Source organism: Methylibium petroleiphilum PM1, from assembly GCF_000015725.1.
Taxonomy (GTDB): domain Bacteria; phylum Pseudomonadota; class Gammaproteobacteria; order Burkholderiales; family Burkholderiaceae_C; genus Methylibium; species Methylibium petroleiphilum.
In genome coordinates, this window is record NC_008825.1 from 3,023,695 (window position 1) to 3,134,981 (window position 111,287).

Sequence of the window (111,287 nt, forward strand, 5' to 3'; positions counted from 1 at the left end):
GGCTGGCCGAGACCGGCGGCGGTAGCTTCATCCCCAACGACTGCCGGCTCGACGCCAACCGCCGCATGCTGGTGATCACCGGTCCCAACATGGGCGGCAAGTCGACTTTCATGCGCCAGGTGGCGCTGGTGGTGCTGCTCGCCGCGATGGGCTCCTACGTGCCGGCCGCAGCCTGCCGGCTTGGCCCGGTCGACGCCATCCACACCCGCATCGGCGCGGCCGACGACCTGGCGAACGCACAGTCGACCTTCATGCTCGAGATGACCGAGGCGGCGGCCATCGTCCACGGCGCCACCGAGCACTCGCTGGTGCTGATGGACGAGATCGGCCGCGGCACCTCCACGTTCGACGGCCTGGCGCTGGCCGGGGCGATCGCCAGCCAGCTGCACGACCGCAACCGCGCCTTCACGCTGTTCGCCACCCACTATTTCGAGCTGACCGCCTTCCCCGAGAAGCACCCGCGTGCGCTGAACGTGCACGTCAGCGCGGCAGAGTCGCACACCGGCCACGGCGACGACATCGTGTTCCTGCACGAGATCCAGCCCGGCCCGGCCAGCCGCAGCTACGGCGTGCAGGTGGCGCGGCTGGCCGGCATGCCGGCGCCGCTGTTGCGCCAGGCGCGCGCGACGCTGGAGGCGCTGGAGGCCCAGCAGGCGGCCAGCGCCTCGCAGATCGACCTGTTCGCCGCGCCCCCGCCCTCGCCGCCGCGCGAAGCCACCGAGCTCGAGCGGGCCCTGGCCGGCGTCGAACCCGATACATTGACCCCGCGGGAAGCGCTCGATGCGCTCTACCGCCTCAAATCGCTCCACGAGCGTTCCAAGGAAAACTGACATGACCTACTGCGTCGGCGTGCGGCTCAATGCCGGCCTCGTGTTCCTGTCCGACTCGCGCACCAACGCCGGGCTCGACCAGATCAGCACTTTCCGCAAGATGATGGTCTACGAGAAGCCCGGCGACCGCTTCATGGTGCTGCTGTCGGCCGGCAACCTGAGCATCAGCCAGTCGGTGCGCGAGATCCTGCAGGTCGAGAAGCTGGAGAACGGCGACAAGCCGCCGCTGACGATCTGGAACGCCACCAGCATGTTCGATGCGGTGCGCGTGCTCGGCAGCGCGGTGCGCCGCGTGCACGAGCAGGACGGCGCCTCGCTCAAGCGCGCCGGCATCGACTTCAACGCCTCGATGATCTTCGGCGGCCAGATCGGCGGCGAAGCGATGCGGCTGTTCCTCGTCTACTCGGCCGGCAACTTCATCGAGGCCACGCGCGAGACCTGCTACTTCCAGATCGGCGAGAGCAAGTACGGCAAGCCCATCCTCGACCGCATGATCACGCCGGCCACCAGCCTGGACGAGGCGGCGAAGTGCGCGCTGGTGTCGATGGACTCGACGCTGAAGTCCAACCTCTCCGTCGGTCTGCCGCTGGACCTGCTGGTCTACCAGGACGGCCGCTTCCAGACCGAGCAGATCGTCTGCATCGACGAGCACAACGAGTACTTCCGCATGATCCGCGGCAGTTGGGGCCAGAAGCTGCGCGCCGCCTTCGAGAGCATCGACGCGCCGCAGTGGGACAGCGGCGGCGCCGCGGCCCATCCGCTGCGCACCGGCCGCGAACGCTGCGAACCGATGCGCAAGATCACCCACCCGAACGAACGCATCGTCTGAGCATGGCGGGCGGACGCGGACGCTCGCGCGGCGCCATCGTCTTCTCGCACGCCAACGGCTTTCCGGCCGGCACCTACCGGCTGCTGTTCGAGCACTGGCGCGCAGCCGGCTACACGGTGCACGCGGTCGAGAAGTTCGGCCACCAGCCGGCCTACCCGGTGACCGGCAACTGGCCGCACCTGCGCGATGAACTGATCCACTTCGCCGAGTGGGCGCTCGTCGACGATGCGCCGGCCTGGTTCGTCGGCCACTCGCTGGGCGGCTTCCTCAGCGTGCTGGCTGCGGCCCGGCGGCCCGACCTGGCGCGCGGCGTGGTGCTGCTCGACTCGCCGATCATCGGCGGCTGGAAGGCACGCGCGCTGCAATTTGCCAAGGCAACCGGTCTCGGTGAACGCTACTCGCCGGCCGCCGTGTCGCGGCGGCGTCGCCAGCACTGGCCCAGTGACCAGGCGGCCTTCGAGCACTTCGCCACCAAGCCGGTGTTCGCCCGCTGGCACCCCGAGGTGCTGCGCGACTACGTCGCCGCCGGCACCGAACCGGCCGGCGCGGTGCGCGCGCTCAGTTTCCGGCGCGAGGTCGAGACCGAGATCTACCGGACCCTGCCGCACCATCTGCCGCACGTCCTGCGCAGCCATCCGCTCGGTTGCCCGGTCACCTTCATCGGCGGCACCGCGTCGGCCGAGGTGCGCCAGGTGGGCCTGCGCGCGACCGAGCGTCTCACCCAGGGGCGGGTGAGCTGGATCGAAGGCGGCCACCTGTTCCCGATGGAGCGTCCACTGGAGACCGCCGAGGCGGTGCTCATGCAGTTGCGCCGCCTGGCTCGCGCCCACCGCGCGACCGGCTGACGCCGAGACCGCCGGGCAGGCGGGCCCGGCCCGGCCCGGCCCGGCCGATATACTCTCGCTTTACCACCACGGCACTTTTGGAAACAACGTGCCGCATGTCATGACCAAGTTCGTCTTCGTCACCGGCGGTGTGGTGTCCTCCCTCGGCAAGGGCATCGCGTCGGCATCGCTCGCGGCCATCCTGGAATCGCGCGGCCTCAAGGTCACCCTGATCAAGCTCGACCCATATCTGAACGTCGATCCGGGCACGATGTCGCCGTTCCAGCACGGCGAGGTCTTCGTCACCGACGACGGTGCCGAGACCGACCTCGACCTCGGTCACTACGAGCGCTTCATCAGCACCCGCATGAAGCGCAGCAACAACTTCACGACCGGCCAGATCTACAAGTCGGTGCTCGAGAAGGAGCGCCGCGGCGACTACCTCGGCAAGACGGTGCAGGTGATCCCGCACGTCACCAACGAGATCCAGGAGTTCGTCAAGCGCGGCGCCAACGACGTCGACGTGGCGATCGTCGAGATCGGCGGAACGGTCGGCGACATCGAGTCGCTGCCCTTCCTGGAAGCGGTGCGCCAGATGGCGCTGCGTGCCGGCCCCAGCAACTCGGCCTTCGTGCACCTGACCTACGTGCCGTGGATCGCCGCGGCCGGCGAGCTCAAGACCAAGCCCACGCAGCACACCGTGCAGAAGATGCGCGAGATCGGCATCCAGCCCGACGCGCTGCTGTGCCGCGCCGACCGCGAGATCCCGGAGGACGAGCGCGACAAGATCTCGCTGTTCACCAACGTCGGCCTGCAGGGCGTGATCTCGATGTGGGACGTCGACACGATCTACAAGGTACCGCGCATGCTGCACGAGCAGCGCCTGGACGAGTTGATCTGCATGAAGCTGCAGTTGCTCACCAAATCGGCCGACCTGCGCCGCTGGGACCGCCTGGTGCACGAGGTGACTCACCCGCAGCACGAGGTGACGATCGCGATGTGCGGCAAGTACACCGACCTGTCGGACTCGTACAAGTCGCTCAACGAGGCGCTGCGCCACGCCGGCATCCACCATCACGCGCGGGTCAAGATCGAATACGTGGACTCGGAGCTGCTGAACGAATCCAACATCGACCAGTTGGCCGGTTATGACGCCATCCTGGTGCCAGGCGGCTTCGGCAAGCGCGGCGTGGAAGGCAAGATCCTCACCGCCCGCTACGCACGCGAGCACAAGATCCCCTACCTCGGCATCTGCCTGGGGATGCAGGTGGCGACCATCGAGGTGGCCCGCCACCTGGCCGGCCTGAAGGACGCCAACAGCACGGAGTTCGAACCCGCCACGCCGCACCCGGTGATCGCGCTGATCGACGAGTGGCAGGACGCCGACGGATCGGTCCAGAAGCGCGACGCCAACTCCGACCTGGGCGGCACCATGCGCCTGGGCGCCCAGAGTTCCGACGTGAAGCCCGGCACGCTGGCCCACCAGATCTACGGCCCGGTCGTGACCGAGCGCCACCGCCACCGCTACGAGGCCAACGAGCACTACCTCGACCGCCTGCAGCAGGCCGGACTGGTGATCAGCGCGATCACCCAGCGTGAGAAGCTGACCGAGATGGTCGAGCTGCCGCAGAGCGTGCACCCGTGGTACGTGGGCGTGCAGTTCCACCCCGAGTTCAAGTCCACGCCGTGGGCGGGACATCCGCTGTTCATCAGCTATGTCAAGGCCGCGCTGGCCCACCAGGCCGAGCGTGGCACGGCCTCGGGCGGATTGCAGAAGGTGGCGGCATGAGCATGATCGAGCCGACGTCGCTCGGAGGTTTGGCATGAAGCTGTGCGGCTTTGACGTCGGCCTCGACCGGCCGTTCTTCCTGATCTCCGGCCCCTGCGTGGTCGAGAGCGAGCAACTGCAGATGGACGTGGCCGGTCGCCTGAAGGAAATCACCGCGGCGCTCGGCATCCCCTTCATCTTCAAGTCCAGCTACGACAAGGCCAACCGCTCGTCCGGCACCTCGTTCCGCGGACCGGGCATGGAGAAGGGCCTGGAGATCCTGGCCAAGGTGCGCCGTGATCTGCAGGTGCCGGTGCTGACCGACGTGCACAGCGAGGCCGAGATCCCGGTCGTCGCGCAGCATGTCGACGTGCTTCAGACCCCCGCCTTCCTGTGCCGCCAGACCGACTTCATCCGGGCCGTGGCCCAGAGTGGCAAGCCGGTGAACATCAAGAAGGGCCAGTTCCTCGCCCCTGGCGACATGAAGAACGTGATCCAGAAGGCGCGCGACGCGGCACGCGAGAAGGGCCTGCCGGACGACGTGTTCATGGCCTGCGAGCGTGGCGCGAGCTTCGGCTACAACAACCTCGTGTCCGACATGCGCAGCCTGGCCATCATGCGCGAGACCGGCAGCCCGGTGGTCTTCGACGCGACCCACAGCGTGCAGCTGCCGGGCGGCCAGGGCACCAGCTCCGGCGGGCAGCGCGAGTTCGTGCCGGTGCTGTCGCGCGCGGCCATCGCGGTCGGCGTGGCGGGCGTCTTCATGGAAACCCACCCGGACCCGGCCAAGGCGCTGAGTGACGGCCCGAATGCGGTGCCGCTGAAGCACATGAAGGCCCTGCTCGAACAGCTGGTCAGCATCGACCGCGTGATCAAGGCACAGCCGCTGCTCGAGAACGATTTTTCCTGTTGATGTTGACCACCCCCGTTGCGGCGATGCCGCGCCCCCTCGAGGGGGCGACGCTGGCGGACCGGCGAAACCGGATCCGCGGCGTCCTCTCGTCGAGCACCTCTCTTCCTCTTTGAAAGTCATTCCATGAGTGCCATCGTTGACATCGTCGGGCGCGAGATCCTCGACAGCCGCGGCAACCCCACCGTCGAATGTGACGTGCTGCTCGAGAGCGGCGTGATGGGCCGCGCCGCAGTGCCGAGCGGCGCCTCCACCGGCTCGCGCGAGGCGATCGAGCTGCGCGACGGCGACAAGGGCCGCTACCTCGGCAAGGGCGTGCTGAAGGCCGTCGAGCACCTCAACACCGAGGTCTCGGAAGCCGTGCTGGGGCTCGACGCCTCCGAGCAGGCCTTCCTCGACAAGACGCTGATCGACCTGGACGGCACCGACAACAAGGCCCGCATCGGCGCCAACGCGACGCTGGCGGTCAGCATGGCCGTGGCGCGCGCGGCGGCCGAGGAATCGGGCCTGCCGCTGTACCGCTATTTCGGCGGCATGGGCGGCATGCAGCTGCCGGTGCCGATGATGAACGTGGTCAACGGCGGGGCGCATGCCAACAACAGCCTCGACCTGCAGGAGCTGATGATCATCCCGGTGGGCGCGCCGAGCTTCCGCGAGGCGGTGCGCTGGGGCGCGGAGACCTTCCACGCGCTGAAGAAGATCCTGCACGACAAGGGCATCAGCACCGCGGTGGGCGACGAAGGCGGCTTCGCGCCCAGCGTCGAGAACCACGAGGCCGCGATCCAGATGATCCTCGAGGCAATCGACAAGGCCGGCTACACCCCGGGCACGCAGATCGCGCTGGGCCTCGACTGCGCCGCCAGCGAGTTCTACAAGCCGGGCAAGAACGGCTCGCTGGTATACCAGCTCGACGGCGAGGGCGGCCTGTCGCTGTCGGCCCAGCAGTGGACCGACATGCTGGCCGGCTGGGTCGACAAGTACCCGATCATCAGCATCGAGGACGGCATGGCCGAAGGCGACTGGGCCGGCTGGGCCCACCTGACCGAGGTGCTGGGCAAGAAGGTGCAGCTGGTCGGCGACGACCTGTTCGTCACCAACACCAAGATCCTGCAGGAAGGCATCGACAAGGGCATCGCCAACTCGATCCTGATCAAGATCAACCAGATCGGCACGCTGACCGAGACCTTCGCCGCGATCGAGATGGCCAAGCGCGCCGGCTACACCGCCGTGATCTCGCACCGCTCGGGCGAGACCGAGGACAGCACCATCGCCGACATCGCGGTGGGCACCAACGCCGGCCAGATCAAGACCGGCTCGCTGTCGCGCAGCGACCGCATGGCCAAGTACAACCAGCTGCTGCGCATCGAGGAAGACCTGGGCGACGTGGCGGTCTATCCCGGCCGCGCCGCGTTCTACAACCTGCGCTGAGTCCCCGCTGCCTGCCGCGCCCGCCGCCGCCATGCGCCTGATCACCGTCGCGCTGGTCGCGTTGCTGGCCCTGGTCCACGCCGAGCTGTGGTTCGGCAAGGGCGGGGTCGGCCGGGTGGTCGGCCTGCAGGCGCAGCTGCGCGAGCAGCAGGCGAAGAACGACGTGGCGCAGACACGCAACGACCGGCTCTCGGCCGAGGTGCGCGACCTCAAGGAAGGCCTGGAGATGGTCGAGGAGAAGGCGCGCTCCGAGCTGGGCATGCTCAAGCCCGACGAGATCTACGTGCAGTACGCGCCGCGCCGCTAGGCCCGCGCCCGACTCTCTTTCGCCCCGATGCGCCGCCCGAGCGCATGCCTTGCGATGCTCACCTCGCTGATCGACTTCCTCAACGCACCGGCCTTCGTGCTCGGCCCGCTGGCCGCCAGCCGCGCCGAACTGGCCGGCGCGCTGCTGGGCGTCTGGATGGTGTGGTGCAACCTGCGCGTCGACCCGCTGGCCTGGCCGCTGGCGATCACCAGCTCGGCGCTCTACGGCCTGGTGTTCTGGGAGGCCCGGCTGTACGGCGACGCATCGCTGCAGCTGCTGTTCATCGCGGTCGCCTTCTGGGGCTGGTGGCAGTGGCTGTGCGGCACCCAGGCCGATGGCAGCGCGCTCGCAGTGCGCCACCTCGCCCCGCGCGGCCGGCTGCAGGCACTGCTGGCCTTCGCCCTGCTGTGGCCGGCCACCGCGTTGCTGCTGCGCCACGGCACCGACACCGACGTGCCCTGGTGGGACGCCTTCCCCACCGCCGGCAGCGTGGTGGGCCAGGTGCTGCTGGGCCGCAAGCTGGTGGAGAACTGGCCGGTGTGGATCGCCGTCAATGCCGTCGGCGTGAGCCTGTTCGCCTACAAGGGGCTGTGGCTCACCGTCGGGCTTTACGCGCTGTTCGCGCTGCTGGCGGCGATCGGCTGGCGCGCCTGGACCCGCAAGGCCGCGGCGATGAGCTCGGCATGAGGCGGCTTGCGGGGCGGTGCGCATGGGCCCGGTGATCGCGCTGGTCGGTGCCGAGAGCACCGGCAAGACCACGCTGGCCCATGCGCTGGCGCTGGAGCTCCGTTCGCTCGGCCGGCCGGCCACGCGGGTGGCCGAGTACCTGCGCGAGTTCTGCGACGCGCACGGCCGCACGCCGCGGCCCGAGGAACAGGCCGCCATCGCCGACGAGCAATGGCGTCGCATCGAGGCCGCCGCGCGGGACGGTCACATCGTGCTGGCCGACACCACGCCGCTGATGATCGCGGTCTACAGCGAGTTCGTGTTCGGCGACCGCAGTCTCTACCCCCTGGCGCTCGAGCGCCAGCGCCGCTGCGCCCACACGCTGCTGACCGGCCTCGACCTGGCCTGGCAGCCAGACGGCCTGCAGCGCGACGGCGCCCAGGTGCGCGGCCCGGTCGACCGCTTGGTCCGCGACGCGCTGGCCTCTGCCGTGCTGCCCTATTCGGTGGTCTATGGCGAAGGCTCGGCGCGCACGGCAGCCGCTGTGGCTGCGCTGCGCCCGCTGCTGCACCTGCCCGCCCAGGTGGCCCCCGCGCCCGACGGCCCGCGGCTGCGTGGCCGCTGCCGCGAATGCCTGCAGCCCGAATGCGAACATCTGTCGTCCGCGTCCGCGGCGAAGCGCCCATTGCCATGAGCGAACCCGATTCCTCTTCTCCTCCGGCCCACCCGCCCCGGCCGATCCGCAGCTTCGTGCTTCGCGCTGGCCGCATGGGCAGCGGGCAGACACGCGCCCTCGCCGAACTCGGCCCGCGCTTCGTGCTGCCGTTCCAGCGCGAGCCGCTCGACCCGCAGACCGTGTTCGGACGCCGCGCCCCGCGGGTGTTCGAGATCGGCTTCGGCATGGGCGACGCCACCGCGCAGATCGCCGCCGCCCGGCCCGACACCGATTTCATCGGCTGCGAGGTGCACACGCCGGGCGTCGGCGCCCTGCTCAAGCAAATCGGCGAGCGCGAACTGACGAACCTGCGCATCGTGCAGCACGACGCGGTCGAGGTGCTCGATCACATGATCGAACCCGGCTCGCTGGCCGGCATCCACCTGTTCTTCCCGGACCCCTGGCACAAGAAGAAGCACCACAAGCGCCGCCTGGTGCAACCCGCGTTCGTCGAGCGACTGGTGACGCGGCTCGCGCCGGGCGGCTACCTGCACTGCGCCACCGACTGGCAGCCCTATGCCGAGCAGATGCTCGAGGTGCTGGGAGCCGAGCCGGCGCTGCGCAACAGTGCCGACGGCTACGCGCCGCGGCCCGAGTACCGGCCGCTGACGAAGTTCGAGCAGCGCGGCCTGCGACTGGGCCACGGCGTCTGGGATCTGGTGTTCACCAAGCACCAGGGACGGAGCGCATCGAAGCAGTGCACTGCAACATCTTCGCCTTGATCCGCCCTCTGAGACCGCTTCGCAAACCTGAAGCGAGGCTGACGCCGGAACCCATGAATCGTCGACAGACACCGCTGAGCTTGAACAGCGTGAAGGCGTCGAAGCCAAACGTCCTTACCCAGCACCCGTTCATGGGGTGGTGACCCCTCCCCCTAACGCCTACTCTCTGCGAATCAGATAAAACCCGGCGAGCGCTCTGAAGCTGGCTCGGGTGTGCGGTTGCCACATCGGCACTGCATGGCCCCCAGGAGAGTTTCAGTGGATAAATTGTCAACCGTGCGCATGCTCATGACCAGTTGCGCGGCTGGTGCGCTTGCCGCGTGCGGTGGTGGCGGAGGTGATACTTCTTCATCGTCGGCGGTGGATAGTTCGGGTGGCGGATCCCCCCGTGCCCAAGCGGCCGCTGAACCCGTGGTGACCTGGACCCAGTGCGCCGTCGAGCTTCGGACCTGCAGCTTCACCGGGACGAAGCAGGTTCGCTATGGCTTCAACGGCACGTACGCCACCGGCACGTTCACCAACGGGGTCTTTTGCGACAACAGTGTCTTCGGTGACCCGCTTCCGGGCGCAGACAAAGTCTGCGACGTAGCGTCGGATGCTCCTGCTCCTGCTCCTGCTCCTGCTCCTGCTCCTGCTCCTGCTCCTGCTCCTGCTCCTGCTCCTGCTCCTGCTCCTGCTCCTGCTCCTGCTCCTGCTCCGGCCACCTGGACGTTTTGCGCCAACGAACGGACCACCTGCAGCTTCACGGGTTCGCGACTGGTGCGCTACGGCGCCAATAGCACCTTCGTCACCGGCACCTTCACCGGCGGCGTCGCATGCGACAACCGCATCTTTGGCGATCCTCTCCCGGGCGTCGAAAAGCATTGCGACCTGGCCCCTGCTCCGGCTCCGGCTCCGGCCCCTGCTCCGGCCCCTGCTCCGGCCCCTGCTCCGGCTCCGGCTCCGGCTCCGGCTCCTGCTCCTGCTCCTGCTCCTGCTCCGGCTCCTGCACCCGCTCCGGCCACCTGGACGTTCTGCGCCAACGAACGGACCACCTGCAGCTTCACGGGTTCGCGACTGGTGCGCTACGGCGCCAATAGCACCTTCGTCACCGGCACCTTCACCGGCGGCGTCGCATGCGACAACCGCATCTTTGGCGATCCTCTCCCGGGCGTCGAAAAGCATTGCGACCTGGCTCCGGCCCCTGCCCCTGCCCCTGCCCCTGCCCCTGCTCCGGCTCCGGCTCCGGCTCCTGCTCCTGCTCCGGCCCCGGCCCCGGCCCCGGCTCCGGCTCCGGCTCCTTCCCCACTGACGATGAACTGTGTAGAGGGTGCCGGTTACCAGTGCAGCGGTTCGGTGCTGATCAGGTCTGCGAACGGAGTGGCGCTCACAAGTTCCGGCGTCCAGGTCTATGGCCGATCCACCGGCGATGTGCTCAACCCCAGCAATCCGAACATTGCGACGGGATTGGCCTTGGCTTCCGGTGGTCTCGCGGAATTTCGATCGGCCAAGGACAGCAACGGCATCACGTTGTCCACGGCCATCCTGTTGAAGAACCTGAACATCTCGTGGGACGGTGTCACCGACCGCCCCCTGATCATCGAACTGTTTGACACCACCGCCGGCCGGGTCGAGTTGGGGTCCAACGGTGCGCTGGTCCGTTCAGCTTTACCGGTCAGTTCCAACCTGAGCTTCTACGACTACGCAACGAAGGGGAGAAACGGCACGCAACTCAACTACGCGAATAACCGGTACTTTCCGCGGTCCGCACCATCTCGCTGCGACCCTGGCGATCCATGCCGTACGACCGAAACGGCCGGACTGAACCGCACGGCCGGCAGTTGGCGCTCCGGTGGGACCCGACCCGATGTCGCAGGCGGGCAGCGGCTGCACGAGGACGGCGACATCCATGCTGGAAATGGCCTGCCAGACGCCAACGGAAACCCGACTTGGCTGCCGGGTGGAAACGGCTTCGGCGTGCCGTTCCCTGGCTCCAAGGGGGTTCGAGACGTGGTGCAGTGGAGCTACCGATACAGCAACATCGGCTACTGGGGAACACGCGACACGATTCACCTCGGAGGACAGTGGGCTGCCGGCAGCTTCTTCGAACACAACACGGAGCGCACTGGCATCGTGACGTTCGGTGAGGTGTCGGACTCGAACGGCATGCCGGTCACGGGGAGTACCAGCTACAACGGCTTCGTCTACGGGTCGTATGCCTCGAACGGTGTCGTCGATCGGGTGAACTTCAATTGCCGGGCCACCGTGACGGCGAACTTCGCCACCCGGGCCGTCGTAGTGAACGTCAACACGTGCGTCCAGGAAGGTTCCGGGACGTCCGTCCCGATCAGCTTCTCCTCCTCCACAACGATGGGCACCGTGGCCGCGGGTGAGTCGAACTACTCTACTGGGACCGTCAGCGGCACGCTCAGCGGAGGCTTGAGCGCTCGGTTCTTCGGGCCGGCCAATGTCGCCGGGACGAACGGCTCGGGGCCGCCGGAAGTGGGCGGTGCGTTCTCTCTCTCGAATTCGTCGGGAGCCGCAGTGGTCGCCGGGTTCATCGCCTTCAAGAACTGAGTCTGCAGCGCCTCGGCGCTGCAGATCCGGAATCACACCGCCGACCTGAGCACGCCGCCGTCCACCCGCAGCGCCGCACCGGTGGTGGCTGACGCGAGGGGGCTGGCGACATAGGCCACCAGCGAGGCCACCTCCTCGGTCGTGGCGAAGCGGCGAATCAGGGAAGTGGGCCGCATCTTGAGGAAGAACTCCTGCTCGACGACCTCGGCCGACTTGCCTTCGGCCTGGGCCAGCGCATCGACGAAGTCGACGACACCGCGCGAACGCGTAGGCCCGGGCAGTACGCTGTTGACCGTGATGCCCGTCCCGGCCACGGCCTCCGCAAGGCCTCGCGACACCGCCAGTTGCGCGGTCTTGGTCATGCCGTAGTGGATCATCTCCGACGGGATCTGCAGCGCGCTCTCGCTCGAGATGAAGATCACCCGCCCCCAATTGCGTTGCCGCATCGCCGGCAGGTAGAGCCGCGCCAGACGCACGCCGCTGAGTACGTTGACGTCGAAGAAGCGCTGCCAGTCCGCGTCGGGGATCTCCTCGAAGGGCTTGGGCTCGAAGATGCCGAGGTTGTTGACGAGAATATCGACATCCGGGAAGCGGCGCACGAGCGCCTCGGCCGCCACCGCGGTGCTGAGGTCGCCGGCAAAGCCTTCGGCGGCGTTCGGCCCCGATGCCGCGCACAGTTGCGCGACGGCACGTTCGACGGCCACCTCGGTACGGCCGTTGACGATCACGCGCGCACCCTCGCGCGCCAGCGCCTCGGCGATCGAATAGCCGATGCCGGCCGTGCTGCCGGACACGAGAGCCTGCTTGCCTGTCAGTTGAAGATCCACGTTGAGCTTTCCTGAAGAGTGACGCTCGGTGAGCGAATGCGCGCAGTCTTGCAGGAACGCGCCGACCTGCTCGATGTCAAGGTCTTCGTCGCGCCAACCTCGGCGCCGAGGTCAGGATTCGGAGCCGGTCAGCGATGCGGCATCGGCGCCGCCCAGTCGGTTGACCAGCACCTTGTCGACCCGCTTGCCGTCGAGATCGACCACCTCGAAGCGCCAACCGGCCCACTCGACCACGTCGGCGGTCTGCGGCAGGCGCCCGAGCAGCAGCATCGTCATGCCGGCGAGGGTGTTGTAGCGGCCACGGTCCTCGTCGGGCAGTTCCTTCAGGCCGAGCCGGTCCTTGAGTTCGGGGACCGGGATCAAGCCGTCGATCAACCACGAGCCATCGTCGCGCTGCACCGCCCAGGCGTCGTCGGCGGTGGGCGTGGTGAACTCACCGGTGATGGCCTCCAGCACGTCGCGCAGCGTGATCACGCCTTGGACTTCGCCGTACTCGTCGACGACGAACACCATCTGCGTGGTCGATCCGCGGAACTGCTCGAGCAGTTCCATGCCGGTGAGCGTCTCGGGCACGAACACCGGCGGCTGCAGGCCTTCGGTCAACGACAGCGGCTTGCCGCTGGTGACCTGCTGCAGCAGGTGCTGCGTCCCGACGACGCCGAGCACCTCGTCCAGTCCGCCCCGGCACACCGGGTAGCGGGAGTGTTCGTGGGCCGCGATCACCGCCAGCGCGTCGGCGATGGGCGTCGTGCTGTCGAGCCAGGCGATCTCGCCGCGCGGGATCATCATCGAGCCGATCTGCCGCTCGTCGAGCCGGAAGACATTGCGCACCATCTGGTGTTCCTGGGCCTCGATGACCCCGGCGTCGAAGCCCTCCTCGAGGCTGGCCGCAATCTCCTCCTCCGTCACGCCCCGGCTCTGCGTATCGCGGATGCCTAGCAGGCCGAGGATCGCGCCCGTGCTGCCGGCCAGCAGCTTGACGAAGGGCCTGGCGACGAAGGACAGGCCGCGCATCGGCCGCGAGACCAGGCGCGCGACGGCTTCGGGATAGAGCTGGCCGACCCGCTTGGGCACCAGTTCGCCGAAGATGATCGTCAGGAAGGTGATGATCACCACCACCAGGGCGAGCGAGCCGATATCGGCGGCCCGCGGCGCAATGTCGAAGCCTTCCTTGAGCCACGCGGCCAACGGCTGCGAGAAGGCGGCCTCGCCCACGATGCCGTTCAGGATGCCGATCGAGGTGATGCCGATCTGCACCGTCGACAGGAAGCTCGTCGGGTTGTCATGCAACTCCATCGCCGCCTTGGCGCCGGCGTCTCCGGTTTCCACCATCACCTGCAGACGCGCCTTGCGGCTCGCGGCCAGCGACATCTCCGACATCGCGAACAGGCCGTTGAGAAGGATCAGGCAAACCAGGAGAAAGACGTCCATTCAGTGCGCCGCGCCGGGCGACGTCACGAGTCGGTGAAATACGAGCGTAGCAGAATCGACCCATGATCTATCTCGTCGGCGACCTCCAGGGCTGTTGCGACGCCCTCGACCACCTGCTCGCCAAGATCGGCTTCTCGCCCTCGCGCGATCGGCTGTACGCGCTCGGCGATCTGGTGAACCGCGGGCCGCGGTCGCTCGACGTGCTGCGGCGCCTGATCGCACTGGGCGACTCGGCCACCTGCCTGCTCGGCAACCACGACCTGCACCTGCTGGCCGTGGCCCGAGGCGTGCGCCGCCCCCACCGCAGCGACACGCTGACGCCGATCCTCGAGTCCGCGGACCGCGACGCGCTGATCGATTGGGTCCGCAGTCGACCGCTCGCGGTGCACGCGGAGGGCTGGCTGATGGTGCATGCCGGCGTGGCGCCGCAGTGGGACCGGGCGCTGACGCTGCAACTGGCCGCCGAAGTGGAGGCGGAACTCGGCGGTCCGCGATGGGGGGACTTCCTGCAGGTGATGTACGGCAACGAGCCGTCTCGATGGAAGACCGGTCTCGACGGCGCCGACCGATGGCGCTTCGCGATCAACGTGCTCACGCGCGTGCGCTTCGTCGATGCTCGTGGCACGCTGGACTTCAAGGTGAAGGAGGCCGCGGACAAAGCGCCGGACGGGCTCTACCCCTGGTTCGAGGCACCCGACCGCCAGACGCAGGGACAACCAATCGCCTTCGGCCATTGGTCGACGCTCGGCCTCTTGAATCGCCCTGACCTGCTGGCCATCGACACCGGCTGCGTCTGGGGCGGCGCGCTCACCGCGGTGCGTATCGACGGAGGACGGCGGGAGATGATCCAGGTCGACTGCGAAACGGCGCAGCGGCCTGGCTGATCAGTCGCGGCGACCGGGCCGCTGCCGAACTTAGAATTCAGTCCGTTGGAAGCGTGGCCGAGCGGTTGAAGGCAGCAGTCTTGAAAACTGCCGAAGGGGTGACCCTTCCGTGGGTTCGAATCCCACCGCTTCCGCCAATGCACCTCTCAGCGCCTAGTGAACGCGTCCTGCAGTTCTCCGGGCAGGGTATCGATTTCTTCCTCGCTCACTTCCAGCCCGCGACGCAGATCAAACGACGAATGCAACCAGTGATCGTCGGTCTGGGTGTCGTCCTGCTGAACAGCGCGGAGTTCAACAGCGCTCCGATCTGTCCGGGTTTTGGGTGGATGCAGAGTGAAATGCCGAGACTTGGCCCCGAAATCGAAAGTTGCCATGGCGAACCCCGTCCTGCGAAATCGCGTACATAAGGTTACATCTATGCTGGGGGCGTGGTAATTCCCATTTTTAGTTAAAGGTTATAGGCCATCTTCGCCGGCCGCAACGATGCCGCTCCTGGAGAGCTATCGGAGCGTCGTCCAATGGACATCGACGCTCGTCGATCGATCATCATCTTCGAACCGAGGCCCAACGGTCAGGTCGCCTGACCCAGGAGGCACCGGTTCAGCACAACGGTCGATGAAGTGGCGCAATTCAGACTCCATAGCCGGCGTGAACCCATCGCGCATCTGCATCACGATGGCCTGCTCGATCGCCAGACGCATGTCCGGAGGCAAGTGCCGCCCCGCCAGGAGCGTGGTCAGCAACTCGTGCGCGCGTTGTTCGAAGCCACTCATTCTCGGATCACGGAACGTCTGCAGGGTCGGCACGCCAGGAGAGTCTCGACGAAGGCTGGGCCGCGCCGGGGCCACGATCGGCACGACCGCAGCGCTGGATTGTCCGCCTCGGCAGGACAGGGCGTCCGAACGAACTAGGGGGTCCTTCGCGGGCCCCGCTCGGCCGCGCAACGAGCGCCGCGGGCAGTAGATCAGGCGGCGCAGGTGCGGTTCTTGCCGCTGTGCTTGGCCTCGTACAGCGCCTCGTCGGCGCGCTCCAGCGATTGCTCGAGCCGTTCGCCGGGCCGGTAGAGGCTGACGCCGGCCGAGAAGGTCACGAACACCTGCCCCTGCTCATCGCTCATGAACAGCTCCGCGCTGAGCGTACGCTGCACGCGGGTGAGCACGCGCTGCGCCTCGTCGAGCGGCGTGCCCGGCAGCAGCACCACGAACTCCTCGCCACCGTAGCGCGCCAGTGTGTCGCCGGGGCGCAGCGCCTGCGCGACGCGGTGCGTCAGGAACTGCAGCGCCGCATCGCCGCTCGCATGGCCCAGCCGATCGTTGAGCTTCTTGAAATTGTCGATGTCGATCAGCGCCACGGCGAGCGTCGCGCCCTCACCCTGTGCAGCCCGCTGGTTCTTGGCCTGCTCCGTCTCGAAGGCCTGCTGCAGGCCGCGGCGGTTGGCGATCTGCGTCAAGGGGTCCGTGGACACTTCGTCCGACAGCCGACGGATCTCGTCCTCCAATTCGACCACCCGCGCCTGCATCTCGGCCGATCGGCTGTGCTCCAGAGCCAGTCTGGCCTGCGCCTGGCTGACCCCTTCGTGCACTGCCCGGCTTTCAGCCACCATCTGTCGCACCGTCCCGGCCAGGCTCTCAAGAGACTCGGCACGGTCGATCTCGTCGGCGTACCCGTCCAATTGAGACGAGAAGCGCCCGGTCTGTGCACCCAGCGAGGCAATCTCGTCGAGCATCTCGTGGATCGAGTCCTTCAAGGCATCTCGGGCCGCCTTGCGGGCCGCGCGCAGTTCCTGCTGGCGCTCGCGCGTACCGAGCAGCAGTTGGCTGACTGATCGCACGCCCCTTGCCGTCAGGCCACCGTCGCTCTCGAACAGCTGACTGCGCATCACCTCGCACTGCCCTTTGACCCAGGAATCGTCCTCGGACAGGTCGGCCAGACCTTCGGTGAGTTCCTGGCACAGCCCTCCCAGTTGGTTCGTCAGGTGCTGGCGATGCTGCAACACCCGTTGCGCCTCGGTGCAAGCCTGCGCCACGTCTTCGACAACACCATCGGGGCCGTCGGCAGCAATGCGCGCCTGCAACTGCGCAAGCCGCTCGGCCACCTCGCGGCTGCGCGCCTCGCTCGACGGCAAGGCCGCCTGAACGGTCGCACCGAGTTCGGCGGCAACGCGCGACCAGGCCATCGAGACGGGCGCCGGCGAAGCCTCTGCAACGACCATCGGCGCGACGTCGCCCACGGGTGCTGCCGCGTCGAAAGGTGCCAGATCGCTCGGTGCCTCGTCGAGCGCATCACTGTCCCAGCTGGCGATGAGCTGCTTGAGCCTTTGCTGCAGCCGCTTGGCGTCACTGCGGCTGCCCCCGAGCACCCGCTGCAGACTGTCCTTGCGTCGAGCGGCGGTCCAGTTGCGGCCGCCACGCTCCACGCCCCGCAGGGCGCTCTGGAACAGAGCGGCCCACGCTTCGCCGTCGCCTTCGGCGCTGTCCGGCACGGCAGCAGCAACCCCCGCCGCGGGCCCCGGTGCGTCACCGCGCTCCGTCCGGTAGGCCCACGCAAAGTTCTCGGGCGTCGGTTGCTTGCGCTCCAGCGCAAGGCGGCGCAGCGCCGCCTTGGCCAACTCCGCAGCCGCGGGCTCCGCGGCACGTGCAGCGGACGCTTCCGGGTTCGAGGCCACGCCCATCGCGCGAGCTCAGGCGCCCGGAGGCAGATTGCCCGGCAGGGCGCGCACATCGGCCCGCGGCACCGACTCCGCCGTGGCGTCACTGTCTTCCACCTGCCCGATCCACGGGGCCTTGCGAGGCAATACGGTCTGCGCCAGCCATTGCTCCAGGTCTTCAGGCGGCAAGGCCTTGCTGAACAGGAAGCCCTGCATCGTGCTGCAGCCCAGGCGGTGCAGCACCTCCATCTGGCGCAGGTTCTCCACGCCCTCCGCAATCACGCGGATGCCGAGCGAGCGCGCCAGCGCAATGATCGCCGTCACCACAGCCGAACTCTGCAAGGTAACGCCGAGGTCACGCACGAAGCTGCGGTCGATTTTCAGCTCGCTGATCGGCAGCGTCGTCAGGTACGCGAGCGAAGAATAGCCGGTGCCGAAGTCGTCGATGGAGATCTCGACGCCGATCTCGTTGAGTCGATGCAAGGCCGGGATCACGTTCTGCAGATCCTTCATCAGGCCGGTTTCAGTGATCTCCAGCTCGATGCAGGAATGCGTGACGCCGTGCGCCGCCGCGGCCTGCTGGATGTGGGTCACCAGGTCGGTGCGCTCGAACAGCCGGCTCGGCAGGTTCACCGCGATCGAGGTATCGATGCCATGGTGCTGCTGCCACAGGCGCGCCTGCCGGGTGGCCTCGCGGATGGCCCACTCGCTCATCGGCACGATGAGGCCGGTCTCCTCGGCCAGCGGGATGAAATCGCCGGGCGGCACCAACACGCCATTGCGCTTCCAGCGCATCAGCGCCTCGGCACCGACCATGCGCGCGGTGCGCACGTCGATCTTCGGCTGGTAGTGCAGCACCAGTTCCTCGCGCTCGATGGCCTTGTGCAGCGCGCTCTCGAGCTCGAGCTTCTCACGGCCCTTGCCGGCCAGATGCGGCCGGTAGAGCGATGCCGCGTTGCGTCCGGCTGCCTTGGCGGAGTACATCGCCACATCGGCGTTGCGCAGCACGTCGGCCACCGAAGCGCCGTCCCGAGGGAACAGCGCGATGCCGACGCTCGCCGTCACGAAGCATTCCTGGCCGCCCACGAAGATGGGCTCGCGCATCACTTCGAGGATGCGCAGCGCAACGCGCTCGGCATCCTGGTCAGCATCGACCTCGGGCAGCAACGCCACGAACTCGTCACCGCCGAGACGACCGACCGCCTCCAGCGAGCGATGCGCGCGCAGACCTACCGAGTCGATCCCCGTCTCGACCACCTGGTCGGAGTGCCGCACGCAGGACCGCAGTCGCCGAGACACCTCCATCAGCAGTTCGTCCCCCGCCCCGTGCCCGAGCGTGTCATTGATGACCTTGAAGCGATCCAGGTCGATCAGCAGCAGCCCCACCTGATGGTTCAGCCGCTTGGCCTGTTCCATCGCACGTTCGGCGCGCCAGATCAACTGGCGCCGGTTCGGCAGGCCCGTCAGTGCGTCGAAGTTCGCCAGGTGACGGATCTTGTCCTCGGCCACCCGTCGGTCGGTCACGTCCTGAACGATGCCGGTGTAGCCGGTCAGGTTGCCGTGTTCGTTGAACTCGGGTTCGGCCTCGACGTGGACCACGCGCTGGCGCCCGTCGATCAGTTGTACCGGGAAATCGGTGGCCAGCACGGTGCTGCGGGCCAGCGTATCCCGCAACAGCGACAGACAGCCCTGCCGATGCTCGGCGGGGACCATGCGGATGAGCGATCTCATGCCGAGGTGATCCCCCGGGCCCAGACCGAAGACGCGCAAACCCTCGACCGAGAACAGCAGCCCCGAGCGATCGCGCCGCCAGTCGAAGCTTCCCATGCGTGCGAGATCCTGCGCGCGTGCCAGCTTCGATTTGCTGCGCTCGAGCTCCAGTCGGGTGCGGGACGAGCGCAGCAGATAACGCAGCCGTCCGGCCAGCAGACTCCACTGCGTCGATTTGACGAAAAAGTCGGTGGCGCCGGCCTCGTAGGCACGGGTGATCGACGCATCGTCATCCAATCCGGTCAGCATCAGCACCGGCATCGACTCGAAGCCGGGCAAGGCGCGCAGCTCTCGGCAGGTGGTGAAGCCGTCCATGCCGGGCATCAGCGCATCGAGCACGATGACGTCGGGCGACCAGTCGGTCAGCAACTGCACCGCGCGCTCGCCGCTGGTGGCTTCGGTGACGGCGAAGCCTCGCTCGCGCAACGCGATCGATGTCAGCAGCAGGTTGACCTCGTCGTCGTCGACCAGGAGAACACGAGGGCTCTCCAGAGGATCGTCGACAGAGGGATCGGCGCGCAGGTCCATGGGTGAATTCTTGATCGACAGCGCGTGGGTCGTGGATCCGGGTCAGGCGGCAGGCAGCAGCAGAGCGTGCAGGCTGCCACGAACCGACGCGATCTCGGCGCGCAGCGCCGCGACGCGCGGCCCCAGGGCCTGCACCTCGTTGTTGCGAATCATGCCCTCGATGTCGGCACACAGGGCCGACAACTTGAGCGCCCCGATGCTGGCCGACGAGGATTTCAGCGTATGGGCGACATGCTTCACGCCGTCGAGGTCGCCCGCTGCATGCGCTTCGTCGAGCTGCGGCAGCAAACGCCCCGTGGACGTCTCGAACGCCTGCACGACGCGCTCCAGCAGCCGGTTCGCCCCGGTGGGATCGAGGTCGCGCAGCCGCTGCAGAGCCTGGGCATCCAGAGCTCCTGCCGTCGCCGCAGGGGGGATCGCCGGAGCTCCAGCCAACGCTGGCTCGGCCGGAGCCGGCGTCAGCTCTCCCGCCCCGGTGTCGGGAATGTTCAGGCGTTGTGACAGCATGGTGTGCAACTGGCTTTGCCGGAAGGGTTTGGAAAGGTATTCATCGAATCCGAGGCCGAGGAATCGCTCGCGGTCACCCCCCAATGCGTTGGCGGTCACCGCGACCACCGGCGTGGTGGGTGGAGTGCGGAAGGCGAAGCGCTCGCCAGGTCCTCGGCGGAACCAGCCGAGCGCCTCGACACCGTCCATGCCCGGCATCTGGATGTCCATCATGATCAGGTCGAAGCGCTCGGCACACAAGGCACGCAGCCCTTCGAGCGCCGACGAGGCGAGCTGCACGCGGCAACCGAAGTGGCGCAGCATCTGCCCGATCACTTCCTGGTTCACGGGATTGTCCTCGACCACCAGGATATGGGCGCCGATCTTGCGCGACGAACCGCCGCCGGCGCCGGCAACACCCGACACGCCGAGGATCGCCTGGCGCAGTTCGGCCTTCCGCACCGGCTTGTTGACGAAGCGCTTGAAGCCCACGGCCTGCGCGCGCTTGGCGTCGTCGGGCGAGCTCACGGACGACAGCATGATCAGCTTCACGTCCGCGAAGTCCGGCTCGGCCGAGATCCGGTCGGCCAGTTGCAGGCCATCGAGCCGCGGCATCTGCATGTCGATCAGCGCAATGTCGAAGCTGCGTGCGGCATCGCGCTCCGCATGCAGCCGCTCCAGCGCATGCACGCCGTCGTTCGCCACCACGACCTCCATGCCCCAGGCCCCGAGCAGGTTTTCGAGCACCGTCCGGTTGGTCTCGTTGTCATCGACGACGAGCACGCGCAGGGCCGGCATGTCATGCAGTTCGAGCATGTCGACATCGACGTCGCTGGAGGCCGGCGACAGGGGCAGCCGAACGCAGAACCGCGAGCCCACCCCCGGCTGGCTGCGGACCGTGATCGATCCGGACATCAGTTCGACCAGCTGGCGCGAGATCGCCAGCCCCAGACCGGTGCCGCCGTAGCGTCGCGCCATGCCGCTGCTGGCCTGGCTGAAGGCGATGAAGAGCCGTGACAAGGCCTCGGGGGGAATGCCGATCCCGGTATCTCGCACGCACAGCTCGACCCACAGCCGGTCCCCGGTGGCCAGGGCCGTCTCTGCCGCGGTCGGCTCGACCCGGCGCATCTCGACGACCACCTCGCCATGCTCGGTGAATTTGATCGCGTTGGCGACCAGGTTCGTGAGCACCTGGCGCAGCCGCAGCGCATCGCCATGCAGTGCCGGCGGCAGGCCGGGCTCCTCCCGGAAGCTCAACTCCAGCCCGCGCTCCTGCGCCCGAGGCGCCAACAGTTCCAACACGTCCTCGACCAGGGCTCGCGGCGTGAAGTCGGCCGGCGCCAGTTCCAGCTTGCCGGCCTCGATCTTCGAGAAATCGAGGATGTCGTTGATGATCTCGAGCAGGCTTTCGCCGGAGCGGTACACCGCCTGGGCAAAGCGTCGCTGCCGCGAATCGAGCGCGGTGCCCAGCAGGAGTTCGGTCATGCCGAGCACGCCGTTCATCGGCGTGCGGATCTCGTGGCTCATCGTCGCCATGAACTGGCTCTTCGCCTGGCTCGCCGTCTCGGCCTGCAGCGCCAGCGCCTGGGCCGCAGCCGTGGCCTGCTGCAACTCGGCGGCGCTGGCCTCGATGGCACTGCGATGCTCCCGCAGCCGGGCCTGCATGCTGTTGAAGGTGGCGGCGAGCCGGCCCAGTTCGTCGTCGGAGACGATCTCCACCGGTTGCTCGAAGTCGTCGTCCGCCATGCGCAACGCCCCGTCGCGCAGCCCGTCGATCTGACGGTTGATGCGGCGCGTCAGATAGCCGGCGACCACCAGCCCGAGCGTGAGCAAACCGCAGGCCGTCACCAGCATCAGAGCGAACAACAGCTGGGCGATCCAGCGGCTGGCCTCCCCCAGCACGGTGGAGAAGGCGTCCTCGATCGGCACGAGGCGGCGATTGAGCACCTCGATCTCGCCGATCAGGAGGGCAGCGTGCGCCGGGCTCAGGCTGCCGTTCAGCACTTGCGTGCGGATGGTGTCGCCGTAGCTGCGCAGCAGCGCCATTTCCTCGTCGCCGCGGGTCCAGAGCTGGATCACCCGGTCCATGTAGCTCAGATTGCGGAAGGTCCGGAACAACCAGATCAGGCTGTCGATGTCGTCGGGGTGGTTGCGCCCTGCCAAGAAGCCCGCATACGCCACGTCGTAGTCGAAATCGGGCTTCTCCAGTTCCAGTCGCGCCTGCCGGTCACCCAGCGTCACGGACAACGCCGCTGCGTACTGGCGGTAATCAGCTTCCTCGTGGGTCTGTGCATAGCGCACCAGGTAGAACACCGCGTCGCGGTTGCCTTTGGCCCACAGCCCGTCCCCGGCCACGTAGGCGCGCACGCCGGACAGGATGTCGGAGCTGAGCTTGCTGAGGTAGACGAGGCCGACGACCACGCCGACCAGCAGGAACACGATCAACGCGAGCTTGCGCGCCACCGCCAGATCGCGCAGCGGCCGCAGCACCCGGCGATCGACCGCGGCGCGCGCCTCGGCCGCGGCACGCTCGAACTGCGAGTCGACGTGCTCGTTGCTCATCGAGCCACCCCCGACCCGGGAACCCGCCGTGTCGATGTGGACGTCTTGCGTCCGGGTTGGCCGACGGCGCGGATCGAGCAGGTGCGCATGTCGGCAAGTGTGGCGTGGCCCGGTGCCGCGCGCAAAGCCGCCGCCGTCCCTCCTGTCGGGTGCTGGCGAGCCGTCGCGACGCCGAGGCCCCGCTGCGGCAATCGTTCACGGATGCGACTTCTACAATCGATCACATGATTTCGATTGACAACGACCTCAGGCGTGCACTGTCCCGGATCGCGGAAGCCTCGGGCATCGGACTCGGCGCGTTGCTGCTGCCGGTCGACGCGCGAGCTGCCTTCGACGCTGCCGAGGGTCTGCCCTGGCATGCCTTCGGGCTGTTGCTGGTCGGCGCGCTGCTGGCACTGGGCGTCCTGCTCGGTCTCCTGGCGTGGCAACAGCGCCAGCGGCGAGACGCCGCTGCACTGCGCGACGAGCGCGCCCGCGTGCGACGCCTGCTCGGCTTGATCGAGGGCCCGCTGTGGCGCACCGACGCACAGCACCGCCTGACCGCGCTGCGCGCGACGGCGCTGCCTGCCGACCATGCGCTGCACGCCGGCCGCGACAGTCAGGCGTTCTGGCAGCTGTTCGACGAGACGTCGATGCCCGGCCTGCGCCAGGCTCTCGAGTCGGAAGCCGATTTCCAGGCCATCGAGGTCGGGCTCGCGGCGCCTGGCGGCGGGCCGCTGCAACGCTGGCGATTGAAGGCATGCGTGTGCCTCGACGCCTCGGGCCGCTTCGCTGGCCACGAGGGGAGCGCGACGCTCCTGACGCCCCCACGCCCGTCGCCGGCGGGTGCGGACGAGGATGCGGCGTCGTTCGGCACGCTGGTGTCGCACGATCTGCGCGCACCGATCCGGGTGGTCGAGGGCTTCACGAAGATTGTCAAGGAGGACTACGGTCGCCTGCTCGATCGCGTCGGCAACGACCACCTTGACCGCGTACTCGGGGCCGCGGCCCGCATGAACGGCATGATCGACGCGCTGCTGGCGCTGTCGAGACTCGGCGCGCTGCCTCTGGCGCGCCAGACGGTCGACCTGTCGCAACTCGCGAGCTACGTGATCGACGATCTGCAGCGCCAGGCGCCCGAACGCCGCGTCGATGTCCGCATCGCGCCCGGCCTGCTGGTCACCGGCGATCCGACCCTGTTGCGCGTGGTGCTCGAGAACCTGCTGGGCAACGCTTGGAAATACAGCGCCCATCGCCACGTTGCCCGGATCGAACTGGGCCGCGTGGTCGAAGGCGAGCACAGTGCGTTTTGCGTGGCCGACAACGGCGCCGGTTTCGACATGCGCTTCATCGATCGGCTGTTCGGCGTGTTTCAGCGACTGCACAGCAGCAGCGATTTCGCCGGCACCGGGGTCGGCCTTGCGTCGGTGCGGCGCATCGTGCAACGCCATGGCGGCGAGATCTGGGCGGAGGCCGAGGTCGACCGCGGAGCCCGCTTCTACTTCACCCTGTCCACCTGAAACGATCGACGCCAAGACGGCCACTCGGTTCACGGCGCCGCAGGCGCCGACAACAGCTCGACCGCGGCCAGGAGCTGCTCGCACTCGGCCTCCAGCGCCCGCCCGTGATGCGTCGCCAGCCGGCGCAGCCGCTCCAGCGCCACGGCACGCGGCAGCGAGTGCCTGTGCATCACCACGCCGACCGCGATGGCCACCGGATCGGACAGCGGATCGCGCGGACGCGGCGCACCGACCTCGGCGACCGGTTCGACCCCGCCGCGGATGCGCTTGAACGCCGCCTCGACCGCCGGCAGGATCTGCCGCATGTCGACCGGCTTGATCAGGTGATCCAGTGCGCCCAGGGCCCGCACCTGCGCCACCGTGGCCGCGTCGGAGAAGGCCGACAGGAACATGAAGGGCACGCTGCCGTGCTCTCGCAGGTAGGCGGCCACGTCGAATCCGCTCTTGCCCTCCATGCGGATGTCGAGCAGGGCCAGGTCCGGCCGGCGCGTGCGCGCCTCGAGGATGGCGTCGTCGCCATTGTCGGCGTCGACCACGGCATAGCCGGCCGCGGACAAGCCGTGCGTCAGCGTCGCCAGCACCAGCCTGTCGTCATCGACGACGAGGATCTTGCCCTTGCTGCTCAAGAATGATTCCCCTTGATGGCCGTGACCGCGCCCTGATCCGCACGAGTGCCGGTCTTGCTCATGAAAGTACACCGATGTTCGTCGACCGCGGCTCCAGCGACACCAGGCCGGGCGGACGCAGGCTCACGCAAGCCAGCACACCGCCGGCATCCGGCGCCAGGCCGAAAGTTGCGGTACGCCGCGGCAGCAGCGCTCGAACCAGTCCCAGTCCGTAGACCCCCGCAGCCACCCGGTCGAGGCTGAAGCCCTCGGGCAACCGCCCCTCGTTCCGGATCTCGATGCGCGCTTCCTCGGCCGCGCTGACGAGCCGGCACTCGACCGCGCCGTTGCCGTGCTTCAGCGCATTGCCCAGCAGCTCGTTGAGCGTCAGCGCGATCGGGATCGCCTCGGCCTCGGGCAGGGCCCAGCGCGGCGCCTCGCCGTCCGGCAGTTCCACAGTGATGGTCCGGTCGCTGCCGCGCTGCAGGTTGGTCGAGATCGCGCCGACCAGGCTGGCCAGTTGCACCGGCCCCTGCGAGCCCACCTGCAGGCCATAGACCTGGGCGATCGCCTGCACCTGTGCCACGGCCTCGTGGATGGCCGGCGCCACCTCGGGGCGCCGCTGGGCGATCTGCGTCAGCAGGCCGGCCACGCCTTGCAGGTTGTTCTTGATGCGGTGATGGACCTCCTTCACCAGCATCTCGCGCTGCGCGATCGCAGCCTCCAGGCGTGCCGCCTGGGCGGCACGCTGCTCCGTCACATCGACCGCCACCAGCAGCACCTCGTCCGGGACCTCGCCGGGCTGCCCGAGCGGCAGGTAGCGTGCCTCCCAGACCAGCGGGCGCCCTTCATGCTCGAAGCGGTACTCGCGCAGCGTGACATCACCGCCCTGGCCGGCGTCGAGCGCCGCCTGCAGGTCGGCGCGGATCACGTCACCACCGATCGGCAACGGCAGTTCCTCCGGCCGGCGGCCGACCAGCATCTCGCCCGGCAGGCCGGCTGCAGCGGCAACCTGCGGATTGGCCTGCCGCAACTCGCCGCTGGCCGCATCGAACAGGGCAATCGCCAACGGCGCCAGGTCGATGACCCGCTGCAGCGAGGCCTGCGCCTGCGCGCTGCGCGCCTCGGCGCGGCGGCGGCGGTCGATGTCGAGCAGCGCATACGTGAGCTGCGGTTGCTCGGCATCGCCGGTCGGAACCACATTACCGACCACCCAGAAGGCTCGGCCATCGCGCGCCTGCACGCGACACTCGAAGCTGCCGGCCGCCGCTTCGGTGCGCAGGTCGGGTGACGCCAGCCGCGCTTCGACCTGGCGGAACGGGTGTTGAGGATCGCTGGTCGCCACGCAGCACAAGGGGAAGTGCTGAAAATCGGCCAGATCACCGCCGAACATGCGGCGCGCCGAACGGTTCATCCACTCGATGCCCCCCTGCCCCACGGTGACGATGCCGACGAATACCGAGTCGAGGATGGCCCGGGTGAGTTCGGCCTGCTGTGCCATGGCCGATTCCGTGCGCTCGCGCTCGTCGGCGAGACGCTCCAACTGCGCCTGCTGGCGCTTCAGGCGCGTGATGTCGGACAGCACCGCCACCACCTCGGCGTCAGGGCCGGGGGGGCCGATGCGGCGCGCCGCCAGCGACACCCAGTGCGGTTCGTGCTGCGGCAGCAGGATCTCGATCTCCGTCTCGTAGACGCCGGACTCGAGCAACGCCAGCTCGGCGTCTTCCACCGCGAGCCGCGCCTGCGGCTGGCCGGCGAACAGCTCGCGCACGCTGCACCCGGCCACGGCGCCCGAGGTGGTGCCGAGCATGCGTTCGAAGCTGCGATTGCAGCGCACCAACGTGTTGCCGCGCAGGAAGGCGATGCCGGCACTCGAGCTCTCGAGGATGCTGCTCAGCTCCCGCAGCAGCTCTTCGCTGCGAGCGCGGCTATGTTCCTGCTCCGTGACGTCGAGCGTGACCACCGAGGGGTCGCCGTCCCCGTCCGGCCGTGGCGACACGCGCGTGAGCAGCCAGCGCATGCCCAGTTCGGGATGGCGGATCGCGTAGCGCGCCTGAGCCGCCTCGCCGGCGCGCAGCGCCCGCTGCAGCCGCTCGAACTCGGGCAGCGAATCGGACAGCACCAGATCGCGGCTGACGCTCTGCAGCGCCACACCGACGCCGGCCGCGTCGACCAGCGCCCCGAGTTGGGCCTGCGCCAGATCGAGCGCCTGCTCCGCGCTGAGATCCTCGATCACCGCGATGTAGCGCGACTCGCTACCGGCCACGGCATCGGTGCAGCGCACCCTCGCCCGCAGATGGCGGGGAGAGCGGGAGCGCGCCCCTGGCAAGGCCGCGACCCAGCCGCGACGCTCGGCGGCCTCGCCACCCGGCTGCAGCGCACCGAGGCTGCGCGGCCCATGCCAGCCCAGCAGGTCGTTCAGTCCCGGGGGAGCCTCGCTCAACAGCACCGGCACCCGACCGACCAGGGCCTCGAAAACGGCGTTGCTGCGCAGCACGAGGCCGGCGCCGTCGAAGGCCAGCATGCCGACCGGGCTGAGCTCGAACCACTGATCGAGCTCGCTGAGTGAACGCTCCGCCCGCTCTCGGGCCGCCCTCTCGGCGGTGCAGTCCTGCATCACCGTCAGGCACAGTGCACGGCCCTCGGTGTCCGTGACCTGACGCCGCGCCCCGCGGAACCAGCGGTCACGCCCCTGCGCGTCGACCAGACGGCGCTCCATCAGCGCCGGCAGTTCAGCGCCTGCCGGCGGGTCGCGGGTGGATTCCCACAGCAGGTGGTCCTCGATCGGCACCAGCGTCAGCGTGTCCATGCCGACGAGGCGGTTGCGCGACCAGCCGGTGTAGTCGACGAAGGCCTGGTTGACGTCGACGATGCGGAAGTGGCCGTCTTCCAGGATGGCAGGAAACGGCGAGTGCCAGTACAGCCGGCGCACCTCGGCGAGCGGTTCCGCCGCGGTCTGCACCGCGGCCGCCACGCGCTCGCGCCGCGCTGGCGGCAGGCGCAGGGCCCAGCGCTGGGCGCTGAGCTGGCTGAGCGCGGCATCGGGAAAGCTGCTCAGCAGCTCGTCTGCCCGGCCCTCCAGCACATCCAGGACCCAGGACACCAGACCGCCGTCGATCACCGGTGGCAGATCTTCCAGCGGCATGCCCGGCTCGAACGGGAACAGCCTCAGGGCGGCCGTGTTGGCGAAACGCACGCGCGCCTGCGCGTCGAGCATCAGCAGGGGGTCGTTCAGTGTGTCGAGAAAGCCGTGCCACAGAACCACGGCGTCGGCAGCGCTCACCGGTGGCGGCTGGGCAGGAAGGGCAGCGGGAGTGACCAAAGGCACGGGCTCGGACAGCAACTGCTCGGCCAGGCAGGAGGCCTGGGCAACTGTCACGGAGTGTAAGGTCAAGGAGCCTGTCGGACAGGCTGTCCCGACTGTGGAAAACACGGGCGGGGGCCCGCCCCGCCTCCGGGCCGAGCGGCCTGCCGGACCGTCACAAGGACAGCAGGCGCCGCCGCTTCTGCGTCTGGTCGATGTAGCGTTGCAGCGCGCGCTCGCCGTCGCCGCCGAGGTTCAGCATCTCGCAGCCCAGCCGCGCGCCGCGCGACTCGTGGTGCAGCAGCGTCACGTGGTGGACGATCAGGCCGCTTTGCAGGCGGGTGTCGCCGTCCAGGTCGACCTGCACCTGCGCGATCTGCACGCCCGGCTCGATCGGCGGCACATCGTCGGGCAGGAACAGCGCAACGCCGCCGATGCTCACGTCGAGCACGCGCAGGCTCAGCTGCATGTCGGGCAGCGCCGGATGACGCAGCGTGGCGGTCGGGCTGGTGTTGAGCAGCGGCCGCACGCGGTAGCTGCCGCGTCGCTGGAAACGGTAGAGCTCGCGCGGGAAGCGCGCATTCAGCGCGCTGGCGCGTCCGCTGTGCACCAGCACCAGGTCGTGCAGGTCGAACTGGAGCTTGACGCTGTCGAGGTAGCCCACCGCGACCACCTCCTCGCTCTCCAGCAGGCGCTGGAGCTTGATGTCGCCGCCGTCGGCACTCAGGCACAGCAGCCCCCGCGCCGGGTCCAGTGCCCACACAGTGGTCGTGTAGGCGGCGCCCTCCGGTGAGCTGAGGCTCAACAGCACGTTGCCGTCGGCGCATTGCTTGAGCAGGCTGAACACCTCGGCCGGCGCGCTCACCCTGAATTCACCCAGGCCATGGGGAGAACCGCTCATGGCCTCCAGCGGCATCGGCAGCGTTTCCATCGCTCGGATTCTCTCGGCAGCAGTCTGATGGGAATCGGGTTCGGTTTCGATCAGTGCAGCATCTTCGGCCGGCCGGCCAGGAGCTGATCGAGGTCCTCGAGCCAGGGCTCGGCCAGGGTACGGACCTCGGCGTCGTTGACGAGAATGCGCTTCATGATGCGGGTCTTGAGCTGGCGCTCGTCCGCGCCGAGTTCACGGGTCGCCGCAGCCTGCTTGAGCTGATTGATCAGCACCGCGCAGGCCCCTTCGAGCTTGACGACCTGGTCCCAGTTGCCGCCGCGCGCGGCCTCGAGCATCTGCTCGCTGGCGCGTTCGATGGCCTCGTAGTAGTTCAGCAATGGCGTACTCATCGAAAACTTCCTTGTCGATGGATCGTCGTCGGGGCGCTCAGCGAACCGCCGGCACGTCGCTTTGGGCGCGGATCGTCGACCAGGCATCGCGCAGCGGCTCGATCAGGCTGACGCATTCGGCCAGCGCGGCATCGTCGTTGCGCAGGTTGGCCTGCATCAGGCGCGTGCTGACATAGCTGTAGAGCGATGACAGCTGCTCGGTCAGGGCGCCGCCGGCCGGGCTCAGCCCGCCCTTGAGTCCTTCCTCGACGATACGGACCGCCCGGCTCAGTTCGTGTGCCTTGCGCTCGATCTGGCCATCGCGCAGTGCGCCGCGCGCACGCGCCACGGCATCGAGCAATCCGGTGAACAGCATCGCGACCAGCTGGTGGGGCGAGGCGCCGCCGATACCGGTCTCGACGCCGACCAGGTTGTAGGCCTGGCTGGAGGCGTGGTGGCGCGACGGCGAGTAGGGGCTGCTCTGGGCAAACATGACTGAAGGTCCGGCATTCGAGTGGGGCTGAGTGTTTATCGGCCGCTGCGCGCCCGGTCTTGAGCGCCACACACTCGAAAATCGCCCTGCGTTTCAACCGATCCCGCGAATGCGCGGATCGGGAACGACCTCAGTTGTCGCTCTTCTTGTAGAGGTTCGACAGGCCGTCCAGTTGCTGGGTCATGTAGGTCGACAGGGCGCTCAGTTTCGCCATCTGGGTGTCCAGCGCCGTGTACTGCTGGGTCAGCCGGACCTGCATGCGGTCGGCACGGTCGTTGACCTTGTCCTGGTCATCCTGGTTGCGCTCCAGACGGGCCTTGAGCCCGGCGTTGCGGCTGGCGATCACGCCCTCGGTGCCGGTCGACATGTCGGCCAGCTTCTGGAAACGCACGCCCAGGCCCGTCGACGCGGGGTTCGCCGTGTCGTTTGTCGTGAAGAGCTTCGACAGCTCGGCCGGCTTCGCGAGCGCCGCGTCGAGCTTGGCGTTGTCGAGCACGATGGAACCGTCGCGCTGCACGTTGAAGCCGATGTCCGACAGGCGGGTCAGCTCGGCCGAGGCCGCGCTGTCCTGGCGCAGCATGGCGCGGAACTGATTGCGCAGCCCCACGGCGGCGCTGTCGCCCTGCAAGGTGCCGCCGATCTTGTTCTCCTCGTCGTACTTGGTCTGCGTGACCAAGTAGGTGTTGAGCGCGTTGTAGGCGTCGGAGAACTTCTTGATCGCGTCGCGCATCGTCCCGGTGTTCGTCGTGACATTCACGGTGACCGGTGCGGTGGTGACCTTCACGAGATCGAGCGTCACGCCGTCCAGCGTGCCCGTCAGGCGGTTCGTGGGCGACTCGATCGCCAGGCCGTTGATCGATGCGAGGGCATTGACCGCGGCCTGCGTCTGCGTCATCGGGTTGGCACCGCTGGCCGGGTCGTAGGCCAGGCCCGTCAGCGCCCCGGTGGCATCGCTGACGGCGACGCGCAGGGTGCTGTCCAGTCCGGTCGTGGTGCTGGTCAGCGTGAGGCGGGCACCGTTCGCGTCGCGCACGATCGCCGCCGAGACTCCGGCGTTCGCCGCATTGATCTGCGTCTTCACCTGCTCGAGCGTCGTGCCCTCCGCGAACTCGAGTTCGAGCGTCGTCGATCCGGTCTTCGGGGTGAACGCCGGATCGTTCGCGACGTTGTAGCCGCCGAGTTCGATCGTCATCTTGCCGGCACCGACCACGTCGGTCGGCGCGGTGAACACCGCCGAGGCCAGGCTCTGCGCGCGTGCGATCTGGGAGACGCTGACCGAATAGCTGCCGATGGCGGCGCCCGCGCTGGCGGTGGCGGCGACCGAGGTGGCGTCGCTGGTGCCTGCCGACGCCGCTTGCCACAGGGTGGGCTTGGCGAGCGCCTTCGCAGCGTCGCCGACGGCGGACACCAGGCTCTGCAACTGACCGTAGGCAGAGACCTGGGTCTGCATGAACGTCGCCGCGGTCTGCATCTTCTCCAGCGGCTTGCGCTCCAGCGCCACGAGCTGCGAGACGATGCTGCTGACGTCGAGGCCGCTGCCGAGACCGGGTGAAGAAATGGCCATGCTGAGTCCGGACGGATTGATGAGGAGCTATCGGCGCTCGCGCAGAAAACTGAAGCCGCGGGCCCGGCGCCGTCAGGCACCGGACAGCCGCGGCTCTCCGAAGCAGGTCGCCGGAAGGCGTCTTACTTGAGCAGCGACAGCACCTGCTGAGGCAGCTGGTTGGCCTGCGCCACCATCGCGGTGCCGGCCTGCTGCAGGATCTGGGCGCGGGACAGGTTCGCCGTTTCCATCGCGAAGTCGGCGTCCATGATGCGGCCACGCGCGGCCGACAGGTTCTCGGCCTGGATCTGGATGTTCGACACCGCGTTCTCGAAGCGGCTCTGCAGCGCGCCGAGCGTGCCGCGTGCGCCGTTGATCTGGTCGAGCGCGCTGTCGATCTTCTTGATCGACACCCAGGTGGCGGAATCGGTCTCGATGTTCAAGTCGCTCAGGCCGATGTCGTCGGCGACCTCGGCGATCGCGTCGCCTTCGTCCAGGCCCGTCGTCGCCGTGGTGAAGCCGGTGAACTCCACCGCCAGCGCCGCGCCCGCAGCATCCAGCTTGGATGCCTTGATGTCGAGCTTGAAGGTCCCGTCGTCGTTCTTCACCAGGTAGGCGGAGACGCCGGTGTCCGTGGTCTTGCGGTTGATCGCCTCGGCGATCTGGCCCAGGCGTTCGGTTTCGGTGCTGGCCTCGGCGATCGGGCCGACCTCGACGATCTGCTCGTTCGCGCCACCGCCGTCGATCGTGATCTGCAGGTCGCCGTCGGCGATCGCGGCCAGGTCCGTGATGGTCGTGCCGTCGAGCGTCAGGTCGGCACTCGCGCCCTCGGCGTAGGTGATCTTCGAGAGCACCGCCGCGGTGGCGTTGGTCAGGCTGCCGACGGTGATCGCATCGCCGGAGTTGGCCCCGACCTGGAAGGTCGCCGCAGTGAAGGAGCCGTCGAGCAGCTTCTTGCCGTTGAAGCTGGTCTGCTTGGCCACGCGGTCGATTTCGTCGCGCAGCTGGTTCACTTCGGCCTGCAGCGCCTTGCGGTCGTCGGCGCTGTTGGTGGCGTTGGCCGATTGCACCGCCAGTTCGCGCATCCGCTGCAGCATGTCGCCCAGCTTGCCCAGCGCGCCTTCGGCGGTCTGGGCCAGCGAGATGCCGTCGTTGGCGTTGCGCGCCGCGACGTTCAGGCCGCGCACCTGGGTGTTCATGCGCTCGGCGATCGCCAGGCCGGCGGCATCGTCCTTCGCGCTGTTGACGCGCAGACCCGACGACAGCCGCTGCATCGAGGTGGCCAGCGAGGACTGACTGGTGTTCAGGTTCCGCTGGGCATTCAGCGAGATGACGTTCGTGTTGATGGTCTGGGCCATGGAAATGCTCCTTGAAGAATCGAGGATCTCCGGCCCGAAGCCGGCTTACCTGTTCGGTGTAGCCATTCTTGGTGACCTGCGGGGGTGACGATGGATCGAAAAGAGGCCGACTTCCGGCGCATTTCGGCCCCGGAAAGCAAAAGGCCCCGTCCTGACGGACGGGGCCCGAGGATCCCGGGGCCGGCGGCCCGGAGGCCGCCGCGGGAGGCCGATCAGCGCAGCAGCGACAGCACTTGCTGCGGCAGCTGGTTGGCCTGGGCCACCATGGCGGTACCGGCCTGCTGCAGGATCTGCGAGCGCGACAGGTTGGCCGTTTCCGACGCGAAGTCGGCATCCATGATCCGGCCACGCGAGGCCGCGGTGTTCTCCGCCTGGATCTGGATGTTCGACACCGCATTCTCGAAGCGGCTCTGGATCGCGCCCAGGGTACCGCGGGCACTGTTCACCTGGTCCAGTGCGCTGTCGATCTTCTTGATCGACACCCACACATCCGATTCGGTCTCGATGCTCAGCGCGTCGATGCCAATGGCATCCGTCACCGCGGCGGGCACGTCGCCTTCGTCCAGACCCGTGGTCGTGGTATCGAAGCCGGTGAACTCCACCGACAGCGGGGCACCGTCGGCATCCAGGCGCGAGGCCTTGATGTCGAGCTTGTAGGTGCCGTCGTCATTGGCCACCAGGTAGGCCGACACGCCGGTGTCGCTGGTCTTGCGGTTGATCGCCTCGGCCACCTGACCCAGACGCTCCAAGCCCGAGCTCGCTTGGGCGATCGCACCCACCTCGACCACCAGTTCGTTGTCGCCGCCGTCGTCGATCGTGATCTGCAGGTCGCCGTCGGCGATCGCGTCCAGCGTCGTGATGTCGGTGTCGTCCTTCGCCAGGTCACCGCTGGAGATTTCGGCGTAGGTGATCTTCGACAGGTTGCTGGCCGATGCGTTCGTCAGGCTGCCGACCGTGATGTTGTCGCCGGCGCCGGCGCCGACCTGGAAGGCCGCCGCGGTGAAGGAGCCGTCGAGCAGCTTGCGGCCGTTGAAGGTCGTCTGCTTCGCCACACGGTCGATTTCGTCGCGCAGTTGCGTGACTTCGGCCTGCAGGGCCTTGCGGTCGTCGGCGCTGTTGGTGGCGTTGCCCGACTGGACGGCCAGTTCACGCATGCGTTGCAGCATGTCGCCGACCTTGCCCAGCGCGCCTTCGGCGGTCTGCGCCAGCGAGATGCCGTCGTTGGCGTTGCGCGCCGCGACATTGAGGCCACGGACCGACGCGTTCATGCGCTCGGCGATCGCCAGACCGGCGGCGTCGTCCTTCGCGCTGTTGACACGCAGGCCGGAAGACAGGCGCTGCATGGACGTTGCCAGCGACGACTGAGAGGTGCCGAGGTTGCGTTGCGCATTGAGCGAAACGATGTTGGTGTTGACTGACATTGCCATGATCTGAATCTCCTGAACGGTTGAAATGACTCTCCGGCAGCGCCGGCATTGCCTCGGTGGCTCGGCCCTGGGGCCTCATCACCGTGAACTAACCCTCGATCTCCAACAGCGGGTTTCGAGGGCCTGCTGCGCCCGGCGTACGTCATCCTCAGATCTCGTGGGAGGGGCGGAATGGTTGTGCCCTCTACGAAACATCGGTCGCCTACTCCGGACCCCGGAACCGATCGCTTGGTCCCGTTGTGGGGGTTATCGGAGCCCGTCCTGGCAACTTGAGGGCTGCGGGTTTCCTGTCAGCCTGGCCGGGAAGAGCACTTTCCTCCTCACCACGGCCGTCATCGGCATCTCGCGCCGCCACTTGAGCCGCCGCGTCGACGCGCTGCCTACTGGGGCGTGTAGGAAGTTGCCTGACACGGGCGGTCGAATAAGCGAGACCCGAACCACAGAACTGGGCTGATGTTCCTGTGCATCTCCGATCTTCACAATCCATTTCACGCTGAAACGAACACCCGCTGCACCAGCGAAAGACGACCGGCAGCTGCACGAGGAGCACCCTGATGAACACCGAACAGATCCTGATCGAGATTCGCGAAGCCAATCTGTCCTACCTGATGCTGGCGCAGAGCCTGATCCGCGCCGACCGCGACCAGGCCCTGTTCCGCCTCGGCATCTCGGAAGAGACGGCCGACCTGATCGGCCTGCTGAGCCCGGCGCAGATGATGAAGATCGCCTCCGGCAACACGCTGCTGTGCCGCATGCGCGTGGACGACGAGATGGTGTGGAGCCTGCTGACCAACCACGGCAAGGGCGCCGCCAACGACAGCGTCAGCCGCCTGCACGCCAACATCCTGATGGCTGGCCGCCATCAGGAAGCCGCCTGACCGACGACCCCTGCGAGACCGACATCATGCGCAACAAGAGCATCCTCACCGAAGCCAAGCAGATCGAACGTGCCGTCACGCTGATCCAGCTCGGTGCCCGCCTGCAGGTGCTGGAGTCGGAGACCGACCTGTCCTACGAGCGCCTGCTGCGCCTGTACAAGGAAGTGGCGGGCAAGTCGCCGAGCAAGGGCCAGCTGCCCTTCTCCACGGACTGGTTCATGACCTGGCAGCCGAACATCCATGCCAGCCTGTTCCTGAACATCCACGAATACCTGAACAAGGTTGCGGCGCTCGACGAGATCGACACCGTGATCAAGGCCTACCGTCTCTATCTCGAGCAGACCGAAGCCCAGGGCCTGGAAGCGCTGCTGTCCGTCACGCGTGCCTGGCGCCTGGTGAAGTTCGTGGACAACGGCATGCTGACCATGACCGAATGCTCCAAGTGCGGTGGGCATTTCGTCACGCACCCGCACGAGATCGGCAAGCACTTCACCTGCGGCCTGTGCAACCCGCCGGCGCGCGCCGGCAAGGGCAAGGCGGCGGGCGCCCTCCAACTGCACTGATCTCCTCCCGCCGGCAGCCGCCCTCGGTACCGGCCCCTCCGTTCGCGGCCTCCTCCGGGACGCCCTCGATGTCATCCGCCCTGCCCGTCCCACCGGTCACCGCTGCGCGGCCCGACCCGGTTGCCCCGAGCGGCATCCGCCGCGGGCCGGCATTGCAACGCCTCTGGCCCCTGCCCGCGTTGCTGGGCTGGGCCGCCGCCTGGGCGCTCTTCCTGCTGTTGCGCTCGACACCCGCACCGCTCTGGCTGGCGATCGCCTGCGCTTCGGCCACCGGCCTGGCTCTCGGCAGCCTGAGCGGCACCCGCATGCGCAGCCTGATCGTCGCAGCCGGCTTCCCGGTGTCGCTGCTGGCCAGCGGCGCCGCGAGCGGCTTGCCCGGCTGGGCGTGGCTGCTGCCGCTGGCCCTGCTGCTGCTCGCCTATCCGCTCCAGGCCTGGCGCGACGCACCGCTGTTCCCGACGCCGGCCGGCGCACTCGACCGCCTGGCCGAGCGCGTGCCGCTGCCGCCGGGCGCGACCGTGCTCGACGCCGGCTGCGGACTCGGTGCCGGACTCGCGGCGCTGCGCCGCGCCTACCCGCAGGCCCGGCTGGAAGGCGTCGAATGGAGCTGGCCGCTGGCGCTGGCGGCCCGGTTGCGGCACGGCAGAGCGCCGGTCGGCGCCGCAGTCCGCCGCGGCGACATGTGGGCCGAGGACTGGCGCCCCTGCGCCATGGTCTATCTGTTCCAGCGCCCGGAAAGCCTGCCGCGCGCGGTGGCCAAGGCGAGCGCGGAACTGGCCGACGGCGCCTGGCTCGCCAGCCTGGAGTTCCCGGCACTGGCGCTGGAACCGCAGGCCCGGCTGCAGTGCCCCGACGGCCGGCCGCTCTGGCTCTACCGCACGCCCTTCACCGCCGCGGCTGGAGCGACGGCCCCCGACGCTGCGCCCGCACGGCGCCCAAGTTCCCGCTCCAGGCGCCGATAAGGGCCGGAGCTGGCGCGTTTCGCGCCCCGCTCCGCCTTGCCTCCGGCTGGCCTGCCGTTCGGCCGGCCGGCCGCGCGTCGGGCGGTCCGTCACGTTCTGTCACCGACTGCACGCCTCAAGTCCGGTGACACCGGGCCGATAAGCAAGGACAGAACCCTCCGCAGGGCCTCGGGCTCGCGGCATCTCAACCGGACCGCTCACCATGTTCGTCATCATCGGCTACGTCGTCGCGCTGGGCTGCATCTTCGGTGCCTACGCCATTCACGGCGGGAACATGCAGGTCATCCTGCATGCGATCCCGACCGAGATGATGGCCATCGGCGGCGGCGCGGCCGGCGCCTTCGTGGTCGCCAACCAGCCCAAGACGCTGAAGGCGGTGCTGAAGGCGATCCCGACGCTGCTGAAGGGCTCCAAGTACACCAAGGCGCGCTACATGGAGTTGATGGCGCTGCTCTACGACATCCTGCAGAAGGCCCGCAAGGAAGGCCTGATGGCGATCGAGAAGGACGTCGAGGACCCGCACAACTCACCGCTGTTCAAGAAGTACGCGACGGTCGGCTCCGACCACCACGTGGTGGAATTCGTCACCGACTACCTGCGCATGATGGTGTCGGGCAATCTCAATCCGCACGAGATCGAGTCGCTGATGGACAGCGAGATCGAGACCCATCACCACGAGGCGCACGCCCCGGCCGCCGCGATCGGCCGCCTGGCCGGCGCGCTGCCCGCCTTCGGCATCGTCGCAGCGGTGCTGGGCGTCGTGAACACCATGGGCTCGGTCGGCCAGCCGCCGGCGGTGCTGGGCGGCATGATCGGCTCGGCGCTGGTCGGCACCTTCCTGGGCATCCTGCTGGCGTATGCGGTGGTCGAACCGCTCGGCGGCCTGCTCGAGCAGAAGAACGATGAGGGCTCCAAGGAGCTGCAGTGCATCAAGACCACGCTGCTCGCGAGCATGCAGGGCTATGCCCCGGCGATCGCGGTGGAGTTCGGTCGCAAGACGCTGTACTCGACCGAGCGCCCGTCGTTCAGCGAGCTCGAAGGCCATGTGAAGGGCAAGAAGTGAGCAACCTGACCGAAGCGCCGCCGGGCCGCCGCCGGGCCGCTCCCAAGGCGGACCGCGCCCCAGGGGCCATCCAGGGCCCCTTCGTGGCCCATGCGGGCAGGCGCCGTACTCGGCGACGTGGAGGCATGTGATGGCCGGCGACGCGAAGAAACTGCAGCCGATCATCGTCAAGAAGATCAAGAAGGGCGGCCACGCTGCGCACGGTGGCGCGTGGAAGATCGCCTACGCCGACTTCGTGACGGCGATGATGGCCTTCTTCCTGCTGATGTGGCTGCTCGGTTCGACCACCGAGGGCGACCGCAAGGGCATCCAGGACTACTTCAACAACCCGATCAAGGTCTCGATGATGGGCGGCTCGGGGTCCGGAGACTCGTCGAGCGTCGTCAAGGGCGGTGGGCAGGACCTCACGCGCAGCACCGGCCAGGTGAAGCGCGGCGATGTCGAGGCCGAACGCAAGAGCTACACGCTGCAGGCGCTGAAAGCCACGCGCGCGCAGCAGGCCTCCGCCGAGGCGGAGAGCCTGAAGATGCTGAAGGGTCGCGTCGAGTCCAAACTCGCCAACGATCCGCGCTTCAACGAGCTGAAGGCCCAGATCCGCTTCGACATGACGGCCGACGGCCTGCGCATCCAGATCGTCGACGAGCAGAACCGACCGATGTTCGCGACCGGCTCCGCCGTCGTGCAACCCTACATGCGCGAGTTGCTTCGCACCATCGGCGGCGTGCTGGCCGAAGTGCCCAACAAGCTGACGCTGGAAGGCCACACCGACACGGCGGCCTTCAGCGCCGGCGCCGGCGGCTACAGCAATTGGGAACTGTCGGCCGACCGCGCCAACGCATCGCGCCGCGAGCTCATCGCCGGCGGGTTGGCCGACGAGAAGGTGCTGCGCGTGCAAGGCCTGGCTGCCAGCAGCCTGTTCGACCGCGAGCAGCCGCTGAATCCGGTGAACCGGCGCATCAGCATCATCGTGATGAACCGGGAGGCCGAGGACCGCTTCCACGGCAGTGCGGACACCGAAGTGCAGCCGCCGGCCCTGGAAGTTGCGACGGCACTGGCCGAATCGGCCTCAAGTCCGCGGGCCGACACCCGATAACCCGTACAGAACACCGCATGGCCCGCCCCAGGGCAGCATGAACCGATAGCGCGCGAGGACCCTGACCATGAGCACCCCCGACCTCAAATTCCTGATCGTCGACGACTTCTCGACCATGCGCCGCATCGTGCGCGGCCTGCTCAAGGAGATCGGCTACGTCAACGCCGATGAGGCCGAGGACGGCGCCGTGGCGCTGCAGATGATGAAGACCTCGAAGTAAGACTTCGTGGTCAGCGACATCAACATGCCCAACATGAACGGCTTCGACCTGCTCAAGGCCGTCAAGGCCGACGACAGCCTCAAGCACATCCCCGTGCTGATGGTGACGGCCGAGGCGCGCAAGGAAGACATCGTGCTGGCCGCACAGACGGGAGCGGCCGGCTACATCGTCAAGCCCTTCACGAAGGCGACGCTGGAGGAGAAGGTCCAGAAGATCATGCAGAAACTGGCGGCCACGGCCTGAAGGACAACAGCCCATGAAGATGGACGACACGGCCTTGCTGGCCCATCCGCCGACGCCCAGTACCTCGCCCGAGGTGTTCCAGCAGCTCGGTGCGATCACGCGCCAGTTGCACGACACCCTCGCGCAGCTCGGCGTCACGCCCAAACTGCAGCAGGCGGCCGAAGGCCTGCCCGACGCGCGCAGCCGCCTCAACTACATCGCCGAGAAGACGGCGGCAGCGGCGAACAAGGTGCTGAACTCGGTCGATCAGGCCAAGATGGAACACACCCGCATCGCCGCCGAGACGCGCCGCATCGCCGCCGCCATCGTCGCCGATCCGGTGAAGGCCGTGGCCTCGGGCTCGGTGATGAACTTCGTCAGCGATGTCGAAGCCGCCACCGCACGCATCGATGCCGATCTGACCGACATCATGATGGCGCAGGACTTCCACGACCTCACCGGGCAGGTGGTGGCCAAGGTGGTGTCGCTGGCGAGCGATCTGGAAGACAGCCTGGTGAAGCTGCTGGTGCAGGCGGCACCGCCCGAACAGGCGCAGAAGGTGGTCGAGAACACCATCCTCAACGGCCCGGTGGTCAACCCCGAGGGGCGGACCGACGTGGTGCAGAACCAGGGCGAGGTCGACGACCTGCTGGCCAGCCTGGGATTCTGATCCGGCGAGGGCCGGCGTCTCAGTGACTGCGGCTGGCCGTGCGGAGCAGCGAACGCGAGGGCAGCGGCCGGATCACCCGGCTCGGGCGGTAGGCCGAGCGCACTCGCAGCGGTGGCAGCATCGTAGCCATGGTCGTCGGCATGAGCACCGCGTCTGGCGGCAGCGCCTGGACCCTCGGTGCGGCGCGCAGTGCCTGGGGTGCACGCGCCAGGAAGCGACGGCGCAGCTTGCGAAGCCGCTCCAGATCCGCCGCCGCGATCGAGCACCAGAACGCGGCGAAGACACCCAGGCAACTCAGCATCCATCCGGCCCCGTCGCCAAGCGGCTGGTCGAGCGGAGTCAGCAGCGTGGCGGCCATCAACGCCAGCGCCATGAACACGGCCAGGTCGAAACAGAGGGCGCCGGCCGTGCGGGTGAAGCAGGGGCTGATCTGCCGCCGTGCGGCGCGCAAAGCGCCTTGCACCTTGCCCACCAGGCGCTGGGCGGTGGCCCAGACCGCCAAGGCGACGGGGCCCGGTTTGTCCACTGTGCTGTCCATGATCGTCATCCTTGCCGGCGCTTCCTTGCCGTGACCGATAAGGTAGCGAATCCCGGTCGCGGCAACACCCCGCGATTGCAGGGCGCGCCACAAGCTGGTGCGGCACTCGATCACGTCCGGAGGAAAGCCCGCCCTCACTGACGCACGCTAAAGGTGCGCTGCACCGCCGTCCGCGCCGGTGATTTCTACAATCACCCGATGCCCAGCCCCGCCGTCCTGAACCTCGCCGCCTACCGCTTCGTCGCGCTCGACGATCTGGAGGCCTTGCGCGAGCGGCTGCTGTCACAGGCCCAGGCGCTGGCCCTCAAGGGCAGCGTCCTGCTGGCCGAGGAAGGCATCAACCTGTTCCTGGCCGGTGCGGAGGCCGACGCCCGCGGTTTCCTGTCGTGGCTGCGCGGCGACGCGCGGTTCGCCGACCTGCAGGCCAAGGAGAGCTGGAGCGAGCGCCCGCCGTTCCAGCGGCTGCGCGTCAAGCTCAAGCGCGAGATCATCCGCATGGACCATCCGACCGTCCGTCCGGTCGACGCCCGCGCACCCGCGGTGGATGCCGCCACGCTGGCGCGCTGGCTCGATGCCGGTCGGTGCGACGCCGGCCGGCCCTTGCTGATGCTTGACACCCGCAACGGCTTCGAGGTCGACGCCGGTCGCTTCGCCGGCGCGATCGACTGGCGCCTGGAGCGCTTCGGCGAATTCCCGGCTGCGCTCGCCGCCCATCGCGCCGAACTCGCCGGCAAGACCGTGGTGAGCTACTGCACCGGCGGCATCCGCTGCGAGAAGGCCGCGTTGCTGATGCGCGAGCAAGGCGTCGAGCACGTGCTGCAGCTCGACGGCGGCATCCTGCAGTACTTCCAGACCGTCGGCGCACGCCACTACGAAGGCGGCTGCTTCGTGTTCGACGAGCGCGGCACGCTCGACGCCGACCTGCAGCCGGCCCCGGCGTGAGCGCCCTCGCCGCGGGTCGGGGCGCCCGCTGCCGCCGCCGGCAGGCGCGAGACTTGCTCAAGCGTGATGCCTGCCGCAGTTCGTGCTTGCCCGACTCGGCGGATCGCCACATCGATGCCAAGATCGAATCTCTGCAACGCGCCATCACCGGAGGCTTCATCACCATGCCGGCCCCACTGCTCGCTGCTGCATCCGGCCCCTCGCACCGGAAGGGTCCCGTGTTCTCCCGGACGACGGGACGCTGGATCGTCATGCTGCTCGCCTGGGCAGTCACGACGACGGCACTGGCGGCGGCGTCCGCCGCCGGCACGGCCCCCACCGGTTATGCCGTGCCGATCGGTGGCGAACTGAGGTACGACAACACCGCGGTCTGGTCGCGACTGGTGCAACTGTCGGGCGGACCGGGCTCGCGCTGGGTGGTGATCCCGGCGGCGTCGTCTGCCCCCGAGAAGACCGGCGAGATGGTCGTCGATGCCCTGCAGCGCCACGGCGCCCAGGCCGTGACCCTGCCGGTCGCGCCGGAATGGCAGGGCTACGAAGTGGCCGAGGCGGTGCACGACCCGGTACTGATCGAGCAGGTGCTGGCAGCCACCGGCATCTATTTCGCCGGGGGGGCGCAATCGCGCATCACCGACTCGCTGCAACCCGACGGCCTGCCGACGCCGCTGCTGCAGGCGATCTGGAGCGTGTACCGCGCCGGCGGCGTGGTGGCCGGCACCAGCGCCGGCGCCGCAGTGATGAGCGAGACCATGTTCCGCGACGCCTACGACGTGCTGCGTGTGCTCAAGCGCGGCCGTCTCGACGAAGGGCAGGAGATCGGCCGCGGCCTGGGCTTCGTCGGACCCGAACTGCTGATCGACCAGCACTTCCTCAAGCGCGGCCGCATCGGCCGCCTGCTCCCGCTGATGGTGCAGAAGGGCTACCGCCTCGGCCTCGGTGTGGAGGAAAACACCGCCGCGATCCTGCACGACGGCAAGGTCGAGGTGGTCGGCGGCAAGGGCGTGCTGCTGGTCGACCTCGGCGCGGCCTCGCAGGACGGCCGGCTCGACGCCTTCAACCTGCGCAATGCCAAGCTCACCTACCTGGACCGCGGTGACCGCCACGACCTGCACAGCGGCGTCACCACGCCCTCGCTGCAGAAGCTCCAGGGGCAACTGATCGACCCGGGTTCGCCGGACTTCGCGCCGAGCTTCGAGAGCGCGCCGTTCCAGAACGACATGCTCGGCCCCTCGACCATCGTCGACGCGATGGGCTCGCTGCTCGACAACCGCGACACCGAGGCCACCGGCCTGGCCTTCAGCGGCACGCCGCGCGCCAGCGATCCGCAGCCCGACCTGGGTTTCGAGTTCCGGCTGCGGCGCGGCCCCGACAGCCACGGCTGGTACACCGGCGCCTTCGGCGGCGACGACTACACGGTGCTCAACCTCTACCTCGACGTCACGCCGATCACCATCGCCCGTCCGCTCTACGGCCCCGCGACCGCCTCCGCGACCGACGCCGTGGTGCCACGCTACGAGCCGCTGGCGCCGACCCTGCCCTGAGCGGCCGCCCGCAGCGGCTAGCATGGCGACCGGCGACGGCCCGTGCGCTGCGCTCGCGCGCCACCCCCGCCCTTCCAACGACCGCATGAGGACCGCATGACCCGTTTCGCCTCCTTCCTGGCCCTGACCGCCGTCCTGCTCTTCGCGGCCGAGCGTGGCCTGGCCGCCGACGGGAAGAAGCTGCGCATCGCGGTCGAGGGCGCCTACCCGCCGTTCAGCGAGGTCACACCCTCCGGGCAGTTGAAGGGCTTCGACATCGACATCGCGAACGCGCTGTGCGCCCAGATGAAGACCGAATGCACGCTGGTGCAGCAGGACTTCGACGGCATGATCCCGGCGCTGCAGGCGCGCAAGTTCGACGCCATCGTCGCGTCGATGTCCATCACGCCGGAGCGGCAGAAGGTCGTGGCCTTCACCGAGCGCTACTACCAGACCCCGGCGCGGCTGGTCGCCAAGAGCGGGAGCAAGCTGGAGCTCACGCCCGAGGGCCTGAAGGGCAGGAAGATCGGCGTGCAGCGCTCGACCATCCACGACCGCTTCGCCACCGCCACCTTCAAGGGCGCCGAGATCGTGCGCTATACCAAGCAGGACGAGGTTTTCCTCGATCTCGCCGCCGGACGCATCGACGCGACGCTGCAGGACTCGGTGGCCGCCGACGTCGGCTTCCTCAAGACACCGCAGGGCAAGGGCTACGGCTACATCGGCCCGTTCTACGACGACGAGAAGTTCTTCGGCGTCGGCGCCGGCATCGCGCTGCGCAAGGGTGACACCGAGCTGCAGTCGAAGCTCAACGCGGCGATCAAGGGGATCCGCGCCGACGGCACCTACAAGAAGATCCAGGACAAGTACTTCGACTTCGACGTCTACGGCGAAGCGCCGAAGAAGTGAGGCCCGCCGCCCTCGCACCGCCCCGCTGATGCTGCACGGCTATGCCCCCTCGCTGCTGAACGGCACGCTGCTGACCCTGGCGCTGGCGCTGCTGTCGCTGGCCATTGCCGTGGTGCTGGGCCTGGCCGCCGCGAGCGCCCGGCTGTCGCGCTCGCGCTGGCTGCAGGGCGGCGCGCTGGCCTACACCACGCTGATCCGCGGCGTGCCGGACCTGGTGCTGATGCTGCTGGTGTTCTTCGGCGGCCAGCTTGCGGTCAATGCGCTGGCCCAGCAACTGGGCTTCGCGGACTACATCGATGTCGACCCCTTCGTGGCCGGCGTGCTGACGATCGGCTTCGTGTTCGGCGCCTACCTCGGCGAGACCTTCCGCGGCGCCTTCCTTGCGCTGGCGCCCGGCCAGCGCGAGGCCGGCCTGGCCTGCGGCATGAGCCGCTGGCAGGTGCTGCGCCGGCTGCTGCTGCCGCAGATGCTGCGCTACGCCCTGCCCGGCCTGTCGAACAACTGGCTGGTGCTGGTCAAGAGCACCGCCATCGTCTCGGTGATCGGCCTGAACGACATGATGCTGCGCGCCACCCAGGCGGCCGGCGCGACGCGCGAGCCCTTCGTCTTCTACGCCAGCGCGGCACTCATCTACCTCGCCATCACCAGCGTCAGCGAGCTGGGCTTCAAGGCGCTGGCCCGCCGTCTCGCGGTCGGCGTGAGGACGGGCGCACTGTGAACTTCGAGGCCATCGCCGAGAGCCTGCCGCTCTACGCGAGCGGCCTGGCCACCACGCTGCAGCTGCTGCTGATCTCGCTGGCAATCGGGCTGGTGGCGGCACTCCCGCTCGCGGTGCTGCGGGTGTCGGCCTCGCGGTGGCTGCACGGCCCGGTGTGGTGCTTCACCTACGTGATCCGTGGCACGCCACTGCTGGTGCAGCTGTTCCTCGTCTACTACGGTCTGGCGCAGTTCGAGTGGGTGCGCGCCAGCATCGCCTGGCCCTGGCTGCAGTCGGCCTGGTTCTGCGCCTGCCTGGCGTTCGCCGTCAACACCTGCGCCTACACCACCGAGATCATCGCGGGCAGCCTGAAGGCCACGCCGCATGGCGAGGTCGAGGCGGCACGCGCACTGGGCCTGTCGCGTGCCCAGGTGTGGCGCCGCATCCTGCTGCCCTCGGCGCTGCGGCGTGCGCTGCCGGCCTACGGCAACGAGGCGGTGCTGATGCTGCACGGCACCTCGCTGGCCAGCGTGGTCACGCTGCTCGACCTCACCGGCGCCGCGCGCGAGGTCAACTCGCGCTTCTACCTGCCCTTCGAAGCCTTCCTGACGGCCGCTGCGGTCTACTTGGGCCTGACGCTGGCGCTGGTGGGTGCGCTGCACGCGGCCGAGCGCCGCTGGCTCTCCCACCTGCGCCCGCGCGCCTGAGCCTCCGGAGACCTCCACCACCATGCAACGCCGCGACCACCCCTTGCCCAGCCGCAGTCTCGGCACGCTGCGCACGCTCACCAGCTTCCACTATGGCCCGCCCGGCGGCCCGAAGGTCTACGTGCAGGCTTCGCTGCACGCCGATGAGTTGCCCGGCATGCTGGTCGCGCACCACCTGCGCGAGCGGCTGGCCGAGCTGGAGGCCCGGGACGCGCTGCGCGGCGAGGTGGTCGTGGTGCCAGTGGCCAACCCCATCGGCCTGTCGCAGTGGCTGCTGCGCAGCCCGATCGGCCGCTTCGAACTCGCCAGCGGCGAGAACTTCAACCGCCACTACCCGGCGCTGCGCGACGCGGTGTGGGCGCGCATCGAGCCGTCGCTGGGGCCGGACGCGCAGGCCAACGCCGCGCTGGTGCGGGCGGCGCTGCGCGAATCGGTGGCGCTGCTCACCGTGGAGTCCGAGCTGGAGGCGCAGCGCCGCACGCTGCTGGCGCTGGCCTGCGACGCCGAGGTGGTGCTGGACCTGCACTGCGATGCCGAGGCCGTGCTGCACCTCTACGCCGGCACGCCGCTGTGGCCGCAGACCGAACCGCTGGCACGCTACCTCGGCGCCCAGGCAACCTTGCTGGCCACCGAGTCGGGTGACCAACCCTTCGACGAGGCCTGCTCGCAGATCTGGTGGGAACTGGCCGAGAAGGCCGGCCCCGCGCGGCCGATCCCGCTGGGCTGTCTGTCGGTGACGGTCGAGCTGCGCGGCATGGCCGACGTGGGCCACGCGCAGGCGCGCCAGGATGCGCAGGCGCTGGTCGACTTCCTGACCCATCGCGGCCTGGTCGCCGGCGAGGCCCCGCCGCTGCCGCCGCTGCCCTACCCCGCCACGCCGCTGGCCGGCTCGATGCCGGTCACCGCGCCGGTCAGCGGCGTCCTGGCCTGGCACCGCGGGCCCGGTGACTGGGTGCGTGAAGGCGAGCTGATCGTCGACGTGATCGACCCGATCAGCGGCCAGGTGACGGCGCTGGCGAGCGCGACCGACGGCCTGCTCTACGCCCGCGAGAACCTGCGCTTCGTGACGGCCGGCACCCGGCTGGCCAAGGTGGCCGGCCAGGAGGCCCGGCGGACCGGCAAGCTGCTGGGTGCCTGAGGCATGAGCGGAGATCCCAAGCTCCAGGCCCTGGGCCTGTACAAGCGCTACGGCGCTCACGAGGTGCTGAAGGGCGTGTCGCTCACGGCGCGTGCCGGCGACGTGATCACGGTCGTCGGCTCCAGCGGCTCGGGCAAGAGCACGCTGCTGCGCTGCCTGAACCTGCTCGAGCAGCCGAGCCAGGGCCGCCTGCTGCTCGGCAGCGAGGAACTGGCGCTGGTGCCCGACCGCGACGGCAGCCTGCGCGCCCGCGACGCGAAGCAGCTGCAGCGCTGGCGCGCACGGCTGGCGATGGTGTTCCAGTCCTTCAACCTGTGGCAGCACCTGACCGCACTGCAGAACGTGATCGAGGCACCGATGCAGGTGCTGGGCCTGGGCAAGGCCGAGGCCACCGAGCGCGCGCAGGCGCTGCTGGCGCGCGTGGGCGTGGCGCACCGCGCCAGCACCTTCCCGGCCCACCTGTCGGGCGGCGAGCAGCAACGCGTCGCGATCGCGCGTGCGCTGGCGATGGAGCCCGAGGTGATGCTGTTCGACGAGCCGACCTCGGCGCTCGACCCCGAGCTGGTGGGTGAGGTGCTGAAGGTGATGCGCGATCTGGCGGCCGAGGGCCGCACGATGATCGTCGTCACGCACGAGATGGGCTTTGCGCGCGAGGTGTCGAACCACACGCTGTTCCTGCACCAGGGCCTGATCGAGGAACAGGGCCCGCCGCGCGAGGTGCTGGCGCAGCCGCGCAGCGAACGGTTGCGGGCCTTCCTCTCGGGCGGGCTGAAATAGGCCGGCAGGACTCTCAGTCGCCGCGCAGCACCGCCAGCACCTCGGAGCGGAACTCGCGCTGGTAGAGGATGTAGACCACGCCCGCGGTCGCCAGTGCAAACGCCAGCGGCGAGAAGAACCAGGCGATCGCCGCGAATGCGAAGTAGTAGGCCCGCAGGCCGTCGTTGAAGGTCTCTGCGGCCATGCCGACCACCCGCCCGGCGCGGTCGGCGAAGGCCTCGCGCTGCGCCTGCCCCACCTCGCCGAGCGCGTCGTAGGCCTTGGCCTCGGGGGCCGACGCGACCAGCAGGGCACCGAAGGTGTACTGCCGCAGGCTCCAGGTGAAGCGGAAGAAGGCGTAGACGAACACCGCCGTCAGCAGCAGCAGCTTCAGGTCGAACACCAGCGCGGTGGTGCGCGTGGCGAACGGCAGCTCCTGCACCAACTCGGTCGCGCGGTCCGAGGTGCCCAGCAAGGCCAGCAGGCCGCCGATGATCAGGATCGTGGTCGACGCGAAGAAGCTCGGGCTGGTCGACAGGTTCTGCACCACCACGCCATCGACCACCCGCACCTCGCGGTGCGTGGTCTGCAGCATCCACTGGCGTCGGATGCGGTTGGTGGCGCCAAGAATGGACGCATGCGTGGCCGCGCGGCGGCTGGCGAAGGTCGCATAGCCTGACCACGCGGCGAAGAACCAGCCGACCGCGGCCCAGTCGGCCCAGGGCAGCAGCGACAGCAGGGTCGAGAACGACATCGTGGAGAACGGCGACATGGGCACGATGCTAGTCCACTGCCGTCCCGTCGCGCCACGCCGGTGCGCATGTCGCCTTCCCTTAAAGTCGCGCCTCGGTCCTTCCTCCCCAGTGCATGAGTGTCCAAGAACACGCGGTCCTGATCGTCGGCGCCGGCTTTGCCGGCCTGGGCATGGCCATCCGGCTGCGTCGCGACGGCATCGACGACTTCGCGATCCTCGAACGCGCTGACGCGGTGGGCGGCACCTGGCGGGACAACCGCTACCCCGGTTGCGCCTGCGACGTGCCCTCGCACCTGTACTCCTATTCGTTCGAGCCCAACCCGCGCTGGACCCGTGCCTACGCGCCCTGGCACGAGATCCGCGACTACCTCGAGCACTGCGTGCGCAAGTACCGACTCGGCCCGCACCTGCGCTTCGGTGCGGCGCTGCGCGAGGCCCGCTGGGACGCCACGGCCGGTCGCTGGCAGGTGCTCACCGCCGACGGTCGACGGTTCAGCGCGCCGGTGTTGATCGCAGGCCTCGGCGGCCTCAGCAACCCGGCGCTGCCACGCATCGAGGGCATCGAGCGCTTCGCCGGCCTCAGCGTCCACAGCGCCGCCTGGCCCGACGGGCTGGACCTGACCGGGCGCCGCGTCGCGGTGATCGGCACCGGCGCCAGCGCGATCCAGCTCGTGCCGCAGCTGGCCGGCCGGGCAGCGCAGGTCGATCTCTACCAGCGCACGCCGGCCTGGGTGCTGCCCAAGGGCGACCGCGCGCTGCACGACTGGGAGCGCCGGCTGTTCGCGCGCTGGCCGTTCGCCCAGCGGATCGCCCGCGGGGCAAGCTACTGGCTGCACGAGGCACGCGCGATCCCGCTGGTGCAGCGGCCCCGATGGCTGCGCGTGGGCGAGGCCGAGGCGCGCCGCCACCTGCGCCGCCAGATCGCGGACCCGGCGCTGCGTGCCCGCCTCACGCCCGACGATGCGCTAGGCTGCAAGCGCGTGCTGCTGTCGAACGACTATTACCCGGCGCTGGCGCGGCCGGATGTCGAACTGGTGAGCGAGGCGATCCGCGAGATCACGCCGCGCGGCGTGGTCACGGCCGACGGCCACGAACGCGCGGCCGACGTGCTGGTGTGGTGCACCGGCTTTCGCGTGCAAGGGCGCCTGCCGGCCGGCACGCTGGTCGGGCGCGACGGGCTGGACCTGCGCGACGCCTGGGAGCAGGCCAGCGAGGCCTATCTCGGCACCACCGTCGCCGGCTTTCCCAACCTGTTCCTGCTGAACGGGCCGAACACCGGGCTCGGCCACACCTCGGTGCTGCTGATGATCGAGGCACAGCTGGCCTACATCGGCGACGCGCTGCGCACGCTGCGCGAGCGCGGGCTGCGCAGCGTGGAGGTGCGGCGCGAGGCGCAGGACGCCTACAACGCAGAGCTGCAGCGCCGCCTGGCCGGCACCGCCTGGGCCAGCGGCTGCCGCAGCTGGTACCTCGACCGCAACGGCCGCAACACCGTCATCTGGCCGGGCTTCACCTTCGAGTTCCGGCGCCGCACGCGCCGCTTCGACGCTGGGGCCTACCGGCTCGAACCCGCCGCGCCCTGAAGCGGCGCGGCGCTTCGGTGCCGCGACTCAGCCGGCCGTCACCAGGTGCTGGCGGAACCAGTCGGAGACGGCTGTGCCGGCGATGTGGAAGTCCTGCACGTAGGCATCGAAGTGGCCGCCCTTCAGCAGCACCAGCTTCTTCGGCTCGAGCGCACGCTCATAGGCCGCCAGCGCCTCGTCGGCGACCGTCAGGTGGTCCTGCAGCGCGACGATCATCAGCAGCGGCGTCGGGCTGATGTAGGCGATGTGCGCCCCCGGCTCGTACTCGCCGAACATCTCCACCGAGCGCAGGGTGATCTCGTTCTTCCACGACGGTGCGCGCAGCAGGTGGGTCGCGCTCATGAACGACCACGAATCGGCGGTCGGCAACGCTGCCGGCCCGGCCGGGTCTTCCGAGATGATCGGCATCGTCATCGGCGGCTCGCCGCGCAGGCGGGCCCGGCGGTCCTGGTCGAACAGCGCGCGCAGCCCGGCGAACTGGTCGGCACGCACCAGCCGGCGCGCATTGCGGTGCCCCGAGATCAGCGGCACCTGCGACGCGACGCACTTGACGCGCCGGTCGAGCGCCGCGACGACCAGCACGTGGCCGCCGCTGTAGCTGGAGCCGAACACGCCGATGCGCTCGGCGTCGGTCTGCGGCAGCGTCTCGGCGTAGGTGATCGCGTCGCGGTAGTCGCGGATCTGCTGCAGCGGATCGACCTCCTGGCGCGGCAGGCCGTCGCTGGCGCCGAGGTTGCGGTTGTCGTAGACCACCGACGCCACGCCGACGCCAGCCAGGGCCTCCGCGTAGTGGTCGAGGTACATCTCCTTGACGGCCGAGAAGCCGTGCGACATGACCACGGTCGGGAACTTCGGCCCGTCGCCGCCCGGCACGTAGTGCCAGCCTCGCAGGGTGGTGCCGTCTTCGGTCTTGAACTCGATATCGTGTCTCATCGTGCAATCTCCTGGGAGTCGCAGCGTCGCCCGAAGCCGGCCTGCGGACAAGCGGTTGTTTACCCTGCGTGGGCGTCCCAGGAACGAGACACGGCGTCGGCCGGCACGACTGTTCCGTTTCGTGCCAGACCCGCGACTCAGGCGCGCAGCGCCGTCGCCGTCTTCAGCAGCGCGGCCAGCACGCCGTGCAGGGACTTGGCCTGCTTTTCGTCGGCCAGCGCGCCGTCGGCCGTGAAGGCCTGGGCCGCATTGCCGAGCGCGAACTGCGGCGGGATCACCAGCATCGCCGGATTGATGGACAGGAAGTTGCGCAGCACCAGCAGGCTGCGCAGGCCACCCAGCGCGCCCGGCGAGGCGCTCAGCAGCGCGGCAGGCTTGCCGTTCATCGCCTTCATGCCCTCGGGCAGGCGCGACACCCAGTCGATGGTGTTGATCAGCAGCGGCGTGGGGAAGGCGTTGTACTCGGGAGAGACCACCACGAAGGCATCGTGTCCCGCCATCTGCCGTGCCAGTGCGCTGGCGCCGGCCGGCACGCCCTGGGCCGCCTCGAGGTCGGCGTCGTAGACCGGCAGCGCCAGCGCGCGCAGGTCGGCCACGCTGGGCTCGGCACCCAGCTCGCGCAGCACGGTCGCGGCCGCCTGCGCGAGCTTGAGGTTCCACGAGCCCGTGCGGGCACTGCCCGGAATCAACAACACGCGCAGACCGGCCATCGTTCACTCCTTACTTGTTCAGACGAGCGGCCATTGTGGCGACCCGCGCGCCGAACAGGCGGGCGGTCTCCAGATCACCCGGCAGCATCTCGTCGACGCTGGCGTCCGACGGGCTCTGTGCCATGGCTCCAGAGAACGACGCCACGTAGTTGATGTCGTTGCGCCCCGCAGCCTTGCTGTTGCTGGGCATCAGGCCGGTGCCGACCCACACGCCGCTGTGCTGCATCGCCAGCGTGAACAGGTAGTGCAGCGTCGACAGCTTGTCGCCGTTCATCGAGGCGCTGTTGGTGAAGCCGGCGAACATCTTGTCCTTCCAGGCCTGGCCGAACCAGGGCTTGCTGGAGGCGTCGGCGAACTTCTTGAACTGCCAGCTCACGCTGCCCATGTAGGTCGGCGAGCCCATGATGATGGCGTCGGCCGCGGCCAGCTTCTCCCAGCCACCCTCGGGCAGGTTGCCCTCGGCGTCGATGGCCAGCAGTTCGCCGCCGGCGCCCTGGGCCACCGATTCGGCCATGCGGCGGGTGTGGCCGTAGCCGCTGTGGAACACGATCACGATCTTGGACATGGTGGATTCCTTTCGAGGAGGTCGAGACAGGGGACGGGAATGCAAAGCCCGGCGCGCCTCAGCGCGCCAGGTCGAACACGAGCACTTCGGCGCCTTCGCCGTGGCTCAGCTCGAGCCGGCTCTCGCCGTCGAGCTGGGCCGCGTCGCCGGCCTGCAGCGCCCGGCCGTTCACGCTGACGCTGCCGCGGGCCACGTGCACATAGGCCAGCCGCTTCGGGTCGAGCACCAGTGCGGCGGCTTCGGCGCCGTCGAACAGGCCGACGTACATCGCGGCATCGGCATGCAGCGTCACCGCGCCGTCGCGGCCGTCGGGCGAAGCCACGAGCTTGAGCACGCCGCGCTTGCTGTCGGCCGCGAAGTGCTTCTGCTCGTAGCCCGGCGCGACGCCCTGCGCTTCCGGCAGGATCCAGATCTGCAGGAAATGCGTGGTCTGCTGCGTCGCATGGTTGAACTCGCTGTGGCGGATGCCGGTTCCCGCGCTCATGCGCTGCACGTCGCCGGGCTGGATGGCCGCACCGTTGCCGATGCTGTCCTTGTGCCCCAGTGCGCCGTCGAGCACGTAGCTGATGATCTCCATGTCGCGGTGGCCGTGCGTGCCGAAGCCGGTCCCGGGCGCGATGCGGTCCTCGTTGATGACACGCAGGTTGCCGAAGCCCATGTGGGCCGGGTCGTGGTACTCGGCGAACGAGAAGCTGTGGTGGCTCTTGAGCCAGCCGTGGTCGGCATAGCCCCGTTCGGCAGACTTGCGCAGGGTGATCATCGAGGACTCCTGGTGGGGCGGTGGAGGTCACCGCGATGAATCCAATGTAGGAGGGGCTCGGGTCGCGATCGCCCACTGCGGCTTGATGGCATCATTCAAAGTCCTTGAAGCTGGAAAGCCCGATGAGCGACCGACGCAACGTCCTGACGCCCGAAGCGCTGACCATGGTCGACCTGATCGCCCGCACCGGCAGCTTCGCGGCGGCAGCGCGCGAGCTGGGCAAGGTGCCGTCGGCGCTGACCTACAGCGTGCGTCAGCTCGAAGACGCGCTCGACGTGCTGCTGTTCGACCGCAGCTCGCGCCAGGCCAAGCTCACCGCCGCCGGCGAGGAGCTGCTGCACGAGGGCCGGCGGCTGCTGCTGGAGATCGACGCGGTGGCCAACCGCGTCAAGCGCGTCGCCACCGGCTGGGAGACCCAGCTCACCGTCGCGGTCGACAACATCCTGGCGCCCACCGCGGTGTTCGAGCTGGTCGAGGCCTTCTACACGCTGCGCGTCGCGACCCGCCATGCCCCAGACAGCCCGCCGCCGACGCGGCTGCGGCTGCGCAGCGAGGTGCTGTCGGGCACCTGGGAGGTGCTGGCCACCGGCCGGGCCGACCTGGCGATCGGCCTGGCCGGGGATCCCTCGCAGGGCAGCAGCGGCATCCGCTGCGAACCGCTGGGCTCGCTGGACATGCGCTTCGCGGTGGCTCCCCACCATGCGCTCGCGGCCCTGCCCGAGCCGCTGTCGGCCGAGACGATCGCCGCGCACCGCGTGGTCGCCATCGCCGACAGTGCGCACAGTTTCGCGCCGATGACGCTGGGCGTGCAGCCTGGCCAGGATGTGCTCACCGTACCCTCCCTCGCCGCCAAGCTGGAGGCGCTGCTGCGCGGACTGGGCTGCGGCTCGATGCCCGAGCCGCTGCTGCGCCGCCATGCCGAGGCCGGTCGGCTGGTGATCAAGCAGACCACGCTGCCGACGCGCAACCTCGGCCTGCACTACGCCTGGCATGCGCCGGGCAACAGCGCGCCGGGCCTGGCCTTGCAATGGTGGCTGTCACAGCTGCGCAGCGGGGCCACGCAGCGGGCGCTGCTGGAGCAGCACGCCGGGCTGGTGCTCTGAGCATCTGAACCCGGCGGCGCCCCGTTCAATCGGTGCAGACGCGCTGCACCCAGCAGGCTGCGGCCAGCACGTCGGCCGCGCCGCCGGGTGACAGGCGCCGCGCCACGAACTCGCGGTGGATGGCTTCGGCCTGCGCTGACGCATCGCCCTGCGCGGCGCCGCCGGCCGCGAGGAAATTCGCCGCGGCACCCTGCGCGTAGCGCAGTCCCGGCAGGCCGCCGCGGTGGGCCAGGTTGGTGTCGTCCAGCACGGCGATCACGTGGAACAACGCCTCGAGCCGTGCGGCGCGCACAGCGAGGCCGTGCGCCAGCGCCCGGCGTAGCGCTGGCACGGCCACGTCGAACAGCACCGGCAGGCCCAGCGCGGCTTCCTCGCTGGCACCGCGCAGGCCGTGCTGCTGCGTCACGCGCTGGCCGGCCGAGGACCGCGGCCGCGCGCAGCGCGCCTGCAAGGCCGCGCCCCAGCCGCGCCGCAGCGCGGCCCGCAGCGCGGCCGGCGTGCACGGGCCGCCCTGCGCGAGCACCGCGCCGGCACTGGCGCACAGCAGACCCAGCGTGAACACCGCGCCGCGGTGGGTGTTGATGCCACCGGTGGCGCACAGCATGCGCCGCTCCGCGTCGATGCCCAGCCGCTCCAGCGCGTCGAAGCCTGCCTGCTGCGCGCCGAGCGCCGCCGCCTGCGGGAAGTAACGTCGCAACGCGAACAGGCTGCGCATGAAAGTGGTGGCGTCCATGTCGGCATGGCTGCCGCGGTCGATGAACGACACCAGACCGGGCTTCGGGTAGAGCGCCAGCTCCTCGTACAGCGCCACCGTGGCGGCCCGGCCGATGCGCTGCGCGGCGCCATGCACCGGGCCCGCTGCGACAGCGGTGCCGACCACGGCCCGCTGCAGCGCGCCATGCGCGCCGGCTCGCGGTTCAGGCCGCATCGAGCACGCGCTGGATCACCGCCGCCGCGAGCCGGCGCCCGCCGCGCGTCCGACCGTCGGCGGCGCGCACGTCCTCGCCGGAGGCCGAGGCCAGGGCCTCGCGCAGCGCCACCGCCAGATCGCCCGTCCACAGCCTGCGCACGCCGCCCATCGCCACGTAGTTCTCCACGCCGGGTGCGAACACCGGGTTGCTGCGCGAGAGCTCGGTGAGCCGGTCTTCGGAGATCTTGGTGACGCGCGCCATCGCCGGGATGCGCATCACGCGGATCTCGGCCTCGGGCAGCGCGTCGCAGGCATCGGCGATCAGCCCGGAGGTGATGAAGCCGCCGGACAACGCCTGGTCGTACACCAGCCCCAGCACGCGGTGACCGCGTCGCCGCGCGAAGTCGATGCTCATCCCCAGATGCGCCATCGCGCGGTTGATCCCCAGCAGTTCGTCCCGGCGGCGCAGCATCTGACCCTGCGTGTCGATCAGCAGCAGGATCGGCCGGCCCGGGTGCTGCGCGACCGTGTCGAGCACGACGCGCGCCTGCTCCAGCGCGAGCCGCACACCGATCGGTGCGTGGTTGGTCGTGCCGATGACCGTGAGTGGGTTCCCGTCGAAGCGCACGTTGCCGCGCAACACATCGCCTTCCTGGGAGATGCCGTGGTCGGCGCCGAACAAGGCCGTGGCCAGTGTGTTCCAGTCCATTCCAGTGCTCCTCAGACCGTGCGCAGGGAGCGCAGGGCATCGACGTCGAGGTCGGGCACGCGGGCGGCGTCGGCCACGCCCAGCAGCCCCCACAGTGCCACCGCCTCGTCGCTGTCGAGCGCGTCGGGCAGCAGCCGCAGCCGCCTAGCGAGCAGCGCGTGTTCACGCTCCAGCGTCTCCATCGACACGGGGCGCGATGCGTCGAGCGCGTCGATGGCCGCGGCCCGGAACGCCGCCACGTCGTCCTTCACCAGCACGTCGCAATCGCCGCTGAGCCAGCGGTGCTTGCCACCCGTGGTGCGCCAGACCAGCGCGCGATCTCGGGAATCGAACTCTTCGACGCCTTGCGACGCCTCGATCACCTCCGGACCCGACATCGCCAGCCGGCCCATGTCGCTCATGACCACGCGGTCCGCACAGCGCGCCACGATGCCCATGCCGCCGAAGCAGCCGTTGGCGCCGCCGATCAGCATCACGACCGGGATGCCCGCCGCGCGCACGTCGAGCACCGCGCGCATGACCTCGGACACCGCGATCAGGCCGGCATTGGCCTCGTGCAGGCGCACGCCGCCGGACTCGGCCAGCAGCAGCACCGCCGCCGGCCGGTCGCGCAGCGCCCGCCGCAGCAGGCCGACCAGCTTGGCGCCATGCACCTCGCCCACCCCACCGCCCATGAACTCACCTTCCTGGGCGGCGACGAAGACCGTGTGGCCCTCGAGCGTCGCGCGGCCGATGGCGACGCCATCGTCGAAGGCCGAGGGCACGCCGAGCTGTTCGAGGTGCGGGCTGATGACGCGCTCGGTCGGCGGCAGCCATTCGTGGAATGTCGCGGCGTCGAACACCCGCGCCAGCCGCTCCCGGGCCGAGCATTCTGCGAAGCTGATCATGGTTGCCCTCCGGCGATCCCGGCCACCGCCTGGTCGAGCCGCAGACTAACGACCGCCGGCGTGGCGCCCATGTCGTTGATCGAGATGCGCAAGCCGGACAGCGGCTGGCGCTCGTGAAAGTCGGTCATCACGGCCTGCCAGATCGCGCCGAAGCCACGCGCCGACGTCACGACGCGAATCTCGCAATCCGGGCGTTCTGCGGCCTCGAGCATCACCTCGAGGTTGCCCGATCCGACCACGCCGACCAGCACGGGGGCGAAGCTGCCCGCCGGCCGGCCACCGCTGAACGAGAAGACCAGGGTCTCGAGCCCTGAGGGGACGTCGCTCATGCTTGGGAATCTCCTGCTACCAGTTTCTGAACCGGCGGGGGGGTTGGTACAAGCCGCCCGACGCGTCCACCAGATCACGCATGCTGCGGGCCGCCAGCAGATTGCGCGTCGCCTGGCGTGGATCGATGCCGAGGTCCTGCGGCCGGCGGATCACGCCGCGGTCGCGCAGGTTCTCGACGGCGCGCCGGTCGCGCGCCAATCCCACGGCGGTGTAGCCGGCGACGCCCCGGATCGCCTGCTCGCGCTCGGCGTCGCTGCGGCATAGCAGCAGGTTCGCGATCCCTTCCTCGGTCAGGATGTGCGACACGTCCTCGCCGTAGATCATGATCGGCGGCAGGGCCATGCCGGACTGTTCCTGCAGCGTCCAGGCGTCGAGCCTTTCGACGAAGGCCGGTTGCATGTGTTCGCGGAAGGTCTCGACCATCTGGACCACCAGCTTCTGCCCGCGCGGCGTGCCCGCCGCACCGCTGCGGCCGGAGCGCGCCTCGCGGCCGGCCTTCAGCCAAGCGGGGCTGGCGTGGCGCCGGCCGCGCGCGTCGGCGCCCATGTTGGGCGCGCCACCGAAGCCGGCGATGCGTCCCAGCGTGGCGGTGGAGCTGTTGCCGTCAAGATCCATCTGCAGGGTCGAGCCGATGAACATGTCGCAGGCGTAGTGCCCGGCCGCCTGGCAGAAGGCCCGGTTGCTGCGCAGGCTGCCGTCCGGCCCGGTGAAGAACACATCGGAGCGGGCGCGGACGTAGTCCTCCATGCCGAGCTCGGAGCCGAAGGAGTGCACCGATTCGACCCACCCGGCCTCGATGGCCGGAATCAGCGCCGGGTGCGGGTTCAAGGCCCAGTGCTTGCCGATCTTTCCTTTCAGCCCCAGCGATTCGCCGTAGGTCGGCAACAGCAGCTCGATCGCCGCCGTGTCGAAGCCGATGCCGTGGTTCAGGCGCTGCACGCCGTACTCGCCGTAGATGCCCTTGATCGCCATCATGGCCATCAGCACCTGGATCTCGCTGATCTGCGCGGGATCGCGGGTGAAGAGCGGTTCGATGAAGTTGGGGTGCGGCGCCTTCACCACGAAGCTGACCCAGTCGGCCGGGACGTCGACGCGCGGCAGCGTGGTGGTCTTGCCATCGACCAGTTCGTTGACCTGCGCGATCACGATGCCGCCGGAAAACGCCGTCGCCTCCACGATGGCCGACGTGTCTTCGGTATTGGGGCCGGTGTAGAGGTTGCCTTGTGCGTCGGCCGCCTGCGCGGCGACCAGGGCCACCTTGGGCGTGAGGTCGACGAAGTAGCGCGCGAACAGTTCGAGGTAGGTGTGGATCGCGCCGATCTCGATGCGCCCGCCCGACACCAGCTGGGCCAGCCGTGCGCCCTGAGGTCCCGAGAAGCTGAAGTCGAGCCGCGATGCGACGCCGTTCTCGAAGATGTCCAGATGCTCCGGCAGGGCCAGCACCGACTGCACCATGTGCAGTCCGTGGACCCGCTTCGGATCGATCTTCACCAGCGCCTTCGCCAGGAAATCGGCCTGCTTCTGGTTGTTGCCTTCGAGGCAGACGCGATCTCCGGAAGCGATCACCGCCTCGAGCAGGGTGGTGATCGCCGCGGCATCGACGCACTTGCCGGTGAGCCGTGCGCCGAGCGCGCTGCTCGCGCGCGCCAGCCGGGCGGCACGCTCGTCGGCCTTGGAGTTCCAGTGTCTGGCTTCCATGGATTTCCGATGGGTTGGATTGAATTCAGACCGCGCTCACCGGCCGCCTCAGAGCACGACGAAGAGCAGCCACACCACCACCGGGGCCACCAGCGTCACGATGGCGCCGTACACCAACAGCTGCCGGAAGAACACGTCGCGGTCGATGCCCTTCGCGTTGGCAAGAACCAGTGCGCCATTCGTGGAGAACGGGCTCACGTCGACGATGGTCGACGACACCGCCATCGCGGCGATGAAGCCGATGGCGCTGACGCCGGCATCGCCCTCCAGGAAGGGCACCGCCAGTGGAATCAGCGACCCGAGCACCGCGGTCGAGGAGGCGAAGGCGGACACCACCGCGCCGACGAAGCACAACAGCAGCGCAGCCATCAGCGGCGAGGTGAGTCCCGCGACGCTGTGCCCCACGAAATCGATCGTGCCCATCTTGTCCATCACACCCACGAAGGTGCTGACGCCCACGATCAGCATGATCTCCGGCCACGACACCTGCCCCAGAGCGCGCTTCTGCAGGTTGGGCGCCATCAGCGTCAGCAGCAGGCCGATGGAGATCGACACGAAGCCGATGTCCTGCTTGAAGAACAGCGTCAGCACGGCCAGTCCGATCAGGCCGGCCACGGTGGCCAGCTGATAGGTGCGTGAACCCGTGTCCGCGGATGCCACCGGTGCGGCATTCATCAGGGAATCGTCGTCCCGAATGGCGGTGCGGTGCTCTTCCGTGAGCGCCTCTGCTTCGGCATCGCCGTATACCTGGGCTCCGCCCTGACCGTGCGCTGTGCGGCGCACGGCAGGGACTTCGCCACTCGCGTCGGCCTTCTGACGCAGCAGCTTCATGCCGCCGAACATGAAGAACAGCAGCAGCGACACCGTCAAGTTGACCCCCAGGCTCGCCAGCATGGTCGTCATCTCGCTGAGCGGCAGGCCCGCCTTGGCGACGATCTTGTTGGTGATGCCGCCGTAGATGCTGATCGGCGAGAAGCCGCCGCCCTGCGCGCCGTGCACGACCATCAAGCCCATCATCAGCGGATTGATGCCGTACTTGGCCGCGAAACCGAGCGCGATCGGCGCGATGATCGCCACGGCCGCGGGACTGACCGCGCCGACGGACGTGAGCAACGCCGCAATGAAGAACATGATCCACGGGATGGCGGCGATGCGCCCGCGTACCGCCCGCACCGCCAGCTTGACGAGCCAGTCGATCGTGCCGTTGTTCTGCGCCAGCGCGAACAGGTAGGTGATGCCGACCAGGGTCAGAAACAGATCGGCGGGGAAGCCCCCCAGGATGGCCTTGGCGTTCAGGCCGGCCACCAGCGTGCCGACAAGGAAGGCGCCGACGAAGGCGATCACGCCCATGTTGATCGGCAGCACGGTGGCGAGCACGAACATGCCGATCAACGTGCAGATGGAAATCCAGTGAGCACTCATCGATTTGTCTCCGACGGGGTTTTGGTACGGCACGCGGGCGCCGTTTGTGCGTGGCCAGAAGGTACGCACGCCGTCCGGGACGATCAATGAAGCAGCGAGGTCGACGATTACGCCGGATGAAACGATCGAGGGTTAACCCGCGAACGCTCATGCCCAGCCTCAAAGGGGCTTGGCCCTTGCGAGTCGGCACACCGCCAGCAGCGCCAGCAGATTCGGATCGCGCTCGCGCGTCCGCAGGAAGTGCAGGCCGATGGTCTGGCGCATCAGGTATCTGGGCTGCAAGGGGATGAACTGCACGTCCTGCGGCATCACGCTGCGCACCCGCCCCGGCAGCAGCGTGCAGCCGATGCCACCGCTCACCAGGTTCATCAGCGAGAAGATGTCGCCGGTCTTCATGACGACGTTCGGCGTGAAGCCGGCGATGCGGAACGACTCCAGGAATCCGCCGTAGGTCACGAAGCCTTCGCTCAGGGAGACGAAACGCTCCTCGGCGCAAGCGGACAGGTCGACCTCCTGCAGCGCCGCATAGCGCGAGCGGGCCGGCGCGGCGAAGAAGATGTCGTCCTCGAACAGCGGTTCCGATTCCACGTCGGCGGCGCTCTCGGGCGACCCCATCAGCGCAGCATCGACGCTGCCGTCGCGCAGCTTCTGCAGCAGGTCGGCATTGGAGCCGAGCACCAGTTCGGTCTGCACGTCGGGCTTGCGCAGCTTCATGCCCATGACCAGCGCCGGCACCGTCTGGTGGGTCAGCGAGTAGAGCGATCCGATGCGGATGCGGTCGGCCGAATAACCCGCCACTTCGCGGGTGGACCGGATGCCCTCCGTCATGCCGCGCAGCACCTCGCGCGCAACCTCCGCCAGTGCCTGCGCAGCGTCGGTGGGGTGCAGGTTCCGGCCCTCGTGGCGGAACAGCGCGCAACGCAGACCGCTTTCCAGCGCATGCAGGGCACGGTGCACGCTGACCGCGCTGGTGTCGAGCTTCTCCGCGGCGCGCGCGAGATTCCCGGTCTCCATGAAGGCCAGCAGGATCTCGAGCCGGCGGAAGGTGATCGCCTCTTCGACACGGACGGCCGCGGTGACATCGCGGGGAGGGGCAGCCATGGTGTCGCTCGCAGCGGCTCTGTTCCACGGGCTCGTGCGCGTCGGCATCGGTCCGGGCACGGCGGCCCGGACACGGCCTCAGTCGAGCTTCACGTTGGAGGCCTTCACCACGCCGGCCCATCGCTTGGTCTCCGCGCTGACGAAGTCGCCGAAGGCCGTACCGTAGAGAGTGGGCGTGTCGGCGCCGAGCGTCGTCCAGGCGTCCTTGATCTCCTTCGTGCCGTGGGCCTTCTGCAGTTCGGCGGTCATGCGGTCGATCGCCGCCTGCGGCGTGCCCTTGGGCGCCCACAGCCCATACCAGGTGGCCACCTGGTAGGTCGGCACGCCGCTCTCGGCGACCGTCGGGATGTCGGGATAGCCGGCGGCACGCTTGTCGCCGGCCACCGCCAGCGCCTTGAGACGCCCCCCCTTGATGTGCGCCGCCGACGATCCGAGGCCGTCGAACATCACGTCCACCTGACCTGCCATCAGGTCCTGCAGCGCCGGACCGGCGCCACGATAGGGGATGTGCGTGATGAAGGTCTGGGTCTGCAGCTTGAACAGTTCACCGGCCAGATGATGCGAGGTGCCATTGCCCGCCGAGCCGTAATTCACCTTGCCCGGATTGGCGCGCACATAGGCCAGGAACTCCTTGACGTCCTTCACCTGCAGGCGCTGCGGGTTGACGACGATCACCTGCGGCACGCTCGAGAGCAGGGCCACCGGCACGAAGTCGGCGCCGAGGTTGTAGTCGAGCTTGGGGTAGACCGCCGGCGCGATGGCGTGGTGCACCGCGCCCATGAACCAGGTGTAGCCATCGGGCGCGGCCTTGGCCGCCAGCGTGGCGCCCACGTTGCCGCCGGCGCCCCCCTTGTTGTCGATGATCACCTGGTGGCCGAGCTGCTTGGTCAGCTGCGCGAACAGCGGCCGCGCGAAGGCATCGGTGCCGCCACCGGCCGGGAAGGGCACGATGACCGTCACCGGCTTGGCCGGCCAGGCCTGCGCGAGCGCCGGCTGCAGGCTGCCCGCCAGCACAGCGGCAAGCAGCACGGCAACCCTGGGCAGCAAGCGTGACAGGGCGAGGAAAGGGGTCTTCTGAAGCATGGCGTGTCTCCTGGTGAATCGCCTTATGTATGTTTATATCATTTTTATGTATACATTAAACCCATCATCACATCTGCCGTCAACCCTGGTGGATGCCCTGAGGGGGTTGTGGCATGCAAAAATGGGGTCATGAAGATATCGGGACAGCTACGCGATCTGATCGAGGAGCAGATCGCCACCGGTGAATTGGCGCCCGGCAGCACGCTGGACGAGGCCACGCTGGTGGAACGCCACGGCGTCTCGCGCACCCCCGTGCGCGAGGCGCTGATCCAGCTGTCCGCCGAAGGCTTGATCGAGCTGCGGCCACGGCGCGGCGCGGTGGTGGCCGCCATCGGCCCCGCCCGGCTGATCGAGATGTTCGAGGTGATGAGCGAGCTGGAGGCGATGTGCGGTCGCCTGGCCGCGAGGCGCATGACCGACAAGGAGCGCGCGGAACTTGTGCGCGCCCACCAGGCCTGCGAGCAGGCGCGCTCCGACAGCGACCCCGAGGCCTACTACCTGTGCAACGAGCGCTTTCACTTCGCGCTGTACGAAGGCAGCCACAACGGCTTCCTGAACGAGCAGGCGCAGTCGCTGAACCGCCGGTTGCGGCCCTACCGCCGCCTGCAGCTGCGGGTGCGCAACCGCATGAACACCTCGTTCGCCGAGCACGATGCCATCGTCCGTGCGGTGCTGGCGGGCGACGCCGAGGCGGCGGCCAACACCTTGCGCGCGCATGTGGTGGTGCAGGGCGAACGCTTCGGCGACCTGCTGGCCTCGCTCGCCGAACTCGCGCCCGCCGCATCCTGAGCCTGGCGCGATACCCCGGCATCGCGCAGGACCGGACCGCGCCGTGAACCCGCGCCCACCTCCTCTCTACGTCGGCCGGTTCGCGCCCTCTCCCACCGGCCCGCTGCATGCCGGCTCGCTGGTCGCGGCGCTGGCGAGCTGGCTGGACGCGCGCGCCCACGGCGGGCGGTGGCTGGTGCGCATCGAGGACGTGGATACGCCGCGCTGCGTGCCCGGCGCCGAGGCCGAGATCCTGAGCCAGCTCGATCAGCTGGGCCTGCGCCCGGATGCGCCGCCACTGCGCCAGAGCGAGCGCGGCGCGCTCTACCAGGCGGCGCTCGATCGCCTGCAGCAGGACGGTATGGCGTATCCGTGCGTCTGCACGCGGCAACAGATCGTCGCAGCGAACTCGGCCCGCGGCCTGCTGCCCTCACGCCACGCCGAACTCGTCTACCCGGGCACCTGCCGGCCCGAGAACGGTGGGCTGCACGACCGCAGAGCCCGGTCCTGGCGGCTGCACTTGCCCGCGGCGGCGCTCGTGGACTGGAACGATCGGCGACTGGGTGCGCAGCGGCAGGCCGTCGATCGGGCCGTCGGCGATTTCGTGCTGCGGCGCGCCGACGGTCTGTGGGCCTACCAGCTTGCGGTGGTGGTGGACGACGCGGCGCAGGGCGTGACCCACGTGGTGCGCGGCGAGGACCTCGCCGACAACACCGCCCGCCAGATCCTGCTGCAGCGTGCGCTGGGCCTGCCGACACCGCGCTACCTGCACACGCCGCTGGTGCGCGCGGCTGACGGCGAGAAGCTCAGCAAACAGCATGGGGCGCCCGCACTTCATCTGTCCGACCCGGCGGCCACGCTGGCGACGGCCGGGGCCGTTCTGGGCCTGACCGTGCCGCGAGACCGCTCGGTGCGCGCATGGCTGGATCGCGCCATCCTGGCCTGGCGCGCGGCTCACGCAGCGCCAGACTGAAGTTGGGGACCGAAGGCCGGGCAGCGTCCGCCGTGTAGGAACAGGACTACACGCTCAACCGCCCCGCACTGACGCGGCGCACCCATCGTCTCCGATAACATCAAAAGACACATGGTGGCGGCAGCGATCCTGCGGCCCCATTCACCCCTGCCCTGCATTTCATGCCATCGCGTCGCGTTTTCATCGTCGAAGACAGCCCGGTCATCCGGGCCAATCTCATTGATACCCTCGAAGAATTGACGCCGGTGTCCGTGGTCGGTTGGTCCGACGGCGAAGCGGGCGCACTCGCATGGCTGGCCGAACACCCCGACGGCTGGGATCTGCTGATCGTCGACCTGTTTCTCAAGCAGGGTTCGGGGCTCGGCGTGCTGCAAGCGTGCAAGCATCGCCCTCCGGAGCGCAAGCTGGTGGTCTTCAGCAACTACGCGACGATCGACCTGCGCATGAAATGCATGGAACTGCGCGCCGACGCGGTGTTCGACAAGTCCAACGAGATCGACGGCCTGATCGACTTCTGCGGCCATCTGCCCGATGGCGCGCAGGCCGCATCCGTGGCGTGAAACGCCGGGCGCCGCCGCGCCCGCTATTGGATCAGGCCGTTCTTCAGCGCGTAGTAGGTGAGGTCGCTGTTGGACGCGAGCTTCATCTTCTCCATGACCCGCGTGCGGTAGGTGCTGACCGTCTTCACGCTCAACGAGAGACTCTCGCCAATGGCCCCGATGGTCTCGCCCTGTGCCAGGCGCAGGAACACCTGCAACTCGCGCTCGGACAGCTGCTCATGAGGCAATCCTTCGGCCTTGCCGCCACCCAGCTGATCGGCCAGCAGCTCCGCCACGGCCGGCGTGATGTAGCGCCGCCCGCGCGACAGCGTGCGCACCGCGGTGAGGATCTCCTGAGGATCGCACTCCTTGTTCAGGTAACCGCTGGCGCCCTGTTTGAGCAAGGCGGTGGCGTAGTGCGTCTCGGGATAGGAGCTGAGGATCAGCACCGGCAGCTCGGGCGCGCGTGCGCGGATGCCCGACAGCACGTCGACGCCGTTCTGGTCGGGCATCGACACGTCGAGGATCAGCACATCGATGCCGCCGGCGCGCACCAGGTCCATCGCCTCGCGGCCGTTGGAGGCTTCGGCGACGACCTGCAGATCCATCTGCTCGGCGAGATACTGGCGCAAACCGGCACGCACGATGGCGTGGTCATCGACGATCGCAACTTTGATGGACATGGACTTCGCTGATCAGGGCCGCGGTGCGAACGATTCTAGGTCGCCCGTGGTGACCCGTGCATCCTGCACACCCTCACCCGTCGGCGATCACGCCGAGCCTCACGCATGACACGCACTCGCCTGTGGCGCAAGTCCGCCCTCAGTTTTCCGCTCGCACTGCTGGTGGCACTGGCACTGCTGCTGATCAGTGAGACCTCCTACCACCGCTCGCTGGCAGCCATCCAGGAGACCAACGCCGCCGTCGATGCACGCATCCACGTCGGCCGCGTGCTGCGCTACATGGTCGATGCCGAGACCGGCCAGCGCGGCTACCTGCTGACCGGCAAGGAAGCCTACCTCACGCCCTACCGCAACGCGGTAACCCAAATCAAGGAGCTGCTGCCGTCCCTGTCGAGGTACTACGCGACCCACCCTGCGCAGCTGACCGACTTCGAGACGCTGGCGCGAGCCATCGAGAAGAAGCTGTCGGAGATGTCCGAAACGATCCAGCTGCACCGGGAGGGCCGCGAGGACGCCTGGCGCAGCCTGCTGCAACTCGACGTCGGGCTGGAGATGCAGCAGACGATACGTGTCGTGGTCGATCGCCTGATCGGCGTGGAGATGCAGCGCCTGGCGGATCACCAGTCGCAGGTGAAGCAGACGCTGTTGATCAGCCGGCTCGGCGTGGCGGCCATGACGGTGCTCAGCGTGCTGGCGTTCTATTTCTACCTGAAGCAGACGCGCGAGCTGGGACTGGAACGCGAACGCCGGCGCGCGGCGCTGCAGGCCGAACGCGACCTGCTCGAGTCGCAGGTGAACCAGCGCACGCACGAACTCACCGTGCTTGCGCGCCACCTGCAGACCGCGCAGGAAAGCGAACGCAGCCACCTGGCACGCGAACTGCACGATGAACTCGGTGCCCTGCTGACCTCGGCCAAGCTCGATGTCGCACGGCTGCGCACCCACCTGCCGACCGTGACTCCCGAGGCCGCGAAGCGGCTGGCGCATCTCAACGAGGCGCTCAACAGCGGGATCGCGCTCAAGCGCCGCATCATCGAGGACCTGCGGCCCTCGGCGCTGGGCCACCTGGGCCTGACCGTGTCGCTCGACATCCTGACCCGCGAGTTCGGCGAGCGCTCCGGCATGGCCGTGCACACCGACTTCGCGCCGGTGAAGCTCGGTGACAGCGGCGACCTCACGATCTACCGCTTCGTGCAGGAGGCGCTGACCAACATCGCCAAGTACGCGAAGGCCACGCAGGTCGAGGTGCGGCTGAGCGCGATCGGCGAGGAGGGCGTCGAGATCTCGGTGAGCGACGACGGCAGCGGCTTCGATCCCGAGCGTGTGCGCAGCGGCGCTCACGGTCTGGCCGGCATGCGCTTCCGCGTGGAGGCCGAGGGCGGAGAGATGAAGGTCGAGTCTCGGCCCGGCGAGGGCTCGCGCCTGAGCGCGCGACTGCCGAAGCGCCCTCCCCCATCGGACGAAGGCGACGAGCTCGCCACCTGAGCGGGCACGTGAGCGCCGTCCTACAGCGATGTGCTGTGGCGGACGACAGCACCCGGCGGTGGCGTCTCATAGGTCGATCGGGGCCCCCCTTCTACATTGAGGCTTCGGTTCGGTGCGATTCCCGCGCCGGCCTCCCGGCCCACCGGGAACCGTCTCAACAGAGGAGCCCTCCATGCTGCACTACGCCGTCGTCTTCTTCATCATCGCGCTGATCGCGGCCGTCTTCGGTTTCGGCGGCATTGCTGCCAGCGCGGCCGGCATCGCCAAGATCCTGTTCTTCGTGTTCGTGGTCCTCGCCGTCGCCAGTTTCCTGTTCGGCCTGATCCGCAAGGGCTGAGGTCCGCCGCACGAGCACCGTCGTTCGCGCCGCAGAGGCGCATACTCTTCTCCACAACCTCGCAAGGAGTTGCCATGTCCACACCCCGCACCGCATCGATCCAACCCCAGGTCCAGCAGGCCGCCGACGCCGCCAACCGCCTGGCCGACAGCGCCGAGCAGACCGTGAACGGCGTGCGCGAGCGCGTGATCCCGGCGGCGGTTCGCCTGGCGAACCAGGCCGAGGATCTGGCGCACCGCGGCTACGACGCGGTGCGTGACCGCACCGTGCAACTGCGCGAACGCGCGCTCGACGCCAGCGACCGTGGCGTCCGCTACGTGCAGGAGGAGCCCGTCAAGGCGGTCCTGATCGCCGCAGCCGCCGGCGCCGCATTGATGGCAGTCGCGCAGTTCCTGTCGCACCGCCGCAGCGACCGCCGCTGATCCGAGACTCTGGCCACCATGCTGCCGCTGCTCCGCGTACTGGCGAGCGAGCCTGACGCCCTCGTCGAGCACGCGGCGGCGTACGCGGATCTGGCGAGCGACGAGCTGCAGGAGCTGCAGGCCCATTGGGTGCGGCGGCTGCTGTGGCTCGCCGTCGCCGCGGTGGCTGGCCTCGCGGCACTGCTCCTCGGCGGCGTGGCGCTGATGTTGTGGGCCGCGCTGCCGGCGATCGACGCCGGCCGCGTCTGGCTGCTGTGGGTGGTGCCGCTGGTACCCGGCCTCGTGGCGGTGTTCGGCGTGTTCACCGCACGCCGCATCGACGCGCGACCCGCTTTCGGCAACCTGCGCGCGCAACTGCGCGAAGACATGGCGATGGTGCGTGAAGGTCTCGCGCCATGAAGCCGGACGCCGCGCCCATCCCCCCCGAAGCCCTGACACCCATCGAGCGCCTGGAGCGCTCGCGCGCACGGTTGCGCAAGACCTGGGTCGGCAACCGCCGTGCGCCGCGGCGCGACCCACCTCGGTCCGCCTCGGAAACGAGGCCGAACGGCGCGGATGGTGGCGACGACAGCACGCTCGACGTGCTGGTCTCGATGCTGACGCGCTGGTGGGAGCGCCATCCGCTGCACCAGGTGTTCGACGTCGCCGCCGAGGTCGCGGCACCAGCAGCACGCAGCATCGTCGGTCCGCTGGCCGAACGCCATCCGCTGCGCCTGGTGGCGCTGGCTGCCGGGGCCGGTGCGCTGCTGATGGTCGTGCGGCCGTGGCGCTGGCTTCCCCAGGCCGCGCTGTCGTCGGTTCTGCTTTCGGCACTGTGGCCCCGCGGCGGTCCGTCGCGCTGGCTCAGCGCCGGGGGCCTTGCGACTCTGCTGGCGAACGGTGACCTGAGTCGGCTGCTGGCGAGCCTGGCGGGACAGGCCCCGGACGGTCCGATCTCCGATCGCGACGGACCGGAAGCCCCGGAGCAGGCTCCGGCCGCGGCGCCCCCCGCAGCCACGGCCACGGCCACGGCGGCCGCCAACGATCCCGACCCCGCACTCAGCGGCGACGCCGCAGACCCCCCTCCCCCGGCCGCCGCCGCAGCGCGCTGAAGCCGCGCGTGCCGAGGCACGCGTTCGTCGGACCGCCCCCTTCCTGTCTGACCCGCCTCGCGGACCGGACGCTCTCCGGCTCGGGTCGGCGTTCTCGCCTGCGGGCACGCACGACACCAAGGGTGCAACGCACGCACGCCGGGATGGCGCCGCGTCCTACAGGTCGTCGCGCCGGCTGCTGATACCTCGCGAACGCGCCGGTTTCTACAGTGTGGTCAACGGTGCAGGACGGTACCGATGTGCTCGACACCGATGCCGTTCACACCCCAACGATCGCCGACCCCACCATGAAATGCCGAGCCCTCCTCCTCACCGCGACGAGCCTGCTGATCGCCAGCACGGCTTCGGCGCAGGCCGGGTTCCCGGATCCGGCCGCTACCTCGATCGGCACCTGGTACGCCGTGCTGATCGCCGTGTTCGCCGTGCTGGTCGGCGTGGGCCTGGTCAGCAGCCAGCGCGACCAGCAGGACCACAACAAGCGCTCGGAATCGCAGCGTCGTTCCGACTCCGAGCACCCGCACAGCGGCAGCGCGGATGCCCGCACCCTGCGCCGCAGCAAGAACGAGGATCAGTGACACCGACCCCACCAAGGAGCTTTCGATGAACGATCCGAGCCTTCGCCATCTTTGACGCCAAGACATCCTGCGTGACGAGGAAGAGCACGCGGACGAGATGAAGGACCCGCCGGAAGGCGGCGTGCCGCTCGCGACAACCACTTCCACCCCGAGACCTCAGGAGAAACCACCATGAACTTCCGTACCCTGCTCATCGCGGCCGCCACGGCCACCACCCTCGTCGTCACCAGCGGCTGCGCGGTGCAGCGCGGCCAGTCGACCGTCGGTCAGTACATCGACGACGCCACCATCACAACCTCGGTGAAGGCCAAGCTCGTCGAGGACAAGACCGTCGACGCCAGCGCGATCAGCGTGGAAACGCTGAATGGCACCGTGCAGCTGTCGGGCTTCGCCAAGACCCCGACGGAGAAGGCGCAGGCCGAAGTGCTGGCGCGCCGCGCCAATGGCGTGAAAGACGTGAAGAACTCCATCGTCGTGAAGGGCTGACCCGCCCTTCATCTTTCTGCAACCCACCTGAAGGAGATCCACACATGAACTGGGACCGCATCGAAGGCAACTGGAAGCAGCTCAAGGGCAAGGCCAAGGAGCAATGGGGCAAGCTGACCGACGACGACTTCGACGTCATCGCCGGCCGGCGCGACCAGCTCGCCGGCAAGATCCAGGAGCGCTACGGCGTGGCCAAGGACGAAGCCGAGAAACAGGTGTCGTCATGGGAGCGCAGCGCCAAGGACGACTGGTTCACCGACGGCGGCAACTCGCCTCGCCACTGACCCGTCGATCCCGGGGCGCCACCGCCCCTCCCCGCGTTCCAGGACCGACATCCCCGAGCGCAGCGGCCCGGCCTCCCAGAGGCCGGGCCTTTGTCGTTCCGGGCCGCGCCCCGCGTCAGAGGGCGAGGAAATGCTCGCGGTAATAGGCCAGTTCGTCGATCGATTCGTGGATGTCCGCCAGTGCGGTGTGCGCCTGGGCCTTCTTGAAGCCGTCCAGGATGGCCGGCTTCCAGCGCCGCGCCAGCTCCTTGAGCGTGCTGACGTCGAGGTTGCGGTAGTGGAAGAAGGTCTCGAGCGCGGGCATGTCCTTCGCGAGGAAGCGGCGGTCCTGGCAGATCGAGTTGCCACTCATCGGCGACTTGCCGGCCGGCACGTACGCCTTCAGGAACTCGATCACCTGCCGCTCGGCAGCGGCCTCGTCCACGGTCGAGGCCTTCACGCGGTCGATCAGGCCGCTGCGGCCGTGCGTGCCCTTGTTCCACGCGTCCATCGCGTCGAGAACGGCATCGCTCTGGTGCACCGCGAACACCGGACCCTCGATGCGCACCGTCAGACCCGGGTCGGTGACGACGACCGCGATCTCGATGATGCGGTCGTTGAGCGGATCGAGCCCGGTCATCTCGAGGTCGATCCAGATCAGGTTCTGCTCGCTCTTGGCAAGCGGGGAGGAAGCGATGGCGGTTTCGGTCATGAGGGGATCCTTGCGAGCCGCTCATTGTCGGTCAACACGTACACTGATCCACCATGACGACAAGCATCCTGACCGTGCTTTTCGCGGCTTTCCTGGTCGGCTCCCTGCTGCTGCGGGTCTGGCTCGCCAGCCGCCAGATCCGCCACGTTGCCACCCACCGCCACAGCGTGCCGGCGGCCTTCGAAGCCACCGTGAGCCTGCAAGCCCACCAGCGCGCGGCCGATTACACGCTCGCCAAGCTGCGCCTGGGCCTGCTGACCACCGCCTTCGGCGCCGCGGTGCTGCTGGGCTGGACGCTGCTGGGCGGACTCGATGCGCTGAACGGCTGGCTGCTCGCCGAGGCCCGGCCCGCGCTCGGCGATCTGGGCTACCAGCTCGCACTGCTGGCGGCGTTCGCGCTGATCACCGGACTGATCGACCTGCCCTTCGAAGCCTGGACCACCTTCCGTCTGGAACAACGCCACGGCTTCAACCACACGACGCCCGGGCTGTGGCTGGCCGACCAGGCCAAGGGCGTGCTAGTGGGCGCGCTGCTCGGGCTGCCGATCGCCGCGCTGATCCTCTGGCTCATGGGCACAGCCGGCGCGACCTGGTGGCTGTGGGCCTGGGCCGTGTGGGTGGGCTTCAACTTGCTGGTGCTGGTGCTCTATCCGACCGTCATCGCGCCGATCTTCAACAAGTTCCAACCGCTCGAGGACGGTGCGCTGAAAGCGCGCGTCGAGGGGCTGATGGCGCGCTGCGGGTTCGCAGCCAAGGGGCTGTTCGTGATGGACGGCAGCCGCCGCTCGGCCCACGCCAACGCCTACTTCACCGGCTTCGGGGCCGCCAAGCGCGTGGTGTTCTTCGACACGCTGCTGTCCAAGCTGTCGCCGCCCGAGGTGGAGGCGGTGCTGGCGCACGAGCTGGGCCATTTCAAGCACCGCCACGTCACGAAGCGCATCGTCGCGATGTTCGCGCTCAGTCTCGCCGGCTTCGCGCTGCTCGGCTGGCTGTCGCAGCAGGTCTGGTTCTATGCCGGGCTGGGCGTGCGGCCCAGCCTCGATGCACCGAACGACGCGCTCGCGCTGCTGCTGTTCCTGCTGGTCGGCCCGGTGTTCAGCTTCTTCGTCACGCCGCTGTTCGCCAGCCTCTCGCGCCGTCACGAGTTCGAGGCCGATGCCTACGCCTGCGCACAGACCAGCGCCCGCGATCTCGGCGGCGCGCTGCTCAAGCTCTACGAGGACAACGCCTCGACCCTGACGCCGGACCGGCTCTACGTGCGCTTCTACTACTCGCACCCGCCCGCTTCGGAGCGGTTGGCCGCGATGGGAGCCCTGGCATGACGAAGCTGTCCGAACAGCATTGCCTGCCGCAGGCCGACGGCGCCATGACGCCCTACGAGATCGGCAAGCACCTGCAGACGGTGGTCGGCTGGTCGCTCGTCGAAGGTTCGATCGAGAAGACCTACAGCTTCGCGAACTACCACGAGACCATCGGCTTCGTGAACGCGGTGGCCTGGATCGCCAACCGCGAGGACCACCACCCCGATCTCGCCGTCAGCTACGACCGCTGCGCGGTGCGCTTCAACACCCACTCGGTGGGCGGCATCTCGCTGAACGACTTCATCTGCGCGGCGAAGCTCGACGCCCTGCTCACATGAAGCGCAAGGGGCGCGCTTGACCCGTCCGGTCGAGCTCGACCTGGGTCTCGTGGTGGCCGGGCACGGCCGGCACTACATCGTCGAGACGCCCGAGGGCCACCGCCTGATCTGCCATCCGCGCGGCAAGAAGAGCGCGCTGGTCGTCGGTGACCGCGTGCGCTGGCTGCCGGTCGGCGGCGACCAGGACGAGGGCGTGATCGAGCACCTGGAGCCGCGCCGCAACCTGCTGTTCCGCCAGGACGAGTGGAAGACCAAGTCCTTCGCGGCCAACCTCGACCAGCTGCTGATCTGGCTTGCGGTCGACCCGCAATTCAGCGAATCCCAGCTCACGCGCGCGCTGATCGCCGCCGAGTCGGCCGGCATCGACGCGACCATCGTGCTCAACAAGACCGACCTGCCGGACGCCGCAGCCCAGCGCGCCCGCCTCGCACCCTACCGGGCGATGGGCTATGCGGTGATCGAGCTGTCGCTGAAGCACGCGTTCGACGCCGCGTCCGGTACGCTGAACGAACGGCTCGCTGGGCGAACGACGCTGGTGCTCGGCCCGTCGGGCACCGGCAAGAGCACGCTGATCAATGCGCTGCTGCCGGGCGCCCGAGCCCAGGTCGGCGAGATCTCGCAGGCGCTCAACTCCGGACGGCACACCACGACCACCACCCAGTGGTACTGGCTGGATCGCGCGACGAACAGCGCGCTGATCGATTCGCCGGGCTTCCAAGAGTTCGGCCTGCAGCAGATCGAGGCCCAGCAGTTGCCGGCCTACATGCCCGACCTGCGCGCCCATGCCGGCGGCTGCAAGTTCTACAACTGCACCCACCGCCACGAGCCGGGCTGCGCGGTGATCGCCGCGGTCGAGCGCGGCGACGTCAGCGCCAGCCGCTGGCGCATCTACGGCGACCTGCTGGACGAGCGGGCGCGCACGCGCTGGTGAGACGCCGGCGCCGCCCTCAGACCATCGCGAAACCCTCATAGCCCTTCGCGACGATGTCCTCGCAGGTGGCCTTGTAGGCCGGGAAGCCCCCCAGGTACAGCAGGATCTGCCGCGGCTTGCCCGGCACGTTGGCGCCCATGTACCAGGAGTCGGCTTGCGTGAAGAGCGTCTGGTTGCCGACATCGGTGACGTGCTGGCACCAGAAGTCCTCGATCGCCTGCGTCGGCTCGATGGCGACACGGCCGGCCTTGCGCACGTCCTCGATGGCCCGCACGATCCATTCGACGTGGTATTCGTTGCCGAGGATCATGTTGAACAGCACCGACGGGCTGCCCGGGCCGGTGGTGACGAACATGTTCGGGAACCGGGCACTCATGATGCCCAGCGCCGTGCGCGGCCCGCCCTTCCACTTGTCGCCCAGCACCTCGCCGCCGCGCCCGCGAATGTCCATGTTGCACAGCGTGCCCGTCAGCGCGTCGAAGCCGGTGGCCGTGATCAGCGCATCGAGTTCGTGGAAGCGACCGTCCTGCGTGGTGACGCCACTGGCGGAGAACTTCTGGAACGGTGTGGCGCGAAGGTCGACCAGCGTCACGTTGTCGCGGTTGTAGGTTTCGTAGTAGTCGGTGTCGGCGCACAGGCGCTTGGTGCCGAACGGGTAGCCCTTGGGTACCAGCATCTCGGCCACCTTCGGGTCCTTGACCTTCTGGCGGATCTTGCGGCGCGCGAACTCGGCGAGCGTCTCGTTGGCCCGCGGATCGACCAGCAGGTCGACATACGAGGTGTAGAAGCTCAGGCCACCCATCGCCCAGCGGGCCTCGTATTCTCGTTCGCGCTCCTCGGGTGTGGCGTCGAGCGCGCGGTTCGGGTTGACCGGGAAGCGCGAGATACCGAGGATGGAGTTCCATTCGCGCTGGCGCAGGTCGGCGTACTCGGCCTTCTGAACGCGACGCTGCTCGTCGTCGAGCGGATGGTTCCAGGCCGGGATGCTGAAGTTCGGTGTGCGCTGGAACACCGTCAGGTGCTTGGCCTGCTTCGCGATGTGCGGGATGGCCTGGATGCCCGACGAGCCGGTACCGATGATGCCGACGCGCCGGCCGCTGAAGTCGACGCCGCCGCGCGGCCACGCCGCGGTGTGATAGCACTGCCCGGCGAAGTCGTCGATGCCCTCGACGTCGACCTGCTTGGGCGTCGACAGGCAGCCGGTCGCCATGATGCAGAACTGGGCCGAGACCGTCTCGCCGCGGTTGGTCGTCACCGTCCAGCGGCTGGCCTTCTCGTCGAAGTGCGCCGACGTGACCCGCGTCTCGAGCTGGATGTCTCGCCGCAGGTCGAAGCGGTCGGCCACGTGGTTGATGTACTTCAGGATGTCGGCCTGGTCGGCATAGCGCGCCGGCCAGTCCCACTCCTGCTGCAGCTGCTCGTCGAAGGAATAGGAGTACTCGATGCTCTCGATGTCGCAGCGCGCGCCGGGATAGCGGTTCCAGTACCAGGTGCCGCCGATGCCGTCGCCGGCTTCATAGACCCGCACCGAGTAGCCCTTCTTGCGCAGCAGGTGCAGTGCATAGAGGCCGGCGAAGCCGGCACCGACCACCACGACATCGAGTGTGGTCGGCGCGCCGCGACCCGCCGAACCCGAGGAGGAGCTTGCCTTGTCCATTGCTGTTGTCCCTTTCCTTGACGGTCACTCGACGGCGCACACAGCGCGTCGATCCTGAACGGATCATCGCGACGCGTGCCGCCGGCCGCCCCCACCCGCAGGCTAGTTTTTGGCCGATGCACGGGCTAGTGGTTTCCCGTAGGCCTCGGCAGAACGGCGGGCCGAAGGGGTTTGCACCGCAGCAAACCTCAGGCTGCGTAGGCAGAATCTCGGCGCCGACATCGACCCCGTCTCTCCTCCGGTTTCCCGCCCTTGAAGATCGCCGTACCGGCCGGCTTCGTGCCGCTGCCGCTGAACCACAAGATCCTGCCTCCGCACGCGCACCGCCATGCGGTGGAGCGCAGCGCGCTGCTCGCACGGCTGTTCCGCGATGTCGCCGAGCGCGTGGTGGTGTTCCAGGGCCCCGCGGGGCACGGCAAGACCAGCCTGATGCTGCAGGCGCAAGCCGCCAGCGCGAGCGGCGGCGCCCTCACCGGCTGGCTCTCGCTCGACGAGAGCGACAACGACATCCGCCGGCTGCTGGGGCATCTGCAGGCGCTGCTGACCGTGCTGGGCTCGCAGTCGCCCACTCCGCCGAACGAGGACTACGCCGGAAGCGCCGGCACCATCACCCCGCGGTCCGACTGGCTGATCGGCCGGCTGCTCGAACTCGGCCGGCCGGTGGCCCTGTTCCTGGACGACCTGCACGCGATCACCGACCCCGGTGCGCTGCGGCTGCTGCGCGAACTGATCACGAACGCGCCCGACCGCATCCGCTGGTTCCTGGCGAGCCGCGTCGTGCCCGAAGTGGGCCTGCCGCGGCTGGTGGTGGGCGACGAGGCGCTGGTGGTCAGCGCCGAGGACCTGCGCTTCTCGCGCGCGGAGATGCGCCACGTGTTCGACGCCGACCGCGGTCTGAGCGTCAGCGACACCGAGCTCGACGCCATCTTCCGCGGCACCGAAGGCTGGCCCGCTGCGGTGCAGCTGTACCGGCTCGCGCTGGGCTCGGCCTCGGTGCGTCACTCGCTGGCCAGCGGGTGCGGAGGCGCACCGCGCGAGGTGGCCGACTACCTCGCCGAGAACGTGCTCGGCCAGCAGCCGCCGCCGGTGCAGGACTTTCTGCTGCAGACGTCGGTGCTGTCGCGCATGTCGGCCGCGCTGTGCGACGACGTGCTCGGCCGCAGCGACGGGCAGGAGATGCTCGCCTCGCTCGAACGCGACGGGCTGTTCGTGCGGCGGCTGGAATCAGGCGAAGGCTGGTTCACCTACCACGCGATCTTCGCGAACTTCCTCCAGGAGCAGCTGGCGCGCACGCAACCCGAGCACCGGGTCGCGGTGCACCGCCGTGCCGCGGCCTGGTTCGAGTCGCAGGGCCAGCTGGAAGAAGCGCTGCACCACCACCTGAGCGCCGGTGACGATGACCGCGCCTGCGAGGTCTTCGACCACTGGTCCGACGCGCTGGTGCCGGACGGTCACTTCGCCACCGTCGACCGTTGGTCACACCGCCTGCCGGCCGATGCCGCCACGCGGCGCCCGGGCATCGCGGTCAAGCTGTCTTGGGCCTTCACGTTCCTGATCCGGCACGAGCAGCTGGCGCCGCTGCTGCCGGTGTTGCGTGCCAACCTGGCACGACGGCTGATCGAAGGCGACCCGCGGCTGGCGCTGTCGATGGCCGCCGTCCTGCAGGACGATCCGGCCCGCGCGCTGGAGTACGTGGCGCATACCGAGCACCGCGAGCCGACGTCCAACCGCTTCCGCAATTTCGAGCTCGCCGCCGGCCACAACGTGCGCGGCTTCGTCGGCATGATGCGCGGCGAGTTCGGCCCGGCGCTGCACAGCCTGGCGCAGGGCCGCTCGCTCAGCGAGCGCTCGAATGCGACCTTCACGCTGGCCTACTCGCTGGTGCACTCGGGCCTCACGCTGGTGGCGCAGGGGCAGCTGCCCGAAGCCGTGGAGCACCTGCGCGGCGCGATCTCCGACCGGCGCATGGTGCTGGAGGAATCGGTCTCGAAGGCCTGCCTGGCCTGTGCGCTGGTGATGGCGCTCTACGAAGCCGACCAGACCGGCGACGCGCTGGCGCTGTTCGAGCAGTTCCACGACATGATCGTCGAGGCCTCGCTGCATGACTACCTCGTGGTCTGCTATCGGGCGGTCGCCCGCATCCGCGACCAGCGCGGGGAGCTCGCGCTCGCGCTGGAGACTCTGGAAGAGGCCGAACGGCTGAGCTACAACGGCCGCTGGCCGCGCGCCGTGCAATTGATACAGGGCGAGCGGGTGCGCCGCGAACTCGTCGCGGGCCGCGTCGATCGGGCGCAGACGCTCGCCGCCCGCCTGCAACCCGAGAGCCGCAGCGACACCGACGACTGGGTGCGGTTCTCGGAGGAGACCGACGGCCCGCGCATCGGCCGCATCCGGCTCGATCTGCATGCGGGCCGCGCGGCCCAGGCGCTCGACGAGATCGGCGCCTGCCTAGCGGCCGCACAGCGCCAGGGGCGCGTGCACCGACAGATCCGGCTGCAGACGCTGGCGGCGCTGGCGCACCACAGTCTGGGTCAGACGCGGCCGGCGCACCGCTGCCTGCAGTTGGCGCTGGAACTCGCGGCGCCCGGCCGTTACGTGCGCATGTTCCTCGACGAAGGCCCGGCACTGGCGGCACTGCTGCGCGCCCATGCCAACCTGCCGGCCGCAGCCCCCGAGAACGGCGCCGAGGCCCGCGCCCTCCTGGGACGGCTGATCGAGGCCAGCGGCACCGCGCCAGCCCCTGCGGACACCCCCTGGCGCGCCGCGGCGCTGGAACCCCTCACCAAGCGCGAGCACAAGGTGCTCGCGATGCTGGTCGACTACCAGTCGAACGAGGAGATCGCCAGCGCGCTGTGCGTGAGCCGCGACACCGTGAAATTCCACGTCCGCAACATCTACTCGAAGCTGGGTGTGAAAACGCGGCTCGAGGCCATCCGCGTCGTGAAGACATCGGACACCACGGGCCGCTAGCGCCGCTTCACTTGGCCGGGCCGGGATTGGCCTTCAGCCAGACTTCCATCTCCTCGGGCGACACATAGCCGTCCTTGTTCGTGTCGATCTGGGTCCAGTCGCGCCCACCGGTTGGCTGGGCCGCGGACTTGGCCTGGGTCGCTTTGGTTTCCGGTTTGGCGGCCGGCGCGTTCTGCGCCAGCGCGACGGAAGTGCCCAGCATCGGGCCGATGGCGATGATCAGGGTGCGCAGCAGGCTCATGCAGGTCTCCTCTTGAAGGGTTGCAAGAAGCTGTCCGATCGATCGGACAGCGGTTCGGCAGCAAGGCGCCGGACCTCAGCCTGACAAAAAACTGACAGCATGGAAATGGGAAAAATTCCTGTCCTCCCGTGCCGAGCGCACCTGCAGAAAGAAAAAAGGCTGCCTCTCGGCAGCCCTCATTCCGCAAAGCGCCTTGCGGCACTCAGCGACCGTCGCGTGATCCGAAGCGCGAAGCGCCCTCACGGCGCCCGCCGCCGAAACCGCCGCCCGACGGGCGGCCACCACGGCCCTGACCGTGACGCTGGCCCGGCAGCGGCTTGGCCGGACGCGGACGCTGCGGCGTGGGCTCCAGACCGACGATCACGCTGGCCTCGATCGGCTGGCGGGTGAAGGCCTCGATCGCACGGATCTTGCCGCGCTCGCGGTGCTCGGCGATGGTGATTGCGGTACCGCTGCGGCCGGCCCGGCCGGTGCGGCCGATGCGGTGCACGTAGTCTTCAGCCTTCATCGGCAGGCCGAAGTTGATGACGTGGCTGATGCTCGGCACGTCGAGGCCGCGCGCCGCCACGTCGGTGGCGACGAGCACGCGCACATGGCCGTCACGCACGTTCTGCAGACGACGGTTGCGCACCGCCTGCGGCATCGCGCCGTGCAGCGCGACGGCCGAGTGGCCTTGCTGCTGCAGCGCCTCGGCGATGGCTTCGGTGTCGACCTGGGTGCTGGCGAACACCACGGCCTGGTCCACCTCGGCATCGCGCAGCCAGTGCTCCAGCAGCGCCTGCTTGTGGCCCATGTTGTCGGCCCAGTGCAGGGTCTGGGTGATGTCGCTGTGCACGTCGTGTGCGGTCGCCAGTTCCAGGCGGCCGGGCGAGCGCATCAGCTTGCTGGCCAGCGCCATGATCCGCGGCGCGAAGGTGGCCGAGAACATCATGGTCTGGTCGCGCTGGGCGGTGGCGTCGGCGATCGCCGCCAGGTCCTCGGCAAAGCCGAGGTCCAGCATGCGGTCGGCCTCGTCGACCACCAGCACCTGCGTCGCGTCGAGGCGGATCTGACCACGGCTGTGCAGGTCGAGCAGGCGGCCGGGAGTGGCCACGACGAGTTGGGCGCCGCGCAGGTCGAACAGTTGCTTGCCGAACGGCATGCCACCCACCACGGTGGCGATGCGCAGGCCGCGCGCGGCGTCGCGCAGCGGGTGCTGCTTGGCTTCGGCGCGCAGCGCTTCGCCCACGCCGCGCATCAGGTCGATCGCGTCGGCGGACACCTGCTGGGCAAGTTCGCGGGTCGGGCACAGCACCACGGCGCGCGGCGTCGCGACGCGGGTCTGTTCGGCGGCACCGGCATTCAGCAGGCGGTGCAGCACCGGCAGCAGGAAGGCCGCGGTCTTGCCGCTGCCGGTCTGGCTGCTCACCATCCAGTCGCCGCCCTTCAGGGCAGCGGGGATGGCTTGTTCCTGCACGCTGGTGGGCGCAGTGAAGCCGAGCTGGGTCACGGCATGCAGCAGCGGAGCGGCAAGACCAAGGGATTCAAAATTCGAAGCAGTCACGAAGCATCCCCGCCGGGTTGCCGGCGGGTCCGTCATCGCCGCATGCAGAGATGCGGCAGGTTGGTCCAAAACACATCGACCAACAGACGGACTGCACTGGGTGCAATGGCCCCGATGGGAAACGGGTGGGGCCGGACTGGTGACGATGCACTGACCCTCGGGGCCCGCGGCGCGGGTGAGGGAGGCTGCTTTTTGCAGCGCAGCAAGCATTGTCGCACATCCCGCCTGCCCGTGCCGAATTCGGGCGCGCATGTCCCCGGGTGGACAGGCCGCCGGCGGGCAATTCCTACAATCGAATCGCCTCCTCCCACCACTCCCCGCCTGTCCTGCGATGACGACCTTCCCGTTCCTCGAAGCGCTTGGCCACGGCATCACCGCGATCGACACCGGCTTCATGCGGCCTCGCTTCGATGCGGCCTATCTCGTCGTCGAAGGCGGCCATGCCGCCTACGTCGACAGCGGCATCAACGACGCGCTGCCGCGCCTGCTGGCCGCGCTCGACGTGCAGGGCCTGGACCGCGGCGCGGTCGATTACGTGATCGTCACCCATGTGCACCTCGATCATGCCGGCGCCGCCGGCCTGCTGATGCAGCAGTTGCCGAACGCCCGGCTGGTGGTGCATCCGCGCGGCGCGCCGCACATGATCGACCCGAGCGCACTGGTCGCGGGTGCCAGCGCGGTGTATGGAGCCGAGGAAGTGGCCCGTACCTACGGCACGGTGCAGCCGGTGCCGGCCGAGCGCGTGCTCGCCAGCCACGACGGCATGGTGCTCGACCTGGCGGGCCGGCCGCTGCTGCTGATCGAGACGCCCGGCCATGCGCGACACCACCATTGCATCTGGGACGAGCGCAGCCGCGGCTGGTTCACCGGCGACACCTTCGGCCTGTCGTATCCGGAGTTCCGGACCCCAGGCGGTCGTTACGTCCTGCCGACGACGACGCCGGTGCAGTTCGAACCCGGGCCCTTGAAGACCTCGATCGCGCGCATGCTCGAGAAGCGCCCGGACTGCATGTACCTCACCCACTACAGCCGCATCGACGAGGTCGATTCTTTCGCCGAGCAGCTGTTCGAGCAGATCGATGCAATGGTCGCACTGGCGCGACCACTTGCGACGGCCGGCGATCGCGATCAGCAACTGCGCCACGGACTGGCACAGCTCTATCGCCGGAGACTCCGGGCGGCTGGCAGCGTGCTTTCCGATGCGCAGATCGACGAGTTGCTGACGGTGGATGTCGAGCTCAACGCGCAAGGCCTCGGCGTGTGGCTCGATCGCGAAGCGCGCAACGCACAGGCGCCCGCCCCCGGCGCACGCTGAACGCCGGCGGCAGCCCCCACCGTGACGGACCTCACGGAGGCCATGGCGGCAACGCTCCGATATTGCGCTGCATCAAATGGCGGAGGCGACGCACTGCCGATGATCCGGCGCACACATCGATGCGCCAAAGGATCCCATGCGCCTGAACACCCCCGTGACAGCCAGCGAGTACCCCTTCCCCGCCGGCGAAACCCTGGTCTCGACGACCGACCTGAAGGGGCGCATCACCTACTGCAACCCGGCCTTCATCACGGTCAGCGGCTACGCACGGGAAGAACTGCTGGGCCAGCCGCACAACATGATCCGCCACCCCGACATGCCCGAGGAGGCCTTCCGCGACATGTGGGCCACCATCGCCTCCGGCCAACCGTGGTCGGCGCCGGTCAAGAACCGTCGCAAGGACGGTAGCTGCTACTGGGTGATCGCGAACGTCACGCCGCTCATGAGCGGCGACCAGCCGACCGGCTACATGTCGGTGCGGACGGCCCCGGATCGCGCCGATGTCGAGCGTGCCGAGGAACTCTATGCAGTGATGCGTACCGAGAAGGCCGCCGGACAACTGGTCCACCGTTTCGACGCCGGCCGCCTGCGGGTCGACACCTGGCTGGGCCGCCTCTCGAATGTGCTGCGCCTGCCGGTTCAGGTGAAGCTCGGTGTCGTCGCCGCGCTGCTGGGATCGGCCGGCTTCGTGACGGGTGCGGCCGTCACCGGCGGTAGCCTGCTGCAGTGGCCTGCGCTGGGCCCGGCGCTGACGGCCATCGCCACGCTGCTGCTCTGCTCGGTGGCCGCCGCCGCCTACTTGAACCGGATGACGATCGCTCCGCCCGCGCAGCTGGTGCAGTTCGCCAATCGCATGGCCGCCGGCGACCTGACGCAGAAGATCGATATCGACCGCCACGACCTCGTCGGCCAGCTCACGAAAGGACTGAACCAGTTGAACGTGAACCTGCAGTCCATCGTGCGCGACGCGCGCAACGAGATCGAGCAGATGCGCGTCGTCACCGGCGAGATCGCCTCGGGCAACCAGGATCTCTCGGGACGGACCGAGTCGCAGGCGAGCAGCCTGCAGGAGACCGCCGCCTCGATGGAACAGATCACCGGCACCGTGCGCCAGAGCGCCGATTCCGCCGAGCAGGCCACGCGCCTGGCCACCCAGGCCACGGCGGTGACCCAGCGCAGCAGCGACGCGGTGCAGGACGTCACCCGCACGATGGGCGAGATCAGCGCATCGTCGCAGCGCATCGGCGAGATCATCCAGGTGATCGACGGGATCGCATTCCAGACCAACATCCTCGCGCTCAACGCCGCGGTCGAGGCCGCCCGGGCCGGTGAACAGGGACGCGGCTTCTCGGTCGTGGCCTCCGAGGTGCGGGCGCTCGCGCAGCGCACTTCGTCGGCGGCGAAGGAGGTCAAGCAACTGATCGAGGACTCGGCCGCCAAGGTCGACACCGGCAGCCGCCTCACCGACGCGGCCCGGTCGACGATGGACGACGCCTTGCGCACGGTGCAGCAGGTCGGCCAACTGATCAGCGAGATCAGCCACGGCGCGCGCGAGCAGCTGACCGGCATCTCGCAGATCAACGAAGCGGTCACGCAGCTCGACACGATCACGCAGCAGAACGCCGCGCTGGTCGAGCAGATGGCGGCATCGGCGGTGTCGCTGTCGCAGCAGTCGGGCACGCTGGCGGAAACGGTGAAGGTGTTCCGCCTCGATGGCAGCGCATCGGCCACGCCCGACGCGGTGGCGTTGCGCCGCTCGATGAAGCAAGTCACCCACGCTGCCTGATCCGCGCGCAGTCGTTGCGCTGTGCCGCAGCGCCGGCCGGCACTAAACTGCCTTCGCGGAGAGCCCGCCCTTTGCGCGGGCTCTCGGCATTCGGGAGCCGGAATGAACACCGTGAACTTCGCGCTTTCGGGCCGTGTGACCGTGGTCACCGGCGCCGCTCAAGGCATCGGCGCGGCCTGTGCGGAGCGCTTCGCGCGCGAGGGCGCACCGGTCGCGCTATGGGACGTGGACGACGAGCGCGGCCAGACGATGGCCGCGCGCCTGGCCGCCGCCGGCGTGCAGGCGATCTACCGGCACTGCGACGTGTCGCGCGCCGATCAGGTACAGGCCGCGCACGCCGCCACGCTGGCGGCCTTCGGCCGGATCGACGTGCTGGTCAACAACGCCGGCATCTTCAGGGCGGCCGACTTCCTCGACGTCACCGAGGCCGACTGGGACGCGGTGATCGGCGTCAACCTCAAGGGCGCGTTCCTCGTCGGCCAGGCCTGCGCCCGCACGATGGCGTCCCAGGGTCGCGGCGTCATCGTCAACATGAGCTCGGTCAACGGCCTGATGGCCATCCCCACGATCGCCAGCTACAACGCCAGCAAGGGCGGCATCAACCAGCTCACCCGCGCGATGGCCCTGGCGCTGGCCGACCACGGCGTGCGCGTGAATGCGGTGGCACCCGGCACGATCGCCACCGAGCTGGCCACGCAGGCCGTGCTGACCAGCGACGAGGCCCGCCAGCGCATCCTCGGTCGCACGCCCTTGAAGCGGCTGGGCGAGCCGGCCGAGATCGCCGACGTGGTGGCCTTCCTGGCCAGCGACGCGGCCAGCTACCTGACCGGCCAGATCGTCTACGCCGATGGCGGCCGGCTTGCGCTGAACTACACGGTTCAGGCCTGAGCCGCGGCGGCGGCGCGGGTCGCCGGACCGGGCTCGCGAATCGGCAGGTGCACCAGCGCTGCTCCGACCGCCAGCAGGATGTCGACGATCCAGATGGCATCGTAGGCACCGGTCCACTCGAAGGCCTTGCCGCCGAAATAGGCCCCGAGGAAGCCGCCGAGCTGGTGCGCCAGCATGACGATGCCGAACAGCGTGGCCATGTGAGCCGGCCCGAAGAACTTCGCCACCAGGCCCGCGGTGGGCGGCACGGTGGCCAGGAAGGTGAGGCCGATCGCGGCCGAGAACACCAGCATCACCGCCTCGGTCTTCGGTGCGATCAGGAACAGCAGCACGATCACCGCGCGGGACGCATAGAGCATGGCCAGCATCGATTTCATGCGCCAGCGCCCGCCACCGTGGCTCAGTGCCCAGCCCATCGCGACGCTGCCGACGATGTTGAACAGACCCACCACCGCCAGCGCCCACGCCCCGATCGACGGCGGCAGCTGGCAGGCGGCCACCACGCCCGGCAGGTGGGTCGCGATGAAGGCGACGTGGAAACCGCAGATGAAGAAGCCCGCGCTCAGCAGCCGGTAGCTCGGGTCGGCCAGCGCGCGCCTGACGGCCACTCGGGTGCCTTCGACCGGCACGCTGCCGGCCGCGGCGAGCTGACGGGCATTGCCGCGCAGCACCCAGGCCGCCGGCAGCGCCAGCAGCACCGCCAGCGCCAGACCCTGCATCGCCACGGCCCAGCCGGCGACGGCGGTGAGCCCCTGGGCCACCGGCGCGAACACGAACTGCCCGAACGAGCCGCCCGCGTTCACGATGCCGGCCGCCAGGCCGCTGCGGGCCGGCTCGATCAGGCGTGTGGTCGCCGCCATCAGCACCGCCGGCCCGGCCATGCCGGCGCCGCCAGCGGCCAACACACCGATCGAGAGGACGAGGCCCGCCGTCGTGTCCATGTAGGGCGTGATCGCGGTGCCCAGCGTGACCAGCAAGACACCGACGAAGATCACGCGCCCCGCTCCGATGCGGTCGGCCACCATGCCGGCGAAGGGCTGCGTCAGCCCCCACCACAGCTGGCCGCAGGCGAAAGCCAGGCTGATACTTCCGATGCCCAGGCCGGTGTGGGTGTTCAGCGTGCCGAGGAACAGGCCCATCGACTGGCGCACGCCCATCGTCAGCGCGAAGGCGCCGGCCGCGGCCAACAGCACCAGGCCGAGGTGCGGCAGCGCGCGGGGCTGCACGACGGCAGCGGCATTTGCGGCGTCAGGCATCGCTGTCGTCCTCTTCGGCATCGTCGAGCCGGGCCAGGCAGTCGTCGATCAGCGCATGCAGCGCCACCACCTGCGCCGGACCGAGCCGCGCGTTCAGCGCCAGCTGCGCCTGCTTCCAGGCGCGCTGCGCCTCGGCGCGCTTGGCCTGCCCGGACTCGGTGGCCTCGACGAGCCGGCTGCGCGCATCGTCGCCCGGCCCGAGCGCCACCCAGCCCTGCACCAGCAACGGCTGCAGGTTGCGCGTCAGCGTCGAGGCATCCAGGCGCATGTGGCGGGCCAGGTCGCCGGGCCGGATCGGTCCCAGCCGCACCACGTGCGACAGCAGCGAGTACTGCGTGTTCTTCAGCCCGAGCGGCGCCACGTAGGCGTCGTAGTGGCGCGTCACGGCGCGACTGAGCTGCCGCAGCTTCAGGTTGGTGCAGCCCTGCGGGGCGGCGACCGCCGGACGTGAGGGTGGGGGAGGTGTCATGAATTTATTGTAGCTACAATTGTTGTATCTGCAATAAAATGCACGGCACCATGCATCCACCAACCCCCAACGACGACGGCGCGGCCACCCTGGCGCGCTGGCAGGCCGACGAAGCCTCCGTCCGCGAACGCAACCGGCGCTACGGCCTGAGCCGGCCGGAACAGGTGGCCCCGTTGAGCGGCCAGCAGTTCTTCGACGCCGTGTTCGCTGGCGAGCTGCCGCTGGCACCGATCTTCGAGACCCTGGACTTCGTGCCCATCCACATGGCGCGCGGCGTGGCGGTGTTCCAGGGCCGGCCGCTGGCGCGCCACTACAACCCCATGGGCACGGTACATGGCGGCTGGTTCGCGACGCTGCTCGACTCGGCCGTGGCGTGCGCAGTGCACACGGCGCTGCCGGCCGGCAAGACCTACACGACGGTGGAGCTGAAGATCAGCCTGGTGAAGGCGCTGACCGCGAAGGTACCGCTGGTACGCGCCGAGGGCCGACTGATCCACCTGGGTCGCAGCCTGGGCACCGCCGACGGCCGCCTGGTCGGCCCCGACGGCACGCTGTACGCTCACGCCTCGACCACCTGCTTCGTCCTCGACCGGCCCCCTTCCCCATGAGACTGCTCCACACCATGTTGCGCGTCGGCGACCTGCCACGCTCGATCGACTTCTACACCCAGGTGCTCGGCATGACGCTGCTGCGCACCACCGAGCGACCGGCGCAGAAGTACAGCCTCGCCTTCCTCGGTTACGGCAGCAACCCCGAGCACGCCGAGATCGAGCTCACGTACAACCACGGTGTGGACCGCTACGAACTCGGCACCGCCTACGGTCACCTCGCGATCGGCGTGCCCGACGTGGCGGCCACCTGCGCCGCGGTGCGCGCGAAGGCACAGGCGCTCGGCGGCGCCATCACCCGCGAGCCCGGTCCGGTGCAGGGGGGCAGCACGGTGATCGCCTTCATCACCGATCCCGACGGCTACAAGATCGAACTGATCGAGCGCGCGTAAATTGGCCGGCTTCGGCGTGGTTTTTCCCGCGATCCGCCGGCCCACCGGCGCTTGACAGGAGCGGGTCTCAGACGGCAATCTTGTTGCCGTGCAGCAAGCCCTGGATTACGACCCCGAGCCCGCCTCCTGCGCCGTCGAATCCGGCGCCGTTTCGGTCGTGCCGCTGCGCGATCCCCAACAGATGCTCGAACGCACGCTGGCCGACCGGCCGGCGCGACGCGACCTCTGGATCTTCGGCTACGCCTCGTTGATCTGGCGCCCGGAATTCGAGGCCGCCGAACAGCGGCTGGCCCGCGTGCACGGCCAGCACCGTGCCTTCCGCATGCGCTCGCGCATCAACCGCGGCACGCCGGAACGCCCCGGTCTCGTGTGCGCCCTGGTGCCGGGCGGCTCCTGCGCCGGTATGGTCTACCGGCTCGAGCCGTCGCGGGCCGACGCGGAACTGCGCCGCCTGTGGGACCGCGAGATGTTCTCCGGCGTCTACGATCCGAAATGGCTGCAGTGCCAGACCGCCCATGGTCAGGTCACGGCGCTGGCGTTCACCCTCAGCAAGCGTAGCCCCAACTACATCGGCGAGCTGGATGACGACACGCTGATCGGCATCCTGCGCCATGCGCGCGGCCGCTTCGGCAGCACGCTCGACTACCTGGTCGAAACAGCGGCCTGCCTGCGTCGCTGCGGTATCCGCGACCTCGCGATCGAGCGCCAGGTGGCGCTGGCGCAGCGCGCCGGCCTCACGGCGTAGACCGGCCCCGGCTGCCGCCGTTCGAGCCCGCGGGCCGGATGCAGGCCGGATGCAGGCCGAGGGTGCATCATCGTGGCCCCGCAGGCACTGCGTACCGGCCCTTCTTCGATGCAACACGAACCCGCGATCGACGACACCCGTCCGACCGATCAAGTGCCTGCGGCGGCGAGCGCAGACGAGCCGCATCCCGTGCTGTTGCAAATGCCGATCGGCGTGCGCAGCCTTTCGCTGGCCGTGCTGGCGGTGCTGGCGTGCCTGGTCGCGCTGCGTTGGGCCAGCGCGGTGTTCATCCCGCTGTTGCTGGGGCTGATGTTCAGCTACGCGCTGTCGCCGATCGTCGATCGGATGGTGCGTTGGCGCATTCCGCGCTCGCTGGCTGCGGCGGTACTGCTGCTGGCCATCCTCGCCGGTGCCGGCTCGACCGCCTACTCGCTCGGCGACGACGCCAGCGAGCTGATCGAGAGCCTGCCGGCCGCCGCCCAGAAGCTGCGCCAGGCCGTGAGGGCGGCTCGCAACGAGCCGACCAGCAAGATGGAGACGATGCAGAAGGCCGTCACCCAGCTCGAGCAGGCCGCCGAGGAGGCCGCCTCCTCGGCGGCGGGCCAGCGCGGGGTGCAACGGGTGCAGATCGAGCCGCGCAAGTTCAGCATCCGGGACTACCTGTGGAGCAGCACGCTGGGCCTGGCTTGGCTGATCGGGCAGGCCACCGTCGTCTGCTTCATCACCTACTTCCTGATCGCGTCGGGCAACAGCTTTCGCCGCAAGATGGTGAAGATCGCGGGTCCGACCTTCGCGCAACGGCGCGTCACGGTGGAGGCACTGGACGAGATCACCGAGCAGATCCAGCGCTACCTCCTGGTGCAATTGCTCATCAGCGCCCTGGTCGGCGTGGCGACCTGGCTCGCCTTCCTCTGGATCGGCCTGGAGCACGCCGCCGTCTGGGGCATCGTGGCCGCGGTACTGAACCTCGTACCCTACATCGGCTCGATCGCGGTCACCGTCGGCTCGGCCCTGGTCGCCTTCCTGCAGTTCGGCACGCTCGACATGGCGCTGGTGGTGGGCGGCGTTTCGCTGGTGCTCCACTGCATCAGCGGCTACCTGATCACGCCGTGGCTGACCAGCCGCACCAGCCGCATGAGCCCGGTGGTGGTGTTCGTGGGCGTGCTGGCCTGGGGCTGGCTGTGGGGCATCTGGGGACTGCTGCTCGGCGTGCCGATCCTGATGGCCGTCAAGGCCGTGTGCGACCGCGTCGAGGACCTCAAGCCGCTCGGAGAGCTGCTGGGCGACTAGCCGCGACCGCGCACGCGGCGGTGACCGCAGGGTCAGTCCACCGCAGCTTCGCCGGCGTGCGCAGAGTGCAGACCGCGCAGCCTCTCCAGATCCTGCTCGGTGTCCACGTCGAGCAGCACGCCGCCGTCAGGCACCTCGACCCCGAAAGCCGGATAGCGCGCCACCAGACGCCGTGCGCCCTCGTCGCCGCTGAGCCGCGCCAGTTCGGAGTACAGCTCGGCGGCGAACGCCACCGGATGGCCGCGCCGCCCGCGGTGCTGGGCATACACCACCGGGTGGTGCGGCATCGCGGCCGCCACGGCGCGCAGGGTGGCGGGCTGCACCAGCGGCATGTCACCGGGCAGCACCATCCAGCCGCTGGCATTCGAGCGGGCCGTGACGCCAGCGGCGATCGAGTCCCCCATGCCGAACGGCTGTTGGTCGCCGTTGCCCGGCAGCACGACCACATCGCGTGCCGCGATGGTGGCGGTGACGCGAGCCTGCAGCGCCTCGGTCGTCACCACGACCACCGGCAGGCGGCTCTGGATCACGTGCGCGAGCGTCGTCTCGAGCACCGTCGAGTCGCCGAACGGCTGCTCGAGCTTGTGAGCACGTGCGCTGCGCCCACTGCGGAAGCGCACGCCGCGCCCTGCCGCCAACACCACCACCACCGGCCCTTGTCGCACCGACATCCCCCCAGCTTGCGTTTTGCCGTCGCCAGCATTGGCGCGGTCTGTCTTGCGATCAAACCGCGACCCCGTGCAATCCGGAAGTGGGAGCTCTACCTAAGGCCTCACCCGCGGCCGGCGCGCCAGAGTGCTCCACCCGGCGCGTCTCGGCGCTCCACGCCCGGCCGACCCGGGGGCTAACCCGGACGCTTGAACGCCCACCCAGAAGGTGATCGGCCTTGCGTGCTGCTTGTCAGGCCAGTGCCTCGAAAGGCAGCTTGCGCAGGCGCTTGCCGGTCAGCGCCGCGACGGCATTGGCCACCGCCGGCGCGATCGGCGGCACGCCGGGTTCGCCCAGGCCGGTGGGTGGATCGTTGCTCGGCACGAAATGCACCGCCACCGGCGGCGCATCCGTGATGCGCGGTGGTGCGAAGTCGCTGAACTGGCTTTGCTCCACGACGCCGTCCTTCAGCGTGATCGCGAAGCCCGGCTGGATCATCGACAGGCCGAACACCGCGCCGCCCTGGATCTGCGCCTCGGCCGCCGTCGGGTTGACGACCTGGTTGGCATGCACGCCGGCCGTGACCGCATGCACCTTCGGTCGGCCGTCGATGAGGGAAACGTCGACCACGTAGGCCACCACCGAGCCGAAGGACTCGTGCACCGCCACACCCCAGGCATGGCCGGCCGGGAGGGACTTGCCGTAGCCCGACTTGTCGACCGCGAGCTTCAGTGCGGCCACGTGGCGCGCGTGCTTCTTCGGGTCGAGCTTCGCGAGCCGCCAGGCCACCGGATCCTGGCCCGCCGCACGCGCCACCTCATCGGCCAGCGTCTCCATCACGAAGCCGGTGTGGGTGTGGCCGACCGAGCGCCACCACAGCACCGGCACTGCGACGTCCGGGTGCGTGGCGCGCAGCCGCATCGGCATCCCATAGGTGTTCTCGACCACGCCCTCGGTCATCGTGTGGTCGATGCCATCCTTGACCAGGAAGGACTCGAACGGCGTGCCTTTCACCAGCGACTGGCCGACGATCACGTGGTCCCAGCCCTGCACCTGCCCCTGCGCGTCGAGCGCGATATCGACATGGTGCAGGTGAGCCGGCCGGTAGTTGCCGCCCTTGATGTCGTCCTCGCGGCTCCACATCACCATCAACGGCGATTTGGGATCCTTGGCGTGCCAGGCCTTGGCGATGCCGGCGGCCTCGCGCAGGTAGTCCGAGCTCGGGACCGCGCGCCTCCCGAAGCCGCCGCCGGCCGGCAGCGTGTTCAGCGTCACCTGCTCGGGCTTGAGGCCCAGCGTCTGCGCGATCGCCGTCTGGTCGACGGTCTGGAACTGCGTGCCCGCCCACACGATGGCGCGATCGGCCTTCAGTTCGAAGGTCGCGTTCAGCGGCTCCATCGGCGCGTGTGCGAGGTAGGGGAATTCGTACTCGGCGCTGATCTTCTTCGGCGCCGCCTTCGCGGCGGCCTCGATCGCGGCGCCGTCACCGGCGAGAGCCGTGAGCTTCGGCGCCTTGGCCTCGTCGCGGTACTGGGCCAGCAGCTTGTCGCTGCTGACCGTACCGCCGACACCTGGCTTCCACTTCACCTGCAACGCCTCGCGGCCCTGCTTGGCGGGCCAGTAGCCGTCGGCGATGACGGCCAAGCCCGTGCCGCCGCGGTCGGTCGACACCTGGAACACGTCGATCACGCCCTTGATCGCCTTCGCCTTGCTTGCGTCGAAGCTCTCGACCTGACCACCGAAGGTCGGCGCCCGCTGCAGCAGCGCGACCTTCATGCCCGGCAGGCGGTGGTCGATGCCGTAGCGCTTCTTGCCCGACACGGAGGCGACCGCGTCGATGCGGCCCTTGCCGTGGCCGATGATGCGGTAGTCGGCCGGCGCCTTCAGCGCCACGCTCGACGGCACCGGCTGCTTCGCCGCCGCGGCAGCCAGCGAGGCGTAGGTCGCCCGCTTGCTGCCATGGCGCACCACGCCGGCCTCGGTACTGCAGGCCTCGGCCGGCACCTTCCACTGCGCGGCGGCCGCTGCGACCAGCATCATGCGGGTGGCCGCGCCGACCTGACGGTACTGCAGCCAGGAGTTCGGCACCGCGCTGGAGCCGCCGGTCATCTGGATGCCGAACAGCGGGTCCTTGTAGGCCTCGCCTGCCGGCGCGAGGCTGGCGCGCACCTGCTTCCAGTCGACGTCGAGCTCCTCGGCCACCAGCATCGGCAGCGCGGTCAGCGCGCCCTGGCCGAAGTCGAGCCGGTTGACGCGGATCTCCACCGTGTCGTCGGGATGGATCTTGATGAAGGGGCTGGGGTCGACCGGCTTCTTCGGCGCGGCGGGCGCGCCCTCCTCGGCCGCCAGCGCGGCCGGTGCCGACCAGGTGACGGCCAGCCCGCCACCGCCGAGCGCACTGAGCTTGAGGAAGCCACGGCGGTCGAATTCGCCGGAGCGGGCGTCGGTATCGAGGGCCGGCGACTGGCCGGCGAGGCGTTTGGCGACGAGTGCGAAGTCCATCGGGGCGTCCTCAGGCGATGCGCTTCGCGGCGTCATGGATGGCGGCGCGGATGCGTTGGTAGGTGCCGCAGCGGCAGATGTTGCCGGCCATCGCGGCGTCGATGTCGGCGTCGCTCGGCGCCTTGTTGCTCTTCAGCAGACCGGTCGCGCTCATGATCTGGCCACTCTGACAGTAGCCGCACTGGGCGACGTCGTGCTCGATCCAGGCCGCCTGCACCGCCTTGCCGACCTTGTCGTTGCCGACGGCCTCGATCGTCGTGACCTTCTTGCCCGCGACCATCGACACCGGCGTGATGCACGAGCGCGTGGGCTGCCCGTCCACGTGAACGGTACAGGCGCCGCAGGCGGCGATGCCGCAGCCGAACTTGGTGCCTGTCATCGCCAGATCGTCGCGCAAGGTCCACAGCAAGGGAGTGGCCGGGTCGACATCGACGCTGGTCGCCTTGCCGTTCAGTGTGAAGCGCGTGCTCATGGTTTCTCCCGATTCTGGAAGTCACGGACTGTGCTCCGTGATGCCGGACGCATCGCGGCGGTGCGCGGAATCCTGACCGAAAGCCAGGGCCAAGTTGGCCTTCCGCCAGCCGCCTACACTTTTGTGCATGCGCCCAGACATTGCCGACCTCCGCAAGAGCTACGAACAGGGTGAACTCGACGAAGCCCATTCGGCCGCCGACCCGCTGCAGCAGTTCGAGCAGTGGCTCGATCAGGCGCTGAAGGCCAAGCTGCCCGAGCCCAACGCGATGACGCTCGCCACGGTCGGCGCCGACGGCCGCCCGTCGACGCGCGTCGTGCTGATCAAGGGCTGCGACGCGCGCGGCATCGTCTGGTACACCAACTACGAGAGCCGCAAGGGCCGCGAACTGGCCGCACACCCGTTCGCGGCGCTGCAGTTCCACTGGGTCGATCTCGAGCGCGTGGTGCGCATCGAAGGCCGGGTCGAGAAGGTCAGCGACACCGAGTCGGACGCCTACTACCGCTCCCGACCGCTCGACTCGCGCCTCGGCGCCTGGGCCTCGCCGCAGAGCCAGGTGATCGCGTCGCGGGCGGTGCTGGTGGCCAACGCGGCGAAGGTCGGCGCGCAGTTCCTGCTGAACCCGCCGCGCCCGCCGCACTGGGGCGGCTTCCGGCTGCGGCCGGACCGCTGGGAGTTCTGGCAGGGCCGCAAGAGCCGCCTGCACGACCGGCTGCGCTACACGCAGCAGCCCACCGGGGGCTGGCTGCGAGAGCGCCTGGCGCCATAGCGCCAGGCACACATCAGAACGCGACGCGCAAACCGGCGCTGAGGCTGCGTCCCGGCAGTGGCGCCAGATCGCGCACCGTCGCCACCGAGCCGGCGTTGTAGGCCAGCCGGTCGGTCAGGTTGTCGAGCTTGACGAAGAACAGCGCATCGTTGCCGTCCCAGGCCAGCCGCTTGCTGAGGGCCAGGTTGATCAGCGTATAGCCGGCGGTGGGCTCGTCGTCGTCCGGCACGCGGTCCTGCTTCTGCGCACGCACCACCTCGCCGCGCAGCGTCCAGCCCTCGAGCCCATAGGCCGCGCCGAGCTTGACGCGCAGCGGCGCGATGCGCGGCAGCGGCTCGCCGGTGCTGCGGTTGGTGGCTCTTACCGCATCGAGCTGCGCCTCCAGATCGACCGTCCGGGCGCCTTCCAGCACGCGCCAGGCGCCTTCCAGTTCGAAGCCGCTGAGCCGCGCCTTGACGCCCTGGAAGGCGTAGACCTGGAAGGCCTCGCCTTCGTCGTTGACGAAGTCCGGTTCACCGGTGCGCAGCAGCGCGATGTAGTTCGAGAAGTTGCTGACGAAGGCGCCGGCCCGCAGTCGGTCGTGCCCGGACTTCCACTCCAGTGCCAAGTCGAGGTTGCTGCCTTTCTCCTTGCCCAGTTCCGCATCACCGCGCTCGAAGGCGGCGGTGGCGATGTGCACGCCGTTGGCAAACAGCTCGTAGTTGGTCGGCGCGCGCTCGGTGTAGGCCAGGTTGCCGTTGAGCTGCCAGCCGCTGCCGAAGGCCGGGGCCAGGTCCCACACGCCGCCGACGGCCGCGCTGCCGGCCGTGTAGCGGCGGCTCAGCGCATCGCCGAACTTCGGGTCGGCGGCGCCCGCGTCGCCTTCGGACTCGATGCGATGGCGCTCGACCCGCGCGCCGAAGCTGAGGCGCGAGGCGCCTTGCAGCTTCAGCTCCTCGTGCGCGAACAGCGCGAACTGATCGCTGGTGGTGCTGGGCACGAAGGCCTCTTCGCCCAGCGCCTCGAACCTGGCGTGTTCGGCCTGCAGGCCGAACACGCCCTTCAGGTCACCGAGCGGCGCATGCTCGAACTCCAGCCGGCCGTCGCTGCCCTTGTTCTTGAAGGTGGTGCCCACCTCGCCGGTTCCTTCGACCTCCTGGTGCTGGTAGTCGGTGGCCTGCAGGCGCGCGCGCACGCTGCGGATCGGGCCGCCCAGGTCGCGCCACTCACCGGCCAGCGCGAACTTGTCGCGCCGCATGCGGATCAGCACGTCGTCCTCGGCCACGATGCCGTAGTCGTTGCGGTAGGTGTCGACCGACGCGCCCAGGTAGCCATGGTCCCACTGCATCGACGCACCGAGGGCGCCGCCCTTGGCATCGCTGGCCGAGTTGACGATGCGGTCGCGCCGCTCGGTGCCGCCGCCGTCGACGGGGCGGTCGAAATCGGGCACGCGCAGGTCGTCGGTCTTGCGTGCGAACACGTCGGCGTGGATCGCCAGGCCGTTGCCGCCGGCCTCGACCAGCGCGCCGGCCGAGCGCTCGCGGGCTGCGCCGCCGCCGCGCAGTTCGAGCGCACCGCCCACGCCGTCGATCGCGGCCTTGGGGATACGGTTGTCGATCGCATTGACCACGCCGCCGACGGCGCTGCCGCCGTACAGCAGTGCGGCCGGGCCGCGCAGCACCTCCAGCCGTTCGACCACCAGCGGATCGATCGGCACCGCGTGGTCGAAGCTCAGCGCCGAGGCATCGAGCGTCGCTCCCGCGTTGTTGAGCACGCGGATGCGGTCGCCGTCCTGGCCTCGGATCACCGGCCGGTTGGCGTTGGGGCCGAAGTAGCTGGACGAGACGCCGGGCAGGCCCGACAGCGTCTCGCCCAGGCTGCTGCCGCGCCGGAGCACGAGGCCCGGACCGGCGAGCACGCTGTTGGGGGTGGCGATACCGTCGCTGTCGAGCGGGTTGCCAGTGACGACCACTGGCGGCAGCGTCGTGTCCGGAGGCGGCGCGGTTTGCGCCAGCGCCAGCAGCGGCGTGCCGAGCAACGGAAGAAGGGCGGCGCGAAGCGCCTGGGAGGGGGAACTGGGTGACGAGCGCATGCGTAGGCCCGCGAGACGCGGGCTCCATTCAGAAAGACGGAAATGAACAGCGCCGGGGCGGACCGCAGCCCGAACCGAAGCGCCGGTGGCGCAGGGCCGTTCTCAGCGGCCACGGCCGCGAACAGACACCCTGCGAACGATCGATCAGGCGATCGTCGTCGGCGGCGCGCGGGCGCGGTAGGCGAGCCGGACGGTGCCCGAGGGCAGCGTCGGCACCGGTGCCGCGAGATGGCTCGGTGGCAGCGCCGGTACGGCATCGACGCCGCCGGCGGAGGCCGCATCGCCCAGCGAGAGCTGGTCATAGAGATGACAGGCCGGCGTGCCGCGCTCGTGGCCGAACAGCGCCTCGATGCCATGCGCCGCGAATTCCCCGCCATGCACCCGGTCTTGCGCCGACGCGAGGGCGAGTGCGGCGCCCGTGCCGGGCATCGCCCCGTGCACGCTGCGGTGGGCCAGCCCCAGCACCTGAGCCCACAGCAGCGACGCGCACAGCGGCACGCCGAGCCAGAGGCGCGGGGCGGCAGGTGAACGGCGAGCGCGGGCTTTCACGGGGGCAAGGGGCCGGAGCAGCAAAGGCCCGCCAGTATGCGGCAGGCGCCCTGGATCAAACCTTGCGGCGCGACGCGAAGGTCTTCCGGAACTTCTCCACCTTGGGCGCGACCACGAAGGCGCAGTAGCCCTGCCCCGGGTGCTGGACGAAGTAGTTCTGGTGATAGGCCTCGGCCGGCCAGTAGTTGAGCTCCGGCTTCACCTCGGTCACCACCTTGCCGCGTACGCCGCCGCTGGCCTGCAGCTCGGCAATGACCTCGTGCGCGATGCGCGCCTGCTCGTCGCTGTGCGTGTAGATGCCCGAGCGGTACTGCGTGCCGACGTCGTTGCCCTGGCGGTTGGGTGTGGTCGGGTCGTGCACGACGAAGAAGATCTCCAGCAGCTCGCGAAAGCCGATGCGCTGCGGATCGAACTGCACGCGGATCACCTCGGCGTGGCCAGTCTCGCCGCCGCAGACCTGCTCGTAGCTGGGGTCGTTCACGTGGCCGTTGCTGTAGCCGGACTCGACGGCGACGACGCCGTCGACCTCCTGGAACACAGCCTCGGTGCACCAGAAGCAGCCGCCGCCCAGGGTGGCAGTCTCGAGATTCGCGGAGGTGTTCATGGCTGGACTTCCTTGCAGATCGGCACGCCCCAGAGCGGAGCGCGGGGGAACGGTTGGGGGTGGCGCGTGACAAATGCCCGAACCGCAGCACTAAGACAAACCCCGGCCATCATGCCGCAGAGCGGCGCTGCCTCGGCTCTCCACAATGCGTCGTTCCGACCAACGACAACTTACATGACCGGACTCGAACCCTTCAAGCCCCTGCTCACCGCGCTGGCGCTGCCACCGGTGCCCTGGCTGCTGCTGATGCTGCTCGGTGGACGCTTGATGCTCTGGCGCCCGCGCGTCGGCCTGCTGCTGTTGCTGCTGGGTGCAGCCCTCATCTGGCTGAGCGCCTGCCAGGGCAGCGCCCACTGGCTGCAGTCGACCCTGCTGCCGGCTCCGCCGCCGCTGAGCGATGCCGATATCAGCGGCCTGAAGCCGCCCAAGGCCGAGCCCGCGCCGACGACCGCGATCCTGGTGATCGGCGGCGGGCGCATCCCGCGCGCACCGGAGTCCGGCACGGCCGACCTGCAACCCGCCTCGCTGGAGCGCCTGCGCTATGCGGTGCGGCTGTCGCGCCAGACCGGCCTGCCCCTGGCCTTCAGCGGCGGCCTCGGCTGGGGCCAGCACGACGACGGCGGCCTGTCGGAAGCCGAGATCGCGCAACGCATCGCCGAGCGCGACTTCCTGAGACCGATCAAATGGGTAGAGACCGCCTCGCGCGACACACGCGAGAACGCGCGGCTGAGCGTGAAGCAGCTGCACACCGCCGGCGTGCGCCACATCGTGCTGGTGACGCACGCCTGGCACATGCCGCGCGCGCTGCGCGCCTTCCGGCAGGAGGCCGGTGAGTCGATGCAGATCACCGCCGCACCGATGGGCTATTTCGTGCCGGCCGACCGCGGCGTGCTCGAGTGGCTGCCGAGCAGCGCCGGATTCGGGGAAGTGCGCGTGGTGCTGCGCGAACTGCTGGCGCGCGGCGTCGGCTACTAGATCAGGACGCCAAAAAGCAGAAACCCCTCTCAACCATCACGGCGAGAGGGGTTAGGTGGCAGCACCACCTTTGGAGATCCGGAGGAATAGGGTCCGGGGCTCCTGGTACGCAGAGACTGCGTCCTGAGATTTACCTGCGTTGCAGGCCCCTGAAGACTAGGCGCCCGGCGGGCTGGATGCAAACCGCGAGGCTCTATGACTCGGGCGCTCCTGATTGCCGCCCGATGGCCCGTGGGCTTCCTCAGCGCGAGCCGGTCGCCGGCATCAACGCCTCGACGATGGCCGCTACCCGCTGCTCGACCGCTGCATCCATCCGGATCGGCCGGCCCCATTCGCGCGCAGTCTCGCCGGGCCACTTGCTGGTGGCGTCCAGCCCCATCTTGCCGCCCAGGCCCGAGACCGGCGAGGCGAAGTCCAGGTAGTCGATCGGCGTCTGGTCGACCAGCGTGGTGTCGCGCACCGGGTCCATGCGCGTGGTGATCGCCCAGATCACGTCCTGCCAGCTGCGGATGTCGACGTCGTCGTCGGTGACGACGATGAACTTGGTGTACATGAATTGGCGCAGGAAGCTCCACACGCCGAACATCACCCGCTTGGCGTGGCCGGGGTAGCTCTTCCTGATGCTGATGATCGCCATCCGGTAGCTGCAGCCTTCGGGTGGCAGATAGAAGTCGGTGATCTCCGGAAACTGCTTTTGCAGGAGGGGCACGAACACCTCGTTCAGCGCCACGCCCAGCACGGCGGGCTCGTCGGGCGGCTTGCCGGTGTAGGTGGAGTGATAGATCGGATCGCGGCGGTGGGTGATCCGGTCGACCTGGAACACCGGGAACCAGTCCTGCTCGTTGTAATAGCCGGTGTGGTCGCCGAACGGGCCTTCGAGCGCATGCAGGTAGCCGCCGCGTTCTTCCAGCGGCACGCCGTGGGCGCTGGTGCCCCGGTACCCCGGTGCCGCGACCGGGATGTGCCCCTCCAGAACGAACTCGGCGCCGGCCGGGACCTGCAGCTTCACATCGCCCTCGCCCACACCCGAATCGACCACCTCGGTCCGGCTGCCGCGCAGCAGGCCGGCGAACTGGTATTCGCTCAGGCTGTCGGGCACCGGCGTCACGGCGCCCAGGATCGTGGCCGGGTCGGCCCCCAACGCCACGGCGATCGGGAAGGGCTGGCCGGGGTGGGCCAGCGCGAAATCGCGGAAGTCGAGCGCGCCACCGCGGTGGGCGAGCCAGCGCATGATGGTCTGCCGCGGCCCGATGACCTGCTGGCGGTAGATGCCCAGGTTCTGGCGGCTGCGCGGTGCCGGCACGGACTGCGGTCCGCGCGTGATCACCAGGCCCCAGGTGATCAACGGACCGGCATCGTCCGGCCAGCAGGTCTGCACCGGCAGCGTGGCGAGGTCGACATCCGCGCCCTCCAGCACCACCTCCTGGCAGGGCGCGCTGCGCACGCGCGCGGGCTTCATGTCCCACAGGGCCTTGCCGAGTTGCACCAGCCGACCGGCGTCCTTCAGGCCCTTCGGCGGCTCCGGCTCCTTCAGGCTGGCGAGCAGACGACCCACTTCGCGCAACTCGGAGGCGTCTGCCGCCCCCATGCCGAGCGCCACCCGGCGCGGGGTGCCGAACAGGTTTGTCAAGACCGGAATTTTGTAACTGACTCGATCCGATACCGGATGTTCGAACAGCAGCGCCGGGCCGGCACGGCGCAAAAGCAAGTCACTGACCGCTGTCATCTCAAGCCGCGTGGAGACTGGCTCCGCGATGCGGCGGACTTCCCCTTGCTGCTCCAGGCCGTTCAAGAACTCGCGCAGATCCCGGTATTTCATACTTAATGGCTATTAAGGATCAGTTTGATAGTCTTGACTGGTTATTTAAAGCCTTCCTACACTCCGGCCCGTTCCCGTGAGGGATAACCCGCCCCGTCGGCGCGGACCCTGAATACAGGGTGGCGCCGACGCGGTGACGGGCGAATTATCGCCGTGGGGTTCGTGCTCGATGCGAAGCCCGGCGCTCTTTGAAAGGAGAGGCATGACAGCACTCCCATCCCACCAGTCGCTGCGCCATCTGGCCGCGGCGCTGGGCCGCCCGGTGGCGGTGTTCTTCAAGGATGCAGGCCACGGCCTGCTCGAGGTCTGCCACAACTCGCTCGCACTGGTGGGCCTGGTGGTGGTGGCCCTGTCGCTGTTCTTCGCCGGCCGTGCCGACCTGCGGCACACGCTGGAAGAGCACGCGCTCGGCTGGTTGCAGAACCGGCAGGTGGCCCGTGTGGAAGCCGACACCTCCCTGGCCGGCCTAGCGGCCGCCCTGGTCGAGCGCGACGCGGTGGCGCGGGCGACCGCGGCCGACCCGAGCAACCTCGACCGCCAGCAGGCCGCGGTGGCGTCCTGGCTGGCGCGCCGCTACCGCGTCGCGCCGGAACCGGTGAGCCGCCTGGTGCAGGAAGCCTGGCAGGTTGGGCAACGGGCCAAGCTCGACCCGACGCTCATCCTGGCGATCATGGCCATCGAGTCGAGCTTCAATCCGTTCGCCCAGAGCCCGGTCGGCGCACAGGGCCTGATGCAGGTGATGACCCGCGTCCACGACGACAAGTACGAGGCCTTCGGTGGCAACCACGCGGCCTTCGATCCGGTGACCAACCTGCGCGTCGGCGTGCAGGTGCTGAAGGAATGCATCGCGCGCGCCGGCAGCCTGGAGGGCGGCCTGAAGTACTACGTCGGCGCGGCCAACCTCGCCGACGACGGCGGCTACGCCGGCAAGGTGCTTGCCGAGCAGAGCCACCTCCGCTCCGTGGCGGCAGGCCGCAACGTCGCGGTCACGGCTCCGATCATCGTGGCGCCGACGGCTCTGCCGGTCGCGGCACCCGCAGAGGCCGCCGCATCCGCGGCGCCGGCGGGCGGCGGCGAGGAGTCGCTTCCCGCGGCACCGGCCCAGCAGGTCGCGCTGCGCTGATCGCCCGCCTGCGTTCCGGCACGTCGTTGCCGGAGCGGCCGGCAGGGCTCCGGTAAACTGCCGCGGCAGCGCAACCGGCGATACGGCCCCCGAGGCCCGAGGTGGATCTCCACCAGGAAGCGCTGCCGGAAGTTCTGCCTGCTGCAGACCCGTTCCGCCGCGCGCCTGGGCAGCCCCCGGCTGCATCCGCCTCGCGGGTGCGCTGTACTGGGGTCTTCCTGATCGATGAGAACCGCCACCATGTTCGACCGCCAGCAATCCACCGTCGCGAACGTCGACGCCGAGCTTTGGGCCGCCATCCAGGCAGAGAACCGCCGCCAGGAAGAACACATCGAGCTCATCGCGTCCGAGAACTACGCCAGCCCGGCCGTGATGGCGGCGCAGGGCACCCAGCTGACCAACAAGTACGCCGAAGGCTACCCCGGCAAGCGCTACTACGGCGGCTGCGAGAACGTCGACGTGGTGGAGCAACTGGCCATCGACCGGCTCAAGCAGCTGTACGGTGCGGCCTTCGCCAACGTGCAGCCCAACTCCGGCTCACAGGCCAACCAGGGCGCGTTCTTCGCGCTGCTGCAGCCTGGCGACACCATCATGGGCATGAGCCTCGCCGAGGGCGGCCACCTGACGCACGGCATGGCGCTCAACATGAGCGGCAAGTGGTTCAAGGTGGTCAGCTACGGCCTCGACGCCAAGGAAGAGATCGACTACGACGCGATGGAACGGCTGGCCCACGAGCACAAGCCCAAGCTCATCATCGCCGGGGCGTCGGCCTATGCGCTGCGCATCGACTTCGAGCGCTTCGCCAAGGTAGCCAAGGCCGTGGGGGCCTACTTCATGGTCGACATGGCGCACTACGCCGGCTTGATCGCCGCGGGCGTCTACCCGAACCCGGTGCCGTTCGCCGACGTGGTGACCTCCACCACGCACAAGAGCCTGCGCGGGCCGCGCGGCGGGATCATCCTGGCGAACAACGAGGACATCGCGAAGAAGATCAACAGCGCGATCTTCCCCGGCCTGCAGGGTGGCCCGCTGATGCACGTGATCGCGGCCAAGGCGGTGGCGTTCAAGGAGGCGCTGCAGCCCGAATTCAAGGCCTACCAGCAACAGGTGGTGAAGAACGCCGACGCCCTGGCGCGCACGCTGACCGAGCGCGGCCTGCGCATCGTGTCGGGCCGCACCGAGAGCCACGTGATGCTGGTCGACCTGCGTCCCAAGGGCCTGACCGGCAAGGAAGCGGAGGCCATCCTCGGCCAGGCGCACATGACCTGCAACAAGAACGGCATCCCGAACGATCCGCAGAAGCCGATGGTCACCAGCGGCATCCGCCTGGGCAGCCCGGCGATGACGACGCGCGGTTTCGGAGTGGAACAGGCGGTCCGGACCGCGCACCTGATCGCCGACGTGCTCGACCGACCGCACGACGAGAGCAACCTGGCCGACGTGCGCGCCAAGGTGGCGCTGCTGACGCGCGAGTTCCCGGTCTACCGTTGAGCCTGCCGGCGCCTCGCGGACTCCCTCCTCGCCTTCCGGCCTGAGCTGAGTGCGCTGCCCCTTCTGCGGCCACGAGGACACCCAGGTCGCCGAGACCCGGGAGTCCGACGAAGGCGACGTGATCCGTCGCCGGCGTCGCTGCCCGTCCTGTGACAAGCGCTTCACGACCTACGAGCGCGCCGAGCTGGCAATGCCGGCGATCGTGAAGAAGGATGGCAGCCGCAGCGAATTCGATCGCAGCAAGATCCGCGCGTCGATGATGCTGGCGCTGCGCAAGCGGCCTGTGAGCATCGACCAGGTCGAGGCCGCCCTCGGGCGCATCGAGGAGAAGATGCTCGCCACCGCCGCCAACGAGGTGCCGTCCGCGAAGATCGGCGAGATGGTGATGCGCGAGCTGAAGAAGCTCGACAAGGTGGCTTACGTGCGCTTCGCGTCGGTGTACCGGAGCTTCGAGGGCGTCGACGAATTCAGCCGCCTCATCAAGGACATTTGAACCCCCGAGCCTGTCACAGCCTATGAGGCAGCGGCGGCAGCGCTTCCCTCCCCGCTTCCCCCGACGGGGCGACGCGCCACCCAGGCTGCAAGCCTAGATTCGCCTGCATCGTCACCACGATGTCCAGGAGAGGCCATGCGAACGCCGCAACGGGGATTCACCTTCATCGAGACGGGCGCCACGCTCGCCATCCTGGCGATCGCTGCAACCCTCGCGATCCCTGGCTTCCAGGATCTGCTGCAGCGAAGGCACACGGAAGGCGTGGCCACCGAGCTCGCCACCGACCTGCAGTTCCTGCGCTCCGAAGCGGTCGCCCGCAATCAGACGCTGCGCGCCAGCTTCTCCGCGTTGCCCGGCGGTGGCAGCTGCTACCTGCTGCACTCGGGTGCCGCGGCGGCCTGCCGTTGCCAGCCCGACGGCAGTCCGTCCTGCAGCGGCGACGCGCAGCAGATCAAGGCGGTGCCCCTGCCGGCCGGTAGCCGCGTCAGCGTGCAGGCCAACGTGGGCTCCATCGTCTACGACCCGCGGCACGGCACCAGCACGCCGGCCGCGACGATCCGCGTCACGGGTCTGGACGGCCGCGCGGTGCACCACGTGGTGAACATCATGGGCCGAGTTCGCTCGTGCTCCCCTCGTGCCGAGTTCGGCGGCTACCACGCCTGCTGAGCCATGGCGCCCCGCCCGGGCATGATCGCCGCACGCGGTCTGAGCCTCGTCGAACTGGTGATCGTGCTGCTTGTCGTCGGCATCCTCGCGGTGATCGCCTATCCCAGCTTCATGGCGCAGTTGCTCAAGACCCGCCGCATCGAGGCCATCGCCGCGCTGGCCCAGGTACAGCAGGCTCAGGAACGCTGGCGCGCGAATCACACGACGTATGCCGACACCCTCGCGGCGCTCGGTCTGTCGTCGCCCGCGTCCGGCCGCTACCTGATCACGATCGACCACGGCGCGGTCGACGGCTACACGGCCACGGCCCGTGCCGTCGGTGCGCAAGCGGTCGACACGGCCTGCACCAGCCTGAGTCTCACGCTGGGCGGCGGCACCACCCGCCACGCATCGACCGGCTCCGCGCTCGCAAGCGTCTGCTGGAACCGGTGAGCCCGCATGGCCGACGCACGGATGTCCCGGCGGAGAAATCTCGCGTCCCAGCGCGGCCTGTCGCTGGTCGAACTGCTCGTCGGCTTCGCGGTCGCGCTCTTCGTTGTCATCGGCAGCATCGCCCTGCTCGTCGACCAGTTGCGCGACAGCCGCCGCCTGTTGCTCGAGGCGCGCGTTCACCAGGATCTGCGGGCCGCGGCTGATCTGATCACGCGCGATCTGCGCCGTGCCGGCTACTGGCAGCACGCGCCAGCCGGCGGGGCCAACCCGTACGAGGAAGTCACGACGGCCGGTCCCGAGACCGCGGCGGTCGTGCGCTACAGCTTTTCTCGCGACGCTCTCGAGAACGACAGCGTCGATACCGCGGAGGCCACCGGCTTCCGACTCGGCGGAGACACGTTGCAGACGCTGAACGGAGGAAGCTGGCAGGCGATGACCGACCCCGGCACCGTGCGCATCACGCATTTTTCGATCAGCCCGCGGGTCAGCGTCGTCCCGCTCGGCCAGTTCTGCATGCCGGCCTGCGCGGTCGGCACGGCGGGCTGCCCCGTGCTGTCGCTGCGCAGCTACGTGATCGAGTTGCGCGGGCGCTCCGCGACCGACGCCGCCGTGCAGCGCGAGATCCGGCAGACCGTGCGCGTTCGCAACGATGCGCTGCCGATCGGGTCCTGTCCCGCCCCGACCACATGAAGACCGGCCGCACACCCCAGCAAGGCGCCGCCGCGCTGGCCGTCGTGATGATCCTGTTGCTGGCGATGACCATCCTGGCCGCCTTTGCGAACCGCAGCCTGCTCTTCGAGCAGCGGAGTTCGGCCAATCAATACCGTTCCACGATCGCTGCCGAGACCGCCGAGGCCGGTCTCGAGTGGGCGCAAGCCCTGCTGAACGACGGTCGCCGCGTCGATGCGCACTGCCTCCCGGCCGCCGACCAGCCCACCTCGTTCCGTGAACGCTATGTCCCGAAGTCCTCACCCGATGCCGCCATCGCGCCCGTCACCACCGTTCGTCCCGGATGCAGCCTGGGCGCGACCGGTCTGACCTGCCATTGCCCGGACGCCGGCGGCTCGGCCGAGTGGACCCGCAACGACCCCAGCTTCACCGTCGAGTTCGCAGCCGTCATCGGCGATCCGGAGTCCGTCCGAATCACCGCCCGCGGCTGCTCGAGCCGCGGATCGCAGTGCGTGCCGGGCAGCGACGCCGCACGTGCCGACGCCTCGGCGGCGACGCAGGCCATCTTCAAGCTCCGCCCGACCCTGCGGACAATGCCGGCTGCCGCGCTCACCACCGGGGGCCTTGTGGCCCTCGACGGTTGGCAATTGCTCAACACCGATTACGCCACGCAAGGTCTGCTGATCGATGCGGGTGGCGCCATCACGCTCGGCGGCACGCCGCCGCTCCTGACCACGTTGCCGGGCAGCCCGGTCGAGAACGCGCTGATCGAAAGCGACGAGGCCTTGGCGCGGCTTGCATCAGCCGATGCGTCGGGCGCGGTCTTCTTTTCCGCGCTGTTCGGCAGCACGCCTGCGCAGTTCGCCGCGGCTCCCGCGACCCGGCGCATCGCCGGGTGCACGGCCATCTCCTGCGGCGCCGCCCTGCGAGCGGCCTACGCAGAGGGCGACGCGAGCTTCTTCGTCGATGGCGATCTGCAACTCGACGCCGCCGGCTGGCCCGGCGCTGCGGTCGGCAGCGCGGACCGGCCGCTGCTCCTGGTGGTGAGCGGGGCGCTGCGCTTCAATGGCGGTTTCCCCGCCCACGGCCTGATCTACGCAGCCGAAAGCAGCTTCGACCCCGGTGGTGCCATCGATCTGCAAGGGGCGCTCGTGGCACGAGGCAACCTCGCAGGCAGCAGCAACGGCCGTATCACCTACAACTCGCCGGTGCTGCGGCAGCTGCGGTCCGCAGCCGGACCGTGGGTGCGCGTGCCCGGCAGCTGGCGCGACGGTCGGTGTGCCGACGGCGATCCCGCCCGGCCCTGCGACTTGCTGCCCTGAAGCGCAATGCCCACGCTCGGAGCACGACATCAAGCCGCCGGCTTCACCCTGGTCGAGGTGCTGATCGCCGTCGTCGTGGTGTCGATCGGTGCGCTCGCCCTCGGCAGCCTGCAGGTCGCACTGTCTCGCCATGCGGATGCCGCCCGCCAGCGCACCGAAGCCACCCAGCTCGCCATCTCCAGGCTGGAGGAGTTGCGCAGCTTCGAGCAGGTGCTCACCGAAGCCGGCAAGCAGGCCTATGCCGATCTCCTCAGCGGCAGCGACCAACCCCTCATCGACAGCAACACGCGCTTCGAGCGCCAATGGCAAATACAAGGCACGGCCGACGATCCCTATCGCCGCGTCGACGTGCAAGTCACATGGGCCGACCGCAGCGGCGACACGCGCCAGACCTTCGTCAGGCTGGGCTCGCTGATCGCACGCGCGGAACCTGCCGACGGCGGCAGCCTGGGCCTGCCCCGGGTCGACGTCGCCGCACTGCTGCGTCCGAAAGGCCGGGCGCTCGACATCCCGATCGAGGCCGAGCGACTGACCGGCGCGAACCGCGGCCGCAGCGTTCTGCGCTGGCAGGGTGCCAGCGGCGGCTTCCTGGTGTTCGACGACAGCTCCGGCGCGGTGATCGCGCAATGCACGACGGCGCCGGACGACCACACCGACATCGCGGCCACCTGTACCCCACTGCAGGCACTGCTGCTGCGCGGCGATCTGTCGGGCTCCTGGGCCGCCGCCGTGACTGGGCTCTCCTTCAGCGCCACGCAGCATCTGCTGGCGGTGCCCGACTGTCATGTGGCCGACGCCGTCAGCCACAACGACGGTCGGCCCATCGCCGGCGTGCGCTCCTATGCCTGCCTGATGCGTGCGGGCGATCACGACACCGATCCGGGCACGCCACGCGCCTGGTCGGGACAGTCCCGCATCGCGCCCGAGCCCGCCGGCACGCAGGTCGTGTGCCGCTACACCACTGCGCCCTCGACGACGCGCAACGAGGAGCATCCGGCCCTCTACAGTCTCGTGACTCGATCCCTTCACCACCAGAACTTCCTGCTGCTGGACACCGGGGCCTGCCCGGCCGGGACCGCGCCGCACCAGCCGTGAAACCGAACGCGAGTGACGCCGGCTCTGCGTCACCCTGCCGGCCTCGCGTATCGTCGAGGGCGTGAAGCTCACCCCCTCCGAATCCTGGGCGCTCGCGCTGCGCAACGCCAACGAAGCCATCGGCCTGTCCGATCCCAACCCCCGGGTCGGCTGCGTCATCACCGCCCCCGACGGTCGCCTGCTGGCCAGTGGACACACGCAGCGCGCCGGCTCGGCGCACGCCGAGGTGTCGGCACTGCGTGCGGCGCAGGCCGCGGGCCACACGGTGCGCGGCGGCACCGCCTGGGTCACGCTCGAGCCCTGCTCGCACCACGGCCGCACCCCGCCCTGCTGCGATGCGCTGGTCGAGGCCGGCGTGGCCCACGTGATGGTGGCGCTGCAGGACCCGAATCCGCTGGTCGCCGGTCACGGCATCGGCCGGCTGCGGGCGGCCGGCATCGACGTGACGGTGCTGGCGCCCGGCGACCCGGTTGCAATCGCCGCGCGCGAGCTGAATATCGGCTTCCTCTCCCGCATGCTGCGCCAGCGGCCGTGGGTGCGCCTGAAGATCGCCGCGTCGCTCGACGGACGCACGGCACTCGACAACGGCCTGAGCCAGTGGATCACCGGCGATGCCGCCCGCACCGACGGCCACGCCTACCGCAAGCGGGCCGGGGCGGTGCTCACCGGCATCGGCACCGTGATCGACGACGACCCGCGGCTCGACGTGCGGCTCGTCGACACCGTGCTGCAGCCGTGCCGGGTCGTCGTCGACTCCAAGCTCGACATCGCGCTCGACGCCCGCATCCTCTCGCCACCGGGCGAGCGGCTGGTCTACACGGCCAGTGCACTGGCCCGCCATGCGGCGCCGAAGGTCCGTGAACTGGCCGAACAGGGCGTGTCGGTGCTGGCCTGTGCCAACGCCGACGGCAAGGTCGATCTGGGCGCGATGCTCGACGACCTGGCGCGGCGCGAGATCAACGAACTGCATGTCGAGGCGGGCAGCAAGCTCAGCGGCTCCTTCGTGCGGGCGGGCCTGGTCGACGAGTTCCTCGTCTACCTGGCGCCGCTGATGCTCGGTGCGGGTCGCGAGATGGCGCGCTTCGGTCCGCTCACTGCACTGACCGAGGGCCTGGCGCTCGAGTTCGTCAGTGTCGAGCGCGTCGGGGCTGATCTGCGCCTGATCGCCCGGCCGCCGGGCCGTGCCGATTTCTGAGCGTCGGCCCGAAGCTGCGCTTGCCCCCGCCGCAGCGGCAGGGCTGCGACGCTGAGACAATCGGAGCCATGTTCACCGGCATCATCAGCGGCCTGGGCCGCCTCAGCAAGGTCGCGCCGCTCGGCGCCGACCCGTCCCACGGCAAGCGCCTCACCATCGCCACGCCGCCGGGCTACCTGGCCGACGTGCAGTTGGGCGACAGCATCGCGCTCAACGGCGCCTGCATGACCGTCACGGCCTTCGACGCGGAGGCGGACTGGTTCACGGTCGACATCTCGGCGGAAAGCCTGGACAAGACGGCCGGCCTCGCCGACCCCGGACCGCTCAACCTCGAGAAGGCTCTGCGCGCCAGCGACCGGCTCGGCGGACACCTGGTATCGGGCCACGTCGACGGCGTCGGCACGGTGACGAAATTCGCGCCGGTCGGCGAATCCTGGGAGCTTTGCATCGCTGCGCCGCAGGCGCTGGGCCGCTACCTCGCCTACAAGGGCTCGATCACCGTCAACGGCGTGAGCCTCACGGTCAACCGCGTCACCGACCACGCCGAGACCACCGAACTCGGCATCAACCTGATCCCGCACACGCTGGAACACACGACGCTCGGCACGCTGAGCGTCGGCGCCCGCGTCAACCTCGAGATCGACCTGATCGCGCGCTACGTCGAGCGCATGCTCGGCAGTCGCTGACGCCGCCGCGCGCCGGCAATTCCCCCGCGCCGAGGCGACGCGCTCCCGCCCGCGCCGCTCCGACCCGCCACCTACAATCCCGCCATGGCCCTTTCCCCTGTTCCCGAGCTGATCGCCGAGCTCGCCGCCGGCCGCATGGTCATCCTGGTCGACGAGGAAGATCGCGAGAACGAGGGCGACCTCGTGATGGCCGCCGAGCACGTCACGCCCGAAGCCATCAACTTCATGGCGCGCTACGGCCGCGGCCTGATCTGCCTCACGCTCACCCGCGAGCGCTGCGAACGGCTGCAACTGCCGCCGATGGCCGCGCGCAACGGCACACAGCACGGCACTGCCTTCACCGTCTCGATCGAGGCCGCCAGCGGCGTGACCACCGGCATCTCCGCGGCCGACCGCGCACGCACCGTGCAGGCCGCGGTGGCGCGCGACGCGAAGGCCAGCGACCTGGTCCAGCCCGGCCACATCTTCCCGCTGCAGGCGCAGGACGGCGGCGTGCTGATGCGCGCCGGGCACACCGAGGCCGGCTGCGACCTCACGCTGATGGCCGGCCTGACGCCTGCGTCGGTGATCTGCGAGATCATGAAGGACGACGGCACGATGGCCCGGCTGCCCGACCTGGTGCTGTTCGCCAGGGAACACGGGCTCAAGATCGGCAGCATCGCCGACCTGATCGAATACCGCAGCCGCAACGAATCGCTCATCACGCGCGTCGCCCAGCGCGTGCTGGTCACGCCGCAGGGCCCGTTCGATTGCCAGGCCTTCCGCGACCGCTCGGGCGCCGTGCACTTGGCGCTGAGCGTGGGGCAATGGGGTGCCGACGACGAGGTGCTGGTGCGAGTGCACGAGCCGCTGTCGGTGCTGGACCTGCTCGACGCCGGCCGCTGCGGCCATTCGTGGCCGCTGCCACGGGCACTGGCCGCGCTGCGGGCGGCCGAACGTGGCGTGGCGGTCCTGCTGAACTGCGGCGAGGCGGGCAACGGCCTGCTGCAGCAGCTGACCGTGGGCCCCGACGCGCCGCCGACCCCGCGCGGCCAGATGGACCTGCGCACCTACGGCGTGGGCGCGCAGATCCTGCGCGAACTCGGCATCGTCCGCATGAAGCTGCTCGGCAGCCCGCGCCGCATGCCCAGCATGGTGGGCTACGGACTCGAGGTCACCGGCTTCGTCGCCGCCGAATGACACCGCGGCACGCCCTTCCACTTCGAGGTTTCGATGCAAGACGCTGACACCCAGACCACGATCTTCGGCAACACCGTCGCCGAACTCGTCGGCGAGAACCTGCGCATCGGCATCGTGCAGGCGCGCTTCAATGCCGCACTCACTGACCGCCTGGCCCAGGCCTGCCTGGTCGAGCTGGAGCTGCTGGGCGTGTCGGCCAAGCACATCGAGCACGTATCGGTACCCGGCGCGCTCGAGATCCCGATCGCACTGCAGGCGATGGCGCGGCGCAAGGACTTCGATGCGCTGATCGCGCTCGGCTGCATCATCCGCGGCGAGACCTACCACTTCGAGCTCGTCAGCAACGAGAGCGGCGCCGGCGTGACGCGCGTTTCGCTCGATCACGCGACCCCGATCGCCAACGCCATCCTCACCGTCGAGAACGAGGACCAGGCCTGGGCCCGCGTCGACGACAAGGGCCGCGATGCCGCGCGCGTCGCCGTCGAGATGGTCAATCTGATGGAAGAGCTTTCGTGACCCCTCAAGACACCGACGGCAGCGTGCCGTCGCCCGCTCCGGCGTCGACCGCCGCCCGCCCTGGCGGCCGCAAGCCGGCGCAGAAGTCTTCGCGTCGGCGTTCGCGCGAGTTCGCGCTGCAGGGCCTGTACCAATGGCTGGTGTCGGGCAGCGAAGCCGTCGTGATCGAGGCCCACATGCGCGAGCTCGACGGCTTCAAGCAGGCCGACGCGGCGCACTTCGACGCCCTGCTGCACGGCTGCGTGGCCGAAGCCGCCGCCCTCGACGCAGTGCTGGCTCGCCACGTGGACCGCAAGACCACCGAGCTGTCGCCGATCGAGCACGGCGTGCTGATGATCGGCGCCTACGAGCTCAAGCACTGCATCGACATCCCCTACCGCGTCGCGATCAACGAGGCGGTGGAACTCGCCAAGAGCTTCGGCGGCACCGACGGCCACAAGTACGTCAACGGCGTGCTCGACAAGGCCGCCGCCGACCTGCGCCCGCTCGAAGTGCAGGCGCGGCGCGCGGCCCCGCCGCGCGACTGAGCTGCGGCGCCCGCCGCCGGCCCCTGCCCTCTCGTTCCGCTGCCGACACGGATGAAGCTCGCCCGGCGCCTCGACCGCATCGAGCCGTTCTACGTGATGGAGTGCGCCAAGGCAGCGGCGCGCATCGCTGCCAGCCCGGCCTGCGATCCGGCACGCGGCGGCGAGCCGATGATCTACCTGAACATCGGTGAACCCGACTTCACCGCGCCGGCGCCGGTGCTCGAGGCGGCGCAGCGCTGCCTCGCCGAGGGCCGCACGCAGTACACCCCGGCCACCGGGCTGCCTGCGCTGCGCGAGGCGCTGTCGCGCTGGTATGCGCAGCGCTTCGCGCTCGACATCGACCCGCAGCGCATCGTCATCACGGCCGGCGCGTCGGCCGCGCTGCAGCTCGCCTGCCTGGCGCTTTTCGAGTCCGGCGACGAGGTGCTGATGCCGGATCCGAGCTACCCCTGCAATCGCCATTTCGTCGCGGCGGCCGACGCCACGCCGGTGCTGCTGCCCTGTGGCCCGGTGCAGCGCTATCAGCTCGACGCCGCCGGGGTGGAGCGGGCGTGGAACGCGCGCACCCGCGGCGTGCTGCTGGCGTCGCCGTCCAACCCCACCGGCACTTCGATCGCCGCCGACGAGATGCAGCGCATCGCACAGGCGGTGCGCGCACGCGGCGGCGTCACGCTGGTCGACGAGATCTACCTGGGCCTGAGCTACGACGCCGCCTACGGCCGCTCCGCGCTCGCCCACGGCGACGACGTGGTGTCGATCAACAGCTTCTCCAAATACTTCAGCATGACCGGCTGGCGGCTGGGCTGGCTGGTGCTGCCGCCCGCGCTGGTGGCGCCGGTCGAGAAGCTGGCGCAGAACCTGTTCATCTGCCCGTCCAGCGTCGCGCAGCACGCGGCGCTGGCCTGCTTCGAGCCCGCATCGATCGCCGAGTACGAACGCCGCCGTGCCGCCTTCCGGGCCCGGCGCGACTACATCGTGCCCGCGCTCGCGTCGCTCGGCCTGCCGGTGCCGGTGCTGCCCGACGGCGCCTTCTATGCCTGGGCCGACTGCTCGACCCACGCCGGCAGCAGCTGGGACCTGGCGTTCGCGCTCATGGATTCGGCCCATGTCGCGCTGACGCCGGGGCGCGATTTCGGCCGGCACGGCACTGAACACCACCTGCGACTGTCCTTCGCCAGCAGCCTGCCGCAGCTCGAACAGGCCGTCGCGCGCCTGCGGCGCGTGCTGGCATGAGGGGCGCAGCGTGAGTTGCGTCACACCCTCGGCCCGACACGTGACACGCGGTTACCACGCCGTACCGTGCCCCGTGCCTGCCTTGGTTGAGGGGCTCCATGGCATCGTCTAAGCTCCGCGTCGTGGAAAGCGCTTCAACTCTCACGCCGCCCCCCGGCACGCTGCAGGAGGCGATCGACAACGCCGAGATCGAAGACACGGTGCTGATGGCGGAGCTGCCGTCCGAGGACGGCGCGAGCCGCGGGCCGCTGCCCACCATCGGCCAGATCGGCCGCTACGCGCTGAAGTACCGCATCGGCGACGGGGGCCTCGGCACCGTGTACGCCGCCGACGACCCGCTGCTGTCGCGCCGCGTCGCGATCAAGACACTCAACCTGATGCCAGCCGGCGCGCGCACCCCGCTCGAGACCGACGCGCGCGAGCCCTTCAACGCGATCTTCCTGCACGAAGCGCGCGCCGCCGCCCACCTGAGCCACCCGCACATCGTGACGGTGTTCGACGCGGGCCTGAGCCCGCAGGGCGCCTACATCGCGATGGAGCTGCTGAAGGGCAAGGACCTGCGCGCACTGTTGAGCGACGGCT

At 69.3% G+C, this 111,287-nt stretch carries 110 protein-coding genes, 1 tRNA gene, 1 pseudogene and 1 riboswitch (2 of these 113 only partly in view); of the genes and pseudogenes, 69 read left to right on the top strand and 43 right to left on the bottom strand.

Annotated elements, in window-relative coordinates; all coding sequences use genetic code 11:
- The 11 genes from mutS to MPE_RS23820 form a co-directional block, all read left to right on the top strand.
- Positions 1–830, top strand: partial view of a DNA mismatch repair protein MutS gene (mutS, locus tag MPE_RS14335; protein ID WP_011830425.1) — the 3' end only. 1,783 nt of this gene lie to the left of the window's left edge; only the last 830 of its 2,613 coding nucleotides appear in the window; its start codon lies beyond the left edge, outside the window; the stop codon is at positions 828–830.
- A gap of 1 nt (position 831) precedes the next feature.
- Entirely contained in the window at positions 832–1,659 is an 828-nt protein-coding gene (locus MPE_RS14340; protein ID WP_011830426.1) for a proteasome-type protease, read from the top strand.
- A 2-nt stretch (positions 1,660–1,661) separates the two neighbouring features.
- Entirely contained in the window at positions 1,662–2,504 is an 843-nt protein-coding gene (locus MPE_RS14345; RefSeq protein ID WP_011830427.1) for an alpha/beta fold hydrolase, read from the top strand.
- 100 nt (positions 2,505–2,604) lie between these two features.
- The gene (gene pyrG, locus MPE_RS14350; RefSeq protein ID WP_011830428.1) at positions 2,605–4,272 is read left to right on the top strand and encodes a CTP synthase; all 1,668 of its coding nucleotides are present in this window, start codon (positions 2,605–2,607) and stop codon (positions 4,270–4,272) included.
- Between the two features lie 34 nt (positions 4,273–4,306).
- A complete protein-coding gene (kdsA, locus tag MPE_RS14355; RefSeq protein ID WP_011830429.1) occupies positions 4,307–5,164 on the top strand; it encodes a 3-deoxy-8-phosphooctulonate synthase in 858 nt (285 codons plus the stop codon).
- Positions 5,165–5,287: 123 nt separating this feature from the next.
- Positions 5,288–6,589, top strand: a complete 1,302-nt coding sequence (gene eno / locus MPE_RS14360; protein ID WP_011830430.1) for a phosphopyruvate hydratase — start codon at positions 5,288–5,290, stop codon at positions 6,587–6,589.
- 31 nt (positions 6,590–6,620) lie between these two features.
- Positions 6,621–6,896 carry a cell division protein FtsB gene (ftsB, locus tag MPE_RS14365; RefSeq protein ID WP_011830431.1) on the top strand — a complete coding sequence of 92 codons (276 nt, stop codon included), beginning with the start codon at positions 6,621–6,623 and terminating at the stop codon, positions 6,894–6,896.
- A 54-nt stretch (positions 6,897–6,950) separates the two neighbouring features.
- Complete coding sequence (gene pnuC, locus MPE_RS14370) at positions 6,951–7,583, top strand: nicotinamide riboside transporter PnuC (protein WP_148210957.1); 633 nt, start codon at positions 6,951–6,953, stop codon at positions 7,581–7,583.
- Between the two features lie 22 nt (positions 7,584–7,605).
- Positions 7,606–8,256, top strand: a complete 651-nt coding sequence (locus MPE_RS14375; protein WP_036232666.1) for an AAA family ATPase — start codon at positions 7,606–7,608, stop codon at positions 8,254–8,256.
- On the top strand, positions 8,253–8,999 hold the full coding sequence (gene trmB, locus MPE_RS14380; RefSeq protein WP_049820822.1) for a tRNA (guanosine(46)-N7)-methyltransferase TrmB: 747 nt from the start codon (positions 8,253–8,255) through the stop codon (positions 8,997–8,999). Before MPE_RS14375 ends, trmB begins: the two co-directional genes overlap by 4 nt.
- Positions 9,000–10,334: 1,335 nt before the next feature.
- Positions 10,335–11,555: a hypothetical protein gene (locus MPE_RS23820; RefSeq protein ID WP_158304621.1), complete on the top strand. Its 1,221-nt coding sequence runs from the start codon at positions 10,335–10,337 to the stop codon at positions 11,553–11,555.
- 32 nt (positions 11,556–11,587) lie between these two features.
- Here the strand turns inward: MPE_RS23820 and MPE_RS14390 are convergent, their stop codons facing one another.
- Together MPE_RS14390 and MPE_RS14395 are read right to left on the bottom strand one after the other, a co-directional pair.
- Positions 11,588–12,382 (bottom strand): SDR family NAD(P)-dependent oxidoreductase, encoded by a 795-nt coding sequence (locus tag MPE_RS14390; RefSeq protein ID WP_011830435.1) that lies wholly within the window; start codon positions 12,380–12,382, stop codon positions 11,588–11,590.
- 111 nt (positions 12,383–12,493) lie between these two features.
- Positions 12,494–13,813, bottom strand: a complete 1,320-nt coding sequence (locus MPE_RS14395) for a hemolysin family protein (protein ID WP_011830436.1) — start codon at positions 13,811–13,813, stop codon at positions 12,494–12,496.
- 62 nt (positions 13,814–13,875) lie between these two features.
- Here MPE_RS14395 and MPE_RS14400 point away from each other — a divergent pair, with 62 nt between their 5' ends.
- Entirely contained in the window at positions 13,876–14,697 is an 822-nt protein-coding gene (locus MPE_RS14400) for a symmetrical bis(5'-nucleosyl)-tetraphosphatase (RefSeq protein ID WP_011830437.1), read from the top strand.
- A gap of 47 nt (positions 14,698–14,744) precedes the next feature.
- Positions 14,745–14,834, top strand: a tRNA-Ser gene (locus tag MPE_RS14405).
- 9 nt (positions 14,835–14,843) lie between these two features.
- Here MPE_RS14405 and MPE_RS24035 read toward each other — a convergent pair.
- The 5 genes from MPE_RS24035 to MPE_RS14425 all read right to left on the bottom strand — a co-directional run bounded on the left by MPE_RS24035 (position 14,844) and on the right by MPE_RS14425 (position 22,690).
- Complete coding sequence (locus MPE_RS24035) at positions 14,844–15,071, bottom strand: hypothetical protein (RefSeq protein ID WP_148210958.1); 228 nt, start codon at positions 15,069–15,071, stop codon at positions 14,844–14,846.
- A 126-nt stretch (positions 15,072–15,197) separates the two neighbouring features.
- The gene (locus MPE_RS14410) at positions 15,198–15,470 is read right to left on the bottom strand and encodes a hypothetical protein (protein WP_158304622.1); all 273 of its coding nucleotides are present in this window, start codon (positions 15,468–15,470) and stop codon (positions 15,198–15,200) included.
- A 191-nt stretch (positions 15,471–15,661) separates the two neighbouring features.
- Positions 15,662–17,368, bottom strand: coding sequence for a GGDEF domain-containing protein (locus MPE_RS14415; protein ID WP_011830439.1), 1,707 nt, complete (start codon positions 17,366–17,368; stop codon positions 15,662–15,664).
- Positions 17,369–17,377: 9 nt separating this feature from the next.
- Positions 17,378–19,642, bottom strand: a complete 2,265-nt coding sequence (locus MPE_RS14420; protein WP_011830440.1) for a putative bifunctional diguanylate cyclase/phosphodiesterase — start codon at positions 19,640–19,642, stop codon at positions 17,378–17,380.
- Between the two features lie 42 nt (positions 19,643–19,684).
- Complete coding sequence (locus MPE_RS14425; RefSeq protein WP_011830441.1) at positions 19,685–22,690, bottom strand: response regulator; 3,006 nt, start codon at positions 22,688–22,690, stop codon at positions 19,685–19,687.
- A 56-nt stretch (positions 22,691–22,746) separates the two neighbouring features.
- Here MPE_RS14425 and MPE_RS22815 point away from each other — a divergent pair, with 56 nt between their 5' ends.
- Positions 22,747–24,189 carry a sensor histidine kinase gene (locus tag MPE_RS22815; protein WP_148210959.1) on the top strand — a complete coding sequence of 481 codons (1,443 nt, stop codon included), beginning with the start codon at positions 22,747–22,749 and terminating at the stop codon, positions 24,187–24,189.
- Between the two features lie 29 nt (positions 24,190–24,218).
- Here the strand turns inward: MPE_RS22815 and MPE_RS14435 are convergent, their stop codons facing one another.
- From MPE_RS14435 to MPE_RS14470, 8 genes are all read right to left on the bottom strand, one after another.
- A complete protein-coding gene (locus tag MPE_RS14435) occupies positions 24,219–24,815 on the bottom strand; it encodes a response regulator (protein ID WP_011830443.1) in 597 nt (198 codons plus the stop codon).
- Between the two features lie 58 nt (positions 24,816–24,873).
- Positions 24,874–28,077, bottom strand: a complete 3,204-nt coding sequence (locus MPE_RS22820; RefSeq protein ID WP_049820823.1) for a PAS domain S-box protein — start codon at positions 28,075–28,077, stop codon at positions 24,874–24,876.
- 196 nt (positions 28,078–28,273) lie between these two features.
- The gene (locus tag MPE_RS14445) at positions 28,274–29,029 is read right to left on the bottom strand and encodes a flagellar brake protein (RefSeq protein WP_237706327.1); all 756 of its coding nucleotides are present in this window, start codon (positions 29,027–29,029) and stop codon (positions 28,274–28,276) included.
- A gap of 50 nt (positions 29,030–29,079) precedes the next feature.
- Positions 29,080–29,379, bottom strand: coding sequence for a flagellar protein FliT (locus MPE_RS14450; protein WP_011830446.1), 300 nt, complete (start codon positions 29,377–29,379; stop codon positions 29,080–29,082).
- Positions 29,380–29,416: 37 nt separating this feature from the next.
- Entirely contained in the window at positions 29,417–29,851 is a 435-nt protein-coding gene (gene fliS / locus MPE_RS14455) for a flagellar export chaperone FliS (RefSeq protein WP_011830447.1), read from the bottom strand.
- A gap of 130 nt (positions 29,852–29,981) precedes the next feature.
- Complete coding sequence (fliD, locus tag MPE_RS14460; protein WP_011830448.1) at positions 29,982–31,415, bottom strand: flagellar filament capping protein FliD; 1,434 nt, start codon at positions 31,413–31,415, stop codon at positions 29,982–29,984.
- 122 nt (positions 31,416–31,537) lie between these two features.
- A complete protein-coding gene (locus MPE_RS14465) occupies positions 31,538–32,752 on the bottom strand; it encodes a flagellin (RefSeq protein WP_011830449.1) in 1,215 nt (404 codons plus the stop codon).
- Between the two features lie 212 nt (positions 32,753–32,964).
- The gene (locus MPE_RS14470; protein ID WP_011830450.1) at positions 32,965–34,179 is read right to left on the bottom strand and encodes a flagellin; all 1,215 of its coding nucleotides are present in this window, start codon (positions 34,177–34,179) and stop codon (positions 32,965–32,967) included.
- 554 nt (positions 34,180–34,733) lie between these two features.
- Between MPE_RS14470 and flhD the strand changes: the two genes are divergently transcribed.
- From flhD to MPE_RS14505, 7 genes and pseudogenes are all read left to right on the top strand, one after another.
- Positions 34,734–35,057: a flagellar transcriptional regulator FlhD gene (gene flhD / locus MPE_RS14475; protein WP_011830452.1), complete on the top strand. Its 324-nt coding sequence runs from the start codon at positions 34,734–34,736 to the stop codon at positions 35,055–35,057.
- Positions 35,058–35,083: 26 nt separating this feature from the next.
- The gene (gene flhC, locus MPE_RS14480; RefSeq protein ID WP_011830453.1) at positions 35,084–35,620 is read left to right on the top strand and encodes a flagellar transcriptional regulator FlhC; all 537 of its coding nucleotides are present in this window, start codon (positions 35,084–35,086) and stop codon (positions 35,618–35,620) included.
- 68 nt (positions 35,621–35,688) lie between these two features.
- Positions 35,689–36,582 (top strand): class I SAM-dependent methyltransferase, encoded by an 894-nt coding sequence (locus tag MPE_RS14485; RefSeq protein ID WP_011830454.1) that lies wholly within the window; start codon positions 35,689–35,691, stop codon positions 36,580–36,582.
- A gap of 202 nt (positions 36,583–36,784) precedes the next feature.
- Entirely contained in the window at positions 36,785–37,645 is an 861-nt protein-coding gene (gene motA, locus MPE_RS14490) for a flagellar motor stator protein MotA (RefSeq protein ID WP_011830455.1), read from the top strand.
- 130 nt (positions 37,646–37,775) lie between these two features.
- Positions 37,776–38,738 (top strand): flagellar motor protein MotB, encoded by a 963-nt coding sequence (gene motB / locus MPE_RS14495; RefSeq protein WP_011830456.1) that lies wholly within the window; start codon positions 37,776–37,778, stop codon positions 38,736–38,738.
- A gap of 67 nt (positions 38,739–38,805) precedes the next feature.
- A pseudogene (gene cheY, locus MPE_RS14500) lies at positions 38,806–39,201 on the top strand (chemotaxis response regulator CheY).
- Between the two features lie 13 nt (positions 39,202–39,214).
- Positions 39,215–39,850, top strand: a complete 636-nt coding sequence (locus tag MPE_RS14505) for a protein phosphatase CheZ (protein WP_011830457.1) — start codon at positions 39,215–39,217, stop codon at positions 39,848–39,850.
- A 19-nt stretch (positions 39,851–39,869) separates the two neighbouring features.
- Here MPE_RS14505 and MPE_RS14510 read toward each other — a convergent pair whose 3' ends face one another.
- Positions 39,870–40,397, bottom strand: a complete 528-nt coding sequence (locus MPE_RS14510; RefSeq protein ID WP_041929703.1) for a hypothetical protein — start codon at positions 40,395–40,397, stop codon at positions 39,870–39,872.
- A gap of 189 nt (positions 40,398–40,586) precedes the next feature.
- On the opposite strand from MPE_RS14510, the gene MPE_RS14515 reads away from it, so the two are divergent.
- The 7 genes from MPE_RS14515 (at position 40,587) to MPE_RS14545 (ending at position 47,078) form a co-directional block, all read left to right on the top strand.
- Positions 40,587–41,330, top strand: coding sequence for a sulfurtransferase (locus tag MPE_RS14515; RefSeq protein WP_011830459.1), 744 nt, complete (start codon positions 40,587–40,589; stop codon positions 41,328–41,330).
- Positions 41,331–41,548: 218 nt separating this feature from the next.
- Complete coding sequence (locus tag MPE_RS14520) at positions 41,549–42,871, top strand: cyanophycinase (protein ID WP_158304623.1); 1,323 nt, start codon at positions 41,549–41,551, stop codon at positions 42,869–42,871.
- A 96-nt stretch (positions 42,872–42,967) separates the two neighbouring features.
- Entirely contained in the window at positions 42,968–43,759 is a 792-nt protein-coding gene (aotJ, locus tag MPE_RS14525; protein WP_011830461.1) for an L-arginine-binding protein AotJ, read from the top strand.
- Positions 43,760–43,784: 25 nt separating this feature from the next.
- The gene (locus MPE_RS14530; RefSeq protein WP_310733886.1) at positions 43,785–44,477 is read left to right on the top strand and encodes an ABC transporter permease; all 693 of its coding nucleotides are present in this window, start codon (positions 43,785–43,787) and stop codon (positions 44,475–44,477) included.
- A complete protein-coding gene (locus tag MPE_RS14535; RefSeq protein WP_011830463.1) occupies positions 44,474–45,163 on the top strand; it encodes an ABC transporter permease in 690 nt (229 codons plus the stop codon). Before MPE_RS14530 ends, MPE_RS14535 begins: the two co-directional genes overlap by 4 nt.
- A gap of 22 nt (positions 45,164–45,185) precedes the next feature.
- On the top strand, positions 45,186–46,301 hold the full coding sequence (locus MPE_RS14540) for a succinylglutamate desuccinylase/aspartoacylase family protein (protein ID WP_011830464.1): 1,116 nt from the start codon (positions 45,186–45,188) through the stop codon (positions 46,299–46,301).
- Between the two features lie 3 nt (positions 46,302–46,304).
- Positions 46,305–47,078, top strand: coding sequence for an ABC transporter ATP-binding protein (locus MPE_RS14545; RefSeq protein ID WP_011830465.1), 774 nt, complete (start codon positions 46,305–46,307; stop codon positions 47,076–47,078).
- A 13-nt stretch (positions 47,079–47,091) separates the two neighbouring features.
- On the opposite strand, the gene MPE_RS14550 is transcribed toward MPE_RS14545, so the two are convergent.
- Positions 47,092–47,829 carry a DUF599 domain-containing protein gene (locus MPE_RS14550; protein WP_011830466.1) on the bottom strand — a complete coding sequence of 246 codons (738 nt, stop codon included), beginning with the start codon at positions 47,827–47,829 and terminating at the stop codon, positions 47,092–47,094.
- Between the two features lie 95 nt (positions 47,830–47,924).
- On the opposite strand from MPE_RS14550, the gene MPE_RS14555 reads away from it, so the two are divergent.
- Entirely contained in the window at positions 47,925–49,394 is a 1,470-nt protein-coding gene (locus MPE_RS14555) for a flavin-containing monooxygenase (protein ID WP_011830467.1), read from the top strand.
- Between the two features lie 27 nt (positions 49,395–49,421).
- Here the strand turns inward: MPE_RS14555 and MPE_RS14560 are convergent, their stop codons facing one another.
- The 4 genes from MPE_RS14560 to MPE_RS14575 all read right to left on the bottom strand — a co-directional run bounded on the left by MPE_RS14560 (position 49,422) and on the right by MPE_RS14575 (position 52,362).
- A complete protein-coding gene (locus tag MPE_RS14560) occupies positions 49,422–50,327 on the bottom strand; it encodes an alpha/beta hydrolase (RefSeq protein ID WP_011830468.1) in 906 nt (301 codons plus the stop codon).
- Positions 50,328–50,464: 137 nt separating this feature from the next.
- Positions 50,465–51,037, bottom strand: a complete 573-nt coding sequence (locus MPE_RS14565; RefSeq protein WP_011830469.1) for an NADPH-dependent FMN reductase — start codon at positions 51,035–51,037, stop codon at positions 50,465–50,467.
- A gap of 10 nt (positions 51,038–51,047) precedes the next feature.
- A complete protein-coding gene (locus MPE_RS14570) occupies positions 51,048–51,602 on the bottom strand; it encodes a flavodoxin family protein (RefSeq protein WP_011830470.1) in 555 nt (184 codons plus the stop codon).
- Between the two features lie 58 nt (positions 51,603–51,660).
- A complete protein-coding gene (locus MPE_RS14575) occupies positions 51,661–52,362 on the bottom strand; it encodes a pirin family protein (protein WP_011830471.1) in 702 nt (233 codons plus the stop codon).
- Positions 52,363–52,484: 122 nt separating this feature from the next.
- Between MPE_RS14575 and MPE_RS14580 the strand changes: the two genes are divergently transcribed.
- The gene (locus MPE_RS14580; RefSeq protein ID WP_011830472.1) at positions 52,485–53,465 is read left to right on the top strand and encodes a LysR substrate-binding domain-containing protein; all 981 of its coding nucleotides are present in this window, start codon (positions 52,485–52,487) and stop codon (positions 53,463–53,465) included.
- Between the two features lie 25 nt (positions 53,466–53,490).
- On the opposite strand, the gene mdcB is transcribed toward MPE_RS14580, so the two are convergent.
- The 8 genes from mdcB to MPE_RS14620 all read right to left on the bottom strand — a co-directional run bounded on the left by mdcB (position 53,491) and on the right by MPE_RS14620 (position 61,605).
- Positions 53,491–54,357 carry a triphosphoribosyl-dephospho-CoA synthase MdcB gene (mdcB, locus tag MPE_RS14585; protein WP_375136171.1) on the bottom strand — a complete coding sequence of 289 codons (867 nt, stop codon included), beginning with the start codon at positions 54,355–54,357 and terminating at the stop codon, positions 53,491–53,493.
- A gap of 25 nt (positions 54,358–54,382) precedes the next feature.
- Entirely contained in the window at positions 54,383–55,084 is a 702-nt protein-coding gene (locus tag MPE_RS14590) for a biotin-independent malonate decarboxylase subunit gamma (protein WP_011830474.1), read from the bottom strand.
- An 11-nt stretch (positions 55,085–55,095) separates the two neighbouring features.
- Positions 55,096–55,971, bottom strand: coding sequence for a biotin-independent malonate decarboxylase subunit beta (locus tag MPE_RS14595; RefSeq protein WP_011830475.1), 876 nt, complete (start codon positions 55,969–55,971; stop codon positions 55,096–55,098).
- Positions 55,968–56,300 carry a malonate decarboxylase acyl carrier protein gene (mdcC, locus tag MPE_RS14600; RefSeq protein WP_011830476.1) on the bottom strand — a complete coding sequence of 111 codons (333 nt, stop codon included), beginning with the start codon at positions 56,298–56,300 and terminating at the stop codon, positions 55,968–55,970. The genes MPE_RS14595 and mdcC overlap by 4 nt, the downstream gene beginning before the upstream one ends.
- A 16-nt stretch (positions 56,301–56,316) precedes the next feature.
- Positions 56,317–57,999 carry a malonate decarboxylase subunit alpha gene (gene mdcA, locus MPE_RS14605; RefSeq protein WP_011830477.1) on the bottom strand — a complete coding sequence of 561 codons (1,683 nt, stop codon included), beginning with the start codon at positions 57,997–57,999 and terminating at the stop codon, positions 56,317–56,319.
- 48 nt (positions 58,000–58,047) lie between these two features.
- Complete coding sequence (locus tag MPE_RS14610; RefSeq protein WP_011830478.1) at positions 58,048–59,421, bottom strand: SLC13 family permease; 1,374 nt, start codon at positions 59,419–59,421, stop codon at positions 58,048–58,050.
- A 159-nt stretch (positions 59,422–59,580) separates the two neighbouring features.
- Positions 59,581–60,522: a LysR family transcriptional regulator gene (locus MPE_RS14615; protein ID WP_041929704.1), complete on the bottom strand. Its 942-nt coding sequence runs from the start codon at positions 60,520–60,522 to the stop codon at positions 59,581–59,583.
- Between the two features lie 78 nt (positions 60,523–60,600).
- Complete coding sequence (locus tag MPE_RS14620) at positions 60,601–61,605, bottom strand: Bug family tripartite tricarboxylate transporter substrate binding protein (RefSeq protein ID WP_011830480.1); 1,005 nt, start codon at positions 61,603–61,605, stop codon at positions 60,601–60,603.
- A 129-nt stretch (positions 61,606–61,734) separates the two neighbouring features.
- Between MPE_RS14620 and MPE_RS14625 the strand changes: the two genes are divergently transcribed.
- The 3 genes from MPE_RS14625 (at position 61,735) to MPE_RS14635 (ending at position 63,906) form a co-directional block, all read left to right on the top strand.
- The gene (locus MPE_RS14625) at positions 61,735–62,394 is read left to right on the top strand and encodes a GntR family transcriptional regulator (RefSeq protein WP_036231936.1); all 660 of its coding nucleotides are present in this window, start codon (positions 61,735–61,737) and stop codon (positions 62,392–62,394) included.
- Between the two features lie 43 nt (positions 62,395–62,437).
- Positions 62,438–63,346, top strand: a complete 909-nt coding sequence (gene gluQRS / locus MPE_RS14630; protein ID WP_011830482.1) for a tRNA glutamyl-Q(34) synthetase GluQRS — start codon at positions 62,438–62,440, stop codon at positions 63,344–63,346.
- A gap of 161 nt (positions 63,347–63,507) precedes the next feature.
- The gene (locus tag MPE_RS14635; RefSeq protein ID WP_011830483.1) at positions 63,508–63,906 is read left to right on the top strand and encodes a response regulator transcription factor; all 399 of its coding nucleotides are present in this window, start codon (positions 63,508–63,510) and stop codon (positions 63,904–63,906) included.
- Positions 63,907–63,929: 23 nt separating this feature from the next.
- Here the strand turns inward: MPE_RS14635 and MPE_RS14640 are convergent, their stop codons facing one another.
- Complete coding sequence (locus MPE_RS14640; RefSeq protein ID WP_011830484.1) at positions 63,930–64,568, bottom strand: response regulator; 639 nt, start codon at positions 64,566–64,568, stop codon at positions 63,930–63,932.
- A 105-nt stretch (positions 64,569–64,673) separates the two neighbouring features.
- On the opposite strand from MPE_RS14640, the gene MPE_RS14645 reads away from it, so the two are divergent.
- The 8 genes from MPE_RS14645 to MPE_RS14680 all read left to right on the top strand — a co-directional run bounded on the left by MPE_RS14645 (position 64,674) and on the right by MPE_RS14680 (position 69,248).
- Complete coding sequence (locus tag MPE_RS14645; RefSeq protein ID WP_011830485.1) at positions 64,674–66,053, top strand: CHASE3 domain-containing protein; 1,380 nt, start codon at positions 64,674–64,676, stop codon at positions 66,051–66,053.
- A 172-nt stretch (positions 66,054–66,225) separates the two neighbouring features.
- Positions 66,226–66,390 carry a DUF1328 domain-containing protein gene (locus MPE_RS23365; protein WP_011830486.1) on the top strand — a complete coding sequence of 55 codons (165 nt, stop codon included), beginning with the start codon at positions 66,226–66,228 and terminating at the stop codon, positions 66,388–66,390.
- A 74-nt stretch (positions 66,391–66,464) separates the two neighbouring features.
- The gene (locus tag MPE_RS14655; protein WP_011830487.1) at positions 66,465–66,812 is read left to right on the top strand and encodes a hypothetical protein; all 348 of its coding nucleotides are present in this window, start codon (positions 66,465–66,467) and stop codon (positions 66,810–66,812) included.
- Positions 66,813–66,830: 18 nt separating this feature from the next.
- Complete coding sequence (locus tag MPE_RS14660) at positions 66,831–67,211, top strand: hypothetical protein (RefSeq protein ID WP_011830488.1); 381 nt, start codon at positions 66,831–66,833, stop codon at positions 67,209–67,211.
- Positions 67,208–67,903: a hypothetical protein gene (locus tag MPE_RS14665; protein WP_011830489.1), complete on the top strand. Its 696-nt coding sequence runs from the start codon at positions 67,208–67,210 to the stop codon at positions 67,901–67,903. The genes MPE_RS14660 and MPE_RS14665 overlap by 4 nt, the downstream gene beginning before the upstream one ends.
- 239 nt (positions 67,904–68,142) lie before the next feature.
- Positions 68,143–68,478, top strand: a complete 336-nt coding sequence (locus MPE_RS14670; RefSeq protein ID WP_011830490.1) for a hypothetical protein — start codon at positions 68,143–68,145, stop codon at positions 68,476–68,478.
- A gap of 171 nt (positions 68,479–68,649) precedes the next feature.
- On the top strand, positions 68,650–68,964 hold the full coding sequence (locus MPE_RS14675; protein ID WP_011830491.1) for a BON domain-containing protein: 315 nt from the start codon (positions 68,650–68,652) through the stop codon (positions 68,962–68,964).
- Between the two features lie 44 nt (positions 68,965–69,008).
- The gene (locus tag MPE_RS14680) at positions 69,009–69,248 is read left to right on the top strand and encodes a CsbD family protein (protein ID WP_011830492.1); all 240 of its coding nucleotides are present in this window, start codon (positions 69,009–69,011) and stop codon (positions 69,246–69,248) included.
- Positions 69,249–69,363: 115 nt separating this feature from the next.
- Here MPE_RS14680 and orn read toward each other — a convergent pair whose 3' ends face one another.
- Positions 69,364–69,939, bottom strand: a complete 576-nt coding sequence (gene orn, locus MPE_RS14685; RefSeq protein ID WP_011830493.1) for an oligoribonuclease — start codon at positions 69,937–69,939, stop codon at positions 69,364–69,366.
- 53 nt (positions 69,940–69,992) lie between these two features.
- Between orn and MPE_RS14690 the strand changes: the two genes are divergently transcribed.
- From MPE_RS14690 to rsgA, 3 genes are read left to right on the top strand one after another with little or no spacing between them, the layout of a single operon-like run.
- Positions 69,993–71,261, top strand: coding sequence for a M48 family metallopeptidase (locus MPE_RS14690; protein WP_011830494.1), 1,269 nt, complete (start codon positions 69,993–69,995; stop codon positions 71,259–71,261).
- The gene (locus tag MPE_RS14695) at positions 71,258–71,578 is read left to right on the top strand and encodes a 4a-hydroxytetrahydrobiopterin dehydratase (RefSeq protein ID WP_036231951.1); all 321 of its coding nucleotides are present in this window, start codon (positions 71,258–71,260) and stop codon (positions 71,576–71,578) included. The genes MPE_RS14690 and MPE_RS14695 overlap by 4 nt, the downstream gene beginning before the upstream one ends.
- A gap of 16 nt (positions 71,579–71,594) precedes the next feature.
- Entirely contained in the window at positions 71,595–72,509 is a 915-nt protein-coding gene (rsgA, locus tag MPE_RS14700; protein WP_011830496.1) for a ribosome small subunit-dependent GTPase A, read from the top strand.
- Positions 72,510–72,525: 16 nt separating this feature from the next.
- On the opposite strand, the gene MPE_RS14705 is transcribed toward rsgA, so the two are convergent.
- Positions 72,526–74,166, bottom strand: coding sequence for a flavin-containing monooxygenase (locus tag MPE_RS14705; protein ID WP_011830497.1), 1,641 nt, complete (start codon positions 74,164–74,166; stop codon positions 72,526–72,528).
- Between the two features lie 252 nt (positions 74,167–74,418).
- On the opposite strand from MPE_RS14705, the gene MPE_RS14710 reads away from it, so the two are divergent.
- Positions 74,419–77,136 (top strand): winged helix-turn-helix domain-containing protein, encoded by a 2,718-nt coding sequence (locus tag MPE_RS14710; protein WP_011830498.1) that lies wholly within the window; start codon positions 74,419–74,421, stop codon positions 77,134–77,136.
- Between the two features lie 7 nt (positions 77,137–77,143).
- On the opposite strand, the gene MPE_RS14715 is transcribed toward MPE_RS14710, so the two are convergent.
- Together MPE_RS14715 and MPE_RS14720 are read right to left on the bottom strand one after the other, a co-directional pair.
- Positions 77,144–77,377: a hypothetical protein gene (locus MPE_RS14715; protein WP_011830499.1), complete on the bottom strand. Its 234-nt coding sequence runs from the start codon at positions 77,375–77,377 to the stop codon at positions 77,144–77,146.
- A 202-nt stretch (positions 77,378–77,579) separates the two neighbouring features.
- Complete coding sequence (locus MPE_RS14720; protein WP_375136157.1) at positions 77,580–78,920, bottom strand: DEAD/DEAH box helicase; 1,341 nt, start codon at positions 78,918–78,920, stop codon at positions 77,580–77,582.
- 250 nt (positions 78,921–79,170) lie between these two features.
- On the opposite strand from MPE_RS14720, the gene MPE_RS14725 reads away from it, so the two are divergent.
- The 3 genes from MPE_RS14725 to MPE_RS14735 all read left to right on the top strand — a co-directional run bounded on the left by MPE_RS14725 (position 79,171) and on the right by MPE_RS14735 (position 82,909).
- Positions 79,171–80,235 (top strand): MBL fold metallo-hydrolase, encoded by a 1,065-nt coding sequence (locus MPE_RS14725; protein ID WP_237706329.1) that lies wholly within the window; start codon positions 79,171–79,173, stop codon positions 80,233–80,235.
- A 136-nt stretch (positions 80,236–80,371) separates the two neighbouring features.
- Positions 80,372–82,021, top strand: coding sequence for a methyl-accepting chemotaxis protein (locus MPE_RS14730; RefSeq protein WP_011830502.1), 1,650 nt, complete (start codon positions 80,372–80,374; stop codon positions 82,019–82,021).
- Between the two features lie 102 nt (positions 82,022–82,123).
- Positions 82,124–82,909 carry an SDR family NAD(P)-dependent oxidoreductase gene (locus tag MPE_RS14735; RefSeq protein ID WP_011830503.1) on the top strand — a complete coding sequence of 262 codons (786 nt, stop codon included), beginning with the start codon at positions 82,124–82,126 and terminating at the stop codon, positions 82,907–82,909.
- Here MPE_RS14735 and MPE_RS14740 read toward each other — a convergent pair.
- The gene (locus MPE_RS14740) at positions 82,900–84,165 is read right to left on the bottom strand and encodes an MFS transporter (protein ID WP_011830504.1); all 1,266 of its coding nucleotides are present in this window, start codon (positions 84,163–84,165) and stop codon (positions 82,900–82,902) included. The genes MPE_RS14735 and MPE_RS14740 overlap by 10 nt on opposite strands.
- Positions 84,158–84,634, bottom strand: coding sequence for a MarR family winged helix-turn-helix transcriptional regulator (locus tag MPE_RS14745; RefSeq protein WP_011830505.1), 477 nt, complete (start codon positions 84,632–84,634; stop codon positions 84,158–84,160). Before MPE_RS14745 ends, MPE_RS14740 begins: the two co-directional genes overlap by 8 nt.
- A gap of 50 nt (positions 84,635–84,684) precedes the next feature.
- Here MPE_RS14745 and MPE_RS14750 point away from each other — a divergent pair, with 50 nt between their 5' ends.
- The 4 genes from MPE_RS14750 (at position 84,685) to MPE_RS14765 (ending at position 87,669) form a co-directional block, all read left to right on the top strand.
- Complete coding sequence (locus MPE_RS14750; protein WP_041930199.1) at positions 84,685–85,242, top strand: PaaI family thioesterase; 558 nt, start codon at positions 84,685–84,687, stop codon at positions 85,240–85,242.
- Positions 85,239–85,634: a lactoylglutathione lyase gene (gloA, locus tag MPE_RS14755; protein ID WP_011830507.1), complete on the top strand. Its 396-nt coding sequence runs from the start codon at positions 85,239–85,241 to the stop codon at positions 85,632–85,634. The genes MPE_RS14750 and gloA overlap by 4 nt, the downstream gene beginning before the upstream one ends.
- An 88-nt stretch (positions 85,635–85,722) precedes the next feature.
- On the top strand, positions 85,723–86,379 hold the full coding sequence (locus MPE_RS14760; RefSeq protein ID WP_011830508.1) for a gamma-glutamylcyclotransferase: 657 nt from the start codon (positions 85,723–85,725) through the stop codon (positions 86,377–86,379).
- A gap of 108 nt (positions 86,380–86,487) precedes the next feature.
- Positions 86,488–87,669 (top strand): AI-2E family transporter, encoded by a 1,182-nt coding sequence (locus MPE_RS14765; protein ID WP_049820826.1) that lies wholly within the window; start codon positions 86,488–86,490, stop codon positions 87,667–87,669.
- A gap of 32 nt (positions 87,670–87,701) precedes the next feature.
- Here the strand turns inward: MPE_RS14765 and MPE_RS14770 are convergent, their stop codons facing one another.
- From MPE_RS14770 to MPE_RS14780, 3 genes are all read right to left on the bottom strand, one after another.
- A complete protein-coding gene (locus tag MPE_RS14770) occupies positions 87,702–88,334 on the bottom strand; it encodes a nucleotidyltransferase family protein (protein ID WP_011830510.1) in 633 nt (210 codons plus the stop codon).
- 235 nt (positions 88,335–88,569) lie between these two features.
- Entirely contained in the window at positions 88,570–90,819 is a 2,250-nt protein-coding gene (locus MPE_RS14775; RefSeq protein ID WP_011830511.1) for a xanthine dehydrogenase family protein molybdopterin-binding subunit, read from the bottom strand.
- Between the two features lie 10 nt (positions 90,820–90,829).
- Complete coding sequence (locus tag MPE_RS14780; protein WP_011830512.1) at positions 90,830–91,291, bottom strand: (2Fe-2S)-binding protein; 462 nt, start codon at positions 91,289–91,291, stop codon at positions 90,830–90,832.
- Positions 91,292–91,418: 127 nt separating this feature from the next.
- Between MPE_RS14780 and pdxH the strand changes: the two genes are divergently transcribed.
- Positions 91,419–92,060 carry a pyridoxamine 5'-phosphate oxidase gene (gene pdxH / locus MPE_RS14785; protein WP_049820827.1) on the top strand — a complete coding sequence of 214 codons (642 nt, stop codon included), beginning with the start codon at positions 91,419–91,421 and terminating at the stop codon, positions 92,058–92,060.
- A 13-nt stretch (positions 92,061–92,073) separates the two neighbouring features.
- Here pdxH and MPE_RS24915 read toward each other — a convergent pair whose 3' ends face one another.
- From MPE_RS24915 to msrA, 3 genes are all read right to left on the bottom strand, one after another.
- Positions 92,074–94,131 carry a TonB-dependent receptor gene (locus tag MPE_RS24915; protein ID WP_011830514.1) on the bottom strand — a complete coding sequence of 686 codons (2,058 nt, stop codon included), beginning with the start codon at positions 94,129–94,131 and terminating at the stop codon, positions 92,074–92,076.
- Positions 94,132–94,275: 144 nt separating this feature from the next.
- Positions 94,276–94,680, bottom strand: coding sequence for a hypothetical protein (locus MPE_RS14795; RefSeq protein ID WP_148210962.1), 405 nt, complete (start codon positions 94,678–94,680; stop codon positions 94,276–94,278).
- Positions 94,681–94,735: 55 nt separating this feature from the next.
- Positions 94,736–95,284 carry a peptide-methionine (S)-S-oxide reductase MsrA gene (msrA, locus tag MPE_RS14800; protein WP_011830516.1) on the bottom strand — a complete coding sequence of 183 codons (549 nt, stop codon included), beginning with the start codon at positions 95,282–95,284 and terminating at the stop codon, positions 94,736–94,738.
- A gap of 174 nt (positions 95,285–95,458) precedes the next feature.
- Between msrA and MPE_RS14805 the strand changes: the two genes are divergently transcribed.
- A complete protein-coding gene (locus tag MPE_RS14805; RefSeq protein WP_011830517.1) occupies positions 95,459–96,259 on the top strand; it encodes a YdcF family protein in 801 nt (266 codons plus the stop codon).
- A gap of 241 nt (positions 96,260–96,500) precedes the next feature.
- Here the strand turns inward: MPE_RS14805 and MPE_RS14810 are convergent, their stop codons facing one another.
- Positions 96,501–98,078 (bottom strand): UbiD family decarboxylase, encoded by a 1,578-nt coding sequence (locus tag MPE_RS14810; protein ID WP_011830518.1) that lies wholly within the window; start codon positions 98,076–98,078, stop codon positions 96,501–96,503.
- A 202-nt stretch (positions 98,079–98,280) separates the two neighbouring features.
- Between MPE_RS14810 and MPE_RS14815 the strand changes: the two genes are divergently transcribed.
- The 15 genes from MPE_RS14815 to MPE_RS22830 all read left to right on the top strand — a co-directional run.
- A complete protein-coding gene (locus MPE_RS14815; protein WP_011830519.1) occupies positions 98,281–99,201 on the top strand; it encodes a lytic transglycosylase domain-containing protein in 921 nt (306 codons plus the stop codon).
- A 60-nt stretch (positions 99,202–99,261) separates the two neighbouring features.
- Positions 99,262–99,379: riboswitch (ZMP/ZTP riboswitch) on the top strand.
- A gap of 62 nt (positions 99,380–99,441) precedes the next feature.
- Positions 99,442–100,692: a serine hydroxymethyltransferase gene (glyA, locus tag MPE_RS14820; protein WP_036234514.1), complete on the top strand. Its 1,251-nt coding sequence runs from the start codon at positions 99,442–99,444 to the stop codon at positions 100,690–100,692.
- A gap of 49 nt (positions 100,693–100,741) precedes the next feature.
- Positions 100,742–101,185, top strand: coding sequence for a transcriptional regulator NrdR (gene nrdR, locus MPE_RS14825; RefSeq protein WP_011830521.1), 444 nt, complete (start codon positions 100,742–100,744; stop codon positions 101,183–101,185).
- A gap of 135 nt (positions 101,186–101,320) precedes the next feature.
- Positions 101,321–101,851 carry a GspH/FimT family pseudopilin gene (locus tag MPE_RS14830; RefSeq protein WP_011830522.1) on the top strand — a complete coding sequence of 177 codons (531 nt, stop codon included), beginning with the start codon at positions 101,321–101,323 and terminating at the stop codon, positions 101,849–101,851.
- A 3-nt stretch (positions 101,852–101,854) separates the two neighbouring features.
- Positions 101,855–102,283, top strand: a complete 429-nt coding sequence (locus tag MPE_RS14835) for a type IV pilin protein (protein WP_011830523.1) — start codon at positions 101,855–101,857, stop codon at positions 102,281–102,283.
- Positions 102,284–102,289: 6 nt separating this feature from the next.
- Positions 102,290–102,973: a fimbrial biogenesis protein gene (locus MPE_RS14840; protein ID WP_011830524.1), complete on the top strand. Its 684-nt coding sequence runs from the start codon at positions 102,290–102,292 to the stop codon at positions 102,971–102,973.
- On the top strand, positions 102,970–104,274 hold the full coding sequence (locus MPE_RS14845; RefSeq protein WP_011830525.1) for a pilus assembly PilX family protein: 1,305 nt from the start codon (positions 102,970–102,972) through the stop codon (positions 104,272–104,274). The genes MPE_RS14840 and MPE_RS14845 overlap by 4 nt, the downstream gene beginning before the upstream one ends.
- Positions 104,275–104,280: 6 nt before the next feature.
- On the top strand, positions 104,281–105,369 hold the full coding sequence (locus MPE_RS22825; RefSeq protein ID WP_011830526.1) for a type IV pilus modification PilV family protein: 1,089 nt from the start codon (positions 104,281–104,283) through the stop codon (positions 105,367–105,369).
- Between the two features lie 61 nt (positions 105,370–105,430).
- On the top strand, positions 105,431–106,564 hold the full coding sequence (gene ribD / locus MPE_RS14855; protein WP_011830527.1) for a bifunctional diaminohydroxyphosphoribosylaminopyrimidine deaminase/5-amino-6-(5-phosphoribosylamino)uracil reductase RibD: 1,134 nt from the start codon (positions 105,431–105,433) through the stop codon (positions 106,562–106,564).
- 68 nt (positions 106,565–106,632) lie between these two features.
- Positions 106,633–107,250, top strand: a complete 618-nt coding sequence (locus MPE_RS14860) for a riboflavin synthase (protein ID WP_011830528.1) — start codon at positions 106,633–106,635, stop codon at positions 107,248–107,250.
- 84 nt (positions 107,251–107,334) lie between these two features.
- Positions 107,335–108,429, top strand: coding sequence for a bifunctional 3,4-dihydroxy-2-butanone-4-phosphate synthase/GTP cyclohydrolase II (gene ribBA, locus MPE_RS14865; protein ID WP_011830529.1), 1,095 nt, complete (start codon positions 107,335–107,337; stop codon positions 108,427–108,429).
- A gap of 33 nt (positions 108,430–108,462) precedes the next feature.
- Positions 108,463–108,945 carry a 6,7-dimethyl-8-ribityllumazine synthase gene (gene ribH, locus MPE_RS14870; RefSeq protein WP_011830530.1) on the top strand — a complete coding sequence of 161 codons (483 nt, stop codon included), beginning with the start codon at positions 108,463–108,465 and terminating at the stop codon, positions 108,943–108,945.
- Positions 108,942–109,472, top strand: a complete 531-nt coding sequence (gene nusB / locus MPE_RS14875; RefSeq protein WP_011830531.1) for a transcription antitermination factor NusB — start codon at positions 108,942–108,944, stop codon at positions 109,470–109,472. Before ribH ends, nusB begins: the two co-directional genes overlap by 4 nt.
- 51 nt (positions 109,473–109,523) lie before the next feature.
- A complete protein-coding gene (locus MPE_RS14880; RefSeq protein WP_011830532.1) occupies positions 109,524–110,705 on the top strand; it encodes a pyridoxal phosphate-dependent aminotransferase in 1,182 nt (393 codons plus the stop codon).
- A gap of 98 nt (positions 110,706–110,803) precedes the next feature.
- A protein-coding gene (locus MPE_RS22830) for a serine/threonine-protein kinase (protein WP_148210963.1) crosses the window boundary here: on the top strand, positions 110,804–111,287 show its beginning. It continues 1,013 nt past the right edge of the window; only the first 484 of its 1,497 coding nucleotides appear in the window; the start codon lies at positions 110,804–110,806; its stop codon lies off the right edge, out of view.

Excerpts from the sequence above, each read along its gene's own strand:
- MPE_RS14485 (WP_011830454.1), top strand. The coding sequence starts at position 35,689 with ATGTCATCCGCCCTGCCCGTCCCACCGGTCACCGCTGCGCGGCCCGAC.
- MPE_RS14860 (WP_011830528.1), top strand. The coding sequence starts at position 106,633 with ATGTTCACCGGCATCATCAGCGGCCTGGGCCGCCTCAGCAAGGTCGCG.
- MPE_RS14345 (WP_011830427.1), top strand. The coding sequence starts at position 1,662 with ATGGCGGGCGGACGCGGACGCTCGCGCGGCGCCATCGTCTTCTCGCAC.
- MPE_RS14620 (WP_011830480.1), bottom strand. The coding sequence starts at position 61,605 with ATGCTTCAGAAGACCCCTTTCCTCGCCCTGTCACGCTTGCTGCCCAGG.
- ribH (WP_011830530.1), top strand. The coding sequence starts at position 108,463 with ATGCAAGACGCTGACACCCAGACCACGATCTTCGGCAACACCGTCGCC.
- fliS (WP_011830447.1), bottom strand. The coding sequence starts at position 29,851 with ATGTTTGCCCAGAGCAGCCCCTACTCGCCGTCGCGCCACCACGCCTCC.
- MPE_RS14750 (WP_041930199.1), top strand. The coding sequence starts at position 84,685 with ATGCATCCACCAACCCCCAACGACGACGGCGCGGCCACCCTGGCGCGC.
- flhC (WP_011830453.1), top strand. The coding sequence starts at position 35,084 with ATGCGCAACAAGAGCATCCTCACCGAAGCCAAGCAGATCGAACGTGCC.
- MPE_RS14780 (WP_011830512.1), bottom strand. The coding sequence starts at position 91,291 with ATGAGCACGCGCTTCACACTGAACGGCAAGGCGACCAGCGTCGATGTC.
- pnuC (WP_148210957.1), top strand. The coding sequence starts at position 6,951 with ATGCTCACCTCGCTGATCGACTTCCTCAACGCACCGGCCTTCGTGCTC.
- MPE_RS14420 (WP_011830440.1), bottom strand. The coding sequence starts at position 19,642 with ATGGACCTGCGCGCCGATCCCTCTGTCGACGATCCTCTGGAGAGCCCT.
- MPE_RS14680 (WP_011830492.1), top strand. The coding sequence starts at position 69,009 with ATGAACTGGGACCGCATCGAAGGCAACTGGAAGCAGCTCAAGGGCAAG.
- MPE_RS14735 (WP_011830503.1), top strand. The coding sequence starts at position 82,124 with ATGAACACCGTGAACTTCGCGCTTTCGGGCCGTGTGACCGTGGTCACC.
- MPE_RS14815 (WP_011830519.1), top strand. The coding sequence starts at position 98,281 with ATGACAGCACTCCCATCCCACCAGTCGCTGCGCCATCTGGCCGCGGCG.
- MPE_RS14400 (WP_011830437.1), top strand. The coding sequence starts at position 13,876 with ATGATCTATCTCGTCGGCGACCTCCAGGGCTGTTGCGACGCCCTCGAC.
- MPE_RS14765 (WP_049820826.1), top strand. The coding sequence starts at position 86,488 with ATGCAACACGAACCCGCGATCGACGACACCCGTCCGACCGATCAAGTG.
- ftsB (WP_011830431.1), top strand. The coding sequence starts at position 6,621 with ATGCGCCTGATCACCGTCGCGCTGGTCGCGTTGCTGGCCCTGGTCCAC.
- MPE_RS14835 (WP_011830523.1), top strand. The coding sequence starts at position 101,855 with ATGGCGCCCCGCCCGGGCATGATCGCCGCACGCGGTCTGAGCCTCGTC.
- eno (WP_011830430.1), top strand. The coding sequence starts at position 5,288 with ATGAGTGCCATCGTTGACATCGTCGGGCGCGAGATCCTCGACAGCCGC.
- msrA (WP_011830516.1), bottom strand. The coding sequence starts at position 95,284 with ATGAACACCTCCGCGAATCTCGAGACTGCCACCCTGGGCGGCGGCTGC.
- MPE_RS14725 (WP_237706329.1), top strand. The coding sequence starts at position 79,171 with ATGTCCCCGGGTGGACAGGCCGCCGGCGGGCAATTCCTACAATCGAAT.
- MPE_RS14625 (WP_036231936.1), top strand. The coding sequence starts at position 61,735 with ATGAAGATATCGGGACAGCTACGCGATCTGATCGAGGAGCAGATCGCC.
- MPE_RS14745 (WP_011830505.1), bottom strand. The coding sequence starts at position 84,634 with ATGACACCTCCCCCACCCTCACGTCCGGCGGTCGCCGCCCCGCAGGGC.
- MPE_RS14465 (WP_011830449.1), bottom strand. The coding sequence starts at position 32,752 with ATGGCCCAGACCATCAACACGAACGTCATCTCGCTGAATGCCCAGCGG.
- mdcC (WP_011830476.1), bottom strand. The coding sequence starts at position 56,300 with ATGAGCGACGTCCCCTCAGGGCTCGAGACCCTGGTCTTCTCGTTCAGC.
- MPE_RS14615 (WP_041929704.1), bottom strand. The coding sequence starts at position 60,522 with ATGGCTGCCCCTCCCCGCGATGTCACCGCGGCCGTCCGTGTCGAAGAG.
- MPE_RS14545 (WP_011830465.1), top strand. The coding sequence starts at position 46,305 with ATGAGCGGAGATCCCAAGCTCCAGGCCCTGGGCCTGTACAAGCGCTAC.
- kdsA (WP_011830429.1), top strand. The coding sequence starts at position 4,307 with ATGAAGCTGTGCGGCTTTGACGTCGGCCTCGACCGGCCGTTCTTCCTG.
- MPE_RS14640 (WP_011830484.1), bottom strand. The coding sequence starts at position 64,568 with ATGTCCATCAAAGTTGCGATCGTCGATGACCACGCCATCGTGCGTGCC.
- fliD (WP_011830448.1), bottom strand. The coding sequence starts at position 31,415 with ATGGCCATTTCTTCACCCGGTCTCGGCAGCGGCCTCGACGTCAGCAGC.
- pdxH (WP_049820827.1), top strand. The coding sequence starts at position 91,419 with ATGCGCCCAGACATTGCCGACCTCCGCAAGAGCTACGAACAGGGTGAA.
- MPE_RS14540 (WP_011830464.1), top strand. The coding sequence starts at position 45,186 with ATGCAACGCCGCGACCACCCCTTGCCCAGCCGCAGTCTCGGCACGCTG.
- MPE_RS24915 (WP_011830514.1), bottom strand. The coding sequence starts at position 94,131 with ATGCGCTCGTCACCCAGTTCCCCCTCCCAGGCGCTTCGCGCCGCCCTT.
- MPE_RS14655 (WP_011830487.1), top strand. The coding sequence starts at position 66,465 with ATGTCCACACCCCGCACCGCATCGATCCAACCCCAGGTCCAGCAGGCC.
- MPE_RS14880 (WP_011830532.1), top strand. The coding sequence starts at position 109,524 with ATGAAGCTCGCCCGGCGCCTCGACCGCATCGAGCCGTTCTACGTGATG.
- trmB (WP_049820822.1), top strand. The coding sequence starts at position 8,253 with ATGAGCGAACCCGATTCCTCTTCTCCTCCGGCCCACCCGCCCCGGCCG.
- MPE_RS14590 (WP_011830474.1), bottom strand. The coding sequence starts at position 55,084 with ATGGACTGGAACACACTGGCCACGGCCTTGTTCGGCGCCGACCACGGC.
- MPE_RS14595 (WP_011830475.1), bottom strand. The coding sequence starts at position 55,971 with ATGATCAGCTTCGCAGAATGCTCGGCCCGGGAGCGGCTGGCGCGGGTG.
- MPE_RS14340 (WP_011830426.1), top strand. The coding sequence starts at position 832 with ATGACCTACTGCGTCGGCGTGCGGCTCAATGCCGGCCTCGTGTTCCTG.
- glyA (WP_036234514.1), top strand. The coding sequence starts at position 99,442 with ATGTTCGACCGCCAGCAATCCACCGTCGCGAACGTCGACGCCGAGCTT.
- MPE_RS14550 (WP_011830466.1), bottom strand. The coding sequence starts at position 47,829 with ATGTCGCCGTTCTCCACGATGTCGTTCTCGACCCTGCTGTCGCTGCTG.
- MPE_RS14840 (WP_011830524.1), top strand. The coding sequence starts at position 102,290 with ATGGCCGACGCACGGATGTCCCGGCGGAGAAATCTCGCGTCCCAGCGC.
- mdcA (WP_011830477.1), bottom strand. The coding sequence starts at position 57,999 with ATGGAAGCCAGACACTGGAACTCCAAGGCCGACGAGCGTGCCGCCCGG.
- MPE_RS14695 (WP_036231951.1), top strand. The coding sequence starts at position 71,258 with ATGACGAAGCTGTCCGAACAGCATTGCCTGCCGCAGGCCGACGGCGCC.
- MPE_RS14845 (WP_011830525.1), top strand. The coding sequence starts at position 102,970 with ATGAAGACCGGCCGCACACCCCAGCAAGGCGCCGCCGCGCTGGCCGTC.
- MPE_RS14810 (WP_011830518.1), bottom strand. The coding sequence starts at position 98,078 with ATGAAATACCGGGATCTGCGCGAGTTCTTGAACGGCCTGGAGCAGCAA.
- MPE_RS14470 (WP_011830450.1), bottom strand. The coding sequence starts at position 34,179 with ATGGCAATGTCAGTCAACACCAACATCGTTTCGCTCAATGCGCAACGC.
- MPE_RS14510 (WP_041929703.1), bottom strand. The coding sequence starts at position 40,397 with ATGACGATCATGGACAGCACAGTGGACAAACCGGGCCCCGTCGCCTTG.
- pyrG (WP_011830428.1), top strand. The coding sequence starts at position 2,605 with ATGACCAAGTTCGTCTTCGTCACCGGCGGTGTGGTGTCCTCCCTCGGC.
- MPE_RS14375 (WP_036232666.1), top strand. The coding sequence starts at position 7,606 with ATGGGCCCGGTGATCGCGCTGGTCGGTGCCGAGAGCACCGGCAAGACC.
- MPE_RS14705 (WP_011830497.1), bottom strand. The coding sequence starts at position 74,166 with ATGGACAAGGCAAGCTCCTCCTCGGGTTCGGCGGGTCGCGGCGCGCCG.
- MPE_RS14635 (WP_011830483.1), top strand. The coding sequence starts at position 63,508 with ATGCCATCGCGTCGCGTTTTCATCGTCGAAGACAGCCCGGTCATCCGG.
- MPE_RS14450 (WP_011830446.1), bottom strand. The coding sequence starts at position 29,379 with ATGAGTACGCCATTGCTGAACTACTACGAGGCCATCGAACGCGCCAGC.
- flhD (WP_011830452.1), top strand. The coding sequence starts at position 34,734 with ATGAACACCGAACAGATCCTGATCGAGATTCGCGAAGCCAATCTGTCC.
- MPE_RS14555 (WP_011830467.1), top strand. The coding sequence starts at position 47,925 with ATGAGTGTCCAAGAACACGCGGTCCTGATCGTCGGCGCCGGCTTTGCC.
- orn (WP_011830493.1), bottom strand. The coding sequence starts at position 69,939 with ATGACCGAAACCGCCATCGCTTCCTCCCCGCTTGCCAAGAGCGAGCAG.
- MPE_RS14740 (WP_011830504.1), bottom strand. The coding sequence starts at position 84,165 with ATGCCTGACGCCGCAAATGCCGCTGCCGTCGTGCAGCCCCGCGCGCTG.
- MPE_RS14830 (WP_011830522.1), top strand. The coding sequence starts at position 101,321 with ATGCGAACGCCGCAACGGGGATTCACCTTCATCGAGACGGGCGCCACG.
- ribBA (WP_011830529.1), top strand. The coding sequence starts at position 107,335 with ATGGCCCTTTCCCCTGTTCCCGAGCTGATCGCCGAGCTCGCCGCCGGC.
- MPE_RS14665 (WP_011830489.1), top strand. The coding sequence starts at position 67,208 with ATGAAGCCGGACGCCGCGCCCATCCCCCCCGAAGCCCTGACACCCATC.
- MPE_RS14610 (WP_011830478.1), bottom strand. The coding sequence starts at position 59,421 with ATGAGTGCTCACTGGATTTCCATCTGCACGTTGATCGGCATGTTCGTG.
- MPE_RS14565 (WP_011830469.1), bottom strand. The coding sequence starts at position 51,037 with ATGGCCGGTCTGCGCGTGTTGTTGATTCCGGGCAGTGCCCGCACGGGC.
- MPE_RS14645 (WP_011830485.1), top strand. The coding sequence starts at position 64,674 with ATGACACGCACTCGCCTGTGGCGCAAGTCCGCCCTCAGTTTTCCGCTC.
- MPE_RS14575 (WP_011830471.1), bottom strand. The coding sequence starts at position 52,362 with ATGATCACCCTGCGCAAGTCTGCCGAACGGGGCTATGCCGACCACGGC.
- MPE_RS14690 (WP_011830494.1), top strand. The coding sequence starts at position 69,993 with ATGACGACAAGCATCCTGACCGTGCTTTTCGCGGCTTTCCTGGTCGGC.
- MPE_RS14425 (WP_011830441.1), bottom strand. The coding sequence starts at position 22,690 with ATGAGCAACGAGCACGTCGACTCGCAGTTCGAGCGTGCCGCGGCCGAG.
- MPE_RS14415 (WP_011830439.1), bottom strand. The coding sequence starts at position 17,368 with ATGGGCGTGGCCTCGAACCCGGAAGCGTCCGCTGCACGTGCCGCGGAG.
- MPE_RS14675 (WP_011830491.1), top strand. The coding sequence starts at position 68,650 with ATGAACTTCCGTACCCTGCTCATCGCGGCCGCCACGGCCACCACCCTC.
- MPE_RS14505 (WP_011830457.1), top strand. The coding sequence starts at position 39,215 with ATGAAGATGGACGACACGGCCTTGCTGGCCCATCCGCCGACGCCCAGT.
- MPE_RS14560 (WP_011830468.1), bottom strand. The coding sequence starts at position 50,327 with ATGAGACACGATATCGAGTTCAAGACCGAAGACGGCACCACCCTGCGA.
- MPE_RS24035 (WP_148210958.1), bottom strand. The coding sequence starts at position 15,071 with ATGGCAACTTTCGATTTCGGGGCCAAGTCTCGGCATTTCACTCTGCAT.
- MPE_RS14660 (WP_011830488.1), top strand. The coding sequence starts at position 66,831 with ATGCTGCCGCTGCTCCGCGTACTGGCGAGCGAGCCTGACGCCCTCGTC.
- motA (WP_011830455.1), top strand. The coding sequence starts at position 36,785 with ATGTTCGTCATCATCGGCTACGTCGTCGCGCTGGGCTGCATCTTCGGT.
- MPE_RS14580 (WP_011830472.1), top strand. The coding sequence starts at position 52,485 with ATGAGCGACCGACGCAACGTCCTGACGCCCGAAGCGCTGACCATGGTC.
- MPE_RS14730 (WP_011830502.1), top strand. The coding sequence starts at position 80,372 with ATGCGCCTGAACACCCCCGTGACAGCCAGCGAGTACCCCTTCCCCGCC.
- MPE_RS14515 (WP_011830459.1), top strand. The coding sequence starts at position 40,587 with ATGCCCAGCCCCGCCGTCCTGAACCTCGCCGCCTACCGCTTCGTCGCG.
- MPE_RS23365 (WP_011830486.1), top strand. The coding sequence starts at position 66,226 with ATGCTGCACTACGCCGTCGTCTTCTTCATCATCGCGCTGATCGCGGCC.
- MPE_RS22825 (WP_011830526.1), top strand. The coding sequence starts at position 104,281 with ATGCCCACGCTCGGAGCACGACATCAAGCCGCCGGCTTCACCCTGGTC.
- MPE_RS14715 (WP_011830499.1), bottom strand. The coding sequence starts at position 77,377 with ATGAGCCTGCTGCGCACCCTGATCATCGCCATCGGCCCGATGCTGGGC.
- MPE_RS14410 (WP_158304622.1), bottom strand. The coding sequence starts at position 15,470 with ATGAGTGGCTTCGAACAACGCGCGCACGAGTTGCTGACCACGCTCCTG.
- MPE_RS14775 (WP_011830511.1), bottom strand. The coding sequence starts at position 90,819 with ATGGACTTCGCACTCGTCGCCAAACGCCTCGCCGGCCAGTCGCCGGCC.
- MPE_RS14445 (WP_237706327.1), bottom strand. The coding sequence starts at position 29,029 with ATGGAAACGCTGCCGATGCCGCTGGAGGCCATGAGCGGTTCTCCCCAT.
- MPE_RS14570 (WP_011830470.1), bottom strand. The coding sequence starts at position 51,602 with ATGTCCAAGATCGTGATCGTGTTCCACAGCGGCTACGGCCACACCCGC.
- gloA (WP_011830507.1), top strand. The coding sequence starts at position 85,239 with ATGAGACTGCTCCACACCATGTTGCGCGTCGGCGACCTGCCACGCTCG.
- motB (WP_011830456.1), top strand. The coding sequence starts at position 37,776 with ATGGCCGGCGACGCGAAGAAACTGCAGCCGATCATCGTCAAGAAGATC.
- MPE_RS14395 (WP_011830436.1), bottom strand. The coding sequence starts at position 13,813 with ATGGACGTCTTTCTCCTGGTTTGCCTGATCCTTCTCAACGGCCTGTTC.
- aotJ (WP_011830461.1), top strand. The coding sequence starts at position 42,968 with ATGACCCGTTTCGCCTCCTTCCTGGCCCTGACCGCCGTCCTGCTCTTC.
- MPE_RS14805 (WP_011830517.1), top strand. The coding sequence starts at position 95,459 with ATGACCGGACTCGAACCCTTCAAGCCCCTGCTCACCGCGCTGGCGCTG.